The sequence below is a fragment of the Methylocaldum gracile genome (genome assembly GCF_053646815.1).
Genome location: NZ_CM132196.1, coordinates 2,913,561 through 3,028,903 on the forward strand (window position 1 = coordinate 2,913,561; position 115,343 = coordinate 3,028,903).

At 57.9% G+C, this 115,343-nt stretch carries 97 protein-coding genes and 1 pseudogene (2 of these 98 cut by a window edge); 51 read left to right on the forward strand and 47 right to left on the reverse strand.

Annotated features, from left to right (window positions below):
* The 3 genes in view from ACWJJK_RS12785 to ACWJJK_RS12795 are tightly spaced (at most 12 nt apart) and all read left to right on the forward strand, a layout consistent with a single transcriptional unit that may run on beyond the window.
* Positions 1–1,377, forward strand: partial view of a cytochrome ubiquinol oxidase subunit I gene (locus ACWJJK_RS12785; RefSeq protein ID WP_454128143.1) — the 3' portion only. It extends 9 nt beyond the left edge of the window; the window shows 1,377 of its 1,386 coding nt (coding positions 10–1,386); its start codon lies off the left edge, out of view; its stop codon occupies positions 1,375–1,377.
* 12 nt (positions 1,378–1,389) lie between these two features.
* Positions 1,390–2,391, forward strand: a complete 1,002-nt coding sequence (gene cydB / locus ACWJJK_RS12790; protein WP_077730172.1) for a cytochrome d ubiquinol oxidase subunit II — start codon at positions 1,390–1,392, stop codon at positions 2,389–2,391.
* Positions 2,391–2,516: a DUF2474 domain-containing protein gene (locus ACWJJK_RS12795; protein WP_139841172.1), complete on the forward strand. Its 126-nt coding sequence runs from the start codon at positions 2,391–2,393 to the stop codon at positions 2,514–2,516. The genes cydB and ACWJJK_RS12795 overlap by 1 nt, the downstream gene beginning before the upstream one ends.
* 106 nt (positions 2,517–2,622) lie before the next feature.
* Here ACWJJK_RS12795 and ACWJJK_RS12800 read toward each other — a convergent pair whose 3' ends face one another.
* Both ACWJJK_RS12800 and ACWJJK_RS12805 read right to left on the reverse strand, forming a co-directional pair.
* Positions 2,623–3,411, reverse strand: coding sequence for a metal ABC transporter permease (locus tag ACWJJK_RS12800; protein WP_086135557.1), 789 nt, complete (start codon positions 3,409–3,411; stop codon positions 2,623–2,625).
* A 4-nt stretch (positions 3,412–3,415) separates the two neighbouring features.
* The gene (locus tag ACWJJK_RS12805) at positions 3,416–4,117 is read right to left on the reverse strand and encodes a metal ABC transporter ATP-binding protein (RefSeq protein WP_077730170.1); all 702 of its coding nucleotides are present in this window, start codon (positions 4,115–4,117) and stop codon (positions 3,416–3,418) included.
* A gap of 184 nt (positions 4,118–4,301) precedes the next feature.
* Between ACWJJK_RS12805 and ACWJJK_RS12810 the strand changes: the two genes are divergently transcribed.
* Positions 4,302–5,108: a hypothetical protein gene (locus ACWJJK_RS12810; protein ID WP_205781144.1), complete on the forward strand. Its 807-nt coding sequence runs from the start codon at positions 4,302–4,304 to the stop codon at positions 5,106–5,108.
* Positions 5,109–5,799: 691 nt separating this feature from the next.
* On the opposite strand, the gene gpmA is transcribed toward ACWJJK_RS12810, so the two are convergent.
* From gpmA to ACWJJK_RS12830, 4 genes are all read right to left on the reverse strand, one after another.
* The gene (gpmA, locus tag ACWJJK_RS12815; RefSeq protein WP_077730203.1) at positions 5,800–6,504 is read right to left on the reverse strand and encodes a 2,3-diphosphoglycerate-dependent phosphoglycerate mutase; all 705 of its coding nucleotides are present in this window, start codon (positions 6,502–6,504) and stop codon (positions 5,800–5,802) included.
* Between the two features lie 60 nt (positions 6,505–6,564).
* On the reverse strand, positions 6,565–7,203 hold the full coding sequence (locus tag ACWJJK_RS12820; protein WP_156880987.1) for a class I SAM-dependent methyltransferase: 639 nt from the start codon (positions 7,201–7,203) through the stop codon (positions 6,565–6,567).
* Positions 7,200–8,201 carry a pyridoxal phosphate-dependent aminotransferase gene (locus ACWJJK_RS12825; RefSeq protein ID WP_156880988.1) on the reverse strand — a complete coding sequence of 334 codons (1,002 nt, stop codon included), beginning with the start codon at positions 8,199–8,201 and terminating at the stop codon, positions 7,200–7,202. Before ACWJJK_RS12825 ends, ACWJJK_RS12820 begins: the two co-directional genes overlap by 4 nt.
* Before the next feature lie 279 nt (positions 8,202–8,480).
* Entirely contained in the window at positions 8,481–9,137 is a 657-nt protein-coding gene (locus ACWJJK_RS12830; RefSeq protein WP_156880989.1) for a peroxiredoxin, read from the reverse strand.
* A gap of 177 nt (positions 9,138–9,314) precedes the next feature.
* Here ACWJJK_RS12830 and ACWJJK_RS12835 point away from each other — a divergent pair, with 177 nt between their 5' ends.
* The 6 genes from ACWJJK_RS12835 to ACWJJK_RS12860 all read left to right on the forward strand — a co-directional run bounded on the left by ACWJJK_RS12835 (position 9,315) and on the right by ACWJJK_RS12860 (position 19,886).
* Positions 9,315–11,285 carry a heavy metal translocating P-type ATPase gene (locus tag ACWJJK_RS12835; RefSeq protein ID WP_086135562.1) on the forward strand — a complete coding sequence of 657 codons (1,971 nt, stop codon included), beginning with the start codon at positions 9,315–9,317 and terminating at the stop codon, positions 11,283–11,285.
* Positions 11,286–11,554: 269 nt separating this feature from the next.
* The gene (locus tag ACWJJK_RS12840) at positions 11,555–11,710 is read left to right on the forward strand and encodes a hypothetical protein (protein WP_454128144.1); all 156 of its coding nucleotides are present in this window, start codon (positions 11,555–11,557) and stop codon (positions 11,708–11,710) included.
* The gene (locus ACWJJK_RS12845; RefSeq protein WP_454128145.1) at positions 11,711–13,195 is read left to right on the forward strand and encodes an NAD(P)-binding protein; all 1,485 of its coding nucleotides are present in this window, start codon (positions 11,711–11,713) and stop codon (positions 13,193–13,195) included.
* A 2-nt stretch (positions 13,196–13,197) separates the two neighbouring features.
* Positions 13,198–16,788 (forward strand): pyruvate:ferredoxin (flavodoxin) oxidoreductase, encoded by a 3,591-nt coding sequence (nifJ, locus tag ACWJJK_RS12850; protein WP_454128146.1) that lies wholly within the window; start codon positions 13,198–13,200, stop codon positions 16,786–16,788.
* 13 nt (positions 16,789–16,801) lie between these two features.
* On the forward strand, positions 16,802–17,788 hold the full coding sequence (locus ACWJJK_RS12855) for a dihydroorotate dehydrogenase-like protein (RefSeq protein WP_156880992.1): 987 nt from the start codon (positions 16,802–16,804) through the stop codon (positions 17,786–17,788).
* 682 nt (positions 17,789–18,470) lie between these two features.
* Positions 18,471–19,886 carry a L,D-transpeptidase family protein gene (locus ACWJJK_RS12860; RefSeq protein ID WP_454128147.1) on the forward strand — a complete coding sequence of 472 codons (1,416 nt, stop codon included), beginning with the start codon at positions 18,471–18,473 and terminating at the stop codon, positions 19,884–19,886.
* Between the two features lie 166 nt (positions 19,887–20,052).
* On the opposite strand, the gene ACWJJK_RS12865 is transcribed toward ACWJJK_RS12860, so the two are convergent.
* From ACWJJK_RS12865 to ACWJJK_RS12875, 3 genes are read right to left on the reverse strand one after another with little or no spacing between them, the layout of a single operon-like run.
* Complete coding sequence (locus ACWJJK_RS12865; RefSeq protein WP_156880993.1) at positions 20,053–20,955, reverse strand: ZIP family metal transporter; 903 nt, start codon at positions 20,953–20,955, stop codon at positions 20,053–20,055.
* On the reverse strand, positions 20,948–21,382 hold the full coding sequence (locus ACWJJK_RS12870) for a DUF1232 domain-containing protein (RefSeq protein WP_156880994.1): 435 nt from the start codon (positions 21,380–21,382) through the stop codon (positions 20,948–20,950). The genes ACWJJK_RS12865 and ACWJJK_RS12870 overlap by 8 nt, the downstream gene beginning before the upstream one ends.
* A gap of 26 nt (positions 21,383–21,408) precedes the next feature.
* Complete coding sequence (locus ACWJJK_RS12875; RefSeq protein ID WP_156880995.1) at positions 21,409–22,611, reverse strand: thioredoxin domain-containing protein; 1,203 nt, start codon at positions 22,609–22,611, stop codon at positions 21,409–21,411.
* A gap of 364 nt (positions 22,612–22,975) precedes the next feature.
* On the opposite strand from ACWJJK_RS12875, the gene ACWJJK_RS12880 reads away from it, so the two are divergent.
* Entirely contained in the window at positions 22,976–24,157 is a 1,182-nt protein-coding gene (locus ACWJJK_RS12880) for a cytochrome-c peroxidase (protein ID WP_454128149.1), read from the forward strand.
* Between the two features lie 226 nt (positions 24,158–24,383).
* Here ACWJJK_RS12880 and ACWJJK_RS12885 read toward each other — a convergent pair whose 3' ends face one another.
* Positions 24,384–25,790: an MBL fold metallo-hydrolase gene (locus tag ACWJJK_RS12885; RefSeq protein WP_156880997.1), complete on the reverse strand. Its 1,407-nt coding sequence runs from the start codon at positions 25,788–25,790 to the stop codon at positions 24,384–24,386.
* A gap of 361 nt (positions 25,791–26,151) precedes the next feature.
* Here ACWJJK_RS12885 and ACWJJK_RS12890 point away from each other — a divergent pair, with 361 nt between their 5' ends.
* The 3 genes from ACWJJK_RS12890 to ACWJJK_RS12900 all read left to right on the forward strand — a co-directional run bounded on the left by ACWJJK_RS12890 (position 26,152) and on the right by ACWJJK_RS12900 (position 27,545).
* Positions 26,152–26,652, forward strand: coding sequence for a DUF1269 domain-containing protein (locus ACWJJK_RS12890; RefSeq protein WP_086135571.1), 501 nt, complete (start codon positions 26,152–26,154; stop codon positions 26,650–26,652).
* A 63-nt stretch (positions 26,653–26,715) separates the two neighbouring features.
* Positions 26,716–27,108 carry a ferritin-like domain-containing protein gene (locus ACWJJK_RS12895; protein ID WP_156880998.1) on the forward strand — a complete coding sequence of 131 codons (393 nt, stop codon included), beginning with the start codon at positions 26,716–26,718 and terminating at the stop codon, positions 27,106–27,108.
* 62 nt (positions 27,109–27,170) lie between these two features.
* Complete coding sequence (locus tag ACWJJK_RS12900; protein ID WP_133717290.1) at positions 27,171–27,545, forward strand: helix-turn-helix domain-containing protein; 375 nt, start codon at positions 27,171–27,173, stop codon at positions 27,543–27,545.
* Between the two features lie 59 nt (positions 27,546–27,604).
* Here the strand turns inward: ACWJJK_RS12900 and ACWJJK_RS12905 are convergent, their stop codons facing one another.
* Both ACWJJK_RS12905 and ACWJJK_RS12910 read right to left on the reverse strand, forming a co-directional pair.
* A complete protein-coding gene (locus ACWJJK_RS12905; RefSeq protein ID WP_156880999.1) occupies positions 27,605–28,597 on the reverse strand; it encodes a M28 family peptidase in 993 nt (330 codons plus the stop codon).
* Positions 28,598–28,783: 186 nt separating this feature from the next.
* Positions 28,784–31,159, reverse strand: coding sequence for a sensor domain-containing phosphodiesterase (locus ACWJJK_RS12910; RefSeq protein WP_077730150.1), 2,376 nt, complete (start codon positions 31,157–31,159; stop codon positions 28,784–28,786).
* Between the two features lie 457 nt (positions 31,160–31,616).
* Between ACWJJK_RS12910 and ACWJJK_RS12915 the strand changes: the two genes are divergently transcribed.
* The 7 genes from ACWJJK_RS12915 to ACWJJK_RS12945 all read left to right on the forward strand — a co-directional run bounded on the left by ACWJJK_RS12915 (position 31,617) and on the right by ACWJJK_RS12945 (position 38,961).
* Complete coding sequence (locus ACWJJK_RS12915) at positions 31,617–33,506, forward strand: potassium transporter Kup (protein WP_077730149.1); 1,890 nt, start codon at positions 31,617–31,619, stop codon at positions 33,504–33,506.
* A gap of 119 nt (positions 33,507–33,625) precedes the next feature.
* On the forward strand, positions 33,626–34,603 hold the full coding sequence (locus tag ACWJJK_RS12920) for a DUF6279 family lipoprotein (RefSeq protein ID WP_156881000.1): 978 nt from the start codon (positions 33,626–33,628) through the stop codon (positions 34,601–34,603).
* 247 nt (positions 34,604–34,850) lie between these two features.
* Positions 34,851–35,222 (forward strand): hypothetical protein, encoded by a 372-nt coding sequence (locus ACWJJK_RS12925; protein ID WP_139841173.1) that lies wholly within the window; start codon positions 34,851–34,853, stop codon positions 35,220–35,222.
* A 301-nt stretch (positions 35,223–35,523) separates the two neighbouring features.
* Positions 35,524–35,796, forward strand: a complete 273-nt coding sequence (locus tag ACWJJK_RS12930; protein ID WP_077730146.1) for an RNA recognition motif domain-containing protein — start codon at positions 35,524–35,526, stop codon at positions 35,794–35,796.
* 378 nt (positions 35,797–36,174) lie between these two features.
* Positions 36,175–37,410, forward strand: coding sequence for a lytic transglycosylase domain-containing protein (locus tag ACWJJK_RS12935; protein ID WP_454128151.1), 1,236 nt, complete (start codon positions 36,175–36,177; stop codon positions 37,408–37,410).
* Between the two features lie 783 nt (positions 37,411–38,193).
* A complete protein-coding gene (locus tag ACWJJK_RS12940; protein WP_077730145.1) occupies positions 38,194–38,463 on the forward strand; it encodes an RNA recognition motif domain-containing protein in 270 nt (89 codons plus the stop codon).
* Between the two features lie 177 nt (positions 38,464–38,640).
* The gene (locus ACWJJK_RS12945; RefSeq protein WP_077730144.1) at positions 38,641–38,961 is read left to right on the forward strand and encodes an RNA recognition motif domain-containing protein; all 321 of its coding nucleotides are present in this window, start codon (positions 38,641–38,643) and stop codon (positions 38,959–38,961) included.
* 156 nt (positions 38,962–39,117) lie between these two features.
* Here ACWJJK_RS12945 and ACWJJK_RS12950 read toward each other — a convergent pair whose 3' ends face one another.
* Positions 39,118–40,113 (reverse strand): serine/threonine protein kinase, encoded by a 996-nt coding sequence (locus tag ACWJJK_RS12950; protein ID WP_208110096.1) that lies wholly within the window; start codon positions 40,111–40,113, stop codon positions 39,118–39,120.
* 119 nt (positions 40,114–40,232) lie between these two features.
* Here ACWJJK_RS12950 and ACWJJK_RS12955 point away from each other — a divergent pair, with 119 nt between their 5' ends.
* Positions 40,233–40,898 (forward strand): DUF480 domain-containing protein, encoded by a 666-nt coding sequence (locus ACWJJK_RS12955; RefSeq protein ID WP_133717296.1) that lies wholly within the window; start codon positions 40,233–40,235, stop codon positions 40,896–40,898.
* A 17-nt stretch (positions 40,899–40,915) separates the two neighbouring features.
* Here the strand turns inward: ACWJJK_RS12955 and arfB are convergent, their stop codons facing one another.
* Genes arfB through ACWJJK_RS12970 form a run of 3 tightly spaced genes read right to left on the reverse strand, consistent with a single transcriptional unit; the run spans position 40,916 to position 41,956 of the window.
* Positions 40,916–41,329 carry an alternative ribosome rescue aminoacyl-tRNA hydrolase ArfB gene (gene arfB, locus ACWJJK_RS12960; RefSeq protein WP_347257568.1) on the reverse strand — a complete coding sequence of 138 codons (414 nt, stop codon included), beginning with the start codon at positions 41,327–41,329 and terminating at the stop codon, positions 40,916–40,918.
* A 6-nt stretch (positions 41,330–41,335) separates the two neighbouring features.
* Entirely contained in the window at positions 41,336–41,542 is a 207-nt protein-coding gene (locus tag ACWJJK_RS12965) for a SlyX family protein (RefSeq protein ID WP_077730141.1), read from the reverse strand.
* Positions 41,543–41,578: 36 nt separating this feature from the next.
* Positions 41,579–41,956, reverse strand: a complete 378-nt coding sequence (locus ACWJJK_RS12970; protein ID WP_077730140.1) for a YajD family HNH nuclease — start codon at positions 41,954–41,956, stop codon at positions 41,579–41,581.
* A gap of 50 nt (positions 41,957–42,006) precedes the next feature.
* Between ACWJJK_RS12970 and ACWJJK_RS12975 the strand changes: the two genes are divergently transcribed.
* The 4 genes from ACWJJK_RS12975 to fae all read left to right on the forward strand — a co-directional run bounded on the left by ACWJJK_RS12975 (position 42,007) and on the right by fae (position 45,825).
* Positions 42,007–44,523, forward strand: a complete 2,517-nt coding sequence (locus ACWJJK_RS12975; RefSeq protein WP_156881001.1) for a YdbH domain-containing protein — start codon at positions 42,007–42,009, stop codon at positions 44,521–44,523.
* Positions 44,524–44,607: 84 nt separating this feature from the next.
* Complete coding sequence (locus ACWJJK_RS12980) at positions 44,608–44,808, forward strand: YnbE family lipoprotein (RefSeq protein ID WP_346425842.1); 201 nt, start codon at positions 44,608–44,610, stop codon at positions 44,806–44,808.
* Positions 44,809–44,826: 18 nt separating this feature from the next.
* On the forward strand, positions 44,827–45,183 hold the full coding sequence (locus ACWJJK_RS12985) for a YdbL family protein (protein ID WP_077730138.1): 357 nt from the start codon (positions 44,827–44,829) through the stop codon (positions 45,181–45,183).
* Positions 45,184–45,288: 105 nt separating this feature from the next.
* Entirely contained in the window at positions 45,289–45,825 is a 537-nt protein-coding gene (gene fae, locus ACWJJK_RS12990) for a formaldehyde-activating enzyme (protein ID WP_156881002.1), read from the forward strand.
* A gap of 732 nt (positions 45,826–46,557) precedes the next feature.
* Here fae and ACWJJK_RS12995 read toward each other — a convergent pair.
* Both ACWJJK_RS12995 and ACWJJK_RS13000 read right to left on the reverse strand, forming a co-directional pair.
* A complete protein-coding gene (locus ACWJJK_RS12995; RefSeq protein ID WP_156881003.1) occupies positions 46,558–47,763 on the reverse strand; it encodes a DUF1343 domain-containing protein in 1,206 nt (401 codons plus the stop codon).
* Positions 47,764–47,785: 22 nt separating this feature from the next.
* Positions 47,786–48,337: a DOMON-like domain-containing protein gene (locus tag ACWJJK_RS13000; RefSeq protein WP_077730135.1), complete on the reverse strand. Its 552-nt coding sequence runs from the start codon at positions 48,335–48,337 to the stop codon at positions 47,786–47,788.
* A 297-nt stretch (positions 48,338–48,634) separates the two neighbouring features.
* Here ACWJJK_RS13000 and ACWJJK_RS13005 point away from each other — a divergent pair, with 297 nt between their 5' ends.
* The 3 genes from ACWJJK_RS13005 (at position 48,635) to ACWJJK_RS13015 (ending at position 54,439) form a co-directional block, all read left to right on the forward strand.
* Complete coding sequence (locus ACWJJK_RS13005) at positions 48,635–49,780, forward strand: PAS domain-containing sensor histidine kinase (RefSeq protein WP_454128152.1); 1,146 nt, start codon at positions 48,635–48,637, stop codon at positions 49,778–49,780.
* A complete protein-coding gene (locus ACWJJK_RS13010) occupies positions 49,780–50,223 on the forward strand; it encodes a response regulator (protein ID WP_086135583.1) in 444 nt (147 codons plus the stop codon). Before ACWJJK_RS13005 ends, ACWJJK_RS13010 begins: the two co-directional genes overlap by 1 nt.
* A gap of 307 nt (positions 50,224–50,530) precedes the next feature.
* A complete protein-coding gene (locus tag ACWJJK_RS13015; RefSeq protein WP_156881005.1) occupies positions 50,531–54,439 on the forward strand; it encodes an EAL domain-containing protein in 3,909 nt (1,302 codons plus the stop codon).
* Between the two features lie 83 nt (positions 54,440–54,522).
* Here the strand turns inward: ACWJJK_RS13015 and lnt are convergent, their stop codons facing one another.
* The 11 genes from lnt to ACWJJK_RS13070 all read right to left on the reverse strand — a co-directional run bounded on the left by lnt (position 54,523) and on the right by ACWJJK_RS13070 (position 66,139).
* Positions 54,523–56,019 carry an apolipoprotein N-acyltransferase gene (gene lnt, locus ACWJJK_RS13020; protein WP_454128153.1) on the reverse strand — a complete coding sequence of 499 codons (1,497 nt, stop codon included), beginning with the start codon at positions 56,017–56,019 and terminating at the stop codon, positions 54,523–54,525.
* A 13-nt stretch (positions 56,020–56,032) separates the two neighbouring features.
* A complete protein-coding gene (locus ACWJJK_RS13025; RefSeq protein ID WP_077730130.1) occupies positions 56,033–56,899 on the reverse strand; it encodes an HlyC/CorC family transporter in 867 nt (288 codons plus the stop codon).
* On the reverse strand, positions 56,896–57,351 hold the full coding sequence (gene ybeY, locus ACWJJK_RS13030; RefSeq protein ID WP_077730129.1) for an rRNA maturation RNase YbeY: 456 nt from the start codon (positions 57,349–57,351) through the stop codon (positions 56,896–56,898). The genes ACWJJK_RS13025 and ybeY overlap by 4 nt, the downstream gene beginning before the upstream one ends.
* Before the next feature lie 236 nt (positions 57,352–57,587).
* Positions 57,588–58,565, reverse strand: a complete 978-nt coding sequence (locus ACWJJK_RS13035; protein ID WP_086135619.1) for a PhoH family protein — start codon at positions 58,563–58,565, stop codon at positions 57,588–57,590.
* A gap of 13 nt (positions 58,566–58,578) precedes the next feature.
* Positions 58,579–59,952, reverse strand: a complete 1,374-nt coding sequence (miaB, locus tag ACWJJK_RS13040; protein WP_156881007.1) for a tRNA (N6-isopentenyl adenosine(37)-C2)-methylthiotransferase MiaB — start codon at positions 59,950–59,952, stop codon at positions 58,579–58,581.
* A 116-nt stretch (positions 59,953–60,068) separates the two neighbouring features.
* Positions 60,069–60,608 (reverse strand): hypothetical protein, encoded by a 540-nt coding sequence (locus ACWJJK_RS13045; RefSeq protein ID WP_077730127.1) that lies wholly within the window; start codon positions 60,606–60,608, stop codon positions 60,069–60,071.
* A gap of 133 nt (positions 60,609–60,741) precedes the next feature.
* Positions 60,742–61,947, reverse strand: a complete 1,206-nt coding sequence (gene glcF / locus ACWJJK_RS13050) for a glycolate oxidase subunit GlcF (RefSeq protein ID WP_156881008.1) — start codon at positions 61,945–61,947, stop codon at positions 60,742–60,744.
* A complete protein-coding gene (gene glcE / locus ACWJJK_RS13055; protein ID WP_156881009.1) occupies positions 61,947–63,008 on the reverse strand; it encodes a glycolate oxidase subunit GlcE in 1,062 nt (353 codons plus the stop codon). Before glcE ends, glcF begins: the two co-directional genes overlap by 1 nt.
* On the reverse strand, positions 63,008–64,504 hold the full coding sequence (locus ACWJJK_RS13060) for an FAD-linked oxidase C-terminal domain-containing protein (protein WP_156881010.1): 1,497 nt from the start codon (positions 64,502–64,504) through the stop codon (positions 63,008–63,010). The genes glcE and ACWJJK_RS13060 overlap by 1 nt, the downstream gene beginning before the upstream one ends.
* Positions 64,505–64,507: 3 nt before the next feature.
* Positions 64,508–65,215 (reverse strand): rhomboid family intramembrane serine protease, encoded by a 708-nt coding sequence (locus ACWJJK_RS13065; protein ID WP_077730123.1) that lies wholly within the window; start codon positions 65,213–65,215, stop codon positions 64,508–64,510.
* A 45-nt stretch (positions 65,216–65,260) separates the two neighbouring features.
* Positions 65,261–66,139, reverse strand: a complete 879-nt coding sequence (locus ACWJJK_RS13070) for a hypothetical protein (protein WP_156881011.1) — start codon at positions 66,137–66,139, stop codon at positions 65,261–65,263.
* Between the two features lie 327 nt (positions 66,140–66,466).
* Here ACWJJK_RS13070 and soxC point away from each other — a divergent pair, with 327 nt between their 5' ends.
* From soxC to ACWJJK_RS13085, 3 genes are all read left to right on the forward strand, one after another.
* Positions 66,467–67,744 carry a sulfite dehydrogenase gene (gene soxC / locus ACWJJK_RS13075; RefSeq protein ID WP_156881012.1) on the forward strand — a complete coding sequence of 426 codons (1,278 nt, stop codon included), beginning with the start codon at positions 66,467–66,469 and terminating at the stop codon, positions 67,742–67,744.
* 55 nt (positions 67,745–67,799) lie between these two features.
* Positions 67,800–68,291: a c-type cytochrome gene (locus tag ACWJJK_RS13080; protein ID WP_454128154.1), complete on the forward strand. Its 492-nt coding sequence runs from the start codon at positions 67,800–67,802 to the stop codon at positions 68,289–68,291.
* Between the two features lie 335 nt (positions 68,292–68,626).
* Positions 68,627–68,812: a hypothetical protein gene (locus ACWJJK_RS13085; RefSeq protein ID WP_077730119.1), complete on the forward strand. Its 186-nt coding sequence runs from the start codon at positions 68,627–68,629 to the stop codon at positions 68,810–68,812.
* 462 nt (positions 68,813–69,274) lie between these two features.
* Here ACWJJK_RS13085 and ACWJJK_RS13090 read toward each other — a convergent pair.
* The 4 genes and pseudogenes from ACWJJK_RS13090 to ACWJJK_RS13105 all read right to left on the reverse strand — a co-directional run.
* Positions 69,275–69,528: pseudogene (locus tag ACWJJK_RS13090) on the reverse strand (transposase); the annotation flags it as partial.
* 127 nt (positions 69,529–69,655) lie between these two features.
* Complete coding sequence (locus ACWJJK_RS13095; protein ID WP_156881014.1) at positions 69,656–70,237, reverse strand: hypothetical protein; 582 nt, start codon at positions 70,235–70,237, stop codon at positions 69,656–69,658.
* Positions 70,238–70,326: 89 nt separating this feature from the next.
* Complete coding sequence (locus ACWJJK_RS13100) at positions 70,327–71,565, reverse strand: hypothetical protein (RefSeq protein WP_156881015.1); 1,239 nt, start codon at positions 71,563–71,565, stop codon at positions 70,327–70,329.
* Positions 71,566–71,768: 203 nt separating this feature from the next.
* Entirely contained in the window at positions 71,769–72,608 is an 840-nt protein-coding gene (locus tag ACWJJK_RS13105; RefSeq protein WP_156881016.1) for a hypothetical protein, read from the reverse strand.
* A 655-nt stretch (positions 72,609–73,263) separates the two neighbouring features.
* Between ACWJJK_RS13105 and ACWJJK_RS13110 the strand changes: the two genes are divergently transcribed.
* Positions 73,264–74,409 (forward strand): helix-turn-helix transcriptional regulator, encoded by a 1,146-nt coding sequence (locus tag ACWJJK_RS13110; RefSeq protein WP_156881017.1) that lies wholly within the window; start codon positions 73,264–73,266, stop codon positions 74,407–74,409.
* Here the strand turns inward: ACWJJK_RS13110 and ACWJJK_RS13115 are convergent.
* The 9 genes from ACWJJK_RS13115 to ACWJJK_RS13155 all read right to left on the reverse strand — a co-directional run bounded on the left by ACWJJK_RS13115 (position 74,406) and on the right by ACWJJK_RS13155 (position 85,038).
* Entirely contained in the window at positions 74,406–75,587 is a 1,182-nt protein-coding gene (locus ACWJJK_RS13115) for an acyltransferase family protein (protein WP_156881018.1), read from the reverse strand. The genes ACWJJK_RS13110 and ACWJJK_RS13115 overlap by 4 nt on opposite strands.
* A 355-nt stretch (positions 75,588–75,942) precedes the next feature.
* Positions 75,943–77,880, reverse strand: a complete 1,938-nt coding sequence (locus ACWJJK_RS13120; RefSeq protein ID WP_156881019.1) for a sulfatase-like hydrolase/transferase — start codon at positions 77,878–77,880, stop codon at positions 75,943–75,945.
* Positions 77,881–78,221: 341 nt separating this feature from the next.
* Complete coding sequence (locus ACWJJK_RS13125) at positions 78,222–79,097, reverse strand: metal ABC transporter substrate-binding protein (RefSeq protein ID WP_240507136.1); 876 nt, start codon at positions 79,095–79,097, stop codon at positions 78,222–78,224.
* Between the two features lie 50 nt (positions 79,098–79,147).
* Positions 79,148–80,308 (reverse strand): ABC transporter permease, encoded by a 1,161-nt coding sequence (locus ACWJJK_RS13130; protein ID WP_454128155.1) that lies wholly within the window; start codon positions 80,306–80,308, stop codon positions 79,148–79,150.
* A 4-nt stretch (positions 80,309–80,312) separates the two neighbouring features.
* Complete coding sequence (locus ACWJJK_RS13135) at positions 80,313–80,969, reverse strand: ATP-binding cassette domain-containing protein (RefSeq protein WP_434130165.1); 657 nt, start codon at positions 80,967–80,969, stop codon at positions 80,313–80,315.
* A complete protein-coding gene (locus ACWJJK_RS13140) occupies positions 80,969–82,717 on the reverse strand; it encodes a hypothetical protein (protein ID WP_454128156.1) in 1,749 nt (582 codons plus the stop codon). Before ACWJJK_RS13140 ends, ACWJJK_RS13135 begins: the two co-directional genes overlap by 1 nt.
* Positions 82,714–83,424 carry a hypothetical protein gene (locus ACWJJK_RS13145; protein WP_156881024.1) on the reverse strand — a complete coding sequence of 237 codons (711 nt, stop codon included), beginning with the start codon at positions 83,422–83,424 and terminating at the stop codon, positions 82,714–82,716. The genes ACWJJK_RS13140 and ACWJJK_RS13145 overlap by 4 nt, the downstream gene beginning before the upstream one ends.
* Before the next feature lie 13 nt (positions 83,425–83,437).
* Complete coding sequence (locus ACWJJK_RS13150; protein ID WP_077730115.1) at positions 83,438–83,809, reverse strand: copper resistance CopC family protein; 372 nt, start codon at positions 83,807–83,809, stop codon at positions 83,438–83,440.
* 2 nt (positions 83,810–83,811) lie between these two features.
* Positions 83,812–85,038 carry a sialidase family protein gene (locus tag ACWJJK_RS13155; protein ID WP_454128157.1) on the reverse strand — a complete coding sequence of 409 codons (1,227 nt, stop codon included), beginning with the start codon at positions 85,036–85,038 and terminating at the stop codon, positions 83,812–83,814.
* Positions 85,039–86,032: 994 nt separating this feature from the next.
* Here ACWJJK_RS13155 and ACWJJK_RS13160 point away from each other — a divergent pair.
* From ACWJJK_RS13160 to ACWJJK_RS13175, 4 genes are all read left to right on the forward strand, one after another.
* Positions 86,033–86,416: a hypothetical protein gene (locus tag ACWJJK_RS13160; RefSeq protein ID WP_077730113.1), complete on the forward strand. Its 384-nt coding sequence runs from the start codon at positions 86,033–86,035 to the stop codon at positions 86,414–86,416.
* A 49-nt stretch (positions 86,417–86,465) separates the two neighbouring features.
* On the forward strand, positions 86,466–86,609 hold the full coding sequence (locus ACWJJK_RS13165) for a hypothetical protein (RefSeq protein WP_166642553.1): 144 nt from the start codon (positions 86,466–86,468) through the stop codon (positions 86,607–86,609).
* Between the two features lie 545 nt (positions 86,610–87,154).
* Positions 87,155–89,260 carry a TonB-dependent receptor gene (locus ACWJJK_RS13170; protein WP_454128158.1) on the forward strand — a complete coding sequence of 702 codons (2,106 nt, stop codon included), beginning with the start codon at positions 87,155–87,157 and terminating at the stop codon, positions 89,258–89,260.
* 224 nt (positions 89,261–89,484) lie between these two features.
* Positions 89,485–90,567, forward strand: coding sequence for a dipeptide epimerase (locus ACWJJK_RS13175; protein WP_156881028.1), 1,083 nt, complete (start codon positions 89,485–89,487; stop codon positions 90,565–90,567).
* 394 nt (positions 90,568–90,961) lie between these two features.
* Here ACWJJK_RS13175 and ACWJJK_RS13180 read toward each other — a convergent pair whose 3' ends face one another.
* Complete coding sequence (locus ACWJJK_RS13180) at positions 90,962–91,285, reverse strand: hypothetical protein (protein ID WP_156881029.1); 324 nt, start codon at positions 91,283–91,285, stop codon at positions 90,962–90,964.
* A gap of 389 nt (positions 91,286–91,674) precedes the next feature.
* Here ACWJJK_RS13180 and ACWJJK_RS13185 point away from each other — a divergent pair, with 389 nt between their 5' ends.
* From ACWJJK_RS13185 to ACWJJK_RS13245, 13 genes are all read left to right on the forward strand, one after another.
* Positions 91,675–94,965: a VanZ family protein gene (locus ACWJJK_RS13185; protein ID WP_156881030.1), complete on the forward strand. Its 3,291-nt coding sequence runs from the start codon at positions 91,675–91,677 to the stop codon at positions 94,963–94,965.
* A 445-nt stretch (positions 94,966–95,410) separates the two neighbouring features.
* Positions 95,411–95,827, forward strand: coding sequence for a hypothetical protein (locus tag ACWJJK_RS13190; RefSeq protein ID WP_156881031.1), 417 nt, complete (start codon positions 95,411–95,413; stop codon positions 95,825–95,827).
* A gap of 551 nt (positions 95,828–96,378) precedes the next feature.
* Positions 96,379–97,977: an acyl-CoA ligase (AMP-forming), exosortase A system-associated gene (locus ACWJJK_RS13195; RefSeq protein ID WP_086135595.1), complete on the forward strand. Its 1,599-nt coding sequence runs from the start codon at positions 96,379–96,381 to the stop codon at positions 97,975–97,977.
* On the forward strand, positions 97,970–99,205 hold the full coding sequence (locus ACWJJK_RS13200) for a pyridoxal-dependent decarboxylase, exosortase A system-associated (RefSeq protein WP_156881032.1): 1,236 nt from the start codon (positions 97,970–97,972) through the stop codon (positions 99,203–99,205). The genes ACWJJK_RS13195 and ACWJJK_RS13200 overlap by 8 nt, the downstream gene beginning before the upstream one ends.
* Positions 99,206–99,298: 93 nt before the next feature.
* Positions 99,299–100,636, forward strand: a complete 1,338-nt coding sequence (locus tag ACWJJK_RS13205; protein WP_077730106.1) for a putative O-glycosylation ligase, exosortase A system-associated — start codon at positions 99,299–99,301, stop codon at positions 100,634–100,636.
* Between the two features lie 430 nt (positions 100,637–101,066).
* Entirely contained in the window at positions 101,067–101,312 is a 246-nt protein-coding gene (locus tag ACWJJK_RS13210) for an acyl carrier protein (protein WP_077730104.1), read from the forward strand.
* Positions 101,309–102,148, forward strand: coding sequence for a hydrolase 2, exosortase A system-associated (locus ACWJJK_RS13215; RefSeq protein WP_077730103.1), 840 nt, complete (start codon positions 101,309–101,311; stop codon positions 102,146–102,148). Before ACWJJK_RS13210 ends, ACWJJK_RS13215 begins: the two co-directional genes overlap by 4 nt.
* Positions 102,149–102,162: 14 nt before the next feature.
* A complete protein-coding gene (locus ACWJJK_RS13220; RefSeq protein WP_133717328.1) occupies positions 102,163–103,041 on the forward strand; it encodes a hydrolase 1, exosortase A system-associated in 879 nt (292 codons plus the stop codon).
* Positions 103,025–104,272, forward strand: coding sequence for an acyltransferase family protein (locus tag ACWJJK_RS13225; RefSeq protein WP_156881034.1), 1,248 nt, complete (start codon positions 103,025–103,027; stop codon positions 104,270–104,272). Before ACWJJK_RS13220 ends, ACWJJK_RS13225 begins: the two co-directional genes overlap by 17 nt.
* Before the next feature lie 170 nt (positions 104,273–104,442).
* Entirely contained in the window at positions 104,443–105,888 is a 1,446-nt protein-coding gene (locus tag ACWJJK_RS13230) for a lipopolysaccharide biosynthesis protein (RefSeq protein WP_086135599.1), read from the forward strand.
* Between the two features lie 440 nt (positions 105,889–106,328).
* Positions 106,329–107,264, forward strand: coding sequence for a glycosyltransferase family 2 protein (locus ACWJJK_RS13235; RefSeq protein ID WP_086135600.1), 936 nt, complete (start codon positions 106,329–106,331; stop codon positions 107,262–107,264).
* 5 nt (positions 107,265–107,269) lie between these two features.
* Entirely contained in the window at positions 107,270–108,124 is an 855-nt protein-coding gene (locus tag ACWJJK_RS13240) for a sulfotransferase domain-containing protein (protein WP_156881035.1), read from the forward strand.
* A gap of 7 nt (positions 108,125–108,131) precedes the next feature.
* Entirely contained in the window at positions 108,132–109,865 is a 1,734-nt protein-coding gene (locus ACWJJK_RS13245; protein ID WP_156881036.1) for an arsenate reductase/protein-tyrosine-phosphatase family protein, read from the forward strand.
* Between the two features lie 2 nt (positions 109,866–109,867).
* Here the strand turns inward: ACWJJK_RS13245 and ACWJJK_RS13250 are convergent, their stop codons facing one another.
* From ACWJJK_RS13250 to ACWJJK_RS13260, 3 genes are all read right to left on the reverse strand, one after another.
* Complete coding sequence (locus tag ACWJJK_RS13250; RefSeq protein WP_156881037.1) at positions 109,868–110,845, reverse strand: glycosyltransferase family 2 protein; 978 nt, start codon at positions 110,843–110,845, stop codon at positions 109,868–109,870.
* Positions 110,846–111,135: 290 nt separating this feature from the next.
* The gene (locus ACWJJK_RS13255) at positions 111,136–111,789 is read right to left on the reverse strand and encodes a class I SAM-dependent methyltransferase (protein ID WP_077730094.1); all 654 of its coding nucleotides are present in this window, start codon (positions 111,787–111,789) and stop codon (positions 111,136–111,138) included.
* On the reverse strand, positions 111,789–112,736 hold the full coding sequence (locus ACWJJK_RS13260; protein ID WP_156881038.1) for a glycosyltransferase family 2 protein: 948 nt from the start codon (positions 112,734–112,736) through the stop codon (positions 111,789–111,791). Before ACWJJK_RS13260 ends, ACWJJK_RS13255 begins: the two co-directional genes overlap by 1 nt.
* Before the next feature lie 745 nt (positions 112,737–113,481).
* Between ACWJJK_RS13260 and ACWJJK_RS13265 the strand changes: the two genes are divergently transcribed.
* A complete protein-coding gene (locus tag ACWJJK_RS13265) occupies positions 113,482–114,195 on the forward strand; it encodes a tetratricopeptide repeat protein (RefSeq protein ID WP_454128159.1) in 714 nt (237 codons plus the stop codon).
* Between the two features lie 620 nt (positions 114,196–114,815).
* Here the strand turns inward: ACWJJK_RS13265 and ACWJJK_RS13270 are convergent.
* Positions 114,816–115,343: the final stretch of a glycosyltransferase family 4 protein gene (locus tag ACWJJK_RS13270; protein ID WP_454128160.1), read on the reverse strand. The gene runs 633 nt beyond the window's last position; only the last 528 of its 1,161 coding nucleotides appear in the window; its start codon lies beyond the right edge, outside the window — the gene reads right to left on this strand; the stop codon is at positions 114,816–114,818.

A 115,343-nucleotide genomic window follows, 5' to 3' on the forward strand; every position in this document is an offset into this window, starting at 1 on the left:
CTTGTCCTCGCGCGAACTCAGTTCGCGTTCACGGTCAGTTTTCACATCTTTTTTCCGGCGTTCACGATTGGCTTGGCGAGCTATCTCGCCGTGCTCGAGGGGCTTTGGCTGGCAACCAAGCGGGATGTCTTCCTGCAGCTCTACAAATACTGGCTGATCGTCTTCGCCGTGGCCTTCGCCATGGGCGTCGTGTCGGGCATCGTGATGAGCTATCAGTTCGGAACCAACTGGGGACCGTTCTCGGAAAAGACCGGCCCGGTCCTCGGCCCCTTGCTGGCCTACGAAGTGTTGACGGCGTTCTTCCTGGAGGCCGGCTTTCTCGGCGTCATGCTGTTCGGACTCGACCGCGTGGGCCCGAGACTGCATTTCGCGGCGACGCTCCTGGTCGCCTTCGGCACGCTGCTTTCGGCGTTCTGGATCTTGTCCGCGAACAGTTGGATGCAAACGCCGGCGGCGTATCACCTCGAGGCGGGCCGCTATGTGCCCGACAGTTGGATCGGCGTGATCTTCAATCCGTCCTTTCCTTATCGCTTCACGCACATGGTGCTGGCGGCCTATCTCACGACCGCGCTCGTGGTCGGCGCGAGCGGCGCCTGGCATCTTCTCAGGGACAAGACCAACCCGGCGGCCCGCGTCATGTTCGTCATGGCGATCTTGATGGCGGCGGTGGTCGCGCCGACTCAGCTGATCGTGGGCGATCTCCACGGCCTCAACACCAAGGAATACCAGCCGGCCAAGGTTGCGGCGATGGAGGGACACTTCGAGAGCCGGGCGGGCGCGCCGCTGATTCTGTTCGGCATCCCGGATGTCGACGAAGCCCGAACCAAATACACCATCGAAATCCCCAAGCTCGCCAGCCTGATCCTCGAACACGACCTCGATGCGAAAGTCACCGGCTTGGATGCCTTTCCGAGAGATCGCTGGCCCAATGTGCTTATCGTTTTTTGGGCGTTCCGGATCATGGTCGGAATCGGCGTGCTGATGATTCTTTTCGGGCTTGCCGGCGCCGTGCAATTCTTCCGAAAACGCTTGTTCGATGAGGCCTGGTTCCACCGCTGGGGGGTCGCCATGGGGCCGCTGGGGTTCGTGGCGATCCTGGCCGGCTGGTTCGTGACCGAGGTGGGTCGCCAACCCTTTGCGGTATACGGACTCCTCCGAACGGGGGACGCCGTATCGCCCATCGGCACGCCGGGAGTCGCCGGGTCGCTGCTGGGTTTCATCGTGGTATACACGATCATTTTCGGTGCCGGCTCGTTTTATCTGATACGGCTCATCAAGCGCTCGCCGGATATCGGGCTCGAGAAACCGACGGAAAAAGGCCCTCTGAGGACGACCGGCGTCATGCCTGGGCCAGCGCTCGAAAAAGGCCCGCATTAGGAGGAACCGATCATGTTCGATCTACCGACTATCTGGTTCGTATTGATCGGCGTGGCCTTGCTCGCCTACGCCATTCTGGACGGCTTCGATCTCGGCGTCGGGATTCTTTTCCCCCTGGGACGCGACGAGGAGGAGCGCGACCGGATGATGAACAGCGTGGCGCCGGTCTGGGACGGCAACGAGACCTGGCTCATCCTGGGCGGCGGGGGCCTGTTCGCCGCCTTTCCCCTCGCCTATTCGCTGGTGCTGACCGCGTTATACGCGCCGGTGATCGCGATGCTGCTCGCCCTGATTCTGAGAGGCGTCGCATTCGAATTCCGGTTCCGGACAGTGCGCGCCAAGAAATATTGGGATTGGGCTTTCATCGGCGGCTCCACGGCGGCGGCCTTCTTTCAGGGCGTGATGGTCGGCGCTCTCGTTCAGGGCATCCGGATCGAGGACCGCATTTACGCCGGCGGCTGGTTCGACTGGCTCAGTCCTTTCAGCGTGTTCTGCGGCGTCGCACTGGTCACGGGCTATGCCCTGCTCGGCGCATCCTGGCTGGTCATCAAGCTGGACGGCGATCTCCAGGAGCGGATGCGGCAGCTTCAGGAGCCGCTTGGCCTGGCGACGATTCTCGCCATCGTTCTCATCAGTTTCGGCACGATGTTCGTCAACGAAGCCATCAGGGATCGATGGTTCGGACCTGGAGCGCTTCTATTCCTGTGGATCATCCCGATCGCCACGACACTGCTTGCGGTCGCGTTTTACCGCGCGGTGCGGGCCAAGCGAGCCGTGACCCCGTTCCTGCTGGCGCTCGGCTTGTTCGCCGCGGCCTTCCTGGGGCTCGCCGGAAGCCTTTTCCCTTACCTGGTTCCGCCGAGCATCACCTACCGCGAAGCCGCGAACCCCGACAACAGCCTCGCGTTCATGCTGGTCGGCGCAGCCATCCTCCTACCGGTCATTCTCGGCTATACGGCTTACGCCTATTGGATTTTTCGCGGCAAGGTGCACGCCGGCGAGGGTTATCACTGATGGAACCGGTGGACGAAAGACCGCTCTGGAAGAAACTCGCCTGGTTCTTTCTGCTGTGGGCCGGCGGTGTCGGAACGGCCACCGCGGTCGGGTATGCCATCAAGCTGGCTGTCGGTATGTTGTGAAGGCGATGTTGCTCACATGCACCCCGGCGAAATACGGGAATCACCTGACTCCCCTCGTCCCGGATTGCGTTGCACTTCATCCGGGCTACCATTAGCCGCAACTGCACTAGATTCGATCGGCGCGCTCCCGGCGGACTTTCAGATACACAGAGCCCAGAAACAAAAAACCACTTGCCAGAATGATTGAAGGGCCGGGTGGCACGCTGATCGTTGCGTGGGCGAGAATTCCGGCGAGCGCGGAAAGACCGCCGGCAGCGCCGCTGATGGCGGCGTATTGCCCCAGATTCCGGCTGACGTTCCTTGCCGTGCAGGCCGGTATGGCGAGTAAAGCGGCGGTCATCAGTCCGCCCACGATCCGCACGCCGAGCGCAACGGTCAATGCGATGCAGATCAGATAGACCGCGTTGTGCCAGCGGAGATCGAGGCCTTGGGCACCGGCCAGATCGGACGAAATGCCGATCAGGACCAGGTTCGAGTAGATGTGCCGGACCATGAAAAAAATGCCCAGAGCTATCGCTACCGAAATCGCAGCGGTCGTCGCCGTTATCCGCGACACGTCGCCGAGCAGTGCGATATCGGTTTCTTCCTCGGGCAGAAACAGAAACGCGGTCGCGAGCGCCGTGGAAAACACGACGGCGGTGAGCGCCTCGAGATGCAGCCGCGTCACTCTTTCCAGATACCAGATGAGGAGCACCCCGAAACCTAAGAACAAGACCGCACCGATGGAAACATCGAAATCGTACAGCAGCGCCAACGCGATACCGGGCAAGGTCAGATGCCCCAAGGCACCGCCCACCAGCGCCATGCGCTTGCTCAGCATCAGCGAGCCGAGGTAGCCGGCGACCGCGCCGGTGGCGCCACCAAGGATCAGGGCAAGCAGGATTTTTCCGCTCATAAAATCACCGATGGTGATGCTCGTAATATTTCACGCCGGTACCGTAGAGCGCCTGGAGCTGCTGCGGCGTGAGCACTTCCTGGGGGGCGCCCATGCAAAGCTGCTGCCGGTTGAGGCAAAGCACGACCGACGCATATTCCCACACCACATGGAGGTCGTGCGTCACCAGCAGGATGGTCAGGGGTTTTCTTTGCCGGTAGCGGTTGAGCAAGGTATAGATCGTCTCCTCGCCCCCCACGTCGATGCCCGCGGTGGGCTCGTCCAGCAACAGCACGTCGGGATCGTTCACCAGCGCCCACGCGATCAGCATGCGCTGGAACTGGCCTGTCGACAAAGCTCCGAACGGTCGTTGCAGCAGGGATTCGTCCAGTCCGACCTCGGCGAACATCCGTTTCACGGCGTCGACATCGCGGGTCTTGAAACGAAAGAACTCCTCGATACTGAGCGGCGGAAGCTCCTGGCGTTGCAGAAACTCCTGAGGCGGCAGATAACTGATGTTTCGGGTCTGCCAGGTGACCGTCCCCTGATAAGGGATCAGGCCGAGGAGCGCCCTGAGCAGCGTCGTCTTTCCCGCGCCGTTCGGTCCCAGGATCACGAAGACGGCGCCCTCGGCCACCGAGAACGAAAGATCGCGGATGATCGTTTCGTCGCCGTAAGACACCGAAATCCCTTGGACGGTCAAGATCGAAGGCTGATTATCCGTCATGTTCCCGTTCGCCTTCCGTTATGCTTCCTGAGCGGATAGTGCCAAACCGGGAGCCAGAGGACAAGCCCGCAAAACTTCGTGTCCGCCAGCGCGCCTCACCTTAAGCGGCATCGCGTTAACCCCGTTTCTTGCTTTCGGCGGGAAGCCGTCGCAAACTCGAGTCTAATCATCAAGGAGGAAAAGCATGGTTTTCCGGAAAGACAAGCGAATACTGCGGCCATCGGGACGCATGCCGATAGACCGGCGGACGCTGAAAACGCTCGTCGCGCCGATTTTCTTGCTTTTGTCGCTATGTAACGCCGTCTTGGCCGAAGAAACCCGGATCATGCTGCGGGTGAAAGGCGTCGATTCCAAGTTCGTCGGCAGCGGTGTCGGTGGGGTACGGGCGGTGGTCGAGGACGCCGAGACCGGGGAGATTCTGAATCAGGGGTGGATTACCGGCGGCACCGGCGACACCAAACGCCTCATGGAAACCCCTCACCAGCGCGGTCAGCCGCTCGCCGACGACAACACGGCGGGTTATTTGGCCCGGCTCGACCTCGCCGAGCCACGACTGCTGCGCTTCAAGATATTCGGTCCGTACGGACAGCGCCAATCTCTGCAAGAGGCGAGCGTGACCAGTTGGGTCGTACCCGGCAAGCACATCATCGGCGACGGCATCGTCATCCATTTACCCGGTTTCATCGTGCGCGGCGGAATCTCCGCGCTGGAGAAAGGTCAGGCCAAGCTGGAAGCGGAGGTGACGATGATGTGCGGCTGCCCCATCAGCAAAGGCGGCCTATGGGATGCCGACAAATACGAAGTAAAGGCCTTGCTGAAACGGGACGGCAACGCGGTGGGCGAATATCCTCTGGCATTCACCGGCGAAGTCAATCATTTTGCGGCACAGGTGCCGGCGCGGGACAAGGGGGACTATGAAGCGGTGATTTACGCCTACGACCCCGGCACCGGCAATACTGGTGTGGACAGAGTGGTCTTCGGAGCCAAATAAGTCCGCCACTGTCCCGAGCGCTGGAGCGGCCCACCCAAGCCACTCGCTCTCGATTGCCCCGGCGCTCCATGGCTATGGGTCGCCTTTGGCGGTTATGACGCGGCCTTCTTGCAGAAGAACCAGCGAGTAGGTCGGGAATCCTTTCCCAATCGCAAACGGTCGCTTTAGCCGCGACCCTTCCAATCGCAAACGGGCCTTTAATCGGCCCCTTCCAATCGCAAACGGCGTCTTCGGGAAGGGGCTGGCCGGCGCTCCCGGCCAGGCCGTTTGCGATTGGAAGGGTCATCCCAGCGCTCCTGGGATGACCGTTTGCGATTGGAGCGCCGAAGCCGCCCTTCCCGACGCCATGCCCCGGCCAAGCGTCTTCGTCGGCAAGGGATTGCCGACCTACGACCGTACATCCCCGTAGGTCGGGAATCCTTTCCCGACGCCACACTCCGCCCGAGCGTCTTCGCCGGCAAGGGATTGCCGACGAATGCTTGAATCGGTTCACCCGAGCCGAAGGCGCCAGCGACGTCCGCCAAGCCTGTTTTGCCGTACGAGCGAATTGTGCGGCCAGTGCGATTGACTCGACGTGGTCGTACTTAGAGCCTATCCCAGTAGGCTCAAGAAACCCTTCGACGGGCCTGTCCTGAGCTAAGTCGAAGGGCTCAGGGCGAACGCCTACTGGGATAGGCTCATATGTCACGAGCTAATCGAGCACTATCTTCGAGGCGACGTTGAGGTCCTGGTCAAACATGTAGACCACGGGTACGCCGGTGGGGATTTCCACCAGAGGAATCTCTTCATCCGAAATACCGTCCAGCATTTTGACCAGCGCGCGCAGACTATTGCCGTGCGCGGCCACCAAGACATGGCGTCCCATTCGCAGGTCGAGAGCAATGCGGTCCTGCCAGGCGGGCAGGCATCGCACAAGGGTATCGAACAGCGATTCGCTCGCCGGGAGGACGCGGGGGTCGAGGTGGGCGTAGCGCGGGTCAAAACGCGGATGACGCGGATCATCGTGGCTCAGCGCCGGCGGCCGTACCGAATAGCTGCGCCGCCACACATGAACCTGCTCCTCACCGTGTCGCTCAGCCGTCTCTTTCTTGTTCAACCCTTGCAATGCGCCATAATGCCGCTCGTTGAGCCGCCAGCTACACTCCAGCGGCACCCACATCCGATCCATCTCGGTCAAAATAAGCCAGGCGGTATGGATGGCACGCTTGAGCATGGAGGTATAAGCGATATTCACGGAATAGCCTTGCTGGCACAGTATCCGACCGGCGCGGCGGGCCTCCTCGATTCCTTTTTCGATGAGACCGACGTCGGTCCATCCGGTGAAGCGGTTTTCGAAATTCCAGGTGCTCAGCCCGTGGCGCACCAATATCAGGCTTGCATGAGTGCTTTGATTCATTGCAGGACCGTTGGTCAAGCGAGCGTTTGCTGTGCCGCCATCTTCTTCTCCCAGCGATGCTCAGTGGCGGACCCGTACGGTGATAAAGGCGCCCTGGCCGGCACCGGCGCTGACCGGCTCGATGTCCCGGATCCGCTCAAGCGGTGTGGATAAGGTTTGCACCCAGACCGGGTCGTGAAAGCCCGTATCCATGAGCAGGGCATTGACCTCATCGGCGGAATAGAAGCTAGCCTCCCGATAGAAGACGTTCTCCGCCTGGTGGGCGAGGTAGTCCTGTCCCAGGGGACTGTTCCGGTCGATGAAACCGATGACGAGCACACCGCCCGGCCTAAGGACGCGAGCGGCCTCGCGCAGCATGGCCACAGGGTCGTCCACGAAGCAGATCGTGGTCACGATCAGCGCATAGTCGAACACCGCGTCCGCAAAGGGCAGCGCCTCGGCGATCGCCTGTGCGGCGCGCACGCCGCGGGCGCGGGCGTAGCCCAGCATCTCCGCCGCCGGGTCGATCCCGTAGGCGACGCCCAGAGGCGCGGCGAAGCGTCCGGTCCCCACCCCGATCTCCAGCCCTCGCCCCTGCCAAGGCAGCAGCGCACGCACGGCGAGCAACTCGGAGAGGTAGGCCGCCCGGTGACGGTTGAACCAATCCTCATAGCGTTGGTGATGTCGGATGAATGGCTCAGCCCTGGGATCGCCCGTCATAGCAGCTCCCGCAGCGCGGCGACGAAGCGCATGTTGTCCTCGGGCGTCGCGGTGGTCACCCGCATGTAGGCGGGGCCGAGCTGCGGGTCGTTCAGGGGCTTGATGAGGATGTCCTTTTGCCTCAGGCTTTCGGCGATCTCGCCCGCGTCCTCGGGGGTGAAATCGGCCAGAAAGAAATAGGTTTCCGACGGAAACGTCCTCACCCCCAGCGCCTCGAGTTCACCGGCCAAATCCCGGGCCCAGACGCGCAGGGTGGCGGCGCGCTCCCGAATCTTGTCCTCGTTTTCCAAAGTGGCGATGGCGGCCGCCTGGCTGGCTCGAGCCAGTGGATAAGCATCGTTGCTGGCGTTCAGATCGTCGGCCAGAGCTGCCGGCAATATGGCGTAGCCCACCCGAAAACCCGCCAGGCTGTGAGCCTTGGACAGGGTCCGGGTGACCAGCAGGTTCGGGTATCGCGGCACCAGGAGGGCAACGCTCTGGCCGGCCATGCCGATGAAGGCCTCGTCCACCAGGAAATAAGTGTCGCGATATCGCTCGAGCAGACCGGGCAGCGGCGCCATGTCGAAGGTGCCGCCGTTGGGGTTGTTGGGATTGACGATGACAGCGAGACTGGTGCCTGCGGGGACCTCCAGCTCGGAGAGGTCGAAGCGGAAATCCGCTTCCGGCCGCAGCCGCGTTTCGGTGTAGGACTGGGCAATCTCCGGAAACAGGACATAGGTGGGAGTCAGCAGGTGTACCTGACGCCCCAAGCGCTGGAACAGCTGGCGCAGAATAAGTTCCGAACCGGCATTGATATGGATGAGCCGCTCGAGCACGCCGGTCCGTTCGCTGATGAGCCGGCGCAACGGTTCCGAGTACGGCTCGGTATAGTAATTGCTCAAGGGCAGCTCGGCGCGAGCCGCCTCGATAGCCTCCTCGATCGGAGGCAAGGGGTTTTCGCACAGCAGCAGCTTGATGCCTCGGAAGACGCCGCCACCCTTTTCTGCCTTGCTGCTCATTTTCGAAATCCTTTATCGGCGGCCGGGCATGAAGAAAGCGATGGCACCGATCCCGGCCATAATCAGCAGCGCTTAGACCAATTTTCACCACGGTTTGGCAGTCTGGATCGGGAAGGTCGTAGGTCGGCAATCCTTTGCCGACAAAGCTCTCGCCGATCCGAGGGGTCAGTAACGAATTGCCGGCCTACGGCACCGCTTCATTTTCGCTCCCTCCTGTCGGCGCGCGGTGTCAAGCAGTCCATCCAAGTCACTTATTCCCGATGCCCCTGCGCTCTGCGGCTATGATGCGGCCTTCTTGCAGAAGAACCAGTCGACGCACTCGTATCCCTCCTGGAGCCGCGCCTCGGCGTCCTGGGCCGTCTTCGGCGGCGGCACGATCACCTTGTCGCCCGGCTGCCAGCCTTCCGGCGTGGCCACGCCCTGCTTGTCCGAGGTCTGCAGCGCCTGCACCAGGCGCAGGAACTCGGGGATGGAGCGGCCGTTGGTCATGGGATAGTAGACCATGGCGCGCAGGGTGCCCTTGTCGTCGATGATGAAGGTGGAGCGCACCGCCGAGGTGTCGGAGGCGCCCGGCTGAATCATGCCGTAGGTATTGGCCACCCGCATCGACAGGTCCTCGATGATCGGGAACGGGATCTCCACGCCGAACTTCTCCTTGATCGTGCGCATCCAGGCAATATGTGAATAATTGCTGTCGATGGATAACCCGAGCAACTCGCAATTCAAGTTCTGGAATTCCGGATAGGCCTTGGCGAAAGCCATGAACTCCGTGGTGCACACCGGCGTGAAGTCGGCCGGGTGGGAGAACAGCACCAGCCATTTGCCGCGGTAATCGCCGAGCTTCTTGACGCCGTGGGTGGTATTCGCCTCGAAAGCGGGCGCCGGCTCGTTCAGGCGCGGCATTTCGAGTGGTTTGGATGAAGTGATATTTTCCATGATCTATCTCCTCTGAAACGGGTACGGAATCGGACAAGGGACGCTGTGCGTCTGCCCGACTCGTTTGTCCAATGATTAGATTTGAGACAGAATCGGCTCTTTAAAGGTCCCCCGAGCCGTATCCGCAAAAAGCCGTGTCGAGCGGTGTCCCATATCAAAGAAGGAACGGAAGTTCTTATGGATACTCAATTGACAACTTTGTTGCAGCAACTGGATCGACGCATCCTGAGCCTCAGCCCTCAGAGAGACGTATTCCTGCTGCGCCTTATCGTGGCGTTGTTGGCGGTCATCTTCCTGGCCATGGACGCACTTTACGGCATGCCGTTCTTTTACTGGCTGGGGCTGCCGTTTTATCTCTTCTGTTTGGCGCTCTACGTTCAAGGGCTCGTAAAATCGCTCCTGATTTTGCGGCAGGTTTCCGCGGAGCTGCTGATCGTTCTGGTGATGACCGTCACCCTGATCGACGGGAAGCCGCTCAGCGGCGCGATGGTCGCCTGGTTCATCGGGCTCGGTTTGTACATTTCCTTCACCATCATCCGCAGAAATCGGGAAAAGATCGAAAGTCTGGTGAAGCAGGCCAAGCGAACGGCCCTCGTGCTCGCCGGCGGCGAAATCCGCGAAATCCCGGCGGAAGAGGTGAAGCAGGGCGACGTGCTGATCGTGCCCCGCGGCACCGCCGTCCCGGTCGACGGAAGCATTGCGGAGGGAAAATCGTCCATCGACGAATCCTTCGTCACGGGCGAACCGTTTCCGATCCACAAGGTGCCGGGCGATGAAGTCACTTCCGGCACGCTCAATCTTTCCGCGCCCTTGCAGATTCGGGCCACCAGGAACGGCGACGCTTCGTTTCTTGCCCTGATCGCGGGCGAAATCGAAAAAAGCCTTCAGAAAAAATCCACGCTGCAGCAAAGGGCGGACAAGATCGTCCAGTACCTCATCCTGGGGGTCACCGGGTATGCGTTCCTGCTGTTTTTCGTCACCGGCAGCCTGGATTTGATGGCGACCGCCCTGTCGGTATTGTGTCCCTGTGCCTGGGCGCTCGCGACGCCGACCGTATTCGCGTCCGGCATAGGCCGCTCGGCGCGGCTCAATATCCTCGCCCGGGGCGGAGAACCCCTGGACATCATGCACGAGATCGACACCGTAATCCTCGACAAGACCGGCACGGTCACCCTGGCCGAACCCAGGGTCAGCCGGGTGATACCGATAGGTGCCGATGAGCGCGAGCTGATCGAGATCGCGGCGTCGGTGGAAACGCGCTTCAGCCATCCGTTGGCGCGGGCCATTTTGAATTTCGCGCGAAACCAGGACATCACGCGATTCAAACCCGTGAGCGACGCCGAGGACCTGCCGGGGCGCGGGGTCAAGGCGCGACTGGAAGACCGCGAAGTGCTGATCGGGAGTCCCGAAACCTTGGAGGCGCTCGGAATCGAAATACCGGACCTCGAATATTCCGGCCGCGCGATCTGGGTCGCCATGAACCGTGAAGTCAAAGGCGCCATCGTCGTTCAGGACGTGATGCGCGCGGAGATGACCAACCTGGGGCAAGCGATCCGCGAACTGGGCGTCAAGCGCGTACTCGTCGCCACCGGTGATCACGAGGAGTCCGAAGCCAGGCGAGTGGCCGATCTGATCGGCGCCGACGGATATTATTTCAACTTCAAGCCGGACGACAAGGCGGCACTGGTGAAGGAACTTCAGTCGTCCGGCAAGGTGGCGATGGTGGGCGACGGGGTGAACGATGCTCCGGCCCTGGCCGCCGCCGATGTGGGCATCGCCATCGGCGGACACAAGAACGTGGCCCTCGCGATCGCCTCGTCCGATATCGTGATTCTCGGCGACGATGCCGGCGATTTGCTCACCGTACTCGACATCAGCCGCAAGATGTCGGAGATAACCAAGCAGAATTATGCCTGGGCCATGTCGTTCAATACCGTCGGGCTCGCTCTGGCCACCTTCGGCTTCCTCAATCCCGTACTCGCCGCGTTCTTGCACCATATCAGCTCGGTCTTCGTCGTCGCCAATGCGGCACGGCTCTATGCCGGCATCAACACGGCCGCCGATCTGATGGACCGAGTGATGACGGGCCTGAATCGATGGCAAAGCCAGGTGAGCCGGTTTCTGACGCACAGGGGCCAGGAGGCATGAGCATTCTCGAGACGAGTAACGATCCCCTTCTCGTCCCGCAGCCGAAAAGCCGGTACACCGAACCGGCTCGAGCGGGACGGGACAGCCGAGTTCGGATACGGTTGATGAAACTTTGCCCAGGCAGGCACCGTCCGAACCCTGAAACGCTTGCCCCGAGACACAGGAGCACATCGCAGCGCCGTCTGCTTCGAAGCTTTGGCGCATGATCGCGGACTCTCTTTGCTTGGCCATCGACTAGGCCGCCGATCGAGGATGGAGAGACTTTTAGAATGAGCAATCGCAAATCCAGCGACCTGACGCGACCGGCGGACCTCTTGCAACACGGGCGGAGCACCGGCCCCTTCCGCACGCAGCGTCCGATTTACGTCGACCTCCTGCCGCCCTGCAATAACGCCTGCCCGGCCGGCGAGAACATCCAGTCCTAGTTGTTCGACCTGCGCGCCGGCCGCTATGAAAAGGCCTGGCGGGTCTTGATGGAGGACAATCCGATGCCGGCGGTGCACGGACGCGTCTGCTACCACCCCTGCGAAACCCACTGCAACCGCGGCCCCATCGACAGCCCGGTGAGCATCCACGCGGCCGAGCGGTTCCTCGGCGACCTCGCCTTGCGCGAAGGCTGGCAGGTCGTGAAAGCCCCGGCCAGCGGCAAGCGGGTCCTGATCGTGGGCGCGGGGCCCAGCGGCCTGTCCTGCGCCTATCACCTGGCCCGGCTGGGCCATCAGGTGGAGATCGACGAAGCGGGTCCCCTGGCCGGCGGCATGATGCACTTCGGCATACCCGCCTACCGCCTGCCGCGCGCGGAGCTGATGGGCGAAATCAGGCGGATCGAGGCCATGGGCGTCAAGATCGTTCTCGATCACAAGGTGGAAGACGTGCTGGCGGAAAAGGAGTCCGGCCGGTTCGACGCGGTGTTCATCGCCGTTGGCGCACATCTGAGCAAGCGCGTCGGCATCCCGGCGCGGGACGCCGGCAAGATCCTGGACGCGGTGACCTTCCTGCGCCAGACCGCCACCGGCGAAGCGCCCAAGCTCGGCCGGCGCGTGGCCGTCTACGGCGGCGGCAACACCGCCATGGACGCGGCGCGCACGGCCAGGCGCCTGGGCGCCGAAGAGGCGCTCGTCATCTATCGGCGCGACCGGGCGCACATGCCGGCCCATGAATTCGAGGCCGACGAAGCCATCGAGGAAGGTGTCAAGATCAACTGGCTGCGCACCATCAAGGAGATCGACCAGACGCATATCACCGTCGAGGTGATGAGGATCAACCCGGAAGGGTATCCCGAACCGACCGGCCGGTTCGAAACCCTGGAGGCGGACTCGCTGATCCTGGCGCTGGGCCAGGAAACCGATACGCGCTTCCTGCACGAGGTGCCGGGCATCCAGTTCAAGCCCGACGGCGTCGTGATCGTGGACGACAACATGATGACCGGGCACCCCGGCATATTCGCGGGCGGCGACATGGTGCCGAGTGAGCGGACCGTGACCGTCGCCGTCGGCCACGGCAAGAAAGCCGCGCGCTTCATCGACGCCTATCTTCGCGGCACGTGCTACGTCAAGCCGCCCAAGCATCCGCCGGTAAGCGCCGATATGCTGCGCCTGTGGTACTTCACCGAAGCCGAACGGAAGCGGGAAGCCGAACTCGAACTGGAGAAACGGCGTTACGGCTTCGAGGAAGTGGTCGCGGGGCTCTCCGAGAACGAGGCTCTGTTCGAAGCGAAGCGCTGCTTCTCCTGCGGAAACTGCTTCGAATGCGACGGCTGTTACGGCGCCTGTCCAGAGGACGCCATCATCAAGCTGGGACCCGGCAAACGCTATCGCTACGATTACGACCTCTGCACCGGCTGCGCGGTCTGCTACGAGCAGTGTCCTTGCCATGCGATCGAAATGATTCCGGAACCCCGAGGGGAATAACGATGGCGAAACCGAAAGTCATTACGCTCGACGGCAACGAGGCGGTGGCCCATGTCGCCTACCGCGTCAACGAAGTGTGCGCCATCTATCCCATCACGCCCTCCTCCACCATGGCGGAACTGGCCGACCAGTGGGCGGCCGAGGGCAAGACCAACATCTTCGGCGAGGTGCCCGTGGTGGTGGAGATGCAAAGCGAGGGCGGCGCCGCCGGGGCCGTGCACGGTGCCCTTCAGACCGGGGCCTTGACCACGACCTTCACCGCTTCGCAGGGTCTCCTCCTGATGATCCCGAACATGTACAAGATCGCCGGCGAACTCACCCCTGCGGTGTTCCATGTCGCCGCGCGCTCCCTGGCGGCGCAGGCCTTGTCCATCTTCGGCGATCATTCCGATGTCGCCGCGGTGCGGGGCACCGGCTTCGCCCAGCTCGCCTCGGGCTCGGTGCAGGAAGCGCACGACTTGGCGCTGATCGCCCAGGCCGCGAGCTTGAACAGCCGGATTCCTTTCCTGCATTTCTTCGACGGCTTCCGAACCTCCCACGAAATCAACAAGATCAGGTTGCTCTCGGACGACGAAATCCGGGCCATGATCGACGAGGAGACGGTCCGCGCGCACCGGGCGCGGGCCCTGAATCCCGATAACCCCTTTATCCGCGGCACCGCGCAGAACCCGGACGTTTATTTCCAGGGGCGCGAGACCGTAAATCCCTACTACGCGCGTTTGCCGAGCCTGGTACAGAAAACCATGGACCGGTTCGGAGAACTGACCGGACGCCGGTATCGCCTGTTCGAATACCACGGCGATCCGGAGGCCGAGCGCGTGGCCGTGATTTTGGGCTCCGGCGCCCACACCCTGCGCCAGACCGCCGATTTTCTGGCCAAGCAGGGCGAGAAGGTAGGCGTGATTCAGGTGCGTCTGTGCCTGCCGTTTTCCGTCGGGCATTTCCTCGCCGCCCTGCCCTCGACGGCCAAAGCCATTGCCGTCCTGGATCGCCTAAAGAGTCCCGGCGCGCTCGGGGAACCCCTGTACACCGACGTGGTCGCGGCGCTGGCGGAAGCGGAGGCCAGCGGTCTCCTTCCGGCCGGGAAACGGCCCGAGATCGTCGGCGGCCGTTACGGGCTTTCCTCCAAGGAGTTCAATCCGGCCATGGCGAAAGCCGTGCTGGACGAGCTGAAGAAGGAAAGACCCAAGAACCACTTCACCGTGGGCATCGTCGACGACGTTTCGCACACCAGCCTGGACGTCGATCCCGGTTTCGACATCGAGCCGGACGGCGTGGTGCGCGCCGTGTTCTTCGGTCTGGGCGCGGACGGCACGGTCGGCGCCAACAAGAACAGCATCAAGATCACCGGCGAATCCACCGATCTCCATGCGCAGGGCTACTTCGTCTACGACTCCAAGAAATCCGGCTCCAGGACCACGTCTCACGTGCGTTTCGGGCCCGAGCCGATCGAATCGCCCTATCTCATCGAATCGGCCAACTTCATAGGCTGCCACCAGTTCAGCTTCATCGAGAAGCTCGACGTGCTGGCCAAGGCCAAGCATGGCGCGGTTCTCCTGCTCAACAGCCCGTACGGCCCGGACGACGTATGGGACCGGCTGCCCTACGAGGTTCAGCGGCAGATCATCGACAAGGCGCTGAAGCTCTATGTGATCGACGCTTCCGGGGTCGCCCTGGAAACCGGCATGGGCGGACGCACCAATACCATCATGCAGACCTGCTTCTTCGCCCTGTCCGGCGTTTTGCCGCGCGATCAGGCGATCGCCAAGATCAAGGAAGCGATCAAGAAGACCTACGGCAAGAAGGGCGAGGAGATCGTGCGGAAGAACTACGAGGCGGTCGATCGAACCCTTTCCGCCCTGCACGAGGTGAAAGTCCCGGACCAGGCGACCGGCACCCTCAAGCGCCAGCCGGTGTTTTCCGAGGAGGCGCCCGATTTCGTGCGCCGGGTCACGGCGATGATGATGGCCGACCGGGGCGACGAACTGCCGGTGAGCCTGATGCCGGCGGACGGCACCTTCCCGTCGGGCACCACCCGGTGGGAGAAGCGGAACATCGCGCAATCCGTGCCCGTGTGGGAGCCCGATATCTGCATCCAGTGCGGCAACTGCGGCTTCGTCTGTCCGCACAGCGTCATCCGCGCCAAGTTCTACCACGAATCCCGGCTCGAGAACGCGCCCGAAACCTTCCTGTCGGCGCCGGTCACCGCCTACGGTTTTCCGGAAACCCGCTATACCTTGCAGGTCTATGTCGAGGATTGCACGGGCTGCGGTCTGTGCGTCGAGGTCTGCCCGGCCAAGAGCCTCACCCGGAGCGGCGTCAAGGCCATCAACATGCGGCCCAATGACCCGATACAGGAACCGCAGAAGGCGAATATCCGCTTCTTCGAAACCATTCCGGTGAACGACCGCGCCCGGGTCGATTTCTCGTCGGTGCGCGGCGCGCAGTTTCTCGAACCCTTGTTCGAATTTCCCGGCGCCTGCGCGGGCTGCGGCGAGACGCCCTACGTTCGGCTGCTGTCGCAACTCTTCGGCGATCGCCTGATCGTCGCCAACGCCACCGGCTGCTCCTCCATTTACGGCGGCAATCTTCCGACCACGCCCTGGACCGTGAATGCCGAAGGAAACGGCCCCGCCTGGTCGAACTCGCTGTTCGAGGACAATGCCGAATTCGGCTTCGGCTTTCGCCTTACCGCCGATCAGCACTTGGCTCTGGCGCAGCGGCTCGCCCGCGAGCTGAAAGATTCGCTAGATCCCGAATTGGTGGACGAAATCCTGGCCGCACCGCAGCTCACCGAGTCGCAGATCCGCGCCCAGCGCGAGCGCGTTGCCAAGCTCAAGGCCATGCTGCTGAAACGGACCGACGACAAGGCGAAGGATCTTCTGTCGGTGGTCGACCAACTGGTGCGGCGCAGTATCTGGACCGTCGGCGGAGACGGCTGGGCTTACGACATCGGCTCGGGGGGCCTCGACCATGTGCTGGCCTCGGGCCGCGACGTCAACGTGCTGGTGCTGGACACCGAGGTGTATTCCAACACCGGCGGGCAGATGTCCAAGGCGACGCCGCTCGGCGCCGTGGCCAAATTCGCGGCGGCCGGCAAGACCGTCGCCAAGAAGGACCTGGCCCTGCAGGCGATCGCCTACGGCAATGTCTATGTGGCGCGCGTCGCCATGGGGGCGAACCCGCAGCAGACCCTGCTCGCCTTCCGCGAGGCGGAAGCCTATCCCGGTCCCTCCCTGATCCTCGCCTACAGCCATTGCATCGCCCACGGCTACAATCTGCAACACGGCATGCGCCAGCAGGATCTGGCCGTCGCCAGCGGCTATTGGCCCTTGATCCGGTACAACCCGGCGCTGCGCCGGTCGGACCGGAATCCGTTCGTGCTGGATTCGCCGCGTCCGCGCATCCGATTCAAGGAGTATGCCTACAACGAGCTGCGCTTTATGATGCTGAGCCATACCAATCCCCGGAACTTCGAACGCTTGATGGAGATGGCGCAGCAGGTAGTCGATCAAAAATGGGACATTTACGAGGAAATGGCCAGCCGCGCCGGCAGCCGCTTTCATCCCGACGCCAGCGTCGACCTTCCGTAACAGGGGAGCCCGCATGGATCTGAAGACACGCTATATGGGACTGGAGCTCGATCATCCCGTGGTCGCCTCGGCCTCGCCGCTTTCCGAGACGCTGGACGGCATTCGCCGGCTGGAGGACGGCGGGGTCTCGGCGGTGGTCCTGTTCTCGCTGTTCGAGGAGCAGATCCGCCAGGAAAGGATGGCGTTCGTTCAGCTGATGGATCACCCGTCGGAAAGTTATGCCGAGTCGCTGAGCTACTTCCCCGACGTGGGCGATTTCCGTGTCGGCCCGGACAGCTATCTGAGCCTGGTGCAGCGCGCCGCCGAGGCCGTGGACATTCCGGTCATCGCCAGCCTCAACTGTGTGACCGGCGAGGGCTGGATCGAATACGCCCGGCAACTGCAGGAGGCCGGCGCCAAAGCCCTGGAGCTCAATATCTACGGCATCGAAGCGAATTTCGATGTCTCGGGGCGTGAGGTCGAGCAGCGCTACCTGGACATCCTGCGGATGGTCAAGCAAGCCGTCTCCATTCCGGTGGCGCTGAAGCTGAGCCCTTTCTTCAGCGCCTTCGGCCATATCGCCCGGCAGTTCGATGCCGAGGGCGCCGATGCCCTGGTCCTGTTCAACCGCTTCTATCAGCCCGATCTCGATATCGTCAACCTGGAGGTCGCTCCGACCCTCTCCCTCAGTCACGCCGGGGAGATTCGCCTGCCCCTGCTCTGGATCGCGCTTCTGCGCGGCCGGCTCAAGGCTTCGCTCGCGGCGACGCGGGGCGTGGAAAGCGCCGTCGAAATCATCAAGTATCTCCTCGCCGGCGCGGACGTGGTGATGGTCGCCTCCGCCCTGCTGCGCAACGGTCCGGACTATGCCGGCACGCTGGTGGACGGTTTGAGGGACTGGATGGACCAGCGCGGGTTTCAATCACTGGAACCCATGCGCGGCATCATGAGCCGCGCCAAAGTAGCGAATCCGGGAGCCTTCGAACGCGCCAATTACATTAAAATACTGGAAAGCTACTGATGGCCTGCGCGGCCTCCAGGTAGACCGAGGGAGCCGAGGCCGGACCAGAAGTAGGTCGGCAATTCTTTGCCGACGCAGACTCAGCAGGTGTCGGCAAAGGATTGCCGACCTACTTCGAGCGCCAATTTCATTTTTCGAACAAGCCAAGATATTTTTAAGGAAGCTCTGAACGAGTGGATTCCGTTCATGCCCCTTCGACAGGCTCAGGAGAGCGTTCGACAAGCCTGTCCCGAGCCGAGTCGAAGGGCCTGTCCTGAGCCAAGTCGAAGGGCCTGTCGAAGGACTTAATCAGAGATTCCTTAAATCGAGCCACAGTATCGGCCACGACCCTCACCGATTCGCAATAGTCATCCCGGCCAACAGCATCGTCTCCGTTCTATCGCACTTCTGCACCGCCGTTTAGGTCTAATGCGTCGAAATGTTTGCTGTGGCGCAAACATTTGAGGAGCGACAGAGTTAGTGTTTGCCGCGGTAGCCGACCCGCATGCCTGTTGCACTCATGGAAAATGGTCCGAATTCGGCCGATACCTCCGGCATGAGAGGAGAAGCACGATTGAATGTTCCTGTGGAGCGTTCGCAGCCGTGGGCATCGCATCAGCCACGGCGCCGTAAGCGGGGGCTGATTCTTATCCTGGGCTTCTGCTGTGGACTATCTGCATGCGCCTATCGCCCGATGCAAGAGATGTCAAATCACTGGCATGGCGAGTGGGGCTGGTTACCGCCTCCGATCAAGGAGCCGATGGAGGAACCGGCGCAAGAGTCGGCGCCTGTTGCGAGCCCACCGATCGCGTCGTTGGAGAAGCACCGATTCTCTGTCGCCAAGGACGAAGGGGTAGTCGGGTCGTTCGGAGTGATTACGCTTCAGCAAGGGGACACGCTTCCCGATATCGCGCGGCACTTCGGATTGGGATACGAAGAGATCGTCGCGGCAAACCCCGAGCTCGATCCGTGGCTACCGGACGCGAGCGGCAGAGCGTTGATCCCGGTGCAGTTCGTACTGCCGCGGGCGCCGCGGCGGGGTCTGGTCATCAATCTCGCCGCCATGCGGCTGTTCTATTTTCCGGCCAAGGGAAACGGCGCCGAGGTTGTCACTTATCCCATAGGTATCGGCCGGGAAGGGCGAGCGACTCCCAGCGGGGCAATGCGAATCGCCCGAAAGATCAAAAACCCGACCTGGTATCCGACAAAGAACATCCGAGACGACCACCTCCGCTGGGGGGATCCCTTGCCGGCCGCAGTGCCGCATGGACCTAACAACCCCCTGGGCAAGTATGCCCTGTACCTGAACCGACAGATGTATCTCATTCACGGCACGAACAAGCCTTATAGCGTCGGGCTTCGAGCCAGCAATGGCTGCATCCGCCTGTATCCGGAGGACGCCAGTAAGCTGTACTCGCAGATTCCACTGAACGAGCCGGTGTATATCGTCAATCAGCCTTATCTCGTGGGCTGGCGTGACGGGGTAGTCTACCTGCAGGCTTACCGGAGCCATGAGGAATTAAACGAAAAATCGCTCAAGAAAACCGTCCGCGCCAATCTTAAAAAGTGGGAGCAGGATCAGAACCAGCCCCTGGATTGGGGAAAGATCGAACGCATTCTCCAAGAAGGACTGGGCATTCCGCTACCGATTGCCGCGGGAACACCGCCTATCGATGCAGTACTCGCGGGGGCGCAGCCTATCGTGCGACCCGACAAGTGGTTCGGACAACCCGAATCGGCGCGGAAAGCCAGCAACGGCTGGTACGTGTCCGCCGCCGTCATGTCCAGCGAAACGGCAGCGCAGCGACTCGCCGCCATACTCAATCATCAGGGTCCTCCGATACCGGCACAAGTTGTTCCGAGCGGCGAACGCCATCAGGTTATAGCGGGGCCGTTCGCCAACGCCAAGGCCGCCAAAACCGCCGTGAAGCGTCTCAAGGTCGATCTGGAACTGGACGGGCGCATCTTGCCGCCAAAAGCGAGCAGGCAGCTAAGTCGCCCGCCAAACCTGCCACCCGGGAAACGTGTTTTCCGAACATATCGGAGCCGGACCGACCAACCTGAAGACGGTACCGGAGGAAACGGCAATCGAGGCGACGAGCGGCTCAGGAGCAGATGACGTCGTGAATGCAATGCTTGAAGACACCGCTTCGGATACGACAGTAGACGAAGCGGTCGCCCGGCGACTCGCATTGGTAACGAACTGATATTGCGCGTGCTTCCGGATACCGAGACTGCCCTGCGCATCCTCTCCGCTTGGCTTGATCCAAATGTCTCAACCCCATTCAGCCCAAGGCCACATCCAGAATCATCATGACAATGAAACCGAGTATGGCCCCCAGCGTGGCGATGTCGGTGTTGCCCCGTTCCCGCGACTCGGGAATTATCGCTTCGAACACCACGTAGATCATGGCCCCGGCCGCGAAGGCAAGCGCATAAGGCATGATGGCCAAGCACGCGGATACGGCGGCGGCGCCTATGACGGCGGCGACCGGTTCGACCACGGCGGACAGCTGCCCGTACCAGAAGCTGCGCAGCCGCGACCAGCCCACGCGGCGCAAGGGCATGGCCACCGCCGCGCCCTCCGGAAAATTCTGCAGACCGATGCCGATCGCCAAGGCAATCGCACCGCCCAGACTGGCCGTATCCAAACCGCAGGCCAAGGCGCCGAAGGCCACGCCCACGGCCAGCCCCTCGGGAATGTTATGCAGGGTGATGCCGAGCACCAGCAGCATAGTACGCCGCCAGGTCGTGACGACCCCCTCCTCCGTCTGCATCGCTGCGCCGAGTTGGAAATGGGGCAACAGCCAGTCGCAAAGACTCAGCGCATAAGCGCCGAGGGCGAATCCCGTTGCCGCCGGAAGCCAGGCAAAACGGCCATAGCCTTCCGATAAATCGAGCGCGGGCGCGAGCAAAGACCAGTAACTCGCGGCCAACATCACTCCCGCCGAGAATCCCAGCATGGCATCAAGCAGCTTTTGGTTCATCCGCTTGGTAAAAAACACCAGGGCGGCGCCGAGCGCGGTCATTCCCCAGGTGAACAACGAGGCGAGAAGGGCTTGCAGAATGTGGGCACGCTCGGCGAACCAGCGGGAAACGGTCGAAAAGTGGGCTTGAACATACATGCCGAAGGCCGATAGGTCGCCGTTCGCGGCAAGGGAGGCAAAATCGCTCGCTGCGTCACTCATCAGCGAAAAGTCTGGAAAGCGCTTCCTGATACTCGTCGCGAGCCTTTCGCCAAGCCGCGTATTTTTCGAGTTCGACCTTCACGAGCTTCAAGATCAGCGCCATGACGGCCACATCGTCCAGATAGCCGACGATAGGGATCACATCCGGGATCAACTCCGCCGGGTTGATCAGATACAGGAGACCGAAGGCCACGGCGGCGATCGCCCAGGCCGCGATATCCCGGTATGTCCCCGATCGGTAATCGCGGATCAATTCCAGGCAGAGCAGGATATCCAGCCAGACCTGATACAGCGCCGGAATCTTCTTGACCTTGTTCTCGATCTCGCGAGCCTTTTCGATGATGCGGTCGAAATGCCGATCCGTGATTTTCCCGCCGTTGCGCTTGAAGAAAGCTTCGTTCAGTTCGTTCCGGTCTTCTTCATCCACGGGTATCCCTCCCTTCCGTCAGCGGCCTAGACCGAGAAAGCGAGCCATTCGGGTCTGAACAGCAGCAGCAAGCCGATGGCGATCAGCACAACGCCGCCGATGGCGTGAGCATACCGCACGTATGTCCCGGTCAGCCCGGTCACCCGCAGGGTCTGCATGGCGACGAAAAACACGAAGAGGTCGTCCAGCATGAACACCAGTATGTAAAGGCCGAGGTAAGCATGGTATTGCCATGTCGGCAGGTTGCTCAGAGCAAGCACCTGGGTATAAATAGCCGGTATTCCGGCGGAACAGATCAGTTCCACCAGGTTCACCGCAAAGGCAAGCAGCATAATGCCCGCCAGCGCGAGCAGGAAGCGCCGCTCGCTGGCCAGGGAACGCAGCCGCTCGAAAACGCGCTTCCGCGATTCGGGTGCGGTCACTTTACAGATAGCCTCGGGATTCACGAAATATTCGCGAAGGTAATAAGTACCGCCGCCCAGCGCCAGCGTTCCCACCAAGATGCGAATCCAGAGCAGCATGCCGAAAAAAAGCAGCAAGTTTAACCAGGCCGCCATGAACAGATAGTAAACCGCAGCCGAGGCGACGATGAATGCGCTGCCCAGCACCCACATCCGAAACCGGTTGCGCAATCCCACCAGCAGACTGATCAGGAAAAGCAAGGTCCACATGGCGCACGGATTGAAGCCGTCCACGGCCGCGAGCATCAAAGTCAGCACGGGAAGAGAGACCTGGCCGATGGTCACTTCTCCGAATATCGGCAATTTCAGAACCTTCGGCGTTTTCTTGACAGGCTGCGGAAGATCTTCGGCCGGTGTCTCCGGTATGCCGGTCAACAGCGGCCATACGAGATCCCTGCAAACGACTTCCTGACAGGCCTTTGCGGCCGACTGGATCTCCGCTCCGGTCGTCGAGTCGTCATCGTACCCTTCGAAGTATGTCTTACCAACCACGGTCAGAGGCACCCCCGGGCGCTCGATTCCGAATTGCCTGACCAGCGCAGAAAAGACATCGTAGTTCCCGGTATAACGGCTGATTTCCAGATAATGAACACGAACTCTCGCCTCTTCGCCTTCCCATCGTCTGAGGAAATCCATTGCGCGTTCACAATGCGGACAGCCGTCCTTCCAGAAAAAGTAAACATCGACTTTACGTTCTTCCGATTCGGCACCGTTCGCATACCCAACCGCGCCGAGCAGCGAGAAAACAATCAGAAAAAGTAGCCACACCGAGTTCCTGCTGGGTCGCACCACCGATCAACCTCCTACAACAGCTTCGACTTCTCGACTCCCTGAACTATACGACGAGTTCACGGACTGGCGCGAATAAATCAAGGCTTGCACACTTGCTCAGAAGGATGACATCGCGGTTGCCCGATTTCTGAAATAGCGAAAGCGGTTATAGCCAAGAAAAGCCGAATGTTCGCCATGCGCCGTCAGAAAGAGGTCGGTCGTCATTCGAGCATCCGCACGCACCTCCATGGGGTTCCATTTCGAAACGGAGTTTTGTGTGTATTTGCATGGGATGGATTCTTGACTCGACGATGATTACAAATGAGAATTCTTCTCATTACGAAAAACAAAAGGGATGATCATGAAGGTCAAAACATGGGGCACCGTATTCACGCTCCTTGCCATTCAGGCCGCAGCCGACGATCAAGCCTTGCCCGGAGGCCAGTGGCTCACGCCGAAGGCCAAACTGGGCCGGGAGTTGTTCTTCGACGCCAGTCTCTCCTCGCCGGCCGGGCAATCCTGCGCCAGCTGCCATGAGCCCAAACGCGCATTCACCGACCCGGACAAGAGGATTCCCACCTCCGAGGGCGTGATTTCGGGACGGTTCGGCAGCCGTAACACTCCCACCGTCATGTATGCCGCATTCAGCCCGGCATTCCACTACGACGAACAGGAGGGGCTGTTCGTAGGCGGCCAATTCCGGGACGGCCGCGCCGCGACTCTGGAAGAACAGGCGAAACAGCCGTTCCTGAATCCGGTCGAAATGGCCAATCCGAGTCGAACTGCCGTGGTGGAAAAGGTACGTCAGGCCTCGTATGCCCGGTTGTTCGAAGAAGTGTATGGACGGGGTGCCCTGGATGACACCGAACGGGCCTACGATCTCATCGCCGACGCGATCGCCGCATTCGAGAATATCCGTGCATTCAACCGCTTCAGCTCGAAATACGACGCGTATCTGGCCGGAAAGGTCAAATTGCGCCCGCGGGAGCTCAGGGGGCTCAAGGTGTACGAGGATCCCGCCAAGGGCAATTGCGCCGCCTGCCATCCCAACCGGCCGTCGGAGGAGGATTCCCCGCCGTTGTTCACGGATTTCACCTATGACAACCTGGGCGTTCCAAAGAATCCGGACAATCCCTTCTACGCCTTGCCGCCCGAGTTCAATTCCGCCGGCCGCGACTTCGCGGACCGGGGCCTGGGCGCCAGCGTCGGCAGCGTTGCCGAGGACGGGAAGTTCAAGGTCCCGACCCTTCGCAATATCGCGATAACCGGTCCCTACATGCACAACGGTTATTTCCAGACCTTGCGTGGCGTGGTCGAGTTCTACAACAACCGGGACGTCAAGCCCGCCTGCCGGGACGCCATGCCCCGTGAGCGCGATGCCCTCAAGCAAGGTTGCTGGCCCGCCCCCGAGATAGCGGACAATGTCAACCATGACGAACTGGGCAACCTGGGACTGACCGAACGGGAAATGGACGACCTCGTTGCCTTCTTGAACACCCTGACCGACGGATATCGCCCGCTCCAATGGAGGCGTGGCAAGTAGCGCGTTTTTCACCACGGTTTAGCGGTACGGGAAGCGCGTAGGTCGGCAATCCCTTGCCGACAACGTTCCTTGCCGACCCGGTTCGTCGGCAAAGGATTGCCGACCACCCTGCCGCCCCGTATGTCGGGAATCCTTTCCCGACGCCGTGCTCCGACCGAGCGTCTTCGTCGGCAAGGGATTGCCGACCTACACCTTGGGGAAGCGCTACAGAAAACCGGAAAATGCTCTAACCCGTTCCACCGGTGATGTTACTGGGACAGCATTTCTCCCACGCATTAAAACCGCCCACGAGATCGATCGTATTATCGAATCCCTGATCTTCCAGCAAGCTGGTGGCGATGGACGAGCGGTAGCCGGTGCCGCAATGGACCACGATGGGCCTGTCGCGGGGCAGTTCGCCGCTCCGTTCCGCGAGCCGGTTTAACGGGATATTGAGGCTTTCGCCGATGCGTTTCTGCTGCCATTCGTTTTCGGTACGCACATCGAGAACCAGGGGCGGCTGCGCCGAGGCCAGCTTTTCCGCCAGGGTCGGGGCTGCGATCCGGTCGGTCCGCCGGATGAGATCCGGCCGCTGCTCCAGCGCTTCCATGCCCCCTTCGAGATAACCCGCGACATTGTCGAAACCTATTCGGCCGAGACGCATCGCGGCTTCCTGCTCGCGGCCGGGTTCGGCGATGAGCACGATGGGCCTAGTGCGATCGAGCAATGTGCCCGCCCAAGTGGCATAAGGGCCGCCGAGGCCGATGTTCACGCTGCCCGCCAGGTGCGCCCCTGCGAAATCCGCCGTCTCGCGCACGTCCAGAAGCTGCGCCCCGGCCTGTTTCATCGTGAGCACCGCGTCGAGCGAGAGCGGTTTCAGCCCGGTCGCCAGGGTTTCTTCGAGGGTTGCGCGCTCCTTGCGGTTGAGTACCGCGTCATGGGAAAAATATTTCGGCGCTTCCGGCTGGCCCGCCGTGACCAGGCGAATGAAGTCTTCCTTGCTCATGGGTTTGAGCGCGTAGTTGTACCGGCGCTGCGTTCCCATGGTGGAGAACAGGTCGGTGCTGAGACTTTTCCCGCACATGGACCCCGCGCCGTGAGCCGGGTAAACCAAGGTTTCGTCCGGCAGGGGCAACAGCTTTTCGTGCAGAGACTCGTAAAGCATCGCGGCCAGGTCTTCGGCCGAAACGCCGAACGAGGCCAAAAGGTCGGGGCGTCCCACGTCCCCGATGAACAGCGTATCGCCCGTCAGCACGGCATAGGGAATCTCCTTGCTCTTGACCTGATCGTAAACCACGATCGAGATACCTTCGGGGGTATGGCCGGGTGTTTCCAGGATCTTCAGGCGGACCTGACCGAATTCGAGCGTATCGCCGTCGGGATGCGGAATGAACGCATATTCGGCATCCGCCCTCGCCCCCAAATGGATCTTGGCGCCGACACGATCCCGCAGTTCCAGGTGTCCCGCAATGAAATCGGCGTGAAAGTGGGTCAGGAACACATGGCGAATCTCGAAACCTTCCCGGCGCGCCTCTTCCAGATATTGCTCGATGTCGCGCTGGGGATCGACGACGAGCGCGGTTTTCGTCTCTTCATCGCCGATGAGATAAGAGGCGTGGGCGAGACAGCCGAGATAGAACTGCTTGAAGAACATGGAGACCTCCTCTTGAGTTGGCGTGCTGCATCTGGTTGGACACCACCCGTCGACGCAATGATCCCCCATCGGCCTTTCGGTTGCGCATGCCCTTTGACTGAGAGTCGTGGTTTTCATGAGTCGTCGGAAGCTTTTTGGCAATAAGCCGGGCTTTCCCGATCCCCCTCTAACGCGGCCTTTTTCGCCAGCCTCGAGATGATGCAATCGCATAACCGTTACGCAATTTCCTTCCTGAAATCGAGTCTAATTGCTACCCCAATGCGAAGCTTTCGGCCCGTTACCGCCGGGTTTACTCCGGCATTGTCGGCCGCCGCCTTGGTCGGCTAGTCCAACATCCCTAATCAGAACTGGAGCAAGAATCATGCGACGCATCTATTTCTTGGTACCGAACATCGAAATTACCAAAAAGATTGTGGACGAGTTGTTGCTGGCGCGGATCGAGGAACGCCACATCCACGTACTGGCCAAACGCGGCACGCCTTTGGAAGATCTGCCCGAAGCCACTTTCCTGCAAAAGACCGACTTCCTTCCGGCCCTGGAACAGGGCGTCGCACTCGGCGGCGCGACGGGACTCTTGGCCGGGCTGGTGGCGATCGCCTTGCCCACGGGACTGGTTCTGGGCGGTGGAGCGCTGTTTGCGATTACCTTGGCCGGCGCGGGGGTCGGAGGATTGATGTCGAGCATGGTCGGCAGCAGCATCGGTAACCGGCGGATCGATCAATTCCAGGAGGCCATGGAAAAAGGCGAATTCCTGCTGATGATCGACGTGCCCCGCGATCGCGTAGAAGAAATCGAGGCCATCATCAAGAAACACCATCCCGAGGCCGAGTGCGAAGGCACCGACCCGCATACCTTCCCCTAGGGCTTTGCGGTCGGAATATGCGATGGTCTGGCCACTCAGCACCCGCCACTTTAGGAAATGTTCATGAATTCGAGCTTGAAGGACCGCCTGACCGAAGCGCTCGATGACGAATACAAGGCGCTCGCCGCTTATCGAAAAGTCATCGAAAAGTTCGGTCCGATACGTCCCTTCGTTAACATCGTCGAAGCCGAGGCGCGGCATGCCGCTGCCCTGCTCTCGCTGTTCGAACGCTATGGCATACCCGTGCCGGAAGACCGCTGGCCTGAGCGCGTGACAGCGCCGGATACGGTTGAAGAGGCCTGCCGCAGCGCGGTCGAGGCCGAGATAGACAATATGGCGATGTACGACCGCCTGCTTGCCGCTACCCCGGAACCGGATGTTCGCCGGGTTTTGGAAAACCTTCGGTCCGCCTCCCGCGATCGTCATTTACGCGCCTTCGAACGTTGCCTTCATTAAGGCGAAGGTAAAGCATTACCTCCGATCAAATCAGAACGAGACCGCTATTCAGGAGACTAGGAATGGACGTGCAAATCATTGAAAAGGACGGCGCGAAATGGGCGATGATTCCATATGACGACTATCTGTCCCTCGTGGAACTGGCCGAATTGGCGACGGACATGGCGTCCGACGTCAAAACCGAGGAACGGCTTGTGCCGGGCGAAGAACAACTTCCGGACGACTTGAAGGCGCGCCTTTTGGCCGGAGAGAACGCCATCCGGATCTGGCGCGAGTTCCGCGGGCTGACGCTGGAGGAACTGGCCGAGCGGGCTGGCATAACGGAATCGTTCGTTGCCCTTGTCGACCGGGGACGGCCGACATGCCGAATCGACAAGCTCAAGCGTATTGCCGAAGTGTTAGGCGTGCACCTGGAAAATATCCTTCGCACGGTATAGTCAAGGCCTCCACCATGCGAAGCGGATGCGGTCGTTTGACGCATCGGCAATTTGAAGGTCTACCGCGCGAGCTCGAGCACTGCGGCATGGACTCCCGCTACCACTTGGGCCATTCTCCGGTAGTCCAGCGTGTCGGGCGTGTCGGTGGCGGCATGATAGTTCGGATTACGATAGAAAGCCGTATCGGTGATCATTACGGCCGGATAGCCTGCTTCCCAATAATTGAGATGGTCCGAGAAGTCGACGCCCGGGAGAAAGCGCGGAGCATTGATCGAATGCACCGGCAAGCTTGAGGCGTTGGACATCGCCTTCTTGATACTTCGCACCAGCCGTCCCTCCCCTATCCTTCCCACGACGGCGATGAAGTTTCCGGTGGTCGGATAGAAAAGCGAAAGTCCCGGCGCGGGAAATGACTGGCTGTCTTTCGCATCGGTGAAATAGCCGATCATTTCGAGCGCAAGCATCGCGCGTACGTTCGCCCCCTTCGCCTTGAGCGACTGGGCATGCACGGCACTCCCCATGTGCTCGCTCCTGAAAAATGGCGGTTCCTCCAGGGTATAGGCTACGAGATCCACCCGGATTGCGAGATCGGCTTTGCCCAGTAGTCCCGCCAGTTCGATCAATCCGGCGACGCCGCTCGCGTTATCGTCGGCTCCGGGATAGGGACCGGCCGTATCGTAATGTGCGCCGACGACGATCCGCTCCTCGGACGGCGGGCCAAAACTAGCCATGATATTGCGGTAAGTCGTTCGGCCGACCCGGAACGGCTGGTCCGCGGTTTTGCCCTGCGCTTGCTCGAACGCCGAACGGATATACGATGCCGCGCGATCGAGATTATCCGGATGACCGGCATTCCTTGGCCCTAGCATCTCCGACAAGGTTCGGACATCGGCTTCCAGGCGCCCGGGATCGATGGTAGGCGGCGCGGCCTCGTCCGTGCCGGCAAACGAGGGCTCCGCCAGACAGAACCGGAGTGCAATCACCAGAAAGCATGCCCAGGCTAGTACGATTGCTCCGCAAACCGACATGGGCGAACGATTTCGGACATCCATGCAATACACTCCAGACAACCGTGGAACTGCACGGCTCCAATTCCGCTTTCAAGACAGGCATACTGAAAACCCGCGCGGCGAGGGTCAACAGTAACCATTGGATCGCCGCCGAGTCTTTCCGTTCGGCATCGCCGGGACTCCGCGAGCGGTCGAATACCTTGCCGAGGAATCCCACCGAGATTTTGTCTAAGCCTTCGTCGAACTCTCGAAAAACCAGTCGCCTAGCGCTTTGACAGAAAGAGGACGGCTGAAGAAAAAGCCTTGAGCTTGATCGCAACCTTCATCCCGCAGAAAGGCCAATTGCTGCTCCGTTTCGACGCCTTCGGCGATAACCGTCAGTCGAAGGCTGTGGCCCAGGCTGATCACTGCGCGGGTTATCGCAAGATCATCCTGATCATCGATGATGTCGCGCACGAAGGACTGATCGATCTTCAGCTTGTCGATCGGGAATCGCTTGAGATAACTGAGGCTTGAATAGCCCGTCCCAAAATCGTCGATAGCCAACTTTACGCCCATGTCCTTGAGCTTGTGCAAGCGTTTCTGAATCGATCCCTCTCCTTGCATGACGATTCCCTCGGTCAACTCGAGTTCAAGATACTCGGGCTCCATACCCGTTTCTCCCAACACCCGTGCGACGAGGTCTTCGAATCGCTGAACGAATTGTGGCGAGGCAATGTTGACGGCAACCGGAACCTTGGCGAAACCGAGGGATTGCAAGTACACGTTTTGGCGGCAGGCCTCGCGGATCACCCATTCCCCGATCGGAACGATGAGGCCGCTTTCTTCGGCGATGGGAATAAACCGGCCCGGCGCTACCCGGCCCCATTCCGGATGCTGCCAGCGGATCAAGGCCTCGAGGCCTACCAATCCGTGCGTCTCGATATCGTACTGAGGCTGATACTCCAGCAAGAATTCGTCACGTTCCAGAGCCTGCCGCAGACCGCTTTCGATCGTAAGCCGCTCCAGCACGGCGGAATTCATGCTTTCGGTAAAGAATTGATAAGTATTGCGTCCTTTTTCTTTAGCGTGATACATGGCGGTATCGGCATGTTTGACCAAGGATTCCACGTCGCCGCCGTCCTGCGGATACATGCTGATGCCGATGCTCGGCGTGATGCTCAGCCGGTAATCCTCGATGACATAAGGCTGCGCGACCACGCTCAGAATCCTTTCGGCGGTCTGAGCGGCCGAGTCGCCCCCCGTTTCCGGGAGCAGTACGACGAATTCGTCGCCTCCCAGCCGGGACACGGTGTCCGTATCCCGCAGGCATCCCCGCAAGCGGCCCGCAATGCTCCGCAATAGCCCGTCGCCGACATGATGTCCCAGGGAATCGTTGACCGTTTTGAATCGGTCGAGATCCAGAAACAGCAGGGCCGTTTCTTTCTTGTCACGGGCTGAAAGCGCTAAGGCCTGCGCAGCCCTGTCCATCAACAAGGCACGGTTCGGAAGCCCTGTTAGCGCATCGTAAAAAGCGAGACGCTGGATCCGGTCCTCGACCCGACTGCGCTCGATGGCGATCGCAGCGGTATGAATCGCCGTCTCTACCAGCCTGGCGTGTTTGTCCGAAGGCCGCTGCGGTTCGCGATAGTAAACGGCAAAGGTACCGATGACGTTTTGCCTCGCGTCGAAAATGGGTGTCGACCAACAGGCGCGAAGTCCGTACTGCTCGGCGAGATCGCGAAAGGCGGCCCAACGGGGATCCGTCCGAATATCGCTGGTAATTACCGTTTGCCGGTGAAATGCCGCAGTGCCGCAAGATCCCACGGAAGGTCCGATGGCGATACCGTCTATTTGCCGGTTGTAATCGTCGGGAATACTCGGGGCGGCCCCATGCCGCAAATGAACGCCGTCCTTATCCAGGAGAAGCACCGAGCAGAGTATTTTGTCATCCTGCTGTTCGATCGTACGCGCCAGTGCAGCCAGGGTATGCTCGAGGGGCGCTCCGTTGGCGATCATCTCCAGCATGTCTCTCTGGCCGCGCAACAAGGCCTCGGTACGTTTGCGCTCGTTTTGTTCGATCACGAGAGCGGCGAGATTGGCCACGGCAATGGCGAAAAAGCGTTCTTCCGCAGACCAGCTGAGCGTTTCGCCGGTGTGCTCGCAGCATAGGACGCCCTCGACGCGCCCGAAGACGTGTATCGGCACATCGAGCATCGAGCTGATCCGTAAAGGACGCAGGTACACAGCGGAAAACTCGGCGGTAGAAGGATGATGACACGCATCGTTCGCCACGATGGCTTCCTCGGTTTCAAGTCCCTTGAAATAGCTCGGAAAATCCTCCTGGCGTAATGTCATCCCGGAACTGTGCCGTTGCCGGGAGCGCTCGTAGAGATCCATGCATTCGATGGCGAGCCGGTCTTCGGTAAACCGCCATACACTGATGCGCTCGATGTCCAACTCCGTCGCGGTGGTTCGAGTCAGCAGGCGAATCGCCTCGAGGGCATCCTCAGCCGAAAAAATTTCGCTACGCGTTAGCGAGGCCAGCGCGCGTTGTTGCTCCAGCAAGGAGTTGCGGTTTCGCCGAAGCCGTTCCTCCGATTGCATTAGTGTATCTACCTTCATCCACCACCCCGTTGAGAACGACTCGCATCGGTCGCGTTCAAAGCCCAATGCCTTGAAAACCGTTTCGGCAGTACGCTACCGATCTCGCATAGGCCGTTCCGAATCGCTGCATTCGTTATGGCCGATCGGGCCGCAGCTAACCGCGATCGACTGTATAGGAGCTAAGTATGGGACATTTTCATCGGGTTAACGGTACGCCCCTCAATTCTAAGGCGAGTATCGTAAAGGTGAGCGCCTGGCACGGTCCAGCGAACAACCGCCAATCTTTCGACGCCCGTCTGTCGTTAAACCCGGAGACGGCCGTCGGACGGGTCTTTGCGTTGCCGTTCTGGGGAGCAATGAGCCGGCCGAGGAGTCAAAGGGCAAAGTCTGCCGTGAGCGGTCATTGATAAAACACAAGGATCTCCGCATTGTGAAGTGCAACCATCGTTCGTCTCGACCGCCACACGCCTGAAAAATGCAAGCGCATTCGACATTGCAACGCCTAAAGCCCGGTAGAACCGTTACGCTGGTCGGCACGCTCGGAATCGTGTTCGGCGACATCGGCACCAGTCCGCTTTATGCCATGCGCGTCGCCTTCAGCGGACCTCACGCCATTGCGCCCAGCGAGACCAATATACTCGGCGTGCTGTCACTTATTTTCTGGTCGCTGATCGTGATCGTCTGCCTGAAATATGCCGCGATCATGCTGCGGGCCGACAACCGAGGCGAAGGCGGAATCATGGCCTTGGTATCGCTTGCGTCTCGCGCTGCGATCGATTCACCCCGCCGGCGACGCGTAATCGTTCTGATCGGTCTCATCGGCGCCGCCTTATTTTATGGCGACGGCATTCTCACACCCGCAGTTACGGTTACGAGCGCCGTCGAAGGCCTGGCGGTCGTGGCTCCGAAACTCAACGAATTTGTCGTGCCGGTGACCCTGGCGATCCTGACCCTTTTATTTCTTCTCCAACGCAAGGGTACGAGTCGTGTCGGCCGGCTGTTCGGCCCGATCATGCTCCTATGGTTTTTTTGCCTCGGAATCCTCGGTGCGCGCAGCATTCTCGCTACCCCGCAGGTATTGGTAGCAGCGAATCCGTGGTACGGCGCTCGTTTTTTGATCGAAGAGGAATGGTATTCGCTGGTGGTCCTGGGCGCGGTTGTCTTGGTGGTGACCGGAGCCGAAGCTCTTTATGCGGATATCGGCCATTTCGGCGTTCGGCCGATTCGCATGGCCTGGTTTGCCGTGGCTCTTCCGGCCCTGTTGCTGAACTACTTTGGCCAAGGCGCATTGCTGCTGCGCGAATCGGAGGCTACCCAAAATCCGTTCTACCTTCTAGCACCGGAATGGGGAGCCCTCCCGCTGCTCATATTGGCGACGATTACGACGGTGATTGCCTCCCAAGCCGTAATTTCCGGGGTATTCTCGACGACGTTGCAGGCGATCCAGCTTGGTTACTTGCCGCGGGTGCGTATTTATCACACGTCGCTGTTTTTCCCCGGCCAAATCTACCTGCCGACCGTCAATTGGCTTTTATTGGCCGCAGTCTTTACCCTGGTCGTGCAATTCGAATCGTCCCAACGATTGGCCGCCGCTTACGGCATCGCCGTTACCGGCACGATGGTCATCACGAGCCTGTTGGCTTTCTTCGTATTCAAAAGGCTCTGGCAATGGAGATGGATGACCAGCCTGGCGGTCGTAGGCTGCTTCTTGATTATCGACACCGCCTTCCTTATGGCCAATAGCTTGAAATTCACCCAAGGCGGGTGGATTCCCCTTGGGGTTGGCGTTGTCCTGTTTACCGTGATGACCACCTGGCAACAAGGACGCACGTTGCTCGGAAAACGCTTGAACGAAAGAGCGATATCGTTCGAAACCTTGCTCATGCGTTTTCACGCAGAACCGCCGCGGCGTATTCCCGGAACCGCCATTTATCTCACAGCCGGCCGCCGGGGTGTCCCTCAGTCCCTCTTGAACAATCTGGCGATCAACAAGATTCTGCACGAACGGGTGATCGTGCTGACCGTAATCGTCAAAGACGTGCCCTGGGTGCCTCGCTCCGAACGCATCAAAATCAGGCACTTCGGCGACGAGTTATACCGAGTCAAGATTTACTTCGGTTTCAATCAGGAGCCCAATGTGCCGGACGCCCTGGCCTTGTGCAAAGAACGGGACCTCGAGATCGATTTGGCCAATGCCTCGTTTTTCTTCAGCCGGGAAGCCGTCATTTCGACGCCCCGCCCGGGTATGGCTCTCTGGCGCGAGCGCCTCTTTATCCGCCTGGCGCGCAATACCGAGAGCGCCATGGACTTTTTCAGAATACCTCCGGACCGTGTGATCGAACTCGGGACCGTGGTTGAAATCTAACTGGCTCCGCTTCGTAAACTGAAATCGTTCGCAATGGCTTTGAATTTTTCTCTTCTACTAAGTGACAGCGTACCTCACGATAGGAGCTCGACGTGTATTCGCCAGAATATGGACGGCAAATGAACGTATCGTCCCTCACCATCCTGATCCGCCGATGGCACTTGATCGTCGTATCCGCGATAGTGCTGCCGCTTGCGGCCTGCACCAGCATTCGGTTCGGTTATAACCATGCGGATACCTTGCTGATCTTCCGGCTTGATGAGTATTTCGATCTGGAAAAGACGCAGAAAACCTTGGCTAAAGATCGAATCAACGCGTTACTGGCCTGGCATCGCGCGACGCAATTGCATGCTTATTCGGCGTTACTCGACGACATTCGGACGAAAGCAAAGGGGCCGATGACGCCATCCGAGGTTACTGATTTTCAACAGAGGATCAACCGACGCCTGGAAATACTCGGCGAGCGGGCCGCCCCGGAAATCGCCAGGCTCGCACTGACGCTCAAGCCTAATCAGATCGCGCAGGTACAGCGCGAACTCAGCGATGACAATGCACAATTCCGAAAGAAATACGGTTATCTGCATAACAGCGCGGACAATGCCCCCGGAGCCAAGGCGAAGCTTTTTATCAAGCGTGCCGAGTTTTGGCTCGGGAAACTCACCGACGAACAACGAACCATCATCCGAAACGCCATAGCCGGACGCGACAACGGCAACTACACCTGGGCAGACGAGCGCGAAGCACGGCAGCGCGATTTTCTAGCCCTGCTTTCGAAAATCCAGGAACGGAAGCCGGAGGAGCGAGTCGCAACGGACTGGATTCGCACCTATTTCGCCGAACTGGCCGACCAAACAGACCCCCAGCGTCGCGTCTATATTCAGACCCTACGTCAGTCGAATGCGGAGTTGATCGCCAAAGTAATTACGTCCGCAACGCCCGAACAGCGAGCTGCCCTGGACGAGAAATTACAAGGCTATGCCGCCGACCTTGCCGCCTTGGCCGGAGAAGATCGCAGGTTTGGACAGTGGACTTTTCCATCGCGCCCGAACGAAAAATTAAGAGGGCCAGAAACGAAGAGCTTCCGAAGTTCTCCTTAGCGTCGTTTTTCGCTCTGCCCATGGCCTAACCGTGGGGCGGAATTGTTCGTTTTTTGTCTCGAAAAACAACAAACGATAAGTATCCGGCCCGTCCAAGTACCGATCGCAAGATCTCGAAATCCACAGAAATTCACGGCTATCGCGATCTTGGTCTTCATAGCCGGCAGCCTGCCGGTCAGTGAACCAGTGTGCCTTTTCGGTGTCGGGAAGGAGAAGCGATTCAAGAAATTCTATGGAGCATGCGATTATGGTCCGATTAAGCTTCGAATCCGTCATTCCGGAACATGCTGTTACTTTGGGTCCGGCCCCGTATTTTCGAATCAGCGGTCATGTGATTCGCCAAGGTCCGGACAACGAAATCGTGGGGCGCTATCAAAACCACTTCTGGGAGATTCAGGGCAATTTATTTTCCCGATGCGACTGCCGGACCGGCGCCTCGATTCATTTTGAGGACACCTTTGGCGGCGGGTCCGAACGTTTCGGTCCTTTCGAGCATTTCTTCATATCCGACGGAAGCGTCTACACGGATCACGAACCGTTCGCCCGGTTCCTCGAAGAGGAGCGATGTTGGCAGCACGGCGACACGAACGTTTGCTGGCCGGTTCTTGTCATATGCTGACTGCCGAACCGGGCCGACTCCGATCTTCGCGACATAAGCGGTTTTGGATAAAGCGATGCCATCGCGGTATCCTTGACCTATTATCGTTCGGTGGCGAAGAGCGCTGCACCCCGAGGATTCGATCTTGTCAGGCAACTACACTGCCAGACGTCCCCCAAGCCTCGCCTCCTCGTCCAAATCTCGTGCAGCGCATCGGGCCTCACCCCACCAGGCGGTTTTCCCCAACGAAACGTTGCAGCCCGGTTGGACTTCGTATGGAACCATGTCAGGCCTATCCGGACGGCACCAAAGGAGAAGCATTATGTTGAGAGTGTATGCCGGCAATCTCCCCCCGGATATGACGGAACAGGAGTTTACCGAACTATTTGCGGCCTATGGACGAGTACGCTCGATCGAATTGGCTCGCGATATCTTTTCGGGACGTTGCCGCGGCTTCGGCTTCGTCGAGATGGAGGGTCATGAGGCGCGTGCGGCGATCGCCGGATTGAACGGCCGCAATCTGCGGGGCAACACGCTACGCGTTAACGAAGAGCGGCCGCGCGGCCGGCGCGGCGGCGGTGGCCGCCGACGTTAGCTGGAAAAACTCTGCTAACTCGAATGTCCCCCAACTTTCCGCATACTCGAGCTACAATGATTTTATCCACGTAGCCGAATTTCGATCCGCAATCGCGGGTCGTTTGAGTTCTCGGCGAAAAGCGTTTCTTCCGAAAAAAATTCTTGAGCCGGCTTGGGGGGCTCGTCGATGACTCGCAGACTGATCCAGTGTCTTCTGATGGTTGTGCCTGTTCTCATGGCAGGCGGCTGTTCCGGTCCTTCCACGATGCAAAAACATCATCGGATTCACCATGGAAGCCTTCACCAGAAGGCCGTAGCACCCGCGGCCTCGATGGCGCAATCGGCGGATGCATCGTCGCGGCTTCGCGCGATGTCTTCCGTCTCGATTACCTCGGGTATGTTCCCGAAGCCCGTGGCCCTGGAAACGCAAGTCGCCTTCTGGCGCAATGTCTACGGCGTCTGGAGCCGTTCTCAAGTCGTTCTGCACGATAACCGTTTTCTGGATGTGATTTATGAAGTGATTCAGCTCCCCGGCAATATCACCGAGGGCTATACCCCGATCCAGAAAGAACTGGTGCGCGAACGGACAGCCTATTGGCAGTCCCGATTGCGCGACCTGGAACAAAAGGTCTCTGCGGGAATTCCTCTGACCCAGGACGACCGAAGACTGGCCGTGAAGATCAGTCCACGCGGGGATCTCAAGACGGCACTACTGGGCGCGAGCGAGCGGCTCCGCGGTCAGCGCGGCCTTCGCGAGCGCTTCAAGAGGGGTTTGGAAATCAGCGGTCGTTATGATCGCCACTTTCGGGAGATTTTCCGCCACGCGGGCCTCCCCGAGGATTTAGCGCATTTGCCCCATGTGGAATCGTCGTTCCAAACGCAGGCGCGTTCCTCGGCAGGCGCCGTGGGCGTGTGGCAGTTTACGCGCGGGGCGGCCGAGCGATTCATGAACGTCAACACGATCATCGACGAGCGCCTGGATCCCGTCGCTTCGGCTCACGGCGCCGCCCGTTATCTAAGCTATGCCTACGGCAAGCTCGGCAGCTGGCCCCTGGCAATCACGTCCTACAATCATGGCATTTCGGGCATGATGCGCGCGAAGCAGTCTTTCGGCCATGACTTCATGCGGATCGTTTCCGATTACGACCATCCCCAATTCGGTTTCGCTTCCCGTAATTTCTACGCCGAATTTCTGGCAGCACGGGAGGTCGCCAGTCAGCCCGAACGTTTCTTTGCCGAGGGCATACGATATGAAAAGCCTCTTGACTGGGACCGTGTCGTCATAACGCAGAATACCTTCGTTTCGACTTTGGCTCGTCAATACGCAACCGACAAGTCTCAGCTCATCGCCCTGAATGCGGCCTGGAGCGGACCGGCTCAGTCCGACAGGGCGGCTTTACCCGCCGGCACGGCGGTCTGGCTACCCTCGGGTACACTCCGGCAGATCGCGTACCGGGCGCAGCAGAATCGTCTGGCAGCGCAGCAACCGGAAAACAAAGGGGCATCAGCTCACGTTAAGGTAAGCTATCCCGGCAACGTCAAGGCCGGCGGCACCGCGACCAGAACCAATGCGTCATTAAGCCCCAAGAACGGCAACTACAAGCTGGCAAAAACTCAGGCGTTCGCTCGGTGAAAAAAGCGGACGGTTGTGGTTGATCGAAAGGTTAAAGTGGTACTTGCCATACCGCCGTGCTGTCGATGTTCCATGTTCGAATACGTTTTCTACGATCGGACTAGCTTCTTTGACGAAATTGGAGTAGGCTGCACATAGTTTGTCGCGGCGCAAGACCGGTCTTCGCCACGAGGATACGGAATTTTCCTTTCAGTCAATGCCTTAACGGCACCTGCTAGTCCCCGCCTCCTCCCGCAAACCGCACGCGGTGCGTCCTTCGGGTCCGCCCTGTGGTCACAGCAACAGTGCTCGTGCTCGACCGGTGCCACGCTCGTCGTGGCAGGCAAGAGCCAGGAAAGTTCGAATGCCCTTTGAGTCTCTCAGCCTATCCAACATCCCGTCACGCATTGTCGCCGATCAAGCCCACACGGCTCCCACGCCGATCCAATCGCAGACCATTCCAGCCGTACTAAATGGAGGTGATTTGCTAACCGAAGCCCAGACGGGTATCGGCGGCAGAATACGTACGTCGCATAGGCCGTACCGGCTCGAACAACGATGCAGCATCGCCGGTCTTTCGACACGAAACTTTACAGCTGAAAAACATCGAGCAGCTGCTTGGCCGCAAACTTCCCGCTCTTCCTTCACCGGAAGGCTATACACCGCAAACAGTCGGAAATCCTGGTCCACAGATTACCCGGCTGATGCGGCAATCAACGCCGAGGCGCGGATCGATCGGTCCATGCCCTCGGATCATTCAACCATGACGCCGCCTATCTTGGTTGCGCCCACAGGAGACAATCCATGCTGAGAATTTATGCCGGAAATCTGCCGGCCGATACTACCGAACGGGAGTTCAACGAACTTTTTGCGGAATACGGCCGGGTACGCTCGATCGAACTGGCTCGCGACATTTTTTCCGGTCGTTGCCGCGGCTTCGGCTTCGTCGAGATGGAGGGCCACGAAGCGCGCGCGGCAATCGCCGGACTGAATGGCCGCAACTTGAGGGGCAACAGTCTTCGGGTTAATCAGGAGCGTCCCCGCGAGCGGAGCGGCCGCGGCCGGCGACGTTAAGTACCGGGCGAGTGAACCGGACTAATATACGAAAGCTTTCGTGTCCAGCACGAACTTTTACCTACAGAATCCTTTCCAGAAAAGGTGTTTATTAATAGACCCAGCGCACCCGCGATTACGGGCTCGATCTGTGTTTATTAAGTGTTTTTTGTTTGTTTTCCTATCGAGGAATTTTTGATGAGTACGAAATTGTATGTCGGCAACCTGAGCTACAGCATTGACAACAGCGAGCTGGAGCAACTCTTCGCCCCACATGGTACGGTGCAGTCCGCGAACGTGATCATGGATCGCGAAACCGGCCGCTCCAAAGGCTTCGGCTTCGTAGAAATGGGTACCGATCAACAGGCCCGAGCCGCAATCAGCGCCCTGCATGGCAAAGAGGTCGGTGGACGTAGCCTCACCGTTAACGAGGCCCGCCCCCGCGAAGAAAGATCCGGCGGCGGTTTCGGTGGCGGCCGACGCAGCGGCGGATTCGGCGGCGGCGGACACCGCTATTGATATTCGCTAAACCGGCGGCAAAGCCCCGCCTCGGCGCCGGTTAGAATCCGTTCCGGCCTCTCCGAACTCGGAAAGGCCGGAACGACTTACCCGCTAAGTCACTCTTCGGACAGCACCTGCGATCGCAGGGCGCCATTCTTCATCGTTTGCCCGTTTTCATGCCGGGCAAAGGGGTGGTACGTCCATTGCGGCAATCTGTTCGCGCAGTTCAAGTATCCGGTCGTGCCAGTAACGCGGCGTATTGAACCACGGAAATGCGATCGGGAAAGCGGGGTCATCCCAGCGTCTTGCGATCCATGCGGTGTAGTGAATCAGCCGCAGGGTGCGCAGCGCTTCGATTAAATGCAGCTCGCGGGTATCGAACTCGAAAAAACTTTGGTAACCGGAGAGCAAAGGACTCAATTGCTGCGTCATCTCCGTACTGTCTCCCGACAACAGCATCCACAAATCCTGGATCGCAGGCCCCATGCGGCTGTCGTCGAAATCGACGAAATGCGGACCATCGTCCGCCCACAACATATTTCCGGGATAGCAATCTCCGTGCAGCCGCAGCGTGCGCACGGAACCCGCGCGCTCGAAACAGCGTCTCACGCCCGCTAGCGCTTGATTCGCCGCTTCCCGATAAGCGTCGACGATGTCCGCCGGAATCACGCCGTGAGACAGCAGATAATCTCTGGGCTCTTCGCCGAAACTGGCGATATCCAGGGCAGGACGGTGCCGATACGGCTTGAGCGAACCGACAGCATGAATACGGCCGATTAGCCGCCCCATTCGCATCAATGCGGCGTGGTCGTTGAATTCCGGAGCATATCCGCCTTGGGTCGGAAACACGGCGAAGCGAAAGCCGCCGAACTCGTGCAATGTCGAGCCTCCGGCACCCGGCAAGGCTGGCACGACCGGCAATTCGGACTCCGCAAGCTCCCGAACGAAGGCATGTTCTTCGAGAATGGCGGCTTTGCTCCACCGTCCGGGTCGGTAGAATTTCACGACCACCGGCGATCCGTCTTCCATGCCGACCCGATAAACACGGTTCTCGTAGCTGTGGAGCGCCAACAGGCTGCCGTCGCTGTGAAAGCCTGCGCTGTCCAATGCGTTCATGACGCAATCGGGTGTTAAGGACGAAAAGGGATGGACGTCTGTGACCGTATTCATGAACGCCATTCTACAGGTTGCCATCCTCGTCTCTCCCAAAAAGCGCAATCTAAGATTAGATTTTTGATTATCCTTGAGCCGGCAACGCTCCGCACTTCAAACTCTACGTATAAACCCTAATGAAAATTAAGCTCACGCCTTATGAAGCCCGCGTCATCGGTTGTTTGATCGAGAAGGAAATCACCACCCCCGAACAATATCCCCTATCGCTCAACGCCCTGACCAATGCGTGCAATCAGAAAAGCAATCGCGATCCGGTGCTCGATCTCGACGAAGCGACGGTGCAGCAGATAGTCGATGGACTCGTAAAGAAATACCTCGTCAGTGCCGGCAGCGGATTCGGCAATCGAGTCACCAAATACCAGCACCGGTTCTGCAATGCGGAATTCGGCGATCTGAAGCTCTCCAAGCAAGAGACTGGTATCGTCTGCGAGTTGCTGCTTCGCGGGCCGCAAACGCCGGGCGAATTACGCACCCGGACCGAGCGCCTATGCAAGTTCGGCGACGTGCAGGAGGTCGAGAACACGCTGGCCAAGCTGATGAATCGGGAAGAGCCTCTGGTCGCGAGATTGCCGCGCGAGCCGGGAAAGCGCGAATCCAGGTTCATGCATTTGTTTTTTGGCGAAGACCAGCTAACGGCGAACAGCGAGGATACGGAAAGAGAGCTTGAGCTTTCGGTTTCCGACCGCGAACGGCTGGATCGCCTGGAGCGATTGGTCGATGAATTGAAGACAGACGTGAATCGGCTCGAATCGAAATTGGCCTCGCTCACGCGTGGGTCATAGGATCGGCATCGCCCGCCCTACTCGGCTGGTTTGCGTCTCGATGCCTTGAGCCGTCCGTGTTTGTCCTTGCTGTCCAACCGCCTTTTCTGAGAGCTTCTGGTCGGGCGAGTCGATTTTCGCGTCTTGCGGGTGGCCGCGGCGCTTTTTATCAGCGAAATCAGCCGCGCAAGCGCATCCTCCCGATTCTGTTCCTGGCTTCGAAACTGCTGAGCCTTGATAATGACGAAGCCTTCGCTCGAAACGCGCTGATCTTTCAGCGTCAGCAGTTTTTCCTTATACATTTCGGGCAAGGACGATGCCCTGATATCGAAGCGCAAATGAATGGCCGTCGACACCTTGTTAACGTTCTGCCCGCCCGCTCCCTGGGCACGCGTGGGGTTGAGTTCCACTTCGGAGAGCGAAAGGCAGACCTGGTTCGAAATTTTCAACACGGCATTTCAATAGTGGGGCGGTTTCTCATCCACGATCTTGCCCAGCTCGGCAGCTGCCGCCAACTGCCCGATGCGGTCGATGAGAAGCTTGCAAGTCGCCTCCAGTTGATCGATCTGTTTTTGCTGTTCGCACACGACGTTATTCAATGCCTGAATCGTATCTTCCTGATAGGCGAGTTTGGTTTCCAAGTCTACCAAGCGTTCTTCGATCATGCTTCGACCTTCGAGATGGAAAACGCGGATTAGGCCTCATGATTCCTGCTTTTTCAACAGGGCATCGAGGTTGGCGAACGGCTTGAAGGTGGTGCTCGCATTCTGCCGTTCTTCTCCGCTCGATTGCCCTGCGTTCAAATAACGGGAATGTTCGTTATCGTGGCAGTAGATGCAAAGCAGTTCCCAATTGCTTCCGTCCGGCGGATTATTGTCGTGATTATGATCTCTATGATGGACCGTAAGCTCGCTGAGATTTTCGCGTGAAAACTCACGGGCGCAACGCCCGCAAACCCAAGGGTATAGTTTCAGAGCCTGCTCCCGATAGCCGCGTTCCCGCTCCTCCCGGTTACGCCGGGCTTCGGCAACGACCTGATCGAGCCTATTGCTATCGGACCCGGTTTTCATGACGGTCATGATTCGCCCTCCGATCGTTCATAGCCAAGTTTGATTCAAGAATACACCCGATGTTCGCGATGAAAGCAACCGGTCCCGCGGCTCAAAAACGGCGCTATTTCGTCCTGCTGGCCGGCATGCTGGCGCTCATCACGATATATTGGGCGGTCCCCGCAGTCATTGCGGAATTTCTTCGATACCGACTCGCCCTGGCCGGGTTTACTCGGATCGACGTCAATTCCGGACGCCCGTCCTGGGATGAACTGCGCTTCGACACCATTCAAATGAGCCGCCGTTCCGGAAACCGGGCGCTTACCCTGCGCGCGACGGGATTGAAGGCTCGCTATCGACCCTTGGAATTGCTGTCGGGGCGGCTTGTCAGCATTCGGATCGCAAGAGCAGAGGTCGAAAGCAGCTTTGTCGATAGCCAGGTGCCGGCTCAACATGATGCCGGCAAAAACATCGCACCTACCGCTTTCGCACCGAATCATTGGCTGTCCCGTTTGCCGGCGGATGAACTGTCTCTCGAGCGCTTAGACCTATATTTCCGAACTCCAGCAGGCGGTAATTACACGGCGCACGCGACGGCCCAGATCCGAAACGGACAGGGGACACTGACCGGAGAAATCCGTCCGGCGGAGGAACAAGCGTTCACGTTCTCGGCACATGCCGCCGTGAGCGGCGAGTTCGAACTGGATATCCGGCCTGCCGAAACTTCGGCACCTCCGGTCCTTCATGTCGCCAACCGTGCCGACGAAACCGAAAAAGGCCGCCTGAACATAGCCGGCTCGGCTCGGGCAAGGCTGGACGCCGTCAACGGTTTGCTGCGGCCTTGGTTCGGACCCGACCAAAAACTCCCGTTGCTGGCGGGCAGCGTCGAAAGCCGCTGGCAAGGCGCCGTTCCGGTTGAGGGCAAAACATGGGAAGGCGTGAAGATCAGCAGCGATCATCATCTCGAGATCAGGATCGAACCGTCGAACGGCGCCATCCGAACCGCCGCGTCCAGCATCGAAGCTAGCGCTTGGATCGAAGGGAGCCGAATCCGTTGGCGCATCGGGGATAAATCGGAGTTGTCGGCGCGCATCAAGAGTCCGATGAACTCTCCGGCTGAGCCCATGGTCGCGATGACTTTCCCGAAAGGCCTGGCTGGCCTCGTCGAAATAGCACCGGAGAATCTGACGTTTAACTTCACGCCCGAATTTCCGATACATCTTGCCCCAGTCGACTGGAATGGCATCTCATCCTCCGGAATCGATGTCGAACTCGCCAATGGAGCGAAACTCCGCTACGGCACGGAACCCACCCGATGGGACTTCGAGCCTTTTACGCTCTCGACACGGCCGGCAGCCCTAACTGCGCCGAAGGGCGCGATCGAGGCCGATGCGCTCAGCTTCGAGGTCGCCGAGCTCGGTGGCGGAAACGCCGGATGGAAAGGTAGAGGCGATCTGCGCATTAAGGGCCTCAAACCGAAATTTCAGGGCAAGCCCTTACCCGCCGGCGACATACTGATCAAATTCCAGGGAGATTCGAAGCAGCTTGATCTCCAGAGTACTGCAACGCTTTCCCAGGGAAAATTGCTCCTTAACGGTCGGGCACGCCACCGATTCGCCAGCGGCCAAGGATCGGCGCAGTTCGAACTGGCACCTGTCGTTTTCGGTGAATCCGGCTTCACGCTGAGCCGATTGCTGGAACCCTGGCCTTTTCCCATCGACTTCCATGGGGGCCGTATCCACGGCTTCGGGGGCAGCTCCTGGAGGCGGTCGGCCAAGCATGGCGCCGGCGAAACGCTACGGTTCGAAAACGAGGTCACCGTCGACGCAAACGGTCTGGCCGGCCGATTCAAAACGATCCGGTTTGAAGGCTTGGACGCCCATCTCGTCCTGTCTGACCGAGACGGTTTACGAACCGTCGATCCCGCTCGAGTCAGTGTCGAACACCTGGATTCGGGAGTTTCAGTCACCCACCTGGACATGAAAGCGGCGGTTACGAGTTACGCCGGAAGCGCCGGCCCGATAATCGACCTAAGGCAGTTTGGCGCCAATATCCTCGGCGGAACGATCCATGCCATTCCCGTTCGATGGGATACCGTCCATCCGGGGACCCCGGTGACCCTTACGCTAAAAGGGTTGTCCCTGAGTCAAATCATCGCGCTTGAAAGACACCAAGGCGTGGAAGGTTCGGGCCTCCTCGACGGACGGCTGCCCTTGGAAATCACCAATACCCACGTTGCGCTCCGCGGGGGCGAGCTTGAGGCGCGTCCGCCCGGAGGCTGGATTCGCTATCGGCCGACAGAACAAGTCGAAGCGATGGCGAAAGACAATTTGAGCCTACAGTTCGTGAATCAGGCCCTGAGCAACCTCCAGTACAACACACTGAAGGCCAAGGCCGACAGCACCCCAAAAGGCGACTTGACGCTACGGGTCGAACTGAAGGGGCACAACCCGGATTGGCAGTCCGGCCGGCCTATACATCTCAATCTAAACCTCCAGGAAAACATCTTGATGCTCCTGCGCAGCCTGAGCGTCGCCGACGATTTGACCGACCGCATGAACCGGCAAATCCAGGAGCATTACCGGAAAATACATTAGACGGAATCGATAAGGCGGCTAGATCTCGGGAAATCCCGATGCTATCCTCAGCCGCTCTTTTCGGCCTCGATACAGAAAACAACAATGATGCGAGACACTTTTTTTGCAAAGGTCTCTTCTGTCGCCGTGATGGCGCTCTTGGCAGCATGTACCCCTCGAGTCGAGTTGGCTGCGCCGCAGGAGCCCATCACCATCAATCTCAACGTCAAGATCGATCACGAAGTCCGGGTCAAAGTCGAAAAAGACTTGGAAGAGATTCTCTCGAAAGAGAGCGGACTGTTCTGATTCGAACGAGGATTTGCCATGTCCAAATATTTTCCTTTGCGTGGGGTCATTGCTCCCTTATTGGCGTTGCTGCTAGCCATGGTCGGCTGGCCGTCGCAGAGTTGGGCGATCGGTCTCGACGAGGCGAAGAGGCAAGGTTTGGTGGGCGAACAGCCTAACGGTTATCTTGAGGCGGTCGTGCCCAATCCGCCCGCGGATGTCAAGGCTCTCATCGCGGATATCAACGCAAAGCGCCGCCAGAAATACGAACAGGTCGCCAAAACCAACGGCACCAGTTTAAATGTTGTCGAGACATTGGCCGGGAAAACGGCGATCGAGAAAACTCCGCCGGGTCAGTACGTCAGATCGCCATCGGGGCGCTGGATTAAGAAATAGAGTGACGACGGTCCGAAAATATTCCGGCGGCGTCGGGATCGCGTACACCTTCGGTTCCCTACCCCGGATATCGACTTTTTCAAAAAACAATTAAGGAGACAGACCATGTCCGACAAGATTATCTTCAAGACCGGCGAAGCCACCGTACTCGCCGCCGAGGGACAATATACCGACGCCATGCCGGAAATTCTGATCGGCGACGTGAACGGCCCGGTCGGACAAGCCTTCGCCAACATGATGGGGCAGACCGCGGGCCATACCCGCATGTTCGCGATCAGAGCCTGCAATCAGCAGGTGCGCCCGGCCACCCTGATGGTGCCGAAAGTCACCATGAAAAGCAGCGCTTACGTCAACCTGTTCGGCGGCGTGGTTCAGTCGGCCACGGCGGATGCCGTGCTGGATTGCGTGATCGAAGGCATCATTCCTCGCGATCAGGTCAATGACCTCTGCATCATCAGCCTGGTCTGGATCGATCCCGAGTGCGCCAAAGATCCCAATCTGGACGAAAAGGACCTGTACCGCACCAATTACGAAGCGACCAAACTGGCCATCAAGCGCGCACTCAACGACGAGCCCTCCGTCGAGGAACTGATCGCCAACCGCGACACGATCAAGCACGATATGTACGATCCGGAAGCTTAGAGTCATTTGGCCGAATCGAAACAAAAACGCCGGCTTCCTGCCGGCATTTTTTTCTCTTCTAAGCGCGTCTCAGGAGCATTCAGCCGGCTTTCGTTTATTCAACCGTATATCACGCGATGCTCCGCGGCAAAGGCGGACGATTCGTCTTTTCTCACGATGAGGGCAGAGCCGTTTTCCAAAAACTCGCTGCCGATGGCGTTTCCTGTTTCGGCCGCTGGATTCACGTTTACTGCGGTTGGCGGTCGGTGAACATTCCCTCAACCTGCACATCTTGCTCGACAAACGGCTTCTGCCATGCAGCCTCGGACCCGTAAAAATCTTTGACGCGCTCTTCAAAAAAACGAGGCCAAAGGAGCCCTTTATCCGACCGGAGATGTTTCACAATAGTGATATCTGACCGGCTTCTCACACTAAAACAAGGCGTTAGATACGTAAAATTCCCTGACGCCGCAAACGGGAAAGCTGAGATGGAAATTGCATCATTTCCGTTACAAATAATGGGCCCACGGCATGAACCGCTCCCGTCAGCTCGTTTTGCTCTATCTCGCAAAGCTAGATGATACGGCGCCCGCGAGCTATCAATAAGAATTTACGTGCTATTGCCCGAGGTCCAAAAGCCGCAAAAACAAACATGTTACGGTAAAGAAACAAAGACTTGGACCGAGGACCATTTGAAACGTCGGCTGTTTTTGGCCGTATCCCCAAAACGGAAGAATACCGGCTGGAAACTGATCACCGATACAGGAGTATCCCTTCCCGCTCCTCCTGCCACGAGCGCTCGTCGGGCAATGTCAGCGCATCGAAATCGCGCGGAGCGGCGGCGGCGTCGTCCACCCATTGGCGCAGCAGTTCGCTGCCGTTAATCAGATCGATGGCGAGACGATGGTATTCGTACTCGTAGGGAAAATCGCGCCAGAGATCGTAGTGCGGCCAGAGATTGCGAATCGCTTTGAATGCCAGTGCCTGCAGGCGCCAGGGCCGAAATCCTTGATGATCGTAGGCGCCGTCCTCGACGTGAATCTGCACGCCTTCGCATAGCTTTCCGGCATGCTTGTGGAACGTCGGTTCGAACCAGCAGACGCGCAGCCGACAGCCTTGCAGCCAGTCCGGAGCCAGCGCCCGCATCTCGGCGACGATCCGGTTCGCGTCCAGATCGGGCGCGCCGAAAAGTTCCAAGGGACGGGTGGTGCCGCGGCCCTCGGACAAGGTCGTGCCTTCCAGCATGACCGTGCCGGCGTAGCAGCGCGCCATCCATAGATTCGGCGCGTTAGGGCTGGGATTGATCCAGGTGCGTTCGCCCAGCGGCCAACCGTAGCCCGGCGCATTCGCCGGGTCCCAGCCTTCCATCGTCACCACGTGGTAATCCACGTCGAGGCGCAGGCTCTCCACGAACCAGCGGCCCAACTCGCCCAGCGTAAGTCCATGCCGCATGGGAAGCGCGCCGGCCCCCACGAAACTCTCCCAACCGGCTCGCAATCGCAGCCCCTCGATCGGACGGCCCGCCGGATTCGGCCGGTCCAGCACCCAGACTGTCTTGCCTTTCTTGGCCGCCTCCTCCAGTACGTATCGCAAAGTCGTGATGAAGGTATAAATTCGGCAGCCGAGATCCTGCAGATCGACCAGCAGCACGTCGAAGCTGTCCATCATGGCGTCGGTCGGGCGCCGGACTTCGCCGTATAGGCTGAAGACCGGAATGCCGTGCGCTGGATCGGTGTAATCCGGCGACTCGACCATATTGTCCTGCTTGTCGCCGCGCAGACCGTGCTGAGGTCCGAAAGCGGCCGCGAGCTTGATGCCGTCGAGCGCGGCCAGCGCGTCCAAGGAATGAACCAGATCGGCGGTGACGGAGGCTGGATGAGCGAGCAAGGCCACACGGCGGCCCCGGAGCGGCTTGCGAAGATCCGGGCTGTCGAGCAGCCGGTCGATGCCAAACTTCATCGATGTCTCCTTGTGGCAAATCTCAGTTGTTGCCGGCGGAATCGAGCCTGAGCGCGAAACCGTCCGGGTGATGGAAATCCGGCTGGCCCGGCGGGTGCTTGAACGCCCAATACGATAGCCTGCCGTCCTGCTCTTCGATCACGGCAGACAATGCCAGGCTCAGGGTTGCGCTCTCGATCTCGGTCGATAGACCGTTCAGGTCGATCATTGCATTCAGCCCAAGCCGATAGGCATCGAGCGTCAGGGAAATTTTCGGAGGTGGGGCTTGTCTAACGACCGACATGCCGTCTCGATAAGACTCAAAATGATAGACGGCCCATTCGCTCGACGGCGCGAAATTGAATTCATAATACCCTTCGCGGTGCATCAGAAATGCCTCGAAGCAAGTATGCCGCCAAAGGCCGTCGGTGCGTCGTGCAACCCGAGGGCGCGGAATATGCAGACCCGCCACATCCCCTTCGACCGTATACTCGAGGGCGAGTACCCCATCCGATGTCTTCTGCACACGCACCGTGAAACGGCGGATGAGCTCGCAGGGCGTGGACGGGTGACTATTCAACGGAATCGTTTGCATGGGAGGATTATATCCCGAGCCGACCGGGAGCCCGTACAAACCGCGCCGATTGAAGGTCCATGGCTATCCAGTACCGGCTAACCGGATCGACGATTGTCACGGAGCGTATGCGGGTAATGACTTTTTTACACCTAAAAAGGGGATTTTTTCAGATGACAAACGGTCTACGAACCAATAGCGGAACCGAGTACTGAGAACAGCGTTCGTTCGCCGCCTTGGACAGCGGACGAAGTCCGACCAGGAACACCATTATCTGCTTGAGGCATGTCGTCACTAATCGAGTCCGATAACAATCCGATGACAACGGGCTGCCCGTCCGGCGCGATCACCGGAACCGAGAGCTTCCGGGAATTACTGGAAACGGCGCCGGACGCTATAGTCATCGTCGACCGCGGCGGCCGGATCGCATTCGTAAACTCGCAAACCGAGAAATTGTTCGGCTACGACCGCAGCGAACTGCTCGGCCGCAACGTCGATACTCTGATGCCCGATCGTTTCCGCGGCGAACAGGCCGGGCGCAGCAATCCTTTTTTGGACGAATCGGGGGTTCGGCCGATCGATGCCGCATTTGACCTACACGGCCTGCGCCGGGACGGCTCCGAGTTCCCGGCCGATATCGGGCTCAGCGCGCTCGAATCCGAAAACGGCATCCTCGTTATCGCCTCAATCCGAGACATCACGGAGCGCAAGCATTTTGACGAGTCCCTGCGCGAGAAGATTCTCGAATTGGAACGGGCCAATCTGGCCAAGGACCATTTTCTGGCCGGCATGTCCCATGAACTGCGCACGCCGCTCAATGCCATCATCGGCTTCACCGGCACCATGCTGATGAGGCTGCCGGGGCCCCTCACCGCGGCACAGGAAAAACAGCTCAGGATCATTCAGACCAGCGCCAAGCATCTGCTGTCGCTGATCAATGATTTGCTGGACCTCGCCAAGATCGAATCGGGCAAAGTCAAATCCAATCCGGAACCCTTTGTGTGCCAGGAGGCGATTCGGGAGGTCGCCGAGACCCTGCGTCCGATGGCGGAACAAAAAGGTCTCGGACTCGAGATCGAGCTTCCGCGGGACGACATCGTCATCGAAACCGATCGGCGCGCGTTCGTACAAATCCTAATCAATCTCGCGAACAACGCCGTCAAGTTCACCTCACAGGGCAAGATATCGATCGAGTTGAGCCGGCGCCATGAAAACGGCAACACGATGATCGACGTCAGCGTGCTGGACACCGGCATCGGGATCAAACCGGAAGACCAAGCCAAGCTGTTTCGGGCGTTTACCCAAGTGAACGCCGCCGCCAACCGTCCCTCCGAAGGCACCGGACTGGGCTTGTACCTTTGCCAAAAGCTGGCTTCCCTAATCGGCGGACACATCGATGTACGGAGCGAATACGGTGCCGGCAGTACATTCACCCTAAGCTTGCCGTCGAAGACATCTGGCTGATGCCGGCGCGTATACTCCTCATCGAGGACAATCCCGACAGCATGGATCTAATGGCCTATCTGCTGGAAGCGTATGGGCATGTCACGCTTGCCGCCCGCGACGGCGAAGTGGGTGTGGAGATCGCCCGCCGGGAGCTGCCCGATCTTATTATTTGCGACATCCAGCTGCCCAAGCTGGACGGCTATGGCGTGATTCGGGAACTCAGACGCCGTACCGACCTCCGGAACATTCCCGTGGTGGCAGTTACCGCTTTCGCCATGGCAGGCGATTGCGACGCTCTGCTTGCTGCCGGGTTCGACGGCTATCTCTCCAAACCCATCGAGCCGGAGTCTTTCGTCGGGCAACTGGAACGTTTCTTGCCGAACTATTTGCGTTCCAACTCGCTGGGGTTCGATTTTGACCGACCTGAAGATGCCCAACATGAACGACCGGAGCATTCCTAGAGCGGCCAGAGCCGCGCCAGTCATTCTCATCGCCGCCTGGGCGCCTGGTGCCAAGGCACGGGAACTCATGCCGAGCCAGGGCGTCAACCGCTTGAAACCAATTAATCAGGCCCCTAAATACCCTCCTGGCGTTTACTGGCCATCGCCCGGGCCGGTACACGCCCGGCCTGGGCTCACGCGGCTTGTCGCCGCACCGGGGCGTCCTTGCCCCGAAATAACTCGGCCTACATTTATGGGCCGGGTTAATAAACCCATCGAACCGCTGACTTGCTGAAAATGATCGAGCATTGTCTGGACGGAGCCCGGTATGGCTAAGATTCTGATCGTTGACGACCGCCCCCTAAACCGAGAGTTTCTGGTAACGCTCCTCGGCTACGGCGGCCATCGCCTGCTCGAGGCTTCGGACGGCGCGGAAGCTCTGGACCTCGTCCGAGCCGAGCATCCCGATCTGGTTATCACCGATATCTTGATGCCGGCTATCGACGGATACGAACTGGTAAACCGTCTCCGCGCCGAACCGTCGCTCGCGGATACCCGCGTGATCTTTTACACCGCAACCTACCGCACGCCGGAAGCGCGAAGCTTGGCCGAGGCCTGCGGAGTGACCGCCGTGTTGGCCAAACCCTCCTCGCCCGAGGAAATTCTCGGCGTCGTACAAAACGTGCTCGGGCTGCCCGCGATAGAACCCGACCGTCTGCCCGAGACGGCGACTCAGCGCGGTACGGAGTCGCTCGGCGATATAACCGGCCAACTCACAGGCTACTTCTCCGATATCGAGACGATCCGCCAGTCGGTAGCGCGGATCATCGAGTCCGCACCGGCGGCAGTCGGAGAGCCCGAGTTACGCGACGTTGCCGCACGCTTCTCGATGTCCCTGACTCGTCTGCAGGAGATCAGTCTCAGGCTCGCCACGCTCATCGAGTTGGGACTGGAACTTACCTCGGTCCGCGATCCGGAACGGCTGCTCGAGACCTTTTGCCGGGCAGCCCACGACGTCTGTGCCGCCCAATATGCCGTCGTCGGCTTGCTGGAGGAGGACGAGGTACACCTGTGCCGGGTCTACACTCGCGGCATGGAAGACCTAACGATAGATCTTTCGAACTCGTTGCCGCCCAAAAGCGGAATTTTGGCCCGTTTGCTGACCGAACGCCGTCCACTGCGCGTTGCCGGATTGAGCGGCGATCCCGAGGTCTTGGGTCTGCCCGCCGCACACCCGCCGGTCTATTCCCTCCTCGGTTTGCCGATTGCATCCTCGAGCCGACTCTATGGCTGGGTTTATGTCGCCAATAAGGTGGGAGCGGCGGAATTCGACGAAATCGATGAGGATATCGCCGCTACCGTAACGGCCCAGGTGGCGACCGCTTATGAAAATCTCGGATTCTACGACGAATTGCAGCGCCGGGCCGTGGCCTTGCAGCTCGAAATCACCGAACGTAAGCAGGCTCAGGAGTCGTTGCGCAAAACCTTGCGTGCGCGCGCCGTGATGGCCGAATGCAACCACGCGTTGATTCATGCCCGGGAGGAGCACGACCTGTTCGATCAGATGTGCCAAACCATGGTCGAAGCGGGCCACTATCCGATGGCTTGGATCGGCGTGGTCCGCGACGAAGAACACAGAACGCTGGTCCCGGTCGCCCACGCAGGTTGCGAAGTCGGGTGCCTTCAAGAATGGCGATTCACCAAGATGGACACGGACAGCTGTTGCACGCCCGTCGGCAGGGCGATCCGCAGCGGAAGAACGGTTGTCGTGCCGGACCTGGCGATCATTCGGGAATGGCCCGGTTGGCGGGAAAACGTTCTCTCGCGGGGCTATCGCTCCGTCATCGCCCTCCCCCTCAAAACCGACTCCCATACATTTGGCGCCTTAAGCATTTACGACAACGTGCCGGGCGCGTTCGGTCCCGATGAACAGGCCCTGATGGAAGAGCTGGCGGACGATATCGCATACGGCATAGCCAACCTCCGAACCCAAGCAGCCCGCGATCGCGCGGAACGGCGTCTGACGACGCAATACGAAGTAGCCCGGATTTTGGCCGAGTCGGCAACGGTAGCGGAAGCGAGCCCAAAGATTCTGCAAGTGATTTGCGAGACTCTGAACTGGGATGTGGATGTGGGGGCGCTATGGGTGGTGGACGACAGGGCGAAAGTGGCGCGCTGCGCGGGCCTCTGGCGCAGGGACGGTTCCGATACCGAGGAATTCGCAGCGTCCAGCCGGTCGATGAGTTTTGCGCCCGGAGCAGGACTGCCGGGACGCATCTGGATGTCCGCAAAGTCCATCTGGATTGCGGATCTCTCACGGGACCCCAGCTTCTTGCGAGCCTCACTCGCCGGAAATGCCGGGCTCCGCGCCGCATTCGGCTTTCCGATACGCTTCGAGGGCCGGGTGCTCGGAGCCATCGAGTTTTTCAGCCGGGAAATCCGCAAACCCAAGGAAGATTTGATGAACATGTTCACCGCGATCGGCAGCCAAATCGGCCTGTTCGTGGAACGTAAACGTACCGAGGAAGAACTCAAGATTTCCGAAGAAAAACTGAGCAGCATCCTCGGCTCGATAGACAATATCGTTTGGTCTCTCTCGCCGACGACCGGCGAAACGCTTTACGTCAACGCCGCGGCGGAGAAAGTTTGGGGCCGGCCCGTCGCTGACTTCATGAAGAACAAGGACCTCTGGCTGCAAAGCGTCCATCCCGATGACCGGGAGCGGATGCAGAAAACCCTGGGAGAGCTATTGGAGACGGGTACGTTGACCGCGGAATACCGTATTCTGCGTCCGGACGGCGAAATACGCTGGCTGGAAGACCGGGTCAAGGTCATTTACGACAAGGCCGGAAACCCTATGCGTCTCGACGGCGTCGCAAGTGACATTACCGAGCGAAAGAAATATGAGGCCAGCATCGAGTACCTGGCGACCCACGATGCCCTGACTCATTTACCCAACCGCACCCTGCTCGCCGACCGCCTGTCCCAGGCGCTGGCCCACGCCAAGCGCACCGAGCGGCCTTTAGCCTTGCTGTTTCTCGATCTGGACCGGTTCAAGGATGTCAACGATAGCTTCGGCCACGCGCTCGGCGACGCCTTGCTACAGGCCGTCGCCGAGCGTCTCCAGGCGTCCGTCCGCGAGGGCGATACGGTAGCCAGGCAAGGCGGCGACGAATTCCTCATCTTGCTCTCGGATCTCGAAAGAATGGAAGACATCGAGTTCGTAGCCGTCAAGATCTTGCGGGCTATCGCCAAACCTTTCCTGATCGAGGGACGCGAACTGTTCATGAGCGGCAGCATCGGAGCGAGCGTTTATCCCGCCGACGGCGAAGACATGGAAACGCTGCTCAAGCATGCGGACACGGCGATGTACCGAACCAAGGAGGAAGGCGGCAGCGGTTTCAGGCTTTATGCCCGCGAAATGAGCCAGCGCGCGATCGAACGCATCAAAATGGAAAGCGCGTTGCGGCGGGCTTTGGAACAGCAGCAATTCGAGCTCTTTTATCAGCCCAAGGTCGAACTCAGGGGCGGAAGGATCATCGGCTCGGAAGCGCTGATCCGGTGGCGCCATCCGGACTTAGGCTTGGTGTTGCCTTCCCGGTTTATCCCCATGGCCGAGGAAACCGGTTTAATCCACGCGATCGGCTCTTGGGCTCTGAAAACCGCATGTTTGCAGAGCAAAGCCTGGCAGGATGCGGGACTGTCGCCGTTCGACGTCGCCGTCAATCTTTCGGCTAAGCAATTGAAACGCGGAAATCTCGTCAAACTGGTCAACCAGACGCTACGGGAAACCGGACTGGAAGGCCGCTATCTGGAATTGGAATTGACCGAAACCATGGTCATGCACGATCCCGAGCGTTTCATTCCGATTTTGGAGGAATTGAAAGAGTTGGGCGTAAAGCTTTCGGTGGACGATTTCGGAACGGGCTATTCCAGCCTGAGTTATCTCAAGCGGCTACCGTTCGACCGGCTGAAAATAGACCAGTCCTTCGTCCGCGACATCGCAACCGACACCAATGACGCCGTGATCGTGCAGACCGTCATCTCGCTGGGCCACACCCTTGGTCTCAAGGTCATCGCGGAGGGCGTGGAAACCCTGGAACAATTGACTTTCCTCTGCCGGCACAGGTGCGACGACATGCAGGGTTATTATTCGAGCCGTCCGGTCACGGCGGAGCAATTCGGCCGTCTGCTGCGCGAGAACCGAAGGCTGCCATTGCCGTCGATCGCGGCGTAGGGCGTCATGGGATAGGCGCGGATCAACAAGCCTTTGCCGACGAACGCCTAACCAACCCGCGATGTCGGGAAAGGATTCCCGACCTACTCGGCTGACGAATCCGTCTGTAGGATGCGCCGACGACGCCAAGCGGCGAAACTCAAGCCCGTTACCAGAACCACGACGACCGGCCAGTCGCCCCACCGCGCGTAAGGCGTGCTGCCGTCGATGGGCGTGATCGTCCCGGTCACCTGAGTACGCTGAAACAAAGGCGCGGCGACATCGATTTTGCCCTTAGGGCTGATAATCGCGGTTATACCGGTGTTGGTGGCGCGCAGCATGTAACGTCCGGTTTCGAGCGCCCTCATCCGTGCCATCTGCACATGTTGGTGGGGTGCGATAGAGTCGCCGAACCAGGCGTCGTTCGTAACGTTCACGAGATACGCCGCCTGAGGTAGAACGGCCAGCGACTCCTGGCCGAAGATGTCCTCATAGCAGATCGAGGCTGCCAGAGGATGCCCCGCAGCGACCAGAGCCGCTTGGCCGCCGTTTCCGCTGGCGAAATCGGACAGAGGAATTTCCAGAATGTCCAGTATGAAACCCAGCACCGGCCGCAGCGGCAGATATTCTCCGAAAGGTACCAAATGCCGTTTGAAATAAATCCCCGGCGTTTCCCCCAGCGCAACGACCGCATTGAAATAGCGGTCTTGGGTTTGATCGTAAAACGGTACGCCGATCAGGAGATCGGTACCCCGCGCCGCCGCTTCCGTCTCCAGATCGGCAAGAAAGGTCTCCTTGACCTGATGGTAAAACGCCGGAATGGCGGTTTCCGGCCAAACGACTAGCCGCGAACCCCACGATTTCCGCGTCATCTCGGTGTACATTTGCAGCGTTTCCCGCTGGAATTCGGGCTGCCATTTCATGTCTTGAGGCACGTTACCCTGGAGCAAGGTCACCTTGAACGGCTCACCCGCAGGCTGCGTCCAGGAAACGCCGCTCAGCACCCTACCCATGCCGAGCACTAAGACGATCGCAACGGCTATGAGGGTCCGCGGTTTGCGCGCCGAGTAAAATGCCGCGAGGACTCCTCCCGCCACGAAGGCCACCACCCAGCCGATACCGTAGACCCCGAGGACGGGGCCGTAGGCGGCCAACGGGGTGTCGATTTGGCTGTAGCCGACTTGCAGCCACGGAAACCCTGTCAGGAACCAGCCTCGTACCCATTCCCCCAAAATCCAAACGGCCGGGAAAACGATGAGCGATTGATAGATCCGGCTTCCGATGAAAAAGCGACGCGAAAGCCAACCTGCCAGTGCCGGATAAAGCGCCAGGAAGGCCGTGAACACGAAGGTCAGCGCTGCGGCCTCCAGCGGACTGGCGCCGCCGTAATCGTGCATGCTGACGTAAACCCAGGAAACGCCCAGGCCGAATTGTCCCAAGCCGAATAGATAGCCGCGCAAAAACGCCCTCCCCGGCGAGACGTTCAGCCAGCTTGCGAACAAGAGAAATAAGCCGATGACGGCAAGAATGGGATAGTCGAACGGGGCAAACGCCAGCGGCAACAATAGACCGCCGATCAGAGCCAGGATGTCGTAAAACACGGTCAGAATCTTATCAATCCACGCGAGCGCTAGTCTCGGATTGACTTTCGGGCTGGGGCAGAAGGATCAGCTTCAGTAAGTGCACGCGGCGACTGTCGGCCCGCAGCACGATGAAGCGGAAGCGATCGATCTCCACTTTCTCGCCCCTCTTGGGGACATGGCCGAGTTGGTGAACGATCAGCCCCCCGATGGTATCGAATTCATCGTCGTTGAAGTCGACGTAAAAGTAATCGTTGAACTCGTCGATCGGCGTCAGAGCCTTCAACGTATATTCGCGATCGTTCTTCCTGAAAATGTATTCCTCTTCGCCGAAATCGTGCTCGTCCTCGATCTCTCCGACGATCTGTTCCAAGACGTCCTCGATCGTCACCAAACCGGCCGCAGCGCCGTACTCGTCGACCACGATAGCCATGTGACTGCGGGTCGTACGGAATTCTTTGAGCAGCACGTTGAGTCGTTTGCTTTCCGGGACGAATTGGGCGGGACGCATGATTTCCTTTACCCGCTTCGTCTTGTCCTTGAGGCTGTGAATCAAAAGGTCCTTCACCAGGAGAATGCCGACCACTTCGGTACGATCCTCTCCAATGACGGGATAGCGGGAATGGGCGGACTCGGCCACCAACGGAAATATCGTCTCCAGTTCCGCATCCTGCGAAACCACGACCATTTGGGCTCTGGGAATCATGATGTCACGGACCTTGAGTTCCGAGACTTGCATGACCCCTTCGATCATCGAAAGCGCTTCCAGCTCGATCAGATTCCGCTTCTGAGCAGCGCGCAACAATTCCAATAAATCCTCGCGGTCCTCGGGCTCACCCGTGAAGAAAAGGCCTAGTCGTTCGAGCCAACTTCGATGCTCGCCCGTTTGCTCCTCGTTCATGACGTGATGATCTCCTCATAGGGATTGGGAAATCCTAGATCATTGAGAATAGCGATCTCTTCCGCCTCCATGACGGCGGCGTCGCTTTCCGAGATGTGATCATAACCTTGCAGGTGCAGCACACCGTGCACCACCATATGCGCCCAGTGGGCTTCGAGTGTTTTGCCTTGCTCGCGCGCTTCGCGCTCGACGACGGCGGCACAGATGACGAGATCGCCCAGCAACTGATTGGGAACGCCTTCCGGCACTTCAAAAGGAAAACTGAGAATATTCGTCGGTCCGGCCTTGTGCCGGTAATGCTCGTTCAATTCGGCGCTTTCCGTCTCGTCCACAATCCGTATGACTAACTCGGCATCCTCCCGTTTCGCCGCCGCGCTCGCCCAGTGCAGAAATTTTCCGTCTTCCGGGACCCACTGCCGCACTGTGGCGTGCTGGACTTCGACGCTTATCATCCTAGAAACGGCAGTTGGACGCGCGCGAGTGTGCGGCGGACGGGCCGGATGGCAAGGCGCGACGCCGCCGTGGGGCCGTCCCCCACAAGAAGGAGCAACGCCGCCAGGCGGCCCGTCCGCCGTGCAATCGCGCGCGTAGTGGTTTCACCGAACAGGTGAGATCGGTACACGGTTGGACACTTATAATTCATTGGACTTTTCTGATGCATCGAAGCGGTCAACTGCCGTTTCTAGGATCATGCTGATCGATCGGTCACATTCGCTCGCTCGTAGGCCTCGTAAGCGGCGACGATACGTTGCACCAGAGGATGGCGCACGACGTCCTGAGACGTAAAGAAGGTAAAGCTGATGCCTTCGACATCGCGCAAGACCTCCAAGACATGTCTTAGCCCCGATTCCTTGTTGCGTGGCAGGTCGATCTGGGTAATGTCGCCGGTGATCACGGCCTTGGAACCGAACCCCACCCGCGTCAGAAACATCTTGATCTGCTCGACGGTCGTGTTCTGCGCCTCGTCCAGGATGATGAACGACTCGTTCAAGGTGCGTCCGCGCATGAACGCGAGAGGCGCCACCTCGATCACGTTGCGCTCGATGAGCTTGGCCACCCGCTCGAAACCCAGCATTTCGTAGAGAGCGTCGTACAAGGGCCGCAAATAAGGATCCACCTTTTGCGCCATGTCGCCCGGCAAGAAGCCCAACTTCTCGCCGGCTTCGACCGCCGGACGCGCGAGAATCAGGCGCCTGACTTCGTCCCGTTCCAAGGCGGCAACGGCACAAGCCACGGCCAGATAGGTCTTGCCCGTTCCGGCGGGGCCGACGCCGAAGTTGATATCGTGGCTCTGGATATTCTTGAGATAACGCTGCTGATTGGCGCCTTTCGGCTTGATCGCGCCACGCTTGGTTCGGATGGCGAGCGGTTCGACCTCGTCGCCGGCACTTTCCAGCATGGCGGCGATATTGGAGTCCTGCAAGGACAGATGGACGCGCTCGGGCGTCATCACCTCGTGCGAGGTCGCATCGAACAGGCTTTGAAGCACTTTGTACGCGGCCTGCACCGGTTTGCCGGAGCCTATGATTTCGAACTGATTGCCGCGGTTGGCGATCTCCACGCCCAGCCGTCTTTCGATCTGGCGCAGATGTTCATCGAATTGGCCACACAAACTGGCCAGCCGCTCGTTGTCGGCGGGTTCTAAAGTGAGATGCAAGGAGTTCAGATGATTAAGCAAGTTATGCGGTGAGACCGCTGGTCTCGTGGGTTGAAAAATCGGGAGCCGAGGTGTTTACCCATCTGCCCCGCAGCGAGTTGGGCAGTGCTTCGACGATCAGGACATCCAGAAATTGACCGGTTAGCTTCGACGGGCCCGAGAAATTGACTACCCGGTTGTTCTCGGTACGTCCGCTCAGTTGAGCGTAATCCTTTTTCGAAAGGCCCTCGACCAATATACGCTGCACCGTATTGACCATGCCGAGGGAAATTTCCGCCGACATTTCGTTGATTCTCGTCTGCAACCGGGCCAAGCGTTCCTTTTTCACCGTCATGGGCACATCGTCTGTCATTTCGGCCGCCGGCGTACCGGGACGGGGACTGTAAATAAAGCTGTAAGAATGATCGAAACCCAGAGTTTCTATCATATCCATGGTCTCTTCGAAGTCCTGTTCGGTTTCGCCGGGAAATCCGACGATAAAATCCGACGACAAACTGAGGTTGGGTCTGACCTCCCGCAGCCTCTGGATTTTCTCGATGTACTCTTCGCGGGTATGTCCGCGTTTCATCAAGCTCAAAACTCGGTTGCTGCCGCTTTGTACGGGGAGATGCAAATGGTCTGCCAGTTTTGGAATTTCCGCGTAAGCTTCGATTAGACTGTCGGTAAATTCCACCGGGTGAGACGTGGTGAATCGAATGCGCTCTATACCGTCGATCGCAGCCACGTAATTCAGCAGCAAAGCAAAATCGGCGATTTCGCCGTCGGCCATCACACCTCGGTACGCATTGACGTTCTGTCCCAACAACACCACCTCGCGCACGCCCTGCTCCGTCAAAGCGACGATTTCCGCGATCACGTCGTCCAAAGGACGGCTGATCTCTTCGCCCCGCGTGTAAGGTACGACACAAAACGTACAATATTTGCTGCACCCTTCCATGATCGAGACAAAGGCTTTGGGTCCTTCCGCGCGCGGCTCCGGAAGCGCATCGAACTTTTCGATCTCCGGGAAAGAAACATCGATGGCGGGCGCTCTATCCTTTCTTACTTTGTCCAGCAGCTCCGGCAGCCTATGCAGGGTCTGCGGACCGAAAACCATATCGACATAGGGGGCGCGCCGCTGCAAGGCCTCCCCTTCCTGGCTGGCGACACAACCGCCGACGCCTATGACGACGCCGGGTTTCTTGTCCTTGAGCGGGCGCCAGCGTCCCAATTCCGAAAAAACCTTTTCTTGTGCCTTTTCCCGGACTGAACAGGTATTCAGCAGCAAGACATCGGCTTCCTCGGGGTCGTTGGTCAGCTCGAAGCCATGGGAAGCATGGAGTACGTCGCGCATCTTCGCGGAATCGTACTCATTCATTTGGCAACCAATGGTTTCTATGAAAAGTTTTTGGGTCATTCTCGGCAGGAAAACGGATCGGTGGCCAAATTTTACCAAAATTAGCCACCGATCGTTTGTTCCAAACGACCTAGTATCGCGTGAATACCGAGGGCCAAGCGTAAAGGATTAATAATTCAGGCAGGTGTCGTTTTGGCAAACTCGAACGGATTGACGAAAGTCGAGCCCACCCGCATCAGCCGTGCTTCCGGATGCTTTTCCGCCATCAGCGAGCGGACGCTCTCCTCCTGGTCGCGGCGCACGTCGATCATGATCAGATATTTCCCGGCGTTAATGTCGTCGTGGTACTGGGCTATGGCGTGATTCTCCGTAGCCAAGCCGCTCAAACCGCCTACCCAGGCTCCGAAGAGCGTGATGAAGCCGAAGATCGCAACATAGACCAAGCCGCTGACGTCCGATCCGAAGGGCTCAGCGGCCATAACATACGCCGTAGCTAACAATGCAACGATGCCGCCTATCACCGCCCCGCGTTCGCCGGATCGGATAACGTCATGTTTTTGAATGAGATTTGCAGCGTGTATATGACGTCGGTAAAGGCCTGCCTCGTCTTTGCTGACGACATGAAAATGCCAGTCGGTAATGCCTGCCTGGTGCATATCGTTCGAAATCTGCTCGGTGCTGTCGAGATTACTGGTGAGATAGTACATACGCTTCATGACCGTCCTCCTGATTGCTGATTGACACAACTCGCTACATGAAGGAAACAATTCATTTCTTGATATCGGCGTCGGTTTAGCATTCGACAATCGAGCTTGTCAAGAGGTCAGCGTCGCGACGAAAGTTGCGGAATTACGGCTGAAGCAATTCGATCCAGTGACGGACCGGCACCTTGGCCCTGGACCGCAAATGAGCCCAGCAGCCTATGTTGGCGGTCGCGATGCACTCCGGCCGGCCTTGTTCGAGACCTCGGATTTTCTCGACCAAAAGCCGCCGGGAAAGCTCCGGCTGCAGCAACGAGTACGTTCCGGCCGAACCGCAGCAGAGATGGGGCTGGTCGACGGGAGTCAGCTCGAACCCCAATCCCGACAGCAGGCTTTCGACCAATCCGCTCAATTTCTGGCCGTGCTGGAGCGTGCAGGGCGAATGGAACGCGATTCGGCGTTCATTCGATCTCCTGAGCGGGGACAAGTCCTCGCCGGCCAAGACCTCGCCGATATCCTTCGCCAGCGCGGAGATGCGTTCGGCCTTCGCGGCGTACCCTGGGTCGTGCTTGAGCACGCCGGCATATTCCTTGAGCATCACCCCGCAGCCGCTGGCGGTGCTGACGATCGCCTCCGCCCCCCGTTCGATATGCGGCCACAGGGCGTCTATGTTGCGCCGCATGAACGCCGCGCCTTCCTCGTGTGCCGCCAGGTGATGGCTCAGTGCTCCGCAGCAGCCGCTGCCCTGGACGCGGATCGCGCTGATGCCGATTCTGTCCAGGACATTCGCGGCGGCGGCGTCGACGGCCGGTGCCATCACTGGTTGCACGCAACCTTTCAGGATCAGCACCCTGCGGGCATGTCTCGCGGGCGGCCACGCCGGGCTCCAAGTCTTGGGGGGGATCTTGGCACGGACCGCCGCCGGCAGCACGGGCCGAGCCAGCCTGGCAAGCCCCACGAGCAGGCCGAAGCGCTCGGGATACGGCATCAGCTTGCGCAGAGCCAGCCGCTGAACGCGTTGCAGCCAGGGACGCCGGACTTTCTCCTCGAGGATTCCCCGCCCGATATCGGCCAGCCTGCCGTACCGAACGCCGGACGGGCAGGTCGTTTCGCAAGCCCGGCAGGTCAGGCAGCGGTCCAGGTGCAATTGCGTCTTGGCCGTGACCGGCTGTCCTTCCAACATCTGTTTCAGCAGATAAATGCGGCCGCGCGGACCGTCCAGTTCATCCCCCAAAAGCTGGTAGGTCGGGCACGTGGCCGTACAGAATCCGCAATGCACGCAATTTCTGAGAATCGCGTCAGCTTCCCGACCATCGGGCGTGTCTTTGACGAAATCGGCCAGCCTGGTTTGCATCAGAGGTCCTCGTAAAGCCGTGCGGGGTTGAACAAGCCCATGGGATCGAAGGCCCGCTTCAGACTCGCATGCAAAGCTTTCAAACCGTTCGGCAATGGCTGAAACACCCGCCCGTCGCCGGATCGACCTCGAAACAAGCTCGCATGACCGGCGGCCGCTTCCGCCGCCCGGAATACGTTCTCCGACGGAGCGCCGGTCTTCAGCCAGCGCAGCGCGCCGCCCCAGTCGTAGAACCACGTACCCGGCAAATCCAGAGCCGGGGTGGCCGGTGCCAGGGATATCCGCCAAAGGTTGCCGTCGGCGCGGAAGAATTCGTGACGCTGCTCGCGCAAGTCCCGCCAGAACTCGTCCCCCTCGGCGCAAACGTCGCCGCCGAATTTTCGGTATACGGCATCGACGGCCCGGTCCGAACCCGACAACCGCGCATAGATTCGGCTGCCGTCATAGGCCAATCCGGACAGCGGCCACGGCTGGGAACACCACAGATTCATGGTGTTCAAGGCTTCTTCGATGCTCCGTTCGAAACACACGGTCAACTCGCGCTCGGGTTTGGGCGACACTTTGAGCGACGCCTCCAGGATCACGCCCAACGTGCCCATGGCGCCTACCATGAGCCTTGAAATGTCGAAACCGGCGACGTTTTTCATGACTTCGCCGCCGAACGAAAGCATTTCGCCCTTGCCGTTCAGGATCCTGCAACCCAGCATGCAATCGCGCGCTGAGCCCGCGAAAGGCCGACGGGGACCGGAAAATCCGCAGGCCAGCGTGCCTCCCAGGGTTGCGTTCTCGCCGAGATGAGGCGGTTCGAAAGGCAGCATCTGGCCGCACTCGGCCAGAACGGATTCAATGTCGGACAGCCGCGTACCGCAGCGCACGGTCAGCACCAACTCGGTCGGCTCGTAGCGCAGGACTCCGGCGTGTCCGGCCGTTCCCAGCACGCTGCCGGACGACGGTCTGCCATAAAAGGTCTTGCTCCCGCTGCCGACGATCGTGAGCGGCGTTCCGGAATCCGTCGCCTCCGCTACGGATTGACGAAGACTCTCACTGAGATCGGCGTCCATCAGAAACGTTCCAGCTCGGGATGAGCGACACGTCCGCGATGAACGTGCATCGCGCCGAATTCGGCGCACCGGTGCAGGGTCGGAACCGCTTTTCCAGGATTGAGCAGCCCGGCGGGATCGAAAGCCGCTTTGACCGAGTGGAATTGCGCCAGTTCAGCGGCCCGGAACTGAACGCACATCTGATTGATCTTTTCGATCCCGACGCCGTGTTCGCCGGTAATGGTCCCGCCGACCTCGACGCAAGCCTCCAGGATTTTTCCGCCCAGCTCTTCGACGCGCTCCAACTCTCCGGGATTGTTGGCGTCGTACAAGATGAGCGGATGCAGATTGCCGTCGCCGGCATGAAACACATTGCCGACGACCAGCCCGTATTGCGCCGAGAGTTCCGAAATCCGGCGCAATACTTCGGGCAAACGCTTGCGCGGAATCGTGCCGTCCATGCAGTAATAATCGGGAGAAATGCGCCCAGCCGCCGGAAATGCCGCCTTGCGGCCCGCCCAGAATGTCTTGCGCTCGGCCTCGCTGGTCGATTGACGGACCTCGGTCGCGCCTTCCGCCCGGAAAATTTCCCGCGCCTTGAGAAGATCGCTTTCGACCTGCTCGGCAATACCGTCGAATTCGCAGAGCACGATCGCCGCGGCGCCGGTCGGATAGCCCGCATGCACGAAGTCTTCCACCACCCGAATGGTGATGTTGTCCATCATTTCGAGGCCGGCCGGAAGCAAGCCGGCGCCGATGATGGCGGCCACCGCCCCGCCCGCCTCCTCGACGCTGTCGAAGGATGCCAAAAGCACCTGTGCGCAAGGGGGAATCGGAAGCAGCTTCACGGTAATCTCGACGATCACGCCCAATAAGCCCTCGGAACCGGTGATCAGCGCCAGCAGATCGTAACCTGGACTGTCGTACCCCGATCCGCCCAGCACAACGAGCTCGCCGTCCATGGTCACGACCCGGACCTGGAGGACGTTATGGACGGTCAATCCGTACTTGAGACAATGGACGCCGCCCGAGTTCTCCGCGACGTTACCGCCGATGGTGCAGGCGATCTGCGAGGACGGATCGGGCGCGTAGTAAAGCCCGTAAGGCGCGGCGGCTTCCGAGATGGCGAGATTGCGGACGCCCGGCTGGACTCGGGCGGTCCGGTTCGCGCGGTCGATTTCGATGATCCGGTTGAATTTGGCGAGGCTCAGCAAGACGCCGTTGGCGATAGGCAAGGCCCCGCCGGAAAGCCCGGTACCCGCACCCCGCGCGACCACGGGCACGCCGTGCTCCCGGCACAGCCGAACTACGGCTTGCACCTCTTCTATCGTTTCCGGCAAAGCGACGATCCAAGGCAGCTCCCGATAGGCGGAAAGCCCGTCGCATTCATAGGGGCGGAGATCTTCCGTATCGAACAGCAGGCGCCCTCTCTCGATATGCTCGCTCAAGAGGCAGAGAAAATGGTTCCGGTCGACGCGATGGGCAATCCGTTCGGACGGATGGACGCGATAAGTCATGAATCAGGTCGAATGCCTTCTGTAATACGAGTCGTCCTTCCGTCCGGAGAGCAAAAAGAGACGATACGACAACATACCGGCTATGAAACCGCCGAGATGCCCGAACCAGGCGACATCGGCGAAAGGCTCGTCGGATGGCAGACCGACGGTGACTTTATAAAGCTGTATCATCACCCAAATTCCCAAAAAGGCGATAGCCGGCACCTCCACGAACCAGGGCAGGAAGAACATCCAGATCACCACGCGAGCGTACGGAAACAGGAAATAATAGGCCCCCATGACACCCGCTATGGCGCCGGAAGCTCCGATCGTCGGGATATTGGAGTGGGAATTGGTGTAAATATGCACCGCTCCGGCAATCAAACCGCAGAGCAGATAAAAGGCCAGAAACCTCACGCCCCCCATGCGGTCCTCGACGTTGTCTCCGAATATCCAAAGCAACCAGAGGTTGAGAACCAGATGGAGCGCTCCGCCATGAATGAACATACTGCTCACGAACGGCGTGTAGTCGCCGGCCGGGTACCCCACCCTGGCCGCCCACTCGGGATTCGTATACCGCGCCGGCACCAGCCCATGGAAATTCAGAAAAAAGTACAAGTCTTGTTCGGACAGCGACTGGGTGTAGGCAAAAACGGCCAGATTCAGCACGATCAGCGTCCAGGTCATCCATGGCGTATACCGGGTCGGAATGGTGTCCCGATAAGGAATCATCGCTCGATCCTGATTAGCAATCCGCGCGCCTGACGCATCACCGACTCACCTTTTCCTCACTCGGGTCCGAAAATCGATCAAGGCATCGAAGGCACCGACCAAAGCAAGTCCCACGACGGCATATTGAGGCGCGAATATCAAAGCCACATACGGCGGTGCCGACCATGTCCAGTGCAAACGGCGAAAGGCGACCAGGGCGTGCACGATCGCCAATCCGGCGAAGAAATAAATCATCACGGCGACCATGAGGAGATCGGCGACCAAGATCGGGCTCACCGTACCCGACGCCCAAATTGCGCCGACGACCACCGGTAAAGCGAGCCGTGGCAGTCGAAGACGCTGAAACTCGGGACCGAATCCGCCGGGATTGTAGACCAGGGATTGCAGCCAACGGGCGCACAACAGGCTGAACATCAGGCCGATCCCGTAAAGCACGGCGATCAGACCATTCATCAGGCGCAAGGTTCCGTCCCGCTCGAACCCCTGAACGGTGGCACCGGGCACCGCGGCGACAGCCCGCCTCAGCCATGACTGCCAGAAGGCGACCACATCGCCGGTAACCAAATGCATTCCCAAGACGAACAGACCGACCGTCAGTCCCACCACAAGCAGCGCCAGCCCCTGGGACTCCGTGCGCCGCAAAACTTCCGCGCAAATCAGCAGCGGCAGCCAGATCGCAAACACGACCGGGAAATTCAATCCCGGCCTGAGCTCCATCAGAAAAAAGCCGGCCCCGACCACGACCGCGGCACCGATCGCCACGACCGCGCCTTCCAGCCAGCCTTTGCGTAATGCGACCAAACCGAGCGCCGCAGCGCTGAGCAAGGCGAACGGAAGCACCTTCAGCGACAAAACACCGAACAACCCGGCTATTGCGATCGCATGCAGCCGGCTTCGCATGATAAAGGCTGCAAAGTCACGCATCGTCGGACACCCGTTTCACGGTATCGACTGAACTACGGCCGCTCTGACCAGGTTTCTTGTTTTTTTGTATTGCCTTAGCCATAGATGTTTCATCAAAAATTATTCTTTATCCGGCCGCAGGCCATCCTGTCCTGCATCCGCACACCCATTCGGTTTTCGATTTCTGAACGAATCTTACTGATTCTCGCCTGAAAGGCGAAATTTCTTATCGTGGCCGACGACGACAACATGGCGTCCGGAGATCGGCGGCCACGAAAAACCGTGGTGCTTTGCGCCTCCCGATCGGAGTAAGATCGACAGCCGATTTCTTCCGAAAAAGGATGCGCAATGAGCGACCAAGAGGCACGTGAGCCGGGGCTGTTGCAGCCCGTGGCGGGTGGCGGTTTGCTGGACCGCAGGCTGTTTCTGAAAAAAGGACTGGCGTTCGGCGCCGGCGCCGCACTCGTCGGGCACATGCGCCAAGGTCTGGCCGAAGAACCGCCTTGGATGAAGACGCCGGGCGAACCTTTCACCAATTACGGCCGCCCCTCGCCTCACGAAAAAGAGGCCATACGCTGGATCTCGGCCAATTCCGGCGCGCCGGGCAATGGCATTTCCTGGACCCCTCTGCATAAACTCGAAGGCATCGTCACGCCCAACGGTCTTCATTTCGAACGGCACCATAATGGCGTGCCGCAGATCGATCCGCACCAACATCGCCTATTGATTCACGGGCTGGTCGAAAATCCGCTGTCTTTCGGCATCGAAGACCTGTTGCGCTACCCGATGGTCTCCCGCCTCTGCTTCGTCGAATGCGGGGGCAACAGCAATGCCGGCTGGCACGAGGAGCCCATACAGACGCCCGTCGGCTATTTTCATGGTCTGGCCTCGTGCAGCGAGTGGACCGGCGTTCCGCTCGCCGTCATCCTGGACGAGGCCGGCCTGCGGCCCGACGCCCGCTGGCTCATCGCCGAAGGCGCGGACGCCGCCGCGATGAACATCAGCATTCCGGTCGAAAAAGCCATGGATGACGCGATTCTCGCGCTTTATCAGAACGGCGAACGCTTGCGCCCGGAGAACGGTTACCCGTTGCGACTGATACTGCCGGGATGGGAAGCGGTTCTCAGCGTCAAATGGCTGCGCCGCTTGCAGGCGGCGAATCAGCCGGTGATGGCCCGCAACGAAACCGCCAAGTACACCGAATTGCTGCCTTCCGGCAAGGCGCGGCAATTCACGTTCGTCATGGATGCGAAGTCGATCATCACCTTTCCCTCGCCCGGCCAGCATCTACGAGGTCCAGGCCTTTACCAGATCAGCGGCTTGGCCTGGAGCGGCCGGGGCCGGATCAAGCGGGTCGACATCTCGGCCGACGGCGGACGCAGTTGGGCGGAAGCGGCGCTGCAGGAACCGGTTTTGCCGCAATGTTTTACCCGTTTCCGCCTGCCGTGGCGCTGGGACGGCTCTCCCCTGGTGCTCAAAAGCCGCGCCGTGGACGAAACCGGCTATGTCCAGCCGGAGCGCCGGGCGCTCATTGCAGAACGCGGGCGGCACGGTTATTTCCACTACAACGCCATCGTCAGTTGGGCGGTAGCCGCCGATGGCACTGTGAGCCATGTCTATGCGTAACGATCGTAACCGAAGCGGGCCACGGTGGTTGGCCCCGGCACTACTTTTGTTCGTCATGACTGCCGCGGTCGCCGCCGCGCCGGAAAGCCCCAAGCTGGGCCGTCCCGCGTCGCCCGGTGAGATCGCGGCTCAGGACATCAACGTCTTCCCCGACGGCGCCGGTCTTCCGCCAGGCAAAGGCACGGCTCTCGAAGGCAAAGCCATCTTCGACATGAAGTGCGTATCCTGCCACGGGCCCAAAGGCATGGGCGGAAGTGCTGGCGAACTGGCCGGAGGCGGCTCTTTGACCGGCCCTCATCCGGACAAAAACGTCGGCACTTATTGGCCTTACGCAACCACTCTGTTCGATTTCATCCGCCGCTCGATGCCCTTGGACGCACCCCGCAGTCTAAGCGAGGACCAGGTTTACGCGGTCACGGCTTACCTTTTGCATATTAACGGTATTGTCGACGAACGGGCGGAAATGAATGCGGGAACATTGCCTCGGGTCGTGATGCCGAATCGGGATGGTTTCGTGCAGGTTTGGCCCGGCGAAAAAGCGGAATAAAAACCCTCTCGGCGCTTGAGGCCAGGGCTCGCACCGAGCTTGTCGAAGAGTTTCAAGACCTGCTTGGATAGGCTGTAATTCAAAATCGCTTTCAATCAGGAATTCATTTTGTAGGATGGGTAGAGCGAAGCGAAACCCATCGATGGTGGGTTAGGCCGCGCGGCCGTAACCCACTGAGCAGTCTCGGATCGGTGGGTTACGCTCCGCTAACCCACCCTACATAATGTTCACTCGAATGCCGAACGGAATAAGCCGATCCAGCCCCTCGCATAGATGGCAATGGTCCTGTTTTTGCATGATTACCTCCTTGGTCTCGTCAGAAGAGGAAAGGACGCATGCATAACCATAGCCCTTTGTGCTGGGTCGGCGAGCAATGCCGCAAGCCGGCGGTTTATGATCTCAGAAAGCCCATGAACGTACCCGGACTCACCGGCGAACACCGTTTCTTGTGTGAGGAGCACGGGCAACGGTTGTCGAAGCGATATCGGCAAAAATATCGAATGCACAAGGCGCATCGGTAGCGCCATTCGGACCGCCGATGATGCCGAAGAATCCGGCAGAAGGATTTCCGACGAGCAGAGAAGGAGCCGCGTTATGCTGGGTCTCAATTCCGCGAACAAAATCGATGCGATCTATGCCGCTCTCGCGTTCCGCAGTTACGGTTGGTCCCCCGACGTGGCGGAGCAACTGCATCCGAAATGAGAGACTAATATGACGCCGATTCCCGACACTAGTCCTTTGTCCAAAGCGCAGCAAACATCATCTCCGAATCTACGCCCCTGGCAAGAGCGCACAGATTGGGCGACGCAACCGGATCCGTTCCAATGCTGCGCAGTGTGCCTCCGATTTTCCTGCTTTGAAGGGCGAATTGCCATGCTCAGCCTTTCACTAAAAATCTGGACACAGCAGGAGCGAAGCGGACGACTGTCGTAACGATCTGGGTCGAGCTCAAGTTGCTGGCATACCATCGCAAACTGAGATTAGATGCGACGAATGGCTGGGCCGTTGTCTTTGGGGAAATTGGCAAAAGAGTCTTAAAAGCGACCAGCCAGTCACAGAAGTGCAAGGTAGCGTTGCGCCTCACGCTCAAGGCGCCGACTGGATTGAATACATTGAGATAACTGTAGAGGTATATCTTAAGGAGCCCTGCCGGGCGATAGGCCGGTGACGGCACTGTCGATGCCATCAATCCCAATGGGCCAGGATCCAGTTCATCGATGAGACCGTCGACCACCCGAAAAGAGGAAGCTCACGATCGGCCATCGGAGATGATATTGGTTGTCGCCGAACACCCCATCCGTTGAAATGACCAAGCCGCGACCGCCGATTTCCTCCATCGTCCGGCGCGTTGATCATGGCCTCGGCTATTCGCAATCCGTGTCTACTACGACGCCGCCGTTCGGATTATCCGGGTCTGAATGAATACAGTGCGGCTTTCCAGAAGCCGAGAAGATGGCTAAAGTTCCAAGGGTTAGAAACATTCCGATTGTAGCCACAACGCTCCCTATGTCCGGAGTGACCGTCAGCTTAATCCGGACACCCGATTTGATAATCGTTTCCCAGTTGTCTTTAATCCAGCGGTCCTGACCGTGCTTTTCATCTGAAAAAGTCTGGTCTGGTTTAAGTGGACCTCCATCTATCGAGGTGCCGACATGCTGATCTTTCAAAAATGTGGCTTCGACCACATAAAAATCTCCGGCAATCGTTCCGCTGTCATGCAATTTGACGCTGAAGCTCCACAGGCCATTTTTCCAGATCAAAAATGTATATTCGAGAGAGACATCGCCCTCTTCTAGCCGGCCGGTCCATTTATGGGCTTCCGGCTTAAGGCCAGTATTTATGATATCGCTCACTGCAACTGGAAAATCCAGAAGGCACAATCGTGCAACATCCCCAAGGCTAATCAGATCGGTTTTAAAAGTCGCAGAGGTTTTGACGGTTTTCATTCTGACCTCCTTTACATCATTTCAAAATCACTTCCGTGTAACGCGCGAATTCGTATGAAAAATACTGACTTTCACCGTGTCGGAAGCGCTTAATCTATACCCATTAAAATGTGTTCCCGGATCAAACGCCAAGCGGGTAACGATTCATAAGAGTCACCCTCTTTAATCAATCCGACCTTTATCATGTCCGGTTTCAGCGAATTCCAGGTTTGTCTCACAAAATCTAAGGTTGCCACTATGTTAGCTTTCTGCTCCCAGTTGTAGCTATTCCATGGCAAGGTAAAGGAGGAAACCTCATATAGCGCGCTCTTCCCTTCCGCTGCTTCGAAGGCACGGCCGTACGCACCGTTGCATAAGATGCTCACAGTCGAGTTGTGTTTACACTGCCAAACATGCGTTAACTCGTGAAAGAAAGTAATACGAGTGTTCTGGTCAGCTATCAAGTTCTCATATCGCGAGGGACCAACCCCCACGATAAAGTCCCCGTCCATGCCGGGCATCGCAAATGCACGGCCCTCGCGACCTTCAAGGTTGGTGATCCATATGCGTTCATAGGGTAGCGAATGCCGGAACAAACTGAATGCCGCCTCGTACTCCCAATCGTGGAGGCGTCGTCGTTTGAACAGTGCGGCCGATACGGCCGCACCACCGATGAATACCGGGATGAACGAGTACGGACCGAGCAGAAAGAAGCCCCCCTCTGCAGCGAGCAGACCAGCTGAACCGATATCTCCTGGGAGTCTAATACCGGTAAGCTTGCCAAGCAGTGACGAACCATAGATCACACAGGCCGCCGGCGCGCCAATGGTCACGCATCCAATGACGAAAAGACTTTTGTCCAAGAATGTCGACTCGACCCATTCGAGCAAGTCATTGGTGTATTCCTTGTGAACCTCCAGTTGACCAATAGCAAAGTCCGCCCAATGGTCTTTAATTGTGGGATTGGAACCGGATTGCAATTCGGAGAAATCACGGCTGCCCAACGATAACGTCCCATGGACCGTGCCGTGACTGTATAGGGCAAACACCATACCATTCCCTGCCCGGAGAAATATGCCCAACCGAAACGAGTAGTTCGGCAGTCCACTATCATGCATGCGGACCTCGAGCTGATAGTTCCCGTCTCCATCGATAGTAAGATCAATATCACCACCCAGAGACTCTGGGCTTGGCGTTGTAATGCTTGCGTGAAAACTTCTCTTCGAAAGAAGCTTGCACAATTGGGAGGCGGAGACCGGCGGCGCCAAGCCAAATGTGGCGGCTAACGCTCCAAGCCCAACTGGCTTATCGACCTTCTTACGCGAAAGGACTGTACGAATGGTTTTCATATCATCCTGCTACCGGAAAGACGCTGCTGGCGATGCGAGTTTTGGCATGTACTTGCTTGGAATCCAGAAGTTAGCAAGTGACAATGATCATCCGCTTGGCTTGCTTAGCCCAAGAACCTAACCGGATCATCCCGCAATGCGATCAGAAGAACCCTTATATGTGCCGCAATTGAGCAGAGGAATTTAGTTCCTTTAAAGAATTCCTACTGCAAGGTAACAAGTATTGGAATCAGCCCTCTTCCGTCCTGCAACGGACGTAGCGCCTTACCGATGACCGCCCCGAAAGCTAAATGGAGGTCACTGGCCTTCATAGCATGGCCTGGCGTATTCGATGTGGTAAGTAAGTCGCCAATCTCCACTCGTCCGTAGCTAGCATCTACTTTGCAAAAAACTTTTCCGACCAGCGCGAGAGGCATTCTGACATTCTGGGACTGGCGGTTATCGAGCACTATGCCCGGCTTATAATCTCCAGCGCCGGATATAACGCCGGCGACCCGTTTGTCATATGCCTGGTGGCTTTCTCGTAACCCCCCGTCCTCATTCAGCACCATCACAGTTCCTGGTTCGGCTAAGGCATTGCTAATGACATCAAAATACTCGGCACAGTCTGCATTCGTTAAAACAACATCTCCATCTACAATAATCTTCCGCGCTACATGTACATCACCCTCAACATGTACATTGCCCTCAAAAAAACCAGCGTGTCCTGAAGTGCCGACTTTTTTGCCATAAATCGCTGCGCCTAAACCTTCCTTGTTGAGATTAAACGCAGCAACTGCTGCGACTCTAAGTGAATTGGTCTCCGCGTGGATACCTTCTCCCGTTTCGCTTTTGGCACGCACGCCGACCCCGGATGTACTGTCACCAATTACACCTTCATCATTCGTGCTAGTACCGACCACCCCGGGGCCATCATTCCCAATCCCAACGACACCTGGTCCACACTTCTCAGCAGAGCCGATGAACCCAGGTTTGCAAGCTTTCGCATTAAATGTGATGTGAGCCGGAATCTTGGTGAAAATTTTGCTGAGGTCGTATGGCATGAGAAATCTTCCTTATTAACTGCAGTATTAGAACTGAGAAACGATCATTAATTGAGTGAAAATATCAGTGGAGACAAAACGACCGATTACTGTTGGCATTCGAATGCTCGTCTTCTTGCAGTGTTATTTTTATTTCTCGATGGCGTAGGCGTTTTCGTACCGTGCCAGTCTTTTGTACAGAACATATCCAGTCCTTCCCTGGACCGACGTTAAGTAGCCAACGCAGACCAAATAACGTCGGGAGCCTTCCTTGCCTATTCATAGCAACATACCGTTCCAGCGCGTTGAACCAGAGCGTTCGCCAAGAGACAGACGACGATTCTCGTCATTCTTGAACAGGGCTCGCCGCTGGAGCCGAAATTAGAGCCAGGGTGATTGTGCAAGTCAGACTGTTTCATCGTCATCATTCAAACGGATGACGACAAATCCGTGAAAATCGGCCTCATTCGATTGGCTAAGCTCCGGACGCGATCGGATCTATGTTCTTTCTGTGGATAAAATTACTCGCTGGGCAGTGGGGATTTACTCGAAACCTGGATACTGCGTAGACTTGAGCTGGGTGTCACTCCGATCGACAATAACGACACAGAGACTCGCGGAGGAACAGTTTATGAAACCGGCGGCAGTGAAAGCTTAAATGGCGTGAGGGACTCGGATGATCGTTTCGGAGGCGGATTATCTTGATGTCCTTGATCTCATCCAGGAAGCGGCGCTAGAGCCTTCCGCTTGGGAGAAAGTCTTGCGCCGGCTGGCCAGTTTGACGAATTGCATCGCCGGGGGACTCACCGTGGAAAATTCCCGAACCCGCGAAGGAATGCCTCTCGTCTATTTTGGCTTTGACGACGATCATGTCGCGAAGACCTTCGCTCATTATCTGCCGATGAATCCCCTGTTCGAAATTGCACCGCGAATGCAACCAGGATTTATCGTGACGAATGGGGATGTGATGCCGGTCGACGAATTCCGGCGCACCGAGTTCTACGATGGCTGGGCGCGTCCTCAGGGACTGTGCTGTCCCGTTACCGTCGTATTGCATCGCCAGGACGACGTCTACTGTCCGCTGACCCTGGTGCGCGCAGATGGAGCCGGAGACGCCACCGATGACGAACGCACCCTGTTGGAAAGACTGGCACCGCAGCTGGTGCGCGCTCTGCGAGTCGGCATGCAGCTTGACCTAATGCGGCATCAGCGATCGGCCATGGAAGCGGTGTTGGCGCATCTGGCGATTGCGGTCCTGCTGCTGGACAAAAGCCAGCACGTTGTTTTGGCCAACGCGGCTGCCGAGGCGCTGCTAGCTTCCGACAAAACCCTGACTACAACCAAGGGCACTCTTACTGCCCGAGACTCACGCTCGAACCGGGAACTGCAGAAGGCGATCCTCGAAGTCGTGACCGGAAAATCAGATTCGGGTGCCGAGATTAGAATCGATCGTGAGCACGGGCGGCCATTGCTTGCCACTGTTCTCCCCCTCGCTGCCGAAAACCCGTTTATCAAAGCTCTGATGACCGGCGCTTGCTGCGCAGTCTTCATCAGCGACCTCGATTCCGCCCAGGCATCGCGCTCGAGGGCCTTCGCGCGCAGCTACGGATTGACGCCGGCCGAATCGCGCTTGCTGGATTCCATCTTATCCGGCCTCGGGCTTGCGCAAGCCGCCGAACAGATCGGCGTAAGCCTAGCCACCGCACGGACCCATCTGCAACGGATCTTTGATAAAACAGAAACCAGCCGGCAGGGCGAACTGATCCATCTGGTGATGAGCTCCACTCCGCCCTTGTGGCTCCACAACCAGCCACGTCGCTAAAAACGCGCCGGCCCGCCACGTCCTGCTTTTGTCATACCGAATATTCGCTCGGAGCCGAGCCAAAGAAGGTCAACGGAGAATTGCGCGAGGTATTGTGCGCCACGTTCGATATAAAGAAGCACGCGTTTCACGAGTAGCAACGTCGCGATATGCGCCAGGATGGTTAGACTTCCCAGCGCAACATAAAAGACAACAGTGTCATCGATGTCGAGCACGTTTCTGAGAAACGGGTTGGCGAAGACGAGATAAAAGCCATTGACGATCAGGAGCTCTAGGGAATGTCTTCCCAGGAAACCAAGCACGGGGGACAGCCTCGTGTTGTCAAGTAGCCTGGCAAAACCGATCACGGCCAGACTACCGATCATGGCCGTCAAAAAAAACAACGGCAGATTTCCATAGAGCCCAAAGATCATCAGTACGGCAAAATGCGCCGGCAGCTCGGGGTTCTCGCAGGAGGGTTGCCAGCTAAAAGTGCATCCCCCATTGTAACGGGCAAGCCACGCGGAGATGACAAGAAGAATGCCCGGCATCAGTGCGTTGATATTGATGGGATGTAACGCCAGATAGCGACCCATCATAAAAAATACGACCCCGGGTACCACCGCCCTGATATGGAACGCATTGGGCCACTGATAAGCCAGTGCAAAACTCATCATCAAAATAGCAACGATCGACCACCGCACCATTCCGTCATACCTGAGTATCGCGTACGACGCCAATCGTACAATTCCAAAAGCGACCAGAAACCACGGAGTAATGGTGCTGAATGACTCGGCCAGCACGATGTGATTTATCAGGTAGTCCTCAGCCATGGACATCGAGATTGCCGACGCCCCCTGCTGGATAAGGACGAAAGCAGTACCAATTACATCAACAATATAGGCCAACAGGATGAAATACACAGATCGCGAGACCACTTGCTTCCAGGATTTACCGGTAAACTGATCCGCTATCATTCCGGAAATCATGAAAAACAATGGCATGTGAAAGCTGTATATAGCCTGCCACTGCGCAAAAGCAATCTGCGAAAACCCGCCATCCATTCTTTTATGGAAGAGTACTTGCAGTATATGGCCATAAATCACAAGAATCATACCCAATCCACGCGCAATATCGATACCTCCATCTCTTCCTTGGCTTTTTGTAGAAACACACGCCATCGAACCATACCCCCTCATAACATGCTTGGCTTTTGTTTTATATGTTTTATGGATATTGCCTTATCGGCGCTTTTTCCCCTTTTTGTCCTGTTCGTCAGGGCAGGTTCACAGTAGCCAGATCCAAGAGCGTATTGAAAATCGATTGGTGATGCGACTAACGCAGCCCCCGGCCTCGCTCCCGCTGTACTAAGAGACTCGCTCGGGAGGTATCCTGCTGAAGCCGAACAGCGTCCACGGGGTGCGGTATCTCCTCAGGTCGGCGTGTGGCGACGAGTGCCAGCCCAGTGGGGTCGGACTGCGCCCCCTAATCGAGTTTCGACGCCGATCACTCACGAGAATGCCGTACGCGCCGTGCCGCCTCTGCCTGGGTTATTCAACAACTCGGCTGCCCCGGAACCGTGCCGCTGACGGGCGTCAGCCGCTTTTGGGCACATTGTTCCGCAAGCAGTTTCTCCAGTATGGCCTGTTCCGGATACCCCTGGTCGTAGAGGTTGTTCAGTTCACCCGGATCGTCGGTCACGTTGTACATCTCGAATTCATCAGGTAACGGCTGCGTCTTCACCGACACGGCGTATTCGATTGTGTAGATCCCTTCGGTCGACGGCGGAGGTTCGTCCGGCGGAGTCACGACCACATCCTGCGGCGTGAGGTCGGGCGGCGGATCGGCATCGGGATCGCCCGGCGTGCTCCAGAACTGGGGATTGTCGAAGTAACGCGAATACTTCCATATTTTTCCGTTCAAACGAGCGATCACCGTCTCGATATGGTTGGGCTGTATCACCGAGTTGTAAGGAATCCCCGTCCAGTTGTCCTGATTGAGCCCACGGCTCGGATCATCGTCCGTCATGAAATATAAAGGCTCATTGATCGCATCCGGGCTGACCTCGCCGTACACGATCGGCGCCAGATTACGTCCCACCAGCGGCTCGGCATCGCTGAAATCCGGAGCCAGTTTCTTCCGCAGATATTCGGCATTGAGTCCCGCCAGCCCGAGCAGCGTCGGCAACAGATCGATGTGGCTGGTCAGGCTATCCACCGATTCCGGTTCGGGAAACAGCCGGGGACTGGAGATGATCAGCGGTACGTGTATGGCCTCTTCGTAAGCCATGTACCATTTCTGGTGCATATTGCCATGCGCGCCGAGCAGATCGCCATGGTCGGAAGTGAAGATGACCAGCGTGTTGTCGCGGAAGCGGGAGTCCTGCAGCGCCTGATAAACCCGCATCATCTGTTCGTCGACGTCCTTCTGCAATTGGTAGTAAATCCGCACATACCGCTCGTCGAAGAGAATGGGCTGAAACACGCTGTGATAGGCATCGCGGTAACTCGCCTGGCAACTGGGCTTGTTCGCAAGCGTTTCCAGATGAGTCGGTCCGGCCGGCATTGGTTCCAGGAGATTGACCGGCACGATCCCCTCCTGCAAGTGGAAGTCGAACTTCCCGCTGAGCGTCGCCGCCAGCCCGTATAGGGTGATGTCGTGCGGATTCACGAACGAGGCGACAATCAGCCACGGCTGGTTGCCGCGTTTTCGGTCGAGTTGCTCGATCAGGCTCTTGGTCTGAGAGGCGAAGCCGATGTCGCGGCCGTTCACGGCCGTATCGGCAGCGGAAGATCCGCTGTTGAGCGGCAGTCTGCCGTGCGGTTCAGGCCCGATCCAACCGGAGAACCCATAACGGCCGAGCTGGTCGGCCTCGAGATACAGCGACTCCAAACCGGGGTCGGGGACGCCTGTGTTCGGGTCGTAACTGAGGAGCTGGCTGTGGGTTCCGGGGATGTTGAGATCGGCATCGGATGCGTGCCATTTTCCTTTCCAGAAGGTCGAATAGCCCGCCGCACGGAAATAATGCCCGATGGTCGGGACGCTGTTCGGCGCCAACCAGAACACGTCCGGGTCGAACGATTCCTTGGCTGCCCCCGTGGTCTGCGTCACGCCATGCAGCGACGGATAGTGCCCCGTGTAAATGGAAGTCCGGCTCGGCACGCACGCGACCGAGGCCGCGTAATGGCGGTGAAACTCCATGCCATGGGCCCGGAGCGCATTCTGGGTCTTCAGATATTGCCGACGAAAAGCGCGCGCTTCATCGGTTTCGTAGAATGGCGGATGGCGCATCTCGTCGCACATCAGGATCAGAATGTTCGGGTGCCTCCCCTTGAACCCCGGGGCTCGTGCCGCTTTTGCCAGTGCCTGCGCGGCTTCGCCCGTGACAGCGTGCAGCCCCAGCGCTCCAAGGGCGGCCGTCGATGTCGTGCCCGTTAGAAAATCTCGGCGCGTCAAACCGAGATGCGGCTTTTTATCTTCGGTATCAGCCATCGCGCACCTCCGTGCGAGTCGTGCTTTCAACTTTCGGGGATCGATAACACCGTGTGATCGCCGTCCGGTGGCGAGAATCCTGACCCGCGGCAAGCCTCCACCGGGATCTGTTCAACGGACATGAAGGAGCATCTTGCAGGCCTTTCTTTTCCGCACTTTTTGCCTACTGGAACACACGCCCCGGCGGCTGTCAACAAGAGAACAATGCCGCTACAAGCAGGCCTAAGGTACTGATTTTGGCCCTAAGCGGCAGCCGAATTCACCAAGCCGACGGATTACATATAGCGGCTTTTTCAACACCCTCCGGTGTGCGCCGGTATGCGTAAAGTCCGCCAACGTTTTCACCGGTACGCCGTCTTCAATTCCTCCATGTTTCGCTTCATCACCGTCAGAAAATCACCGTCTTCCGGTCGATTGGCGCAGGGGTCGAACACGACGCTTTCGATACCCATGGTCTTCAGCTTCGCGGCAATCTCCCGAGCGGGTTGGGCTTCCCAGATCATCCAGCGCGCCGAATGGTTCGCCCGCAGGTCCCGCAAGGCGCTCCACTCCGCGGCGGGCGGCATTTCGTCGGGCTCCCAGTGAACGCTTTTCAGATTCAGACCGTAGCGGCGGGCCAGGTACTGATAGACAGGGTGGGAGGCAAGCAGCGGCCGGCGGAAATCGGCGGCAACCGTTTGTTTCATTTCGGCATCCAAGCCGGCAAGGTCATCCAGCAGCGGCTTCAGGTTTCCAGTCACTACGCTCTTCCATTCCGGCCGCTTTCGGACGATCGCATCGGCGACGGCCTGCGCCTGCTTTCCGGCCTGATCGAAATCCAGCCAGGTAGTGAAGGCTGAACCTTCGTGGGCGTGTCGGCCACCGGGTCCGTGGCTATGGACGACGGCGTTCTCGATCCGGAGATAAGCGTTCCGGAACGCCAGGGATGTGTTCGCCAGCCTGAGGCGCGGCAGGCTTACTTGAGGCAGCCATTTTTCGTAACCGGCACCGTTGAGGAGAATCAGGTCCGCTTTCTGCATTTCGCCCACCGTTTCGGCGCTGGGTTGCCAAAACGCCGGATCGGCGCCGGTCGGAACCGGAAGAACCACACGCGCCCTGGCGCCCGCCAGCCGCTCGGCGAAATAGGCCAGAGGATAGTTTGCGGCGACGATCTTCAATCCGGGTGAGCCGGCGGCGCTCGCCTGACCGGTAGTCGCCGCGACGGTTAAAAACAGCACGTACGGCGCTACTCGGCGCCATGAAAAAGAGATAAACACGGATAACTCCCTCAGGCGATAACGAAATGGCGGACGAATTCGGCTGCACCGGCACGGACCGCTTGCACCAGAACCAAGCCGAGGGTTCCGGCGCCCAGCGCGATGAGCGCGATTTCCGCGGCCATCAGCCGGACCACGGTCAGCGGCGAACAGCCGATCAGATGGATGGTCTCGATTTCGCGCTGCCGCAGTCGGAGCGACAGCGCGAAGACCAGCGCGACCATGAGCAGCGCGGCAGCGCCCAATGGCAGAAGAATGGCATCGAACAGCGCGCCGATGCGGAAGATGTTTTGCAGCAGGCTACGGGTCACGTCCAAGGGACGGACGATTTGCGTCTTGGCTTCGCTGTCCGGATAGCGTCCACGCAGCAGGGCGGCCGAACGCACGTCGCGCGGAACCGCGATCACCGCGCTGATGGGAAAGTCGGCCGGATCGCCGTGAAAGTGGAAGGATGCCAGGTTGTCCGGGGTGATTTCGGTGTAGGCCGAGACATCGCCCGATAACGGCGCGAACGCCGCATCCGCCCAGCCCGCCCCCGGCCCGGTCTCATGGCCGTGCCCCAATCCCTCGATCACCCAGGCCGTCTGAAGATCCACGAACACGGCCCGGTCGTCGGGAGCGCGGGATTTCGCCAGGATGCCGACCACTTTCAACTTGAGCGGATGGACGCCGGCCAGGTTGAAAACGTTTTCCGGCGTTGTCGGAAGAACGTCCCCCGGTGCGAGTTTCAGACGCTCGGCGGCTTCGGCCCCCAGCACGCAATCCCCCAGCAGGGCCGGAAGAACGCCTTCCGCCGGGGCCAAGCCGCGGAATACGAAGTAGTCCGTCGTGACGCCCACCAGGGGCAGGCCGCGAACCCGGAACCGGGCGTAAACCGGCAGCGGATCGGCCCAGCTGGTGGCCGCGATACGGTCGGCCTCGCCCATGCTGATGAACGCCGGAGCGTCGGTGAAATAAAGAGCGTTCAGCACCAGGTCCGCCGCGCTGCCTTGGGCCCCCACCAACAGGGGCGTAGCTTCGGCGCGCGCCGACATCCAGCGCTCGGCCTCGTCCAGGAGGCGGTGCAGAGCCTGAGGCAGCGCCGTGATCATGGCCAGACAAGCGGCCAGAATCAGGCTGCGGATCTTGTTGTGGCGAAGATAGCGCCAGGCGAGATAAAAATCGTGCTGCATCCGGTCAGCGGCGAAAAGCGCTCAGATCGATTACCCGATCGAAGCGCGGCAGGAGTTCGTGGTCGTGCGTGACCGCCGCCAGCGTCGCGCCGTTGCGCTCTGTCATCCGGAACAAAAGGCCGAGAATCCGACTCTTGTTGCCCGGATCGAGACTGCCGGTCGCCTCGTCCGCCAGGATCAGCCCCGGCTCCGGCAACAGCGCCCGGCATACCGCGACCCGCTGCCGTTCGCCTTGCGAAAGTTCCCGCGGCATCCGCTTTAGCTTGCCCATCAAACCCGCCGCCTCGGCCAGTTCCGCCGCTCGCTCCCTCACTCGCCCATTGAGCTTGAGAACCCTATTGATCCGGTAGGTATGCACGATGTTGTCGAGTACGTTCAAATATTCGAGGAGTTCCAGTTCCTGGAACACGAAGCCGATGCGCGAAACACGGAAGTTGCGCCGCTGACGGTCGGTGAGCTCGCGCATAGGCACGCCATCCACGCGGACGTTCCCGGACTGCGGGACCGCGATGCCGGCCATCAGCTTCAGCAGGGTCGTCTTGCCCGCCCCGCTGGCCCCGATCAAGGCGATTTTCTCGCCGTGGGAAATCCGGAGCTCGGGAACGGCGAGGCGGAATTCGGCGCCCGGGTAGCTAAATTCGAGGTCTTCGATTTGGATCATTACGTCGCCGGGTCCGTCCTGCGCCCTTCGATAAATTCGAGGTCCGTGATCTTCAGGCGGCCATCTTCCGCCTGGCGCAGGACCAGCCGCGCCGCGTAAAGCGTAGTCCGCGGGTGGGAATGGCCCCAATGCGACACCGCGCCGTGGGCGATCCAGCGGGCGGCGACCGTGCAGCGTCCGGATTTCGGGTCCACCGATTGGATTTCGCTGGAGAGAATCTCGACCCGCTCGACCCGACCGTCGCCGCCGAATCTCTTGCCCCGCTGCAACAGAGCCCGGCGCTGGCGAAGATAAATGTCGTCCAGAAGCTCCCCCGACAGGCTCATGGCCAGGCGGTCGTATGCCGCTTCCTCTTCCGGCAATTGAAAGGCCCGATAAACATTATGCAGCAGGGCCCGCAGCTCGGTTTTCATCGTCTCCTCCCCGAGAAGCGCCGGGATAGTGCTCCCGGCATGGGCGGGAAAGTGCGCGATCTCCGGGTAAAAGGCGACGCACCCGGCCACGGCCAGGGTCACGCCCAGTTGGGCGCCGGTGCCCGGCGGCAAAAACCGGCGCCGTCGCCAGCGCCATCCGACGGCTGCCGCGAGGGCAATGCCGGCAGTGCGGAGTAATACGGTGCCGGGAGCGGATGCCACCGCCAAGGGTTGTTGGATCATCGAGGCGGCTTCCGGCACAGCGGGATTTTTCAGCGCTTCCTCCACCGACCAGCGGAAGACCGGATCGCGCCGCGTCATGTCGGCTTCGAAAGTTTCGTCGTTCAGTTGCAGGCTGACCGGCCGCGATGCCCCGCCGGCGTCGAACAGCTCCCAGCTCAGCTCGACGGCCGCAGCGGGACGCTCGGTCAGATAGACCAGAATCGCTCCCACGACCGCGGTGGCGCTGTCGACGGGCTCGCCGTCCGCAACGGTTTCCACGCCGCCGCGCCCATAACGCATGAACTCGACCCGGTCCAGCCGGGGCGTCGCCGCCTCACCGTCCAGGCGCAGCGAATTGCGATGCAGCAGCAGGTCGCCGATCGCCTGTTTCAGCCTTTCCCGCTCCGCGCCTTCGATGCGGTACGGATTCACGGGCGCAAAGTTCAGCCGCGGCAGAAGATCGCACAGCCTCAGCAGCAATTCGTGCCGCACTTCGTAAGGCTCGACATAGACGAAGGAGCGCGGTTCGGTGTGGCGGCGCGCCATTTCAGCATCATCGAATCGGGACCGCCACGAATCGTTCCAGTCCAATTGCAGGCGGGCCGGTTTCGACAAGGGCGCTAGATCGGCCACGGGCACGCCCCGGTGCAGAACGATCAGACCCAAGTCCTTGCCGGCGCGCTCCGGGGGCAGCAGGTGCAAGGTCCTCGGCCGCCGGACCAAGGGATAATTCAGATCGGCCTCGTAATATGCCTCCGCGGTTCGGCGCCGGTCTTTCGATGAGTCGACCCTCGCCACGGACACGGGTTTCGCTTCCGGCAGCGGCTGCCGATCCGCCACGATGCGCAGAAGTTGCCCCGCAAGCTCCGAAGCGGGAGTATCGTCCGCACGGCCGAGCAGCGAGCGCAACCGGGGCAAACCGCTTTCCCGAAGGCGCAGGTTGACCGTGATCGAGTCAGCTTCGACGGCGACTTCGGCGAGAGCCGCGTAACCGCCGAATTCCGCCCAATCCGCCCGAGTCGGCCACGCCGAACCGAACAGCAGGAGCATCGCCAGAATGCCGCTGCCGTGTGCGCATCGGCCGCAAACGGGTCGAACGACCGGCGCTTTCATGGAATCTGGCGCGCCGGCGCCGGCCGTTCGGCGTCATCATTCGCCGCGCGGACCGGAAGCTTGGGCCTTATTCCCCGATAGACGCGCCAGCATACGACCGACAGAACAATGGCGACGATCAGGGCGAACAAGGCGCCGGGCCAACGGTTGGACGGGTTCGGAACGGCGATGCCGACGCTGAACGGCACCCTCAGCCGATCGTCCTCGCTGACGAAGCCGTCGTTTTCGCCGAACACGGCGATCACGGCATAATGGCCGGGTTCCGTGATGTCGGTGTGAATTTCCGCCGTACCGTTCCGGTAGACCGCAGCCGGCGTTTCCGCCAGGGTACGTTTTTCCTTCGGAAGTCGACCGTCATCGCCGAACTCCTCCTCGACCACGCGCAAGCTGACAGGCATGTTGCGAACATCGCGGTCGAGCAGGTCGAGGGTCAGATAGGTCTTGCCGGGCCGCGGGACTTCCTGGCAGTACTTGACGAAATCGGTTTGCTCCCCTTCATGACGCCCTTCCTGCAGAGCGGTGAAGTGCACGGCGTAGAAGTCGTTGGCCACCAAACAGCTCATCGACGCGCCCTGATACATCTGGCGACCGTTGGAACTGTCGCGCGGAATGCCGGCGGCGGATGCGGCGCCCGCCGCCAGGACGAGCGCGGCAACGGCCGCGCGGTTCGCGAGACGCCGAAAGAAACCCGGCTCGTGGAGAATCATCGGAAAGCCCTCCTTACTTGGCTTGAAGCTGAAAGAAATACTTGCCGCTCACGACGTGACCGTCCGCGGACAGCACCCGGTAGCGCACCATGTACCGGCCGGGCGCCAGATTTTCCACCGATGCCCGCAGCCGCGAACGGTCGGTGAAGTCCAGCCGGGCATCATGCTTGTCCACCCGCTTGCCGTTGGCGTCGATGACCGCGACTGCCAGGAATGCGTCGCCCACCCCTTCGTTGAAGGTCAACAGCACCTCCGAGGGAGCTTCGGAAACGACCGCTTCACGGTCGGGTACGGCCTTCACCAGAATCGCGTGCGCCGCAAGCTCGGGACTGGCCAGTGCCGATCCTGCCAGAATCAGTAATAAGTGCCGTCTTAGGGTGTTCATCGTCATAGGGAGAGAATGGCCATCGCCAAAGCCTTGCCGCCGCCGGGCCGCGCCATTGTCCAAAACGCCCTGAACCCCCAGGGCGTCGCCACGATTCGGGGGTGATCGGCGTTGGCATCCGGCGGCGTCAGGGCAACCGGGACCGACCAATGCCTACCGCCATCCCTGGACCTGACCAGGTACACGGCGGCGCCCTCGGCGCCGGCTCGGCTGAACACGATGGCCAGATCGGACGCGGACAGCGCTGCAATGTCGCTTTCCCGGCTTTGCCCGTCGCCCAGCAGAAAAGGCGGCTCCCAGTGTTTTCCAAGATCGGAGGATCGCGAGTAGAAGAGCCCGGGCGATTCTTCCTTTCCGGTCCAGGCGACGCTGTGCAATACGGTTTGCCCGCCGGTTCCGGTTATGGCCAGCCCGCCTCCGCAATGAGGACAGCCGGTGAAATTCCAGCCGGCGATCCCCACCGGTCCGAGATCGAGCCAACCGCCGCCGTTCAACGGGCCGCGAAGGAGGCGCATGTCGTGCGGATCGGCGTCCCGGTACAGCACCGCCACGCTGCGATCCGGAAGTGCGCCGATCCGAGTCCAGCAGCAGGTGCAGACCGCCGGATCCAGGGTAGTCCGGCTGCTCCAGTTGAGGCCGTCCCGAGATGCTGCGTAGCGGAGACCCTGGGTGTTGCCGTTTTCCTCGCGGTCGTCGAGCCAGACGAGGTGAAAGCGTCCATCCCCGCCGACGGTGAGCGCCGGATAGCTCTGATTGTTCAGAGGGTCGCCAGCGGCCGGATTCTGGCCACGGCGCCAAGTCCGCCCTCCATCCTCCGAAGCGGCGACGATCAAGGGTCCCGTGCCCGGCAGTTCGCCCCGCGCCTGCCAGACGGCGACGATGCGCCGGCCGTACACAGCCAGGCGGGCATCGTTGCCGCGCCGGGAAATCACGGGGGCCTCTCCGCTCCCGTCGAGAAACCTGGGCTCGCTCCAGGTTTTCCCGCCATCCGCCGACCCCAGGTAAGCCACCCGGTCGCGCTCGCCGAAACGTCCAGCCAATAGCCCGTGTATCGTCCCCTGCTCCACGACCAGGTCCAAGCTCCTCGTTTCGGCCAAACCGGCGACGGCCACAAGAAGTTGCCGCTCTGCGATCGCCTCGGCCGACGCGGCCGCGAGACAGCCGAGCAATACGATCCCCACGGACAGCGGCGTCCGAAAGGCCGGATTCGATCGGTCAATGATAAGCACATTCATATCCGTGAAAATGATGGTTCCAACGTTCCAACGGGCGGCACACCCCAATGCCGTTAAGTTAAGGCGTCATTCCGGCAGGGATTGCTCGCCCCTTCCCTGGGGCTCGTCCTTCGGACCGTGCTTAGCACGTCCAAATTCGCTCCTTGCGAATTTGTGCCGGAATCCAGAGCACAGGGAAGTGACACGCCTCTGCCATCCATGGCTTCTGGACCCCGGCATTCCCTGCCGGGGTGACGTCCTTCGCCTTAACTTAACGGCATTGCGGCACACCCAGGATGCGCAAACGCCAAAATACCAATCAATTCCTGTGCCAGCAGGATATCGTCTTAAAAACAATCGGTTATAAATGAGTTAGGTATTAGGTATAAGGGAAATGACAGAGGTATTGGGGGAAATCGCGGATCGGATAACAGCAAATAGAAGTAGGTTTATTGGCATCTCCTTTCGATTACTGCAACATATTTGATACATATTAAAAACCTGTTGCCTCGAGTGATATACATAATGCCGCTCGAAAAATATTCTCATCTCGGCCCGACCTTTACCTGCCATTTATGTTTTTTCACACAGCACATTATGGGGTTTCGCATAGTCCTCGCAAGAGCTCTAATAAGCGGCATGATAGGCGCGCATAATAGTCCTGTGATATCCAACAGTATTTCATTAGATAATGCGTCATTTCCCATAATAGAATTTCCTGTTACGTCTTTTATTTCGGCATTAAAACCTTAATTTTCAGTTCGTTACAGAGACGGCAAGCCATTCTTAGACAGCACCGTCAATACAGACCACTCCAGCACTGAATCGTCATTTGACGCAGCGACATACCAAGGCACATAACTTGCCTTATATATGGCGGCTGAATGCGGGGCACGTTCTCCCTCTGATATTCATGCCGCCCGCGACCGCTTTTTCGGTGTTACGGACCACCGAGAATTCACCGCGGTCGCGGGCTATTTTTTAATCGTATCGATACAAGGAGCATTACATGAGAGGCAATTCGATGATGCGTATTATCTTGGCCCTGTTTCTCAGCCTGAGCGCGGGCGTCAGCATTGCTGGCGGGCGTTATGCCGATCCGCCGCCGAATCTGGTGGAAGTGCAGAAAGCCAGCCAATCGGCTTTGGACGCGGCCAAGCAGGGCAACAAGGATGCGGCTTTGGACAGCGCCAAGCAGGCGCGCAAATTGGCGGTGGCTTCTTATAAGGAAAAAAGCACGATGCCCATGCAGAATTCCAGCAGCCGATTGAAAGCGGTGATTGCCGATCTGGAAAACGGAGGGCAACCTACGACTGCCGTTACGACGCTGGAAGAAGTCGTCAAATTGATCAACGACGAGGTCGAATACTATAAGAAAGAAGGAAAGCTCTAGCGATTATTCAGGCCAACCACACACCCGAAGCATGCGATAGGAGACCAGCATGGACATGAGCAAGCACTTGGCGATCGTCATTTCGATCGGTTTGATCTTGGCGGGATGCGGCAAGGAAGGCCCGTTCGGCAATACGCCGGGGCCCAAGAAGCCGGAGCAGCACGCGGCGCCTTTGGGCGAACTATCCCGCTAGAGCGGTTTCGGGGAGGATTGGATGATTGGGGTAGCTGTGCGCGTTTTCTTCCACGATAGCGCGTACGGTGCACCCCATCACCTCGTCCAGCTTCTAGGGATGTATAAGCTAATGGATGATTTTTTAAGGAGGCGGCTTTATTAACCCGGCCTATATTTATAGGCCGGGTTAATCCGGGGCAGGGATGCCCCGGCGCGGCGACAAGCCGCGTGAGCCCAGGCCGGGCGTGTACCGGGCCTGGGCGGCGGCCCGAAATACCAGGAGGGTATTTACGGGCCTGATTAACAACCGGGTCCGCTCCCGCACAAACATCTGGACACTTCGCCATAACGCGGCGCGACGGCCGCACACACTTGCAGGCACTCCTCGAAAAATACCGGATTGTTTACATCGAGATTTGATCCCTCGGCTAGGTTTCGCGGGACGGAAGCCGAAGCTTCAGCGGTCGGAATTCGCAGCATACCGACGATTCCCGTTCTTGAGTCCCTGAACGATTCCGTTCGGCACGGTGGTTGCTGTCATTCTTGAAATATTATTCTGAGCCCATGAAAACCCGACTCCATTTTTCCATTCATTCAATAGTTGGCTGGGGACTCGGTATCGCGCTGGGCACGCTGGCCGAACCCGTGCTACCCCATCCCCAACCCGAAGAGGAAGATCCATCCTCTCTACTTGTTTTGGATACCGTGGAGGTCCAGGGCCGCGCCACCGATCTTTTGGGGGCCGCCAATTCCGCGTCGCAAGGCGTGGTAGGACAGCCGGAATTCAAATACCGCCCGCTGTCCCGCGTCGGCGAACTGGTGGAAGTGGTGCCGGGCGCCCTCGCCACCCAGCACAGCGGCACCGGCAAAGCGAACCAGTATTTCCTGCGCGGCTTCAACCTGGACCATGGCACCGACTTCAGCGTCACCGTGGACGGCGTCCCCATGAACCTGCCCACCCACGCTCACGGGCAGGGTTATCTGGATCTGAACGGCATCATTCCGGAACTGGTGGACCGGGTGGAATACGGCAAGGGGCCTTACTACGCCGACGTGGGCGATTTTTCCTCCGCTGGCTATGCGCGCATGCACACCCTGCACCGGCTGCCGCAAGGATTCGTGAAGTTCACCGGCGGCGAATACGACTATTACCGCGTCGTGGCGGCGAACTCGAACGCGCTGGGAACGGGCGATCTCCTCTACGCCGCCGAAGTCAACTTCAATGACGGTCCCTGGAAGCGGCCGGAAGAACTCGACAAGTTCAACGGCATGCTGCGCTATACCATCGACCGTGAAGATTGGGGACTGGCGCTGCACGGCAAGGCCTATCGCGCCCAATGGAACGCCACCAATCAGATCCCGGAACGCGCCGTGCAATCCGGGCAAATCGATCTTTACGGAACAATGGACCCCAGCGATGCCGGCAAGACCGACCGCTACAGCCTGTCCGGCGAGTTCTGGAGCCGCGGCGATTCGTACAAGAATCAGCTTAACGTGTACGCGGCTTACTACGACGTCGCCCTGTTCTCCAATTTCACCGGTTTTCTCGACGACCCCGTCCACGGCGATCAAATCGGCCAGAAGGAACGGCGCGTGATCGTGGGCGGCAGCGGAGAGCAGACCTGGTTCAACCGGTGGTTCGGCTTGGATATGGACAACACGCTGGGTTTCCAGGTCCGGCACGATGCCATCATGGACCTGACCCTGAACCGTACCGAACGGCGCCGCACCATCGGGTCGGTCAGCCGGGGCGATGTGGACGAAACCAGCCTCTCGTTCTACTTCAGCAACCAGACCCACTGGCTACCGAAATTCCGCACCGTGGCCGGGCTCAGAAGCGACACCTTTTTCTTCGACGTGGCCGACCGTCTTATCCCGCAAAATTCCGGCAGCGAGACCGCTTCCATCGTCAGCCCCAAGCTCAGTCTGATCTTCGGCCCCTGGCAAGATACCGAATTGTTCGTCAACCTGGGCTACGGCTTTCACTCCAACGACGCCCGCGGCGTGACCACGCGAGCCGACCCCACCGACCCCACGCTTCCGCAAAGCAGCGTGCCGCCGCTGGCCAAGCAACGGGGCGCCGAAGGCGGCATACGGAGTCAGTACGTCAAAGGACTCAACACCACCCTTGCGGTGTGGTGGCTGGAGTCCGACTCGGAACTGGTGTTCGCCGGAGACGCCGGCACCACCGAGCCCACCGGCAAAAGCGAACGCTACGGAGTCGAGTGGACCAATTTCTACAAGCCGGTCGACTGGCTGACCCTGGACGCCGATTTCGCCTTCACTTCGGCCAGCTATCGGGACGCGCCGCGCGGCGCCAACGACATTCCCAATTCCGTGGGTCGGGTCATCAGCGCCGGTGCGGTCGCCGAACTGCCTTACAACTTTTTCGCCACGGTGAGGCTGTGCCACTTCGGTCACGTGCCGCTCACGGAGGACGGCAGCGTCGACGCGGGCGACACGACCCTGGTCAATCTCGGCGCGGGCTATCAATACCGGCAACTGAAACTTGCCGTGGACGTCTTCAACCTGTTCGATTCGAAAAGCAACGATATCGCCTACTACTACACCTCGCGACTTCCGGGCGAACCGCCCGAGGGGGTCGACGGCGTTCTCAAACATCCGGTCATGCCGCGGCAGGTACGGGTCACGGCATCGGTCAGCTTTTGAACGAATTGAGACCCGGAAGTGTCCCGATCGATCCAGAGGCAAACCGGTGTGTCGGCAAGGGGTTGCCGACCTACTGACCTATACATGGCTCGACACGAGGCAGAAATTCGTAGGTCGGCAATCCCTTGCCGACATATCGGGTCCGACGGGGCGCTTTTGACGGCGATTCTTCCTAAGTCCTGCCTATAATGCCCCCAATGCGAACATAGGCAGCGAACGACGCCATGAACAAAGACCTCGAAATCAGACGAGTCGATATCCACAAACTCGACGTGCCCCTGATCGCACCGTTCACCATCGCCTCGTCGAGACTCGATCGCGTCCGCAACGTCGCGGTGCAAGTCACGCTCGCGGATGGATCGGAAGGATGGGGCGAGACCTCGACCTTGCCTCCCGTAACGGCCGAGGATCAGGCGATCGCGCTGGACGCGCTGAAGCAGGAGGCCGGCCGCTTGAAGGGACGACACGCCGGGGAATGGCGGCGGATCTCGGCGGAACTCCTCGAACGCGCCCCAAACTTCCCGTCGGTCCGGGCCGGCATCGAGATGGCGCTGATCGATGCCTTGGCGCGCCATTGCGGAATTCCGCTGTTCCGGTTTTTCGGCGGGTTTCAAAACCGGCTCGCCACCGACATCACCATACCCATTTGCGCCGCCGAGGACGCGGAAATTCTGGCCCGGCAATACCGCGGCGAAGGTTTCGAAATCCTCAAGGTCAAGATCGGCCTCGATCGCTCCGACGATATCGGCCGGCTCCTGGCCATCAGGCGCGGGCATCCGAGCAGCCGTTTGATTCTCGATGCCAATGCCGGCTATTCGTCCGACGACGTTTTCGTGCTGCTAAGGGAACTTCGCCTCGCCGGCATCGAGCCCGCGCTGCTCGAACAGCCCGTCGCGCGAGAGGATTGGGACGGTCTCGGAAAGCTTGCCCGCGAAGCCGGCGTACCGGTGGCCGCCGACGAATCTTGCCGAACGCCAGAGGATGCTCTGCGAATCGTACGGGACCGCCTGGCCCAGGTGATCAACATCAAGCTGGTCAAGTGCGGCGTGGTCCGGGCGCTCGAAATCGCGGCCATCGCCCGAGCCGGAGAGCTGGACCTCATGATCGGCGGCATGGTCGAAACTCGGTTGGCCATGGGCTTCAGCGCGCATTTCGCGGCGGGACTCGGCGGCTTTCAATGGGTCGACCTGGATACGCCGATGCTGCTCGCAGACGATCCGGTGGAAGGCGGCTGCAAGCCGGCCGGCCCCAATTATTTGCTGGATGCGGAAACCGCAGGGCATGGGGGAGGGCTATGCAAGTTTTGATTAATCTCTGCGCAGAGTTTGAAACGATACGCAATGCGTACTGCCTAGCGACACGGCTCTTTTTCGGCGGGCTCAGGAAACCGGGAATTCGTAGGGTGGGTTAGGCCGCGAGGCCGTAACCCACCGAGCGACCTCGAATCGGTGGGTTACGCTCCGCTAACCCACCCTACGATGAGTGTTCACTCGAATGCCGAATGGAATTACGCGCACTCCCGCACCGCCCGGCCGTTGATCACTGCGCTTCAAGTGCGCCGTAACCCACGAAAGCAACGCTCGGTGGCCTTGCCGCTCGCTTTGATGGGTTACGGCGCACGCCTGGCTTGCTGGGTTGCGCGGATGGTCCGGGCGCACCCACCCCACCCCACCACGGGCCCTCGGCAAGCCCGAGTGAAATTCAGGAAACGAACGTTCCCTTGTTCCGCGACTTCGTCTGTTCCGCATATTCCTGCTCGTTGCGCTGCCACTTCGACCGGCCGTAGAGATAACCCACGAAGGTCCAAACCAGGGCGCCCAGCATCAGACGAAACGGAAGATTGCCCTGGGTGCTGAAGATATCGCCGAACACCTGGTGTTGATACACCACGGTAGAAAAGACAAACATGAACCCGCCCCATTGCAGCACGCCATGAGTCCAAACGAAGCGGCGTTTCCCGCGCGCTCGGGTTTGCTCCCATTCAGCCAGGCGTTGCGGCGTCCAGGTTTTTTGGGTGTTTTTCATATCGATTCCGATCCAATGGGCTCTGTACGAAATTTCGCATAGGCCGATCCGCGCCGAAAAACGCGCAGTAACTCCAAATCGCCTTCGATAAGGCATTCATTTTGTAGGATGGGTAGAGCGAAGCGAAACCCATCGATGGTGGGTTAGGCCGCGCGGCCTCGAATTGGTGGGTTACGCTCCGCTAACCCACCCTACGATTAATGTTCACTTGCATGTCGCATGGAATAAGGATTCTTACCGGCGCAGCTTTTCACTGATACAGTCAGCAAATCGAAAAAGACCGCATCGCGATTGAACAAAAACGAAATGCGGCGTACGGTTTCCCCTGTTGCTGCCCGAATATTACCACCGGCCTTTCTCCAGCACCTGACGAGCTTGATATCCGACCGATGAGCATGCCCACAGCCGACCGTCGCCACGCCTTCTTCGCGTTCCTGGTCTACCTGGTTTTCGTTGTGTACGGAAGCCTGGTGCCTTTCGAGTATCGCGCCTACACGTTCGATGAGGCAGTCAAACAGTTCTCCGCCATTCAGTATCTGGACCTGGGTATCGAATCGAGGGCCGACTGGGTGGCCAACATCGTGCTCTATGTGCCGTTGTCGTTCCTGGGCTGCGCATGGGGCGTCGGCATACGGTCGACCGGGGCACTGCGTCACCTGACGGCGCTGTCGATCTTCGTGTTCTGCCTCGCGGTCGCGGTCGCGGTGGAGTTCACCCAGATATTCTTCGCTCCCCGCACAGTCTCGCTGAACGATCTTTTGGCCGAGACGCTCGGCTCGGCCGGCGGAATCGCCCTCTTCGTCTTGGGACGATGGCGCATCGCGCGGCTGTTGGATGCGTTCGCGGAAGGCGGACGCGCATCGGTATATGCAGCGATGATCGCCTACCTGATTCTGTATCTCCTGCTGTCCCTGTTTCCCTACGACTTCGTTGTCTCAACCCAAGAACTTGCATGGAAGTTGAGCTCGGACAATTGGGGGTGGCTGATCGCGGGAAGCTGCAACGGCTGGCTGCGGTGCACGGCGCGTCAAGCGAGTGAAATTGTCGCGATTGCGCCGCTCGGCGTCTTCATCGCTCTCGCCGCTCCGGGAATGGGTTACCGCCGCATCTTCTTGATCGGAGCGATGCTGAGTCTGATCCTTGAACCCTTTCAATTGCTGCTCGCGTCGGGCGTGAGCCAAGGGCTTTCGGTACTATGGCGCGGAGCGGGACTGGTGGCGGGTGCCGCGATAGGCCGAATCCTGCTTCGGCATGGCCCCTCGCCCCTGGCCTGGATTATCAAGACCACGATACCCTTCGCCGCGTTGCCGTATATCCTGGCGCTGCTGGCGCTCGGCGGCTGGTTCTCGACCGCCTGGCTGCCGTTTGCCGATGCTATGGCGCGCCTCGCGGGCATCCGGATCATGCCTTTTTATTATCATTATTTCACTACCGAACAGGCCGCCCTGGTGAGCGTGCTCGCCCAGGCCGCCATGTACGCCCCGATCGGTCTCGCCGGGTGGGCTTTACGGACTCGAAGCCTAGGGGAGAAAACCCCCAGCATGCTGCAAGTGGCGTTTTTCGCCGCCGCGCTGGCGTTCCCCATCGAATTCGGCAAGCTCTTCGTTCCACCCAAGCACCCGGATTTCACCAATCTGCTGATCGCCGCAGCAAGTGCCGCGGTCACCTACGCGCTGGCGCGTTGGGTCGGAGTCGTACTGACCGGCAAGCGTGACGAGCCGATACAGCCGAGCACAACCCATGATCGAGAGTTCCCTCCGGCACATCCTCCGCCAACGCATCCCGAGGTCTACGGCACGCCACATCCTTTCGGCGTGCTGATCGCTTTCGCCGCGGCGCTGCTCGCTCTGGTCGGCATATTGTCCTATTCCGTCGGCACGCCATGGCTGATCGTGGCATTGGCGGGCTACGCGGCCTTGTTGTGGCGGTATCCCAGCGGATGGCTTTTCGCCGTTCCGGCTCTCCTGCCCGCGCTCGACTTGAGTCCCTGGACCGGCCGATTGATGCTGGACGAATTCGACCTGGTCGTCCTCGTCACACTCGCCGTGACCTATCTGCGGATTTACCGGATAAAGCCTCGGCCCTGGCCGAATCGAAGTTTGTCATGGGCGGTCGCGCTGCTGTGGGTAAGCGGATTGCTTGCCGGCGCGCGCGGCTTGTGGCCGCTTTGGGGAAATGAAGGAAATTTCTCCGACAGCTCCCATTCACCGCTGGAAGCCTGGATGGTCGGCAAGGGACTCTTGTGGGCGCTGCTATTCGTACCCCTCACACGGCGCATCCCTCCGGAAAACAGCGGAGCGGCTCTTCGCCAGATGGGAAATGGCTTGGTCGCCGGCTTGGCCATGGTGACGTTGGCCGTTTTATGGGAACGCCATGTGTACGTTGGGCTGGGAGACTTCGAAAACGTGTTTCGCGTAACCGGAACCTTCGCCAGCATGCACACCGGAGGCGCCTACATCGAGGCCTTCATCGCTTTCGCCTTTCCGGCGCTGGTGGTTTCGGTACTCGCAACGTCCAACCGGATGCTGAAGCTATTCGGCGTCGCATCCGCCATGGGCGTCAGCTATGCCATGCTGGTGACCTTTTCGCGCGGCGGATACGCCGCCCTCATTGCTGGCCTGGTGCCGGTACTGTTCAGCATGCTGAGGCAGCGGAAAGAATTTCCGATCCATCGCTGGCTGGCGCTCGCGGGACTTTTGACGGCCTCGGTTGCCGCCGCCGTTCCCGTGCTTTCCGGCGGATTCGCACAATCCCGGCTGGCACGCATCTCGGAGGATCTCTCCATTCGGGAAGCGCACTGGAAGCGTGCTCTAGGTTTAATGGATGACGGACCGACGGCAGCACTCATTGGAATGGGTTTCGGGCAATATCCCGTTCTCTACGCATTGGGCGCCGAAACTACCAAAGCACCGGGCACCTATACCGTCATGCGCGACGGCGACAACCCTTATCTACGCCTCGGTGCCGGCGAGCCGGTTTTTCTCGATCAGATCGTCGACGTCGCCCCCGGCGAACATTACATACTTTCCGCCCGGATTCGGCAGGCTTCCGGCGGCGGCTCCCTCAGTGTTCCCCTCTGCGAAAAGGCGCTGCTTTACTCATTCGACTGTATCTTGCCCGAACTGCGGCCGGAGTCGTCCGAAAGCAACTGGCAAACGGTCACCGTCGAGGTGAGTCCCGGAAAACTCGGCGGGAGCGGCAACTGGCCCTACCGGCCGGTAAAACTGTCGCTGCACAACAAGAGTTCCGATACCCCGCTTGACGTGGACGACATAAGTCTCATGACCGAGAAAGGACACGAGCTGGTGGCTAACGGCGATTTCAGCGACGGGGTCGCCCGCTGGCTGTTCGTCGCCGATCAGGACTTGGCCTGGCATATCCACCAGCAAGCCGTGGAGATGTATTTTTCCCAAGGCTTGTTGGGACTGGCGGCTTTGGCGCTGCTGTTGCTCGGCGTCGGAAAAACTTGCGGACCGGCCCTGGCAAGAGGGGATTTAGATGCGGCGATCCTGCCCGGCGCGCTGCTGGCGTTTCTTACGGTGGGTCTCCTCGGCAGCACGATGGATACCCCACGGCTATCCATGCTGTTCTATCTAGGGGCGTTCGGTGCCGGCTTGCTGACGCGTGCCAATCAAGCCGGGAGACCTGTGCGGCGATTCTTGCAGGATGTAGTCCCGTAACTGAAATCCCCTGCTTCCATCGCAAACGGCCGCTTTAGTCTCGCTCCTTCCCGAACGTCACGGATCGGCAAACGGGATCGTCGGCACAGGCTTGCCGATCTCCGCTTGTAGGCCGGAATAATTCCATTCGGCATTCGAGTAGACATTATGTAGGGTGGGTTAGCGGAGCGTAACCCACCGATCCGAGGCCGCTCGGTGGGTTACGGCCGCGCGGCCTAACCCACCATCGATGGGTTTCGCTTCGCTCTACCCATCCTACAAAATGAATGCCGGATTGAAAGCGATTTGGAATAAGCCTGTCCTGAGCGAAGCAGAAAGTGCGCTAGCGGTCCCCGGCGAAAGAGCAGAGTTTTTTCGGAGACTCCTACAGATATCGATAGAGCTTGCCGGGCTCATCCGCTATAGTTACGACCGCTTGCGCGTCAATTCACCAGGGGATAAAACCATGAAATCAATCGTCATTCGGGGCGTGATCGTGTTCGTCAGCATCGCCGGCGAGGCGATGGCAGCGTGTACCGGCCCTAATCTCAACCAAACCCAGCTTTCAACCACATTATCAGGCATGACGGTCTGCGCGACCCGAGGCGCCGAGAGATGGCAGGAGCAGCACCAGGGTACAGGTAGCGGTACGCTCGTGGATTACAAGAATGGCCCTTCCGATCCGGTGGACCCGTCCGAAACAGTCGGCACTTGGAGTATCTCGGGCACTGGAGCAAACGCTGTTGTCCGCTACGACTATGGCAGCGGCGGTACCTATGACTATCGTGTTTATGGCAACGGCGGCAACAGTTACAGTTTCTGCAACGCAAGCTCGGGCGAAGAAATCGTGGGCACTGTTGTAAGCTCCCCTTCTTGTCCGTAGCACGGTCCTCTCGGATAGCGATTGACAAAGAGGTGGCGGGCGACCCGAGCCCGCCGTGCGCGGCTGGAAGCCTTCCTGTACAAATAACGCCGACGGAGTGCGCTGATTGGATTCGCCGTACCCGTCCTCGGCTCCGATTCATGCCGCGCTTACTTTTAGGCAGAAAAAGCGGACATGCGCATTCATGTCCCGGAATACTTCGGGCAATGCCGTTAAGTTAAGCCGTCATTCCGGCAGGGATTGCCGGAATCCAGTACACAAGGAAGTGATAGGTCTCTGCCATCCATGGCTTCTGGACCCCGGCATTCCCTGCCGGGGTGACGTGCTTAACGCGAAAACTACGCGATTTTTGCCTGATCGACGTCCACCTGACTTGTTTTCTGCACCAGAGCAACGGGATTACGCGCGTTCACGATTCGTAGCAAACTTACCGATACCGAAATGATGATCAATAATTATGCGGAGCCATTTCTACAACCGGCTCCGGATATTTTCCACGCCCTACCGACGGCATTATGCCTGCAAAATCAACTAATCACGAAAAATAAGCCATGCCTGTATTAGTTCATGATTTATTGGCAAGAACCGCAGAGATAACACCTTCCAACCCTGCAATCCGCCACAAGGAGGCGAGCCTCACGTTCAGTGAGCTATCCGTCTCGGTATCGAAGCAGGCTCACGCATTATCGGCAGTCGGCCTTTTGCGCCAGCAGCGCGTCGCGGTCTATCTGCCCAAGCAAGTCGAAACGGTTGTCAGCTATTTGGCCGTCTCGCAGGCCGCCGGAGTATTCGTACCCGTTAATCCCGTGCTTAAGGCCGAGCAGGTCGCCTACATTCTTCAGGACTGCAATGTCAGGGTTCTGATCACGTCTCAAAGCCGCCTCAACGGCTTGATGGGCGTACTCGCAGCGTGCACCGATCTGCACACGGTCATCGTCACCGATTCGACCGAAGAACTGCCCGCGATCGCCGGGGTTCGGGTCTTAAGCTGGGCGGATTTGTCACGACTGGCACCATCCGCCGCAAAGCCGGCCAACCCGGTCATCATCGATACGGATATGGCCGCCATCTTGTATACCTCCGGCAGTACCGGCAAACCCAAAGGGGTCGTGCTTTCCCATCGGAATATCGTTACCGGCGCCAAGAGCGTCGCTCAGTATTTGGAGATCGTCCCCGAGGACCGCATCCTCGCCGTTCTGCCCTTCAGCTTCGATTACGGGCTGAACCAACTGACGACGGCATTGCTCAAAGGCGCCTGCTGTGTGTTGATGGATTACCTCTTGCCCAAGGATGTCGTCAATGCCCTGACGCGTTATCGCATTACCGGACTCGCGGCCGTTCCGCCGCTGTGGGCGCAGTTGGCTCAACTCCAATGGCCGGCAAGCATCGACGAACATCTGCGCTACATGACCAACTCCGGCGGAAAAATGCCGAAGGCGACGTTGGAGCGCATCCGGGATAACGCGCCTAGCGCCAGATTCTTTCTGATGTACGGTCTGACCGAAGCGTTCCGGTCCACTTACCTTCCGCCCGACCAGATCGATCTCCGGCCGGACTCGATGGGAAAGGCCATTCCGAACGCCGAAATCGTCGTCGTACGCGAGGACGGCACGCCCTGCGCGCCCCACGAGCCCGGAGAGTTGGTTCACAGGGGATCTCTCGTCGCTTTGGGCTATTGGAACGACCCCGAAAAAACCGCCGAACGTTTCCGACCCGCGCCGGGGCGCCCTCATGAATTACCGATACCGGAAATTGCCGTGTGGTCCGGCGATACCGTGACCATGGACGAGGAAGGCTATCTTTATTTCGTCGGGCGCAAGGACGATATGATCAAGACCTCGGGCTACCGGGTCAGCCCGACCGAAGTCGAGGAGGTCATTTATTCGACCGGGCTGGTCTCGGAAGCCGCCGTCGTCGGCGTGCCCCACCCGATCTTGGGCCAAGCGATCGTTGCGGTCATCTCCACCAGCCAGGCCGAAACGCCGACCGATAACTTGATCGAGGTTTGTCGCCAGCGGTTGCCGAACTTCATGGTACCGGCGTCGATTCAGCTTCTGCACAGCTTGCCGCGGAATCCGAACGGCAAAATCGATCGAAAACAACTCGCGGCGCAATTCGCCCGCCTCTACGAAGAGGGTGCCCATGAATAAGGAATCTCCCCGTCACGCCGCTCTGACTCAGTTTCCGATCGAAGATGATTGTCTGATCGTCGGCGGCATGAAATTGACCCGGCTGGCCGAGCGCGTCGGACGAACGCCGTTTTACGTCTACGACCGACGGCTCATCACGGAGCGCATCGAACACCTCCGTAGGCACCTCCCCAAGGAAATCCACTTGCACTATGCGATCAAGGCCAACCCTATGCCGGCGGTCGTCCAGCACCTGGCGGGATTAGTGGATGGCCTCGACGTGGCTTCCGCAGGCGAAATGAAAGTCGCGCTCGACACCCCCATGCCTCCCGAGCACATCAGCATGGCCGGTCCCGGCAAGCGCGCCGAAGAACTGTCCTGTGCGATCGCGGCCGGAATCTTGATCAACGTCGAATCCGCTCACGAACTGGATGTCATCGCCCGACAGTCGGAGCGCCTGGGTCATCCGGCAAGAGTCGCGATTCGCATCAACCCGGCGTTCGAGCTCAAATCCTCGGGCATGAAAATGGGCGGAGGACCCAAGCAGTTCGGCGTGGACGAGGAACTGGTGCCCGAACTGTTGCGGCGTGTAGGCAAATACCAACTGGATTTCCAGGGCTTCCATATTTTCAGCGGCTCCCAGAATTTGCGGGCGGAAGCCATTATCGAAGCCCAGCAGAAAAGTATCGAGCTTGCCCTGCGTTTGGCGGATCACTGCCCTTCGCCGATTCGACTTTTGAACATCGGCGGCGGCTTCGGCATTCCGTATTTCCCGGGCGAGCAGCCTCTCGATATCCGTCCGATCGGCGAGCAACTGACGGAACGTCTCGAGGAAATTCGGCCGCATCTTCCGAATGCTACGGTCGTCATCGAACTGGGCCGTTATATCGTCGGCGAAGCCGGTTTGTACGTTTGCCGAGTGGTTGATCGAAAAATGTCCCGCGGCCAAGTTTTCCTGGTGACCGATGGCGGGCTGCACCATCACCTCGCCGCGTCCGGAAACTTCGGTCAAGTCATTCGGAAGAATTATCCGGTGGTGATCGGAAACAAAGTCCAAGGCAAGGGGCGCGAAGAGGCCAGCGTGGTCGGCCCGCTCTGCACCCCCCTCGACATTCTCGCTGATCGAATGGATCTGGCACGGGCCGATATCGGCGATTTGGTGGCCGTTTATCAATCCGGCGCCTACGGATATACGGCGAGTCCGAATTTGTTTCTGAATCATCCTGATGCCGCTGAAGTGTTGGCCTAAACAGGCTCCGGAATAAGCTCGTGGCTTTCACCGAAAAACGGATCGGACGATGGTATAGCCCCGGCCCCGCAAACCTGTCGATATGAGTATTCCATGCGTGATTTGATAGTCACTCTGATCGTTTTCGGAAGTGTTCCTTTCATCTTCCGATCACCGGCCATCGGCATTCTGATGTGGTCGTGGCTCGCTTACATGAATGCCCATCGCGCCTGTTGGGGCTTCGCGAGAAGCATGCCATTTTCTTTGATAATTGCTCTATCGTTGCTGTTGTCACTATTGATCAGCAAAGAGGATAAAAAAATACCGTGGACTCGGGAAACGACAATGCTCGCCATCTTCATCCTCTGGATGCTGATCACCACGATTTTCGCCTTGAATCCGGAAGGAGCCTGGGAACAGTGGAACAAAATATGGAAAATTCAGCTTATTACCTTCCTGACGATGATGGTCATAAAGGACCAGCGCCGGATCTATCTGCTGGTTGCAACGATTGCGGCATCGCTGGGTTTTTATGGCGTGAAAGGAGGCATATTCACGATTTTGACCGCAGGAAGCTATCATGTCTGGGGGCCTGACGGAACCGTTATCGGCGGCAACAACGAGATCGGTCTGGCCTTGATCATGACCATCCCTTTGATCCGATATTTGCAAATGCACAGCAAGCCGATCTGGCTCAAGAATGGCTGCTTGGCGGCCATGATATTGTGCGTTGTGGCAGTACTCGGAACTCAGTCCCGCGGCGCGTTGCTGGGTCTCGTCGCCATGGGAACCTTTCTCGTCATGAAAGGGAAAAACCGTTTCGCTTACTCCATACTGGCGATCTTCGGCGGCTTGACCCTCTATATGTTCATGCCCGATTCCTGGCATGAGCGCATGGGGACCATCAAAAGCTACGACCAGGATGGATCCGCCATGGGGCGCATCAATGCCTGGGGATTTGCGATAAATTTGGCCATGAGCCGGTTATTGGGCGGGGGCTTCGAAACATTCGATCCTTATCTGTTCAAGATTTATGCTCCCAATCCGGACGATTACCATGATGCCCACAGTATTTATTTCGAAATACTCGGGGAACACGGTTTTATCGGTTTAGCTATTTATCTCACCCTCGCTCTCTTTACCTGGCGGAGCGCGGCCCGTATTGCCAAGGAAGCCAACCATTACCCCGAGTTAAAGCCGCTTGCCGATTTAATGCGCATGATTCAGGTGAGTTTGGTTGGATACGCAGTCTCGGGAGCATTTCTGGGAATGGCATACTTCGATCTGTATTATGCCTTGATCTCTATCGTCGTGATGTCCGGCTATGTGGTGCGGAGATACGCCACGAATACCGACATGACCGAAAATTCCCAAGCGACTATATCCGAATCGACCGTCTCGACACCCGGCAGAAGCGGCTCATTCGTGCGTAAACCGATCAGGCCGGGCTAAGTACGAAACCTTTGGATGTTACGGACGCCTCGAACCGTCATTCACCGGCGGCAACATAGGCAGTCTGGTGAAAACGAACGACAGCAGATATTTTTGTGCCAGCCGACTGGACCGTCGAGGATATTTCCGGACATCCCGCAGTGCGATGAGAAAAAGCTTATTCCAAATCGCTTTCAATCCGGCATTCATTTTGTAGGATGGGTGGAGCGAAGCGAAACCCATCGATGGTGGGTTAGGCGTACATCAGCACTGATCGACCGCCGATCACTGTGCTTCGCGTGCGCCGTAACCCACCGAGCAACCTTCAATCGGCGGGTTACGCGGAGCCTGTCGCGAGCGGAGCCGAGGGGCTAACCTACCCTACGATTCATGTTCGCTTGAATGCCGAATGGAATAATTTCAAAACAATTAACCTGGTGAGTACAAATACGTGAACGTTGAAAAACTGGTAAAAGACATACTGAAACAACATTTGCAATTGGGTGATTCCGTTAATCGTTTTACGCCCGAAACTGCATTGTTAGGCGATTTACCGGAACTGGATTCGATGGGTGTCGTTAATATTATTACCGCTATAGAAGAAAGCGTGGGCTGCACAATCGATGACGACGAAATCAGTGCCGATGTCTTTGCTACGTTAGGTTCATTGATGTCGTTTGTCGAGAGCAAGCTATGAATGCTCATCAAGCTCTAGATATTAGCTTGCAACCCTTTTACTTATCCGGCACTCGAGGAAACATTTTTTGCCTGTTTGCGCCGCCCCGAAACAAACAAGCGCCGGTATTGCTTTTTTTACCCTCATTCGCCGAAGAGTTGAATCGCTGCCGCGTCATGGTAGCGCTGCAAGCCAGAAAGCTCGCTGCTCTAGGCGTCGGCAGCCTGCTGATCGACTATTACGGCACCGGCGATAGCCAAGGCGATTTTTCGCAGACCGATTGGCAGCAGTGGAAAGATGACGCCGATACCGCCTACTCCTGGCTGGCGGATCAGGGATATAGCAATATCGGCTTGTGGGGACTTCGCCTGGGTGCATTGCTCGCCACGGAATTGGCGTGCCAACAGCCGGACAGATTCATCCGATTGCTCCTCTGGCAACCGGTGTTGGATGGCTCGGTCCTATTAACGCAATTTTTTCGTATCCGTTTGGCCATGCTGATGGATAGAGGCGAGCCGAAAGAGACCACTAAACAAATGCGAGAGCATTTACGGCAAGGTCACAATCTGGAAGTTGCTGGTTATGAACTAACGCCGCAATTGGTCAGCGCCATAGATGAGAAAAAGCTGTCGAATTACGACATGCTAAACCCCGCTCTACAAATCGATTGGTTCGAGGCGGTTGTCGAAGACGGGCAAACACTGTCGCCCGCCAGCGAAAAAGCCATCGCTGCTTGGCTCGAAAAGGGCATACGCGTTCGGCCCCATACCTATTCCGGCCCTTTCTTCTGGCAGTTGCACGAACGTGAGCTAACTCCAGAGTTAATCGACAAAACCACCGAATTGTTTCGCAACTGACCGATTGTAGGCCTATGAGTCCCGAAGAAATCCCTTTAATCATTAATTGTCACGGCTCGCCGCAAATCGGCATTTTGCACAAACCGTCAAACAGCAAAAATACGGCGGTCGTCGTAGTGGTAGCCGGCGGCCCCCAATACCGGGTCGGCTGTGCCCGGCAACTTATTCTTTGGAGTCGGCGATTAGCGGAGGACGGCTATCCCGTATTGCGATTCGATTATCGCGGCTTTGGTGACAGCGGCGGCGAATTTAAAGGCTTTGAGCATATAGACGATGATATACGCAGCGCAATCGATCAGCTGCAGCAGCAAGTCCCGAACATAGATGACATAGTCTTATGGGCTGAGTGTAATGCCGCCTCGGCGGTAATGATGTACGCCTGGCAAGACAGCCGCGTTAAGCGGCTCATCATGCAGAATCCCTGGGTGCGCAACGAAGCCACACAGGCCCGAACCTACATCAAACACTACTATCTCATGCGGATCATGCAAAAGAGCTTTTGGCTCAAATTGGCTACATTCCGATTCAATCCGCTGACCGCTTTGAGTTCGCTCCTGGATCTATGGCGAACGTCGATGCAAGCCGAGCAGAATTCGAACCGGACCAAAGACCGGGATTTCGACGATCTGGAAACCTATCAGGAAAAAATGCGTGAAGGATTGGCGCGTTTTAACGGCAAGGTTTTGCTGTTTATGAGCGGGTACAGCCTGATAGGCAAGGAATTCGACGAACTCGTAAACCTTTCCGAGCGTTGGCAGGCCATATTGAATAATCTCGATCTAACCCGAATCGACGAGCCCGACGCCGATCATACGTTCTCACGCGCCATCGACCGAGAAAAACTTATCGATAATGCGCTCCGATGGCTGAACGGCGATGTTCGGATCAGTTAGATTCGTTCTGGCATTGATGGTGGTTTTCCATCATCTGTTTCTGCCTGTTCTGATAGGACCCTTCGCGGTATTCGGGTTCTACATGATGAGCGGATATCTGATGAATCTGGTCATGCACGAGAGCTATGGCTTTTCGTTGCGTGGCCGACTCTCTTTCGCCTTGAATCGATTTTTGCGGCTTTATCCTCAATATTGGTTTTCCTGTCTTTTTTCCATCTTCCTGATCGCTTGGCTCGGAGAGGAGCTGACAAAAACTTATCATCATTCCATTTACCGCCCTGCCGAACTTACGGACTATATATTTAATCTTTTGATGATATTTCCGGGTTGGTACCCTGTGGACGTCAATCCTCGCCTGGTTCCTCCGACCTGGGCGATAACGGTCGAGTTGTTTTTTTACGCGACCATTTGCATGGGGATCGCCAAAACCGCGGCAAGAACACTCGTCTGGTTTCTGGTATCCGTCGCTTATTTTGCCGTTTCATATCAGATGAATTGGCCGGATGCCGACCGTTATTTCCCGATTCCCGCAGCGTCCTTGCCATTCTCGATCGGAGCCGCTCTTTATTTTCTATCGAAGCACGGCGCCATAACGAACTTTTTCAAAACCTATTCTCCGTCGTCCGACTTTTATTTATCGATACTCCTGATCAATGCCGCGTTTTCAGTTGCTCTCACTAAGCTGAACGGCGATAGCGCCTCTATCGGCGACATCGCTTTTTATATCAATTTGTTGGTCTGTTTTCTTCTCTATCTGAACATCATCAACGGCAGAACTTTGGGAGTCGTGAACAAGTTTGTCGACAAGCTACTCGGTGATCTTTCATACCCATTTTATTTGTTGCATTGGCAAGTCGGCCTGGTCGCCTCCTATTTTCTCTTTTCGAAACCGCTGCATGAGTTCTCCTTAAATGGACTGATCAGCGTATCGGCTTCGATCATCCTGCTGTTTGTCATTTCATTGGGCTTGATCGCGTTGATCGACAAACCGATTCAATTGCTAAGAGCGAAAATCAAAAAACGACATTCCGACTCACGTGCATCGGGGTATCCGCTGCCCCGGCGGGAGAGCATCTCGCCGAGCGGTCAAGATTTGCGTCAGGAACTCGCGGCGCGCCCGGCCAAGTGCGCGATGCAGGCCGATCTACAGCAATTTCGAGCCGATGGAGAACCGGATTTCATGACAAGCGGCGAGTTGTCGAACGATAAATTCCGGGGCGGAACCGATTAGCGCGGTTCGAGCTTTCTACCGGCGAGTATCGAAATGCCCTTCTTCTTCCGGCAGGAACGCATCAAGATGACAAGGGCGATTCGAGACCGCGGGTTAAATGCCGAACACCAAGGCTGCGAGACGATGAGACTTAATTACCCTCGGGTTGTTTGCTACACGAAAGTTGACCTGTGACCACCGTAAAAAAATCGCTTGTCTATTCCCTGGCCGACACTTATCTGCAAGTCGCCATTCAGCTCGGCTCCAGCATGATCCTCGCCCGCCTGCTCACGCCGAATGAAATCGGTGTTTTCTCCGTCGGCGCGGCCGTTCTCGCGATCGCCCACATGCTCCGGGATTTCGGCGTGGGCAGCTACATCATCCAGGAAAAAAATCTTACCAAAGACCGTCTTAAAGCCGCGTTCGGCATCACCATGCTGGCCGCATGGAGCATCGCCCTTGGCCTGTACCTTTCTAGGCATGTCATCGCCGATTTCTACCGTGAACCGGCATTGGTGCAAATCATGGCCTGGATGAGCCTCAATTTCGTCATCATCCCCTTCAGCTCGCCGGTACTGGCCCTGTTCAAACGCGAGATGAAGTTTCATCTGCTGATGTATATAGGCCTCATCAGCACCATCGCTTCCGCCGGAACGAGCATCTATTTGGCCTATCAGGGCCATGGCTTCATGAGCCTGGTCTGGGGCTCCTTGGTCAATATCTTGACCACCGCGCTGACGGCGACAGCCCTTAGACCCAAAGACTCGTTTGTCTTACCGAGCTTAAAGGGAAGTAAGCATGTATTTTCGTTCAGTGGAAAATCGAGCCTAACCAACGTTCTCGGGCAAGTTGGCTACAACGTTGCTGAGTTAGTGATAGGAAAATCTCTCGGCTTTTCCAACGTCGCGATCTACAGCAAAGCGCAGACCATAGTCAGTATGTTCTCACAGCAGTTCATGGGTTCTATACGGAATGTCTATTACCCGGTGATTGCTCAGCAAAATCGCGAGAACAAACCCCTTGGCCCGGCTTTTCTCAATGCCACTGTCTATGTTACGTCTATAGCTTTTCCCTTTTACGGATTCCTCGCCCTTTATGCCGACGAAATCATATTATTAATGTTCGGCGACCAGTGGTTGGCATCTGCGGAAATCATAAGAATTCTGGCGTTAGGAGGCGTAATTTTTTCCATGTGGTCCTTTGCCCCTAATACATTATATGCGCTCAATAAACCGGGATTGGTTTTGAAAGCCGAAATTTTAATTCAAAGCTTAAGAGTTCTCGCCATAATTCCAGCTGCATCTATTTCTTTGAGTGCCCTCGCCCTGGCGCAGGTTGCAATCTACGTTATCAGCTTTATTATTTACCTCTTTATACTCTCTCCTCTCATAGAGCTAAAGTTTTGGCGATTCCTCTTTCAATCCACAATACCTGGATGCCTCATTACGATTATTTCTCTAACTGCCCCGCTTTACATGAAGCAAAGCCTCGCCACTGACATAGACAACTCGTTTCTCCTGCTAGCATTGGCGGGAACAACATTCACTCTATCCTGGTTAACATCCATGTTTTTGACAAAACATCCGGTCAGAAAAGAAATAGTCAGTTTGCTCTTTTTAAGAAAGGCAACCACATGATTTTCATTTGCTGTTAACAGCCCAGTTATTTTGATGCTTTATACCTTTTATAAGGTACGACAAACCCGTTTGATGACATATGCGGTAAAGGACCAAATAGAAAATAAAACTCTGTAGCTTAACAATATATTTGGACAAATTAAGGCTTATGATGCACTTCAGCAAAAACTCAAATTTGAAGAACATCTTCCCCCATTGAGAGGTGGGCTGCTTCACCTAATTTTATAAATTTTATAATAATCATTCATATTATCTTTATAGTCGAAGCAGATAATACTTCATTAAACAGACAAATATCGGCTATCGTTGCTAGAAGAAGCGAGACGAATATAACGATTGCGACGACAACATTGTAAGCAGCCGGAGCCAATCTTATACCTCTAAGATGTTGTCGAAAAGTTATTCTCTAAACTGGATAAACCATTGAAATATAGACGCCGATGAGACCCGAAATTTCCGTCGCCATCCCCGTTTACAACCGCGCCGATTATCTCAAGGAAACTCTAGATTCGGTCTTGAATCAGACCTATCCACCTGCCGAGGTCGTCGTGGTGGACGACGGATCGACGGATCATACGCCCGAGGTGTTAGCGAGTTACGGCAAGCGTATCAAATCGATCCGCATAGAAAATTCCGGGCCCGGCATCGCCCGAAAAACAGCTGCCGAAGCGACTACTTGCCCCTGGCTGGCATTTTGCGATAGCGACGATATTTGGCTTCCGGAGCACCTGCAACGCCGAGTTTCTTTACTTGACAAGCATCCGGAGGTCGATTTCAGTTTTTCCGATTTAATTCCGTTCGGGCCATCCGCTCTGCCCGATCGCACTTATTTTTCCGACGCACCCGAAAATTGGTGGCAACGTTTTGGCACTCCAGACGCCGATAATTGCATTGTCATGGGAAACGACGCCTATCGCTCTTTTTTGGTGTTTAACCCCGGTTCACCCGTCACTACTGTGATGACCCGCGATTTATACGACAAGATCGGTGGAATCGATCCCCGTTATTCCCATATGGTAGCCCAAGATGCCGATGTGGCGCTGAAAGCGGCGTTACACGGCTATGTACTTTGCGATCTCACCGCAACTGCAAAACAGCGCCGGCATACAGGCAATAGATCGGCCGCGATTCTAAAAAGCTATCTCGGCGCTTGCCGGATCAGAGAAGATCACATTAAGTTGAAAGTTGCGCCCGATCAGCATCACGATGCAGTCGATGACGCCATACGAGTCATGCTGCAAAACGCTTTTCTGGCGGCGTATTACGCAGAGGACGAAAAGGCTTTAAGAGAAATCGTCGGCAGACTCGGCTTCGCCCGATTAACCACAAAGAACAAACTGCGGTTTATCCGATCCCTCCTGCGCCGCGCTTTTTGAGTTTTATGATCACATTACTTCAGAACATCAAATATCACCCGGCCGTTTCCGATCAGGTTCGTCGTTATTATCGATTCCGCTGCCGAAATTTAAAAAAAATGGTTTTTGTCGCCACCACCGGCCGCAGCGGAACGATGACCTTGGGCGACATTTTCAACGCCATCCCCGGCTGCAAAGCGGAACACGAACCGTATCCCGCGATGTTCGACGACGTACTTACCGCAAAATCCCTAGGTAATGAGGATTACGTCAGAAATATTTACTGGCGAATCAAGTCGATCAATCTTTGGCGCGCCGCCTCGGGATACGAATTTTATTTCGAATCCAACCACATGTTCGTTAAGACCTATATCGAATATGCGACACAGGACTTCGGCGAGAGGGCTTTGATTATTCACCTGGTGCGCGATCCGGTGAAAGTGGCGAATTCCATTTACGCTTTGCAGGATTTTCCGGGAACGGTCGAAGGCAATAAATGGTGGCTCGATTACAGGACAGCGGACAATTTACTGGCCATCGCGGATATTCTCGATGCCGACGAGGAGTTCAGGCATCCGTTTTATAAGGGCCTTTGGTACTGGTACGAAATAGAGGCGCGCATCGCCTCGTGGAAACAAAAGCTGCCCCAGGTGACGTTCTTGCATTTTCGGACGGAAGATTTTAACGACCACGAAAAAACCTGCACGCTCCTAAGAGACATCGGTGTTGACTTCGATCCCGATCGGGTCGCGGCGAGGATCAGCACGAAATCGAACACCCGCCCCGATCAAAAAATTGCCGAGCCCTTGCCGGCCAGCGAAGCCGCGGAACGGCATCAGCGCTTTCGTGAATTCTTACTGGCCCGGGGTTTGATCGCTTAACGCCTTTATGAAAGATCCTTATCGCGTGCTCGTTCTGGATGCCGATTTCGTTTCTTGTTTGCCTATCGTTCGTTCACTGGGGCGGCGAGGGATCGTTTGTGATATTGCAAGCCCTCACTCCGCGCCCATAGCCCGATATTCCCGATACGCCAATAAGCATTGGCAATATCCCGATCCGCTGACTCAGGGCGCTGCTTTCGTCGATTATCTTGCCGAGCACCTGAGCAAGGTCTCGTATTCCCTGGTCATCCCGGTCACCGAACGAACGCTTGTTCCTTTGGCGCGCTCGCCAAAAATGGCGCCGTTTGCCGATCTATTGGCGATCGCTCCGAGGAACAGTCTGAACAAGGTGCTGGACAAAGCCGAAACCATGGCGCTTGCACGACAGTGTGACGTGCCGACACCCTTCAGCTACCCGATTGCGCGGGCCGAGGAGTTATCGGAGTTCGTCGGCGAACTGGAATATCCGGTCGTACTGAAGCCGGCCCACTCGATATCCGGCGGAGATGACCGTCGGCCCTTGAACGTCGCTTATGCGCACGACGACGGAGAACTTTTCAAATTAGCGCAGTCGATGTTGGACCATGGTCCGTTCTTGCTCCAGCAATATGCGCGAGGCGTCGGCGCCGGTATCGAGCTGTTGGCGAACCACGGCGAAATCGTTTATGCGTTTCAACACGAACGTTTGCATGAGTTGCCTTTAACCGGCGGCGGCAGCTGCTATCGCAAGAGCGTCGCCGTCAACCCGGTCCTGCTTGCCGCCTCGCGGAGATTGATCAAGGCGCTGGACTGGCACGGCGTGGCGATGGTCGAATTCAAATGGAACCCCGCGACCGGCGAATACTGGTTGATGGAAATCAATGGGCGTTTTTGGGGATCTTTGCCTTTGGCATGTGCGGCCGGCGCCGACTTCCCGGTAAAACTGTTTGATCTGCTGGTTCTGAATCAGTTGCCCACGGATTCGAATTACCGCGAGCATGTTTACTGCCGCAAATTATCGGCGGACGTGTATTGGTACGAGCAAGTGCTGCGCCGCAGCGGCGATCCGAAGCTGGTGGCTTATCCGAGCGCTCGGCAACTGCTTTTAGATGCCTTATTTATATTGCATCCTACCCGCCATTTTTTCGATGTGCAGCAATGGCGCGATCCGCTACCGGGCCTAATGGATTTCGTCGAGCTTCTTAATGGCTACCTTCAGCGGATCCGGGGCATAGTCGGTGATAAATATCTTCTCAAGAGACACGGCTCCACCGGTATGCGCACCGCATTAACACGAAAATTGGGGCAGGCTAAAACCGTTTTATTCGTGTGCTATGGAAATATCAACCGAAGCGCTTTGGCGCAAGCGCTCGCGGAAAATGGCGTCAATCCGTCGAAGATCCGCTTCGATTCAGCGGGTTTTCATCCGGAAGATAACCGTCCCGCCGACCCGAATATGATTAAAGTGGCCCGATCCCATGGGTTCGATATGACGGGCTGTCGTTCCAAGCGCCTCGACAAGCTAACGGTGGACAGCGCCGATATTATTTTCGTTATGGAAGGGCAACAATATCGGCGCTTGGTATCCGAATATCCGGAAGCGAAAGACAGGACTTTTTTACTGGGTAGCCTAACTAAACAGCAATTTTCCGATATCGATATCACCGATCCTTACAATCAGGCGATGTCCGAGTATGAAAACTGCTTCAATCGAATACAACACGCGATCAACGAATTGAGCAGAATTCATCGGTCAAAATAAGGTTACCGTATCGATTTGAAGGACAGCCCAAGGCTGTAAAGCCCCCATTTCAGGGTCGGAAAGACCGCGAAAGCCGACCGCGCGAAACAGCCTGCCGAGATTTTGCGATTTTCGGCCAATAACTCCCCGGTTAGCATTTTTTGGGTATTCGCCAGGCTAACTCGGACATAATCAAGCGCGGGTTTCGCCTTGCAGATCAATAGCAAGCGTTGGTAGACGCTCATCTCCAGCAAGCGTCGGTCGCGTAGACTCATCTTATTGGAGACCGATTCGCCCTGACGCTTTTCAGGAGCAAAGTGGGTTACGCAGATTTCCGGCCGATAGAGTACCGAACCGGAACGCTCGCAAGCCCTGACGAACAAATCGACATCCTCGGCAAAGCGAGTATGTTCCCAAAATCCTTCCAACTCATCTAACAGGTCCGTTGCGAGGATAATGCTGTCCAGATGGGCGTAATCCGGATAGGACAGGATTTGTTCTAGGGATAAGCGATAAACCTCGTGGTTTCCAAGTTTTTCAGCATTCTCTAAATGGCGCTGCACCTGGGTCATATGCCGTTCCATGATGACCTGATTCTGTTCATTTTTAATTTGTAAGCCAGCGATATAAACTCGCTCGCCTTGTTCTTTTAACACCTCCGCGGCAACGGCCAAATGGTCGGTTCCGTGCCAGCAATCGTCGTCGTCGCAAAAGGCAACATACTGCCCCTGCGCATGGCTTAAACCGATGTTTCTAACGGTCGATGGCCCCGAGCCTCCGGTCCCCGCGGCATTGATCGCGTGCCAGCGATAGCGTTGATCGTATTGACCAAGCAACGCTTGATGGCCGTCTCGAATGGATTGGGATGATCCGTCATCCAAAACCAGCACTTCGTAATCGGCGTATGTTTGTTGCCAGATTCCGTCCAGGCAGTTTTTTAGCTCCTGACCTCTATTCCGGGTCGGAACGATGATTGAAAAAAAAGGCTTGCTAGTATTCATGACTGAGTATGCTTTTGATTTTTATGTTATCAGGAGCGTCTTGTAAGACTTTGGAATGCCGATCCCGGAACCGAAAGCACGTATCGCCAAAAATATGGATCTTTGCCTTTCATTGCGATGACCGACTCAAAGCAGTCACAAACGAGCCACCGATTATTGGCGATTGGCGGTAGAATTTCAGGGCCGTCATCTCGTCGTATAGCGTCGTGTTCACCCACCAGACCTCCGGGTACCGCGTAGACTGTCCACCTTCCTTGGGCACTTTCGCTGTCCAAATTCGCCCATACTTTCTATCGCTTTTCACATACAACGACAAATTGAAAAGTATAAAGATCGGGAAACAATGCTTTTAACACGCCACCATAAAACGGAAATTTACTACCTATCGCGTCACGATAACGATAGTTCCTATCGATATCAATTAAAGAAAGATTAGCGAAATCAATCAACTCCAAAATATTATGCTTTGTAAACATACGAATATGGGTCTTATCAAATATACCTCTTTCATTGTAAGGCCAATAACCTTTTAAAAAGACATGTATAAAAACATCTATATGCCTAATATTTGGTACTGAAAAGATAACTATTCCTTGAGATTTAAGCTTCGTTGCCAATTCGCCGAGAATACGCCAAGGATTCCTTAAGTGCTCCAAGACATCTCCAATCAATATGACATCAAAGCTCCTTTCCGATATCTGATCAAAAACGGAAACCTCTTCAATATCGCCGACGATCACTTTATCCATGTTCTGCTTAGCCAAGGCTGCCATTTCCGAATCTATTTCAATACCCTCGAAGTAACTTCCCACTTTTTGATTCCTTAAAAATTCAGCATTCGCTCCGGTAGCACAGCCTATATCGAGTATTGAAAGATTATTACCCTTCACATGCCTGAGCAAATCCAGCCTGAGTCCCGTATATGATTTATTGAAACCATCCATTATTGTTCTACCCCCAAAAAATGAGGACCTTTACTTTCACATTGTTTACCATGCTTTTTGATCGTTGGAAGCTCTTGAAGAAGCCTAACTGTCGCCAATAAATAAGCAATTAATAATTTACCATCATGATTAACAATGTAGTCTGCTAACGGTCTGACAATACCTTTAGATAAAAGTAAAGACAACATATAAGAAAAGCTCACCAGTGGAGCTTTTAAATCGACAAGGATACTCGAGCGCTCACGCTCAGACATCTTCTCAACTGATTCCCAATACGAAGAAGAGGTTGAAGGCGGCGACTCTCTTAGATGCACGATCCGTGCATCCGGAATCAGTGCAAAACTACAGTTATGAAATGAAAATCGGTTAATTAAATCATCGTCTTCCCCATACATAAAAAACAACGGATCAAATCCGCCTACCTTCATAAACGCGGAAGCTCTGACCATCCATGCCGCAGCATTAATACCCTTAATCTTATAATAGTCTTTTTTGATTCCGATACATGCATCGGAAAGATATTCCACGGCAAAGCGATTAAGATAATTTCGTTGAGTCTTAATATCTACTCTCTTCAAATCCGGACTGCAATGTAAAGGCGTTGCCAGGCCAAACTCGACATTATCTGAAAGAAAATTTGCCAACTTGCGTATCGCATCTGGCGCTACGTAAGCGTCCTGGTTTAGCAAAAATATGTATTCGGCATTCTTAGAAAGCGCACGAGAAATTCCGATGTTGTTCCCGACTCCAAAGCCTTTATTTTCCGGAAGACTCAATACCTCAACTTCTGGATATTCTTCTTGGACGACATGAACGGTCGAATCCGTTGAGGCATTGTCCACCACGATAACTTGGCTCTGTTCCGTACTGTTTCGCAATGACGATAATGCACGGCGTATCCATTGTTGACCGTTGAAAGTTACTATTACAACATAAATATTGCTCAAATTTTTCTCCTGATATTGATAGGTATATTAAGAATCCGAACTATATCTGACCATGTTTTTTTAAATAGGGCATTCTGAACGATTGGATAATTAAAGAGAATCAATGATATGATCCAATCTGGCAATGCACTGAATGCAACTAATAAATGCAACTCTGTCTGTACGAGGTTCAAGACGGTAAAAATTTGCATGTAGCGAATATACCAAGGGTGAAAGCAAGGTGATGAACGAAACAAATGCACTTTTTTTTCGAAACCAAAGCTCAATGTCCTCAGATTATTCGGAACACAGTGCGCTTTAAATAAATAAAAACAGGGAAGTGCAATAATGGAAATCTTCAAAAAGGCTATATAACCGTAGGATGCGGTGAACGAGCGGAACTGCATCAATCGTGACCCTTCCCATCGCAGATCGCGTCTCTGGGAGCGCCGGAGTCGCCAAGGGACTTTGCACCACGACCCTCTATGGGTCCGATGCTTATCGTTTGGGAGCCGCGTCTTGCCTGCCCGGGTGGTGCCCTATCCCGCTTTTCTATTTCCGTCCAAGGCTATTTCGCTCACGCCGCAGGTTTGGCACGAAGCGTAATAATATAAAATGACGAAAACTTGCAAGGTGCATTGGGGAAGACGTAAAAAATCCTCTCGCGAACTTTCCGATTCGGTTCCGGAACATCGGCGTTCTGCCCGATCATGATTTCATGGACGGGGTCACTGTACTGATACCTCGTGCCGGCGGATCGGCGTCGATGGATAAGAATTCCTGGTTTCCCATTAATGAACATTTTCCAAAAAAGGTTATCGGCATGAGGCAATCTTCCTGGTGGATCAAGCTTTCCCTTCTGGCCGCATTTCTTTATTCCGGTGAGGGCTCGGCGTGGAACAGCGGCAGTCCTACGCAGCAGGAAATCGGCATGCTTCCGCCCTACTGTCAGGCTCAGATGCACACGGACTCGCAACATGTGATCCCCAAATCGGAACAACAAAGACGAAACGAGCACCGCCACTGGCAGAGTATCGTCGGAGAAGGTTATGGCCATGTCCATCACTACTGCTGGGGCCTGAATTACATTAACCGCTACTATCGGGACTTCCGTGCCAAGGATCGTGAGGGCTATCTCACAGCGGCTATCAATGATTTCACCTACACCATCACAAGGGTGCCGAACACGTTCCCCCTGCTCCCCGAGATGTTGACCACCCGTGGAAAAACGTTTGCCATGATGCAAAAGCCGGGCGATGCGTTCAAGGACCTGCGGAAGGCCCTCCAGCTAAAACCGAAATATGAAAGGGCCTATATCGTGCTCGCTGATTTATACGAAAAAGCCGGACAACAGGATGCGGCCAAGGAAGTAATACAGTTGGGATTACGCTATATTCCGAATTCGAAATTGCTGTTGAAGCGGTCCAAGGCAGTAGGCTCGACTTCAACGCAACCAAAAAATGGGGAGCGGCCGAAATGAGGATTCGTCTCGGATAATTCAGGGCCGCGCGATTCCCCGCGTGCCGTAACCCGCCGGTTTCGCGGTCTTACTCCATTCGGTATTCGAGTGAACATGAATCGTAGGGTAGGTTAGCCCCTAGAGTGTTTTTCATCCCGGTGTACGGCTTCGTGTCGGGCGGGAAGAATGTAGGTCGGCAATCCCTTCCCAATCGCAAATCGCTTTAGTCGCGACCCTTCCCACAAAGTCCTTTGCCGAGCCGATAAGTCGGCAAGGGATTGCCGACCTACATATCGGGCTTCCTGACACCGAGTCGGACAATGCTCTAGTCTCCGCTCGGGACAGGCCCTTCGACAAGCCTGTCCTGAGCATCGTCGAAGGGCTCAGGACAGGCTCCGCGTAAGCCACCGATTGAAGGTCGCTTGGTGGGTTACGGCGCACGCGAAGCACAGTGATCGGCGGTCGATCAGTGCTGATGTGCGCCTAACCCACCATCGATGGGTTTCGCTTCGCTCTACCCATCCTACAAAATGAATGCCTGATTGAAAGCGATTTGGAATTACTCGCGATAGAGCCTTACAGGCTGGCAAAAAAAGTCAGTAGGCATACATTCAGCCGTAGCTTAGAACCAAGCCAATGATTTACCAGCTTTCAGATAGGGCAGAGTCATAACCAGCCAAGGCACAATAGATACGCACCCATTCCGGTACGATCGCGTCTATTCCGTATCGGGTCACTTCTGCCAAGCCGTTTTCCGCGAGGCTTTTGTAAAGCGCCATATCCGAGGTTACCCGGACTAACTGTTCAGACATGGCATCCGGATCCTCGGGTGGAACCAACAATGCCGTCTTCTCATGCTCAACCATGTAAGGCACGCCCCCAACATGGGTGCTGACGATCGGCAAACCCGACGCCATCCCCTCGAGAATGGAATTGGGCATGTTATCGACGGTGGTCGGATTCAGCATCACGTCTGCCTGCCGGTAAAGTTCGGCCATTTCATCCGGACTCAAGCGTCCGGTGAAGGTCACGTTTTGGCCGATCCCTAGCGCTAACGCTAAATCTTTCAATTCCTGTCGTTGCGGACCTGAACCTGCAATGGAAAGGCGCGCCCCTGGCTTTTCTCGCAGCAACAAAGCGAACGCGCGGAGCGCGGTCGTGAGTCCATA

What these genes read in the sequence shown, in the direction of transcription:
- ACWJJK_RS13070 (WP_156881011.1), bottom strand. Translation starts at nt 66,139, where the DNA reads ATGCGTGACTTTGCAGCCTTTATCATGCGAAGCCGGCTGCATGCGATC.
- ACWJJK_RS12910 (WP_077730150.1), bottom strand. Translation starts at nt 31,159, where the DNA reads ATGAAGGTAGATACACTAATGCAATCGGAGGAACGGCTTCGGCGAAAC.
- ACWJJK_RS13215 (WP_077730103.1), top strand. Translation starts at nt 101,309, where the DNA reads ATGAATGCTCATCAAGCTCTAGATATTAGCTTGCAACCCTTTTACTTA.
- ACWJJK_RS13185 (WP_156881030.1), top strand. Translation starts at nt 91,675, where the DNA reads ATGAGCATGCCCACAGCCGACCGTCGCCACGCCTTCTTCGCGTTCCTG.
- ACWJJK_RS12980 (WP_346425842.1), top strand. Translation starts at nt 44,608, where the DNA reads ATGATGCGAGACACTTTTTTTGCAAAGGTCTCTTCTGTCGCCGTGATG.
- cydB (WP_077730172.1), top strand. Translation starts at nt 1,390, where the DNA reads ATGTTCGATCTACCGACTATCTGGTTCGTATTGATCGGCGTGGCCTTG.
- nifJ (WP_454128146.1), top strand. Translation starts at nt 13,198, where the DNA reads ATGGCGAAACCGAAAGTCATTACGCTCGACGGCAACGAGGCGGTGGCC.
- ACWJJK_RS12890 (WP_086135571.1), top strand. Translation starts at nt 26,152, where the DNA reads ATGCGACGCATCTATTTCTTGGTACCGAACATCGAAATTACCAAAAAG.
- ACWJJK_RS13010 (WP_086135583.1), top strand. Translation starts at nt 49,780, where the DNA reads ATGCCGGCGCGTATACTCCTCATCGAGGACAATCCCGACAGCATGGAT.
- ACWJJK_RS12930 (WP_077730146.1), top strand. Translation starts at nt 35,524, where the DNA reads ATGTTGAGAGTGTATGCCGGCAATCTCCCCCCGGATATGACGGAACAG.
- ACWJJK_RS13200 (WP_156881032.1), top strand. Translation starts at nt 97,970, where the DNA reads ATGAATAAGGAATCTCCCCGTCACGCCGCTCTGACTCAGTTTCCGATC.
- ACWJJK_RS13110 (WP_156881017.1), top strand. Translation starts at nt 73,264, where the DNA reads ATGATCGTTTCGGAGGCGGATTATCTTGATGTCCTTGATCTCATCCAG.
- ybeY (WP_077730129.1), bottom strand. Translation starts at nt 57,351, where the DNA reads ATGATAAGCGTCGAAGTCCAGCACGCCACAGTGCGGCAGTGGGTCCCG.
- ACWJJK_RS13100 (WP_156881015.1), bottom strand. Translation starts at nt 71,565, where the DNA reads ATGAAAACCATTCGTACAGTCCTTTCGCGTAAGAAGGTCGATAAGCCA.
- ACWJJK_RS13150 (WP_077730115.1), bottom strand. Translation starts at nt 83,809, where the DNA reads ATGAACACCCTAAGACGGCACTTATTACTGATTCTGGCAGGATCGGCA.
- ACWJJK_RS12915 (WP_077730149.1), top strand. Translation starts at nt 31,617, where the DNA reads ATGCAAGCGCATTCGACATTGCAACGCCTAAAGCCCGGTAGAACCGTT.
- ACWJJK_RS12965 (WP_077730141.1), bottom strand. Translation starts at nt 41,542, where the DNA reads ATGATCGAAGAACGCTTGGTAGACTTGGAAACCAAACTCGCCTATCAG.
- ACWJJK_RS13160 (WP_077730113.1), top strand. Translation starts at nt 86,033, where the DNA reads ATGAGAGGCAATTCGATGATGCGTATTATCTTGGCCCTGTTTCTCAGC.
- gpmA (WP_077730203.1), bottom strand. Translation starts at nt 6,504, where the DNA reads ATGAATCAAAGCACTCATGCAAGCCTGATATTGGTGCGCCACGGGCTG.
- ACWJJK_RS12895 (WP_156880998.1), top strand. Translation starts at nt 26,716, where the DNA reads ATGAATTCGAGCTTGAAGGACCGCCTGACCGAAGCGCTCGATGACGAA.
- ACWJJK_RS13235 (WP_086135600.1), top strand. Translation starts at nt 106,329, where the DNA reads ATGAGACCCGAAATTTCCGTCGCCATCCCCGTTTACAACCGCGCCGAT.
- ACWJJK_RS12900 (WP_133717290.1), top strand. Translation starts at nt 27,171, where the DNA reads ATGGACGTGCAAATCATTGAAAAGGACGGCGCGAAATGGGCGATGATT.
- ACWJJK_RS12830 (WP_156880989.1), bottom strand. Translation starts at nt 9,137, where the DNA reads ATGGAAAATATCACTTCATCCAAACCACTCGAAATGCCGCGCCTGAAC.
- ACWJJK_RS13085 (WP_077730119.1), top strand. Translation starts at nt 68,627, where the DNA reads ATGCATAACCATAGCCCTTTGTGCTGGGTCGGCGAGCAATGCCGCAAG.
- ACWJJK_RS13180 (WP_156881029.1), bottom strand. Translation starts at nt 91,285, where the DNA reads ATGAAAAACACCCAAAAAACCTGGACGCCGCAACGCCTGGCTGAATGG.
- ACWJJK_RS13175 (WP_156881028.1), top strand. Translation starts at nt 89,485, where the DNA reads ATGAACAAAGACCTCGAAATCAGACGAGTCGATATCCACAAACTCGAC.
- ACWJJK_RS13220 (WP_133717328.1), top strand. Translation starts at nt 102,163, where the DNA reads ATGAGTCCCGAAGAAATCCCTTTAATCATTAATTGTCACGGCTCGCCG.
- ACWJJK_RS13165 (WP_166642553.1), top strand. Translation starts at nt 86,466, where the DNA reads ATGGACATGAGCAAGCACTTGGCGATCGTCATTTCGATCGGTTTGATC.
- ACWJJK_RS12855 (WP_156880992.1), top strand. Translation starts at nt 16,802, where the DNA reads ATGGATCTGAAGACACGCTATATGGGACTGGAGCTCGATCATCCCGTG.
- ACWJJK_RS12955 (WP_133717296.1), top strand. Translation starts at nt 40,233, where the DNA reads ATGAAAATTAAGCTCACGCCTTATGAAGCCCGCGTCATCGGTTGTTTG.
- ACWJJK_RS13195 (WP_086135595.1), top strand. Translation starts at nt 96,379, where the DNA reads ATGCCTGTATTAGTTCATGATTTATTGGCAAGAACCGCAGAGATAACA.
- miaB (WP_156881007.1), bottom strand. Translation starts at nt 59,952, where the DNA reads ATGACCCAAAAACTTTTCATAGAAACCATTGGTTGCCAAATGAATGAG.
- ACWJJK_RS13025 (WP_077730130.1), bottom strand. Translation starts at nt 56,899, where the DNA reads ATGAACGAGGAGCAAACGGGCGAGCATCGAAGTTGGCTCGAACGACTA.
- ACWJJK_RS12975 (WP_156881001.1), top strand. Translation starts at nt 42,007, where the DNA reads ATGTTCGCGATGAAAGCAACCGGTCCCGCGGCTCAAAAACGGCGCTAT.
- ACWJJK_RS12970 (WP_077730140.1), bottom strand. Translation starts at nt 41,956, where the DNA reads ATGACCGTCATGAAAACCGGGTCCGATAGCAATAGGCTCGATCAGGTC.
- soxC (WP_156881012.1), top strand. Translation starts at nt 66,467, where the DNA reads ATGAGCGACCAAGAGGCACGTGAGCCGGGGCTGTTGCAGCCCGTGGCG.
- ACWJJK_RS13130 (WP_454128155.1), bottom strand. Translation starts at nt 80,308, where the DNA reads ATGCAGCACGATTTTTATCTCGCCTGGCGCTATCTTCGCCACAACAAG.
- ACWJJK_RS13255 (WP_077730094.1), bottom strand. Translation starts at nt 111,789, where the DNA reads ATGGATGGTTTCAATAAATCATATACGGGACTCAGGCTGGATTTGCTC.
- glcE (WP_156881009.1), bottom strand. Translation starts at nt 63,008, where the DNA reads ATGGACGCCGATCTCAGTGAGAGTCTTCGTCAATCCGTAGCGGAGGCG.
- ACWJJK_RS13140 (WP_454128156.1), bottom strand. Translation starts at nt 82,717, where the DNA reads ATGAAAGCGCCGGTCGTTCGACCCGTTTGCGGCCGATGCGCACACGGC.
- ACWJJK_RS12945 (WP_077730144.1), top strand. Translation starts at nt 38,641, where the DNA reads ATGAGTACGAAATTGTATGTCGGCAACCTGAGCTACAGCATTGACAAC.
- ACWJJK_RS12995 (WP_156881003.1), bottom strand. Translation starts at nt 47,763, where the DNA reads ATGAAGTTTGGCATCGACCGGCTGCTCGACAGCCCGGATCTTCGCAAG.
- ACWJJK_RS13015 (WP_156881005.1), top strand. Translation starts at nt 50,531, where the DNA reads ATGGCTAAGATTCTGATCGTTGACGACCGCCCCCTAAACCGAGAGTTT.
- ACWJJK_RS12920 (WP_156881000.1), top strand. Translation starts at nt 33,626, where the DNA reads ATGAACGTATCGTCCCTCACCATCCTGATCCGCCGATGGCACTTGATC.
- ACWJJK_RS13105 (WP_156881016.1), bottom strand. Translation starts at nt 72,608, where the DNA reads ATGCCATACGACCTCAGCAAAATTTTCACCAAGATTCCGGCTCACATC.
- ACWJJK_RS12985 (WP_077730138.1), top strand. Translation starts at nt 44,827, where the DNA reads ATGTCCAAATATTTTCCTTTGCGTGGGGTCATTGCTCCCTTATTGGCG.
- ACWJJK_RS13225 (WP_156881034.1), top strand. Translation starts at nt 103,025, where the DNA reads ATGTTCGGATCAGTTAGATTCGTTCTGGCATTGATGGTGGTTTTCCAT.
- ACWJJK_RS13060 (WP_156881010.1), bottom strand. Translation starts at nt 64,504, where the DNA reads ATGACTTATCGCGTCCATCCGTCCGAACGGATTGCCCATCGCGTCGAC.
- ACWJJK_RS13265 (WP_454128159.1), top strand. Translation starts at nt 113,482, where the DNA reads ATGGATAAGAATTCCTGGTTTCCCATTAATGAACATTTTCCAAAAAAG.
- ACWJJK_RS12840 (WP_454128144.1), top strand. Translation starts at nt 11,555, where the DNA reads ATGAGCAATCGCAAATCCAGCGACCTGACGCGACCGGCGGACCTCTTG.
- ACWJJK_RS12905 (WP_156880999.1), bottom strand. Translation starts at nt 28,597, where the DNA reads ATGGATGTCCGAAATCGTTCGCCCATGTCGGTTTGCGGAGCAATCGTA.
- ACWJJK_RS13250 (WP_156881037.1), bottom strand. Translation starts at nt 110,845, where the DNA reads ATGAATACTAGCAAGCCTTTTTTTTCAATCATCGTTCCGACCCGGAAT.
- ACWJJK_RS13115 (WP_156881018.1), bottom strand. Translation starts at nt 75,587, where the DNA reads ATGAGGGGGTATGGTTCGATGGCGTGTGTTTCTACAAAAAGCCAAGGA.
- ACWJJK_RS13135 (WP_434130165.1), bottom strand. Translation starts at nt 80,969, where the DNA reads ATGATCCAAATCGAAGACCTCGAATTTAGCTACCCGGGCGCCGAATTC.
- ACWJJK_RS12935 (WP_454128151.1), top strand. Translation starts at nt 36,175, where the DNA reads ATGTTCCCGAAGCCCGTGGCCCTGGAAACGCAAGTCGCCTTCTGGCGC.
- ACWJJK_RS12795 (WP_139841172.1), top strand. Translation starts at nt 2,391, where the DNA reads ATGGAACCGGTGGACGAAAGACCGCTCTGGAAGAAACTCGCCTGGTTC.
- glcF (WP_156881008.1), bottom strand. Translation starts at nt 61,947, where the DNA reads ATGCAAACCAGGCTGGCCGATTTCGTCAAAGACACGCCCGATGGTCGG.
- ACWJJK_RS12865 (WP_156880993.1), bottom strand. Translation starts at nt 20,955, where the DNA reads ATGAGTGACGCAGCGAGCGATTTTGCCTCCCTTGCCGCGAACGGCGAC.
- ACWJJK_RS13095 (WP_156881014.1), bottom strand. Translation starts at nt 70,237, where the DNA reads ATGAAAACCGTCAAAACCTCTGCGACTTTTAAAACCGATCTGATTAGC.
- ACWJJK_RS12825 (WP_156880988.1), bottom strand. Translation starts at nt 8,201, where the DNA reads ATGAGCAGCAAGGCAGAAAAGGGTGGCGGCGTCTTCCGAGGCATCAAG.
- ACWJJK_RS12835 (WP_086135562.1), top strand. Translation starts at nt 9,315, where the DNA reads ATGGATACTCAATTGACAACTTTGTTGCAGCAACTGGATCGACGCATC.
- ACWJJK_RS12810 (WP_205781144.1), top strand. Translation starts at nt 4,302, where the DNA reads ATGGTTTTCCGGAAAGACAAGCGAATACTGCGGCCATCGGGACGCATG.
- ACWJJK_RS13170 (WP_454128158.1), top strand. Translation starts at nt 87,155, where the DNA reads ATGAAAACCCGACTCCATTTTTCCATTCATTCAATAGTTGGCTGGGGA.
- ACWJJK_RS13045 (WP_077730127.1), bottom strand. Translation starts at nt 60,608, where the DNA reads ATGAAGCGTATGTACTATCTCACCAGTAATCTCGACAGCACCGAGCAG.
- ACWJJK_RS12950 (WP_208110096.1), bottom strand. Translation starts at nt 40,113, where the DNA reads ATGAATACGGTCACAGACGTCCATCCCTTTTCGTCCTTAACACCCGAT.
- ACWJJK_RS12820 (WP_156880987.1), bottom strand. Translation starts at nt 7,203, where the DNA reads ATGACGGGCGATCCCAGGGCTGAGCCATTCATCCGACATCACCAACGC.
- ACWJJK_RS13240 (WP_156881035.1), top strand. Translation starts at nt 107,270, where the DNA reads ATGATCACATTACTTCAGAACATCAAATATCACCCGGCCGTTTCCGAT.
- ACWJJK_RS13190 (WP_156881031.1), top strand. Translation starts at nt 95,411, where the DNA reads ATGAAATCAATCGTCATTCGGGGCGTGATCGTGTTCGTCAGCATCGCC.
- ACWJJK_RS13000 (WP_077730135.1), bottom strand. Translation starts at nt 48,337, where the DNA reads ATGCAAACGATTCCGTTGAATAGTCACCCGTCCACGCCCTGCGAGCTC.
- ACWJJK_RS13205 (WP_077730106.1), top strand. Translation starts at nt 99,299, where the DNA reads ATGCGTGATTTGATAGTCACTCTGATCGTTTTCGGAAGTGTTCCTTTC.
- ACWJJK_RS12880 (WP_454128149.1), top strand. Translation starts at nt 22,976, where the DNA reads ATGAAGGTCAAAACATGGGGCACCGTATTCACGCTCCTTGCCATTCAG.
- ACWJJK_RS13245 (WP_156881036.1), top strand. Translation starts at nt 108,132, where the DNA reads ATGAAAGATCCTTATCGCGTGCTCGTTCTGGATGCCGATTTCGTTTCT.
- ACWJJK_RS12805 (WP_077730170.1), bottom strand. Translation starts at nt 4,117, where the DNA reads ATGACGGATAATCAGCCTTCGATCTTGACCGTCCAAGGGATTTCGGTG.
- ACWJJK_RS12940 (WP_077730145.1), top strand. Translation starts at nt 38,194, where the DNA reads ATGCTGAGAATTTATGCCGGAAATCTGCCGGCCGATACTACCGAACGG.
- ACWJJK_RS13145 (WP_156881024.1), bottom strand. Translation starts at nt 83,424, where the DNA reads ATGATTCTCCACGAGCCGGGTTTCTTTCGGCGTCTCGCGAACCGCGCG.
- ACWJJK_RS12925 (WP_139841173.1), top strand. Translation starts at nt 34,851, where the DNA reads ATGGTCCGATTAAGCTTCGAATCCGTCATTCCGGAACATGCTGTTACT.
- ACWJJK_RS12885 (WP_156880997.1), bottom strand. Translation starts at nt 25,790, where the DNA reads ATGTTCTTCAAGCAGTTCTATCTCGGCTGTCTCGCCCACGCCTCTTAT.
- ACWJJK_RS13080 (WP_454128154.1), top strand. Translation starts at nt 67,800, where the DNA reads ATGACTGCCGCGGTCGCCGCCGCGCCGGAAAGCCCCAAGCTGGGCCGT.
- ACWJJK_RS12800 (WP_086135557.1), bottom strand. Translation starts at nt 3,411, where the DNA reads ATGAGCGGAAAAATCCTGCTTGCCCTGATCCTTGGTGGCGCCACCGGC.
- ACWJJK_RS13005 (WP_454128152.1), top strand. Translation starts at nt 48,635, where the DNA reads ATGACAACGGGCTGCCCGTCCGGCGCGATCACCGGAACCGAGAGCTTC.
- fae (WP_156881002.1), top strand. Translation starts at nt 45,289, where the DNA reads ATGTCCGACAAGATTATCTTCAAGACCGGCGAAGCCACCGTACTCGCC.
- ACWJJK_RS12860 (WP_454128147.1), top strand. Translation starts at nt 18,471, where the DNA reads ATGTCAAATCACTGGCATGGCGAGTGGGGCTGGTTACCGCCTCCGATC.
- ACWJJK_RS13120 (WP_156881019.1), bottom strand. Translation starts at nt 77,880, where the DNA reads ATGGCTGATACCGAAGATAAAAAGCCGCATCTCGGTTTGACGCGCCGA.
- ACWJJK_RS13065 (WP_077730123.1), bottom strand. Translation starts at nt 65,215, where the DNA reads ATGATTCCTTATCGGGACACCATTCCGACCCGGTATACGCCATGGATG.